General features: G+C 40.3%; 95 protein-coding genes, 1 tRNA gene and 3 pseudogenes (1 of these 99 running past the window's edge). 48 read left to right on the forward strand and 51 right to left on the reverse strand.

Annotated elements, in window-relative coordinates:
* The 11 genes and pseudogenes from C1721_RS03550 to C1721_RS03605 all read right to left on the reverse strand — a co-directional run.
* Positions 1 to 1,225, reverse strand: partial view of a DUF6383 domain-containing protein gene (locus tag C1721_RS03550; RefSeq protein WP_102407194.1) — the start only. Its footprint begins 1,583 nt before the window's first position; only the first 1,225 of its 2,808 coding nucleotides appear in the window; it begins with the start codon at positions 1,223 to 1,225; the stop codon falls past the left edge of the window.
* An 806-nt stretch (positions 1,226 to 2,031) separates the two neighbouring features.
* A complete protein-coding gene (gene rsgA / locus C1721_RS03555) occupies positions 2,032 to 2,964 on the reverse strand; it encodes a ribosome small subunit-dependent GTPase A (protein ID WP_102407195.1) in 933 nt (310 codons plus the stop codon).
* 58 nt (positions 2,965 to 3,022) lie between these two features.
* A complete protein-coding gene (gene frr, locus C1721_RS03560) occupies positions 3,023 to 3,586 on the reverse strand; it encodes a ribosome recycling factor (RefSeq protein WP_102409220.1) in 564 nt (187 codons plus the stop codon).
* A gap of 1,082 nt (positions 3,587 to 4,668) precedes the next feature.
* A complete protein-coding gene (gene rsgA, locus C1721_RS03570) occupies positions 4,669 to 5,601 on the reverse strand; it encodes a ribosome small subunit-dependent GTPase A (RefSeq protein WP_102407195.1) in 933 nt (310 codons plus the stop codon).
* Between the two features lie 58 nt (positions 5,602 to 5,659).
* On the reverse strand, positions 5,660 to 6,172 hold the full coding sequence (gene frr, locus C1721_RS03575; RefSeq protein WP_102407197.1) for a ribosome recycling factor: 513 nt from the start codon (positions 6,170 to 6,172) through the stop codon (positions 5,660 to 5,662).
* A 533-nt stretch (positions 6,173 to 6,705) separates the two neighbouring features.
* Positions 6,706 to 7,638 carry a ribosome small subunit-dependent GTPase A gene (gene rsgA / locus C1721_RS03580; RefSeq protein WP_102407195.1) on the reverse strand — a complete coding sequence of 311 codons (933 nt, stop codon included), beginning with the start codon at positions 7,636 to 7,638 and terminating at the stop codon, positions 6,706 to 6,708.
* A 58-nt stretch (positions 7,639 to 7,696) separates the two neighbouring features.
* Positions 7,697 to 8,260 (reverse strand): ribosome recycling factor, encoded by a 564-nt coding sequence (gene frr / locus C1721_RS03585; RefSeq protein ID WP_102409220.1) that lies wholly within the window; start codon positions 8,258 to 8,260, stop codon positions 7,697 to 7,699.
* A 168-nt stretch (positions 8,261 to 8,428) separates the two neighbouring features.
* Positions 8,429 to 9,607 (reverse strand): 6-bladed beta-propeller, encoded by a 1,179-nt coding sequence (locus tag C1721_RS03590; RefSeq protein ID WP_102409221.1) that lies wholly within the window; start codon positions 9,605 to 9,607, stop codon positions 8,429 to 8,431.
* A gap of 11 nt (positions 9,608 to 9,618) precedes the next feature.
* Positions 9,619 to 9,708: pseudogene (locus C1721_RS16445) on the reverse strand (carbohydrate kinase); the annotation flags it as partial.
* Between the two features lie 42 nt (positions 9,709 to 9,750).
* Complete coding sequence (gene pyrH / locus C1721_RS03600) at positions 9,751 to 10,461, reverse strand: UMP kinase (protein WP_102407198.1); 711 nt, start codon at positions 10,459 to 10,461, stop codon at positions 9,751 to 9,753.
* A gap of 265 nt (positions 10,462 to 10,726) precedes the next feature.
* On the reverse strand, positions 10,727 to 12,010 hold the full coding sequence (locus C1721_RS03605) for a UDP-N-acetylmuramoyl-tripeptide--D-alanyl-D-alanine ligase (protein ID WP_102407199.1): 1,284 nt from the start codon (positions 12,008 to 12,010) through the stop codon (positions 10,727 to 10,729).
* Between the two features lie 97 nt (positions 12,011 to 12,107).
* Between C1721_RS03605 and folP the strand changes: the two genes are divergently transcribed.
* From folP to C1721_RS03625, 4 genes are all read left to right on the forward strand, one after another.
* Positions 12,108 to 12,965: a dihydropteroate synthase gene (folP, locus tag C1721_RS03610; RefSeq protein ID WP_102407200.1), complete on the forward strand. Its 858-nt coding sequence runs from the start codon at positions 12,108 to 12,110 to the stop codon at positions 12,963 to 12,965.
* A gap of 46 nt (positions 12,966 to 13,011) precedes the next feature.
* The gene (gene cdaA / locus C1721_RS03615) at positions 13,012 to 13,797 is read left to right on the forward strand and encodes a diadenylate cyclase CdaA (protein WP_102407201.1); all 786 of its coding nucleotides are present in this window, start codon (positions 13,012 to 13,014) and stop codon (positions 13,795 to 13,797) included.
* A 125-nt stretch (positions 13,798 to 13,922) separates the two neighbouring features.
* The gene (gene pta, locus C1721_RS03620; protein WP_102407202.1) at positions 13,923 to 14,945 is read left to right on the forward strand and encodes a phosphate acetyltransferase; all 1,023 of its coding nucleotides are present in this window, start codon (positions 13,923 to 13,925) and stop codon (positions 14,943 to 14,945) included.
* 19 nt (positions 14,946 to 14,964) lie between these two features.
* The gene (locus C1721_RS03625; protein WP_102407203.1) at positions 14,965 to 16,164 is read left to right on the forward strand and encodes an acetate/propionate family kinase; all 1,200 of its coding nucleotides are present in this window, start codon (positions 14,965 to 14,967) and stop codon (positions 16,162 to 16,164) included.
* Between the two features lie 81 nt (positions 16,165 to 16,245).
* On the opposite strand, the gene C1721_RS03630 is transcribed toward C1721_RS03625, so the two are convergent.
* The 8 genes from C1721_RS03630 to rsmA form a co-directional block, all read right to left on the reverse strand.
* Complete coding sequence (locus C1721_RS03630; RefSeq protein WP_102407204.1) at positions 16,246 to 17,025, reverse strand: UDP-2,3-diacylglucosamine diphosphatase; 780 nt, start codon at positions 17,023 to 17,025, stop codon at positions 16,246 to 16,248.
* Positions 17,026 to 17,042: 17 nt separating this feature from the next.
* Positions 17,043 to 17,360: an SUF system Fe-S cluster assembly protein gene (locus C1721_RS03635; protein WP_102407205.1), complete on the reverse strand. Its 318-nt coding sequence runs from the start codon at positions 17,358 to 17,360 to the stop codon at positions 17,043 to 17,045.
* A gap of 117 nt (positions 17,361 to 17,477) precedes the next feature.
* The gene (gene radC / locus C1721_RS03640) at positions 17,478 to 18,164 is read right to left on the reverse strand and encodes a RadC family protein (protein WP_102407206.1); all 687 of its coding nucleotides are present in this window, start codon (positions 18,162 to 18,164) and stop codon (positions 17,478 to 17,480) included.
* 68 nt (positions 18,165 to 18,232) lie between these two features.
* Positions 18,233 to 18,799 carry an elongation factor P gene (gene efp, locus C1721_RS03645; protein ID WP_102407207.1) on the reverse strand — a complete coding sequence of 189 codons (567 nt, stop codon included), beginning with the start codon at positions 18,797 to 18,799 and terminating at the stop codon, positions 18,233 to 18,235.
* A 171-nt stretch (positions 18,800 to 18,970) separates the two neighbouring features.
* Positions 18,971 to 19,669 carry an LrgB family protein gene (locus C1721_RS03650; protein ID WP_102407208.1) on the reverse strand — a complete coding sequence of 233 codons (699 nt, stop codon included), beginning with the start codon at positions 19,667 to 19,669 and terminating at the stop codon, positions 18,971 to 18,973.
* Positions 19,670 to 19,671: 2 nt separating this feature from the next.
* Positions 19,672 to 20,010: a CidA/LrgA family protein gene (locus tag C1721_RS03655; RefSeq protein WP_102407209.1), complete on the reverse strand. Its 339-nt coding sequence runs from the start codon at positions 20,008 to 20,010 to the stop codon at positions 19,672 to 19,674.
* A gap of 172 nt (positions 20,011 to 20,182) precedes the next feature.
* The gene (mgtE, locus tag C1721_RS03660) at positions 20,183 to 21,529 is read right to left on the reverse strand and encodes a magnesium transporter (RefSeq protein ID WP_102407210.1); all 1,347 of its coding nucleotides are present in this window, start codon (positions 21,527 to 21,529) and stop codon (positions 20,183 to 20,185) included.
* Between the two features lie 25 nt (positions 21,530 to 21,554).
* Entirely contained in the window at positions 21,555 to 22,343 is a 789-nt protein-coding gene (gene rsmA / locus C1721_RS03665; protein ID WP_102407211.1) for a 16S rRNA (adenine(1518)-N(6)/adenine(1519)-N(6))-dimethyltransferase RsmA, read from the reverse strand.
* A gap of 97 nt (positions 22,344 to 22,440) precedes the next feature.
* On the opposite strand from rsmA, the gene C1721_RS03670 reads away from it, so the two are divergent.
* The 7 genes from C1721_RS03670 to ispF all read left to right on the forward strand — a co-directional run bounded on the left by C1721_RS03670 (position 22,441) and on the right by ispF (position 31,822).
* Positions 22,441 to 23,448: a lysylphosphatidylglycerol synthase transmembrane domain-containing protein gene (locus C1721_RS03670; RefSeq protein ID WP_102407212.1), complete on the forward strand. Its 1,008-nt coding sequence runs from the start codon at positions 22,441 to 22,443 to the stop codon at positions 23,446 to 23,448.
* A gap of 55 nt (positions 23,449 to 23,503) precedes the next feature.
* The gene (locus C1721_RS03675) at positions 23,504 to 24,958 is read left to right on the forward strand and encodes an aminoacyl-histidine dipeptidase (RefSeq protein WP_102409222.1); all 1,455 of its coding nucleotides are present in this window, start codon (positions 23,504 to 23,506) and stop codon (positions 24,956 to 24,958) included.
* Positions 24,959 to 25,393: 435 nt separating this feature from the next.
* The gene (locus C1721_RS03680; protein WP_102407213.1) at positions 25,394 to 26,044 is read left to right on the forward strand and encodes a redox-sensing transcriptional repressor Rex; all 651 of its coding nucleotides are present in this window, start codon (positions 25,394 to 25,396) and stop codon (positions 26,042 to 26,044) included.
* 1 nt (position 26,045) lies between these two features.
* The gene (locus C1721_RS03685; protein ID WP_102407214.1) at positions 26,046 to 26,660 is read left to right on the forward strand and encodes a fumarylacetoacetate hydrolase family protein; all 615 of its coding nucleotides are present in this window, start codon (positions 26,046 to 26,048) and stop codon (positions 26,658 to 26,660) included.
* A 9-nt stretch (positions 26,661 to 26,669) separates the two neighbouring features.
* Positions 26,670 to 30,065, forward strand: coding sequence for a type IX secretion system sortase PorU (gene porU / locus C1721_RS03690; protein ID WP_102407215.1), 3,396 nt, complete (start codon positions 26,670 to 26,672; stop codon positions 30,063 to 30,065).
* A gap of 73 nt (positions 30,066 to 30,138) precedes the next feature.
* Positions 30,139 to 31,335, forward strand: coding sequence for a type IX secretion system outer membrane channel protein PorV (porV, locus tag C1721_RS03695; protein WP_102407216.1), 1,197 nt, complete (start codon positions 30,139 to 30,141; stop codon positions 31,333 to 31,335).
* 7 nt (positions 31,336 to 31,342) lie between these two features.
* Positions 31,343 to 31,822: a 2-C-methyl-D-erythritol 2,4-cyclodiphosphate synthase gene (gene ispF, locus C1721_RS03700; protein ID WP_102407217.1), complete on the forward strand. Its 480-nt coding sequence runs from the start codon at positions 31,343 to 31,345 to the stop codon at positions 31,820 to 31,822.
* A 341-nt stretch (positions 31,823 to 32,163) separates the two neighbouring features.
* On the opposite strand, the gene C1721_RS03705 is transcribed toward ispF, so the two are convergent.
* Both C1721_RS03705 and C1721_RS03710 read right to left on the reverse strand, forming a co-directional pair.
* Positions 32,164 to 32,388, reverse strand: coding sequence for a hypothetical protein (locus tag C1721_RS03705; protein WP_102407218.1), 225 nt, complete (start codon positions 32,386 to 32,388; stop codon positions 32,164 to 32,166).
* Between the two features lie 48 nt (positions 32,389 to 32,436).
* Entirely contained in the window at positions 32,437 to 34,248 is a 1,812-nt protein-coding gene (locus tag C1721_RS03710; RefSeq protein WP_102407219.1) for a T9SS type A sorting domain-containing protein, read from the reverse strand.
* 71 nt (positions 34,249 to 34,319) lie between these two features.
* Here C1721_RS03710 and hflX point away from each other — a divergent pair, with 71 nt between their 5' ends.
* The gene (gene hflX / locus C1721_RS03715; RefSeq protein WP_102407220.1) at positions 34,320 to 35,543 is read left to right on the forward strand and encodes a GTPase HflX; all 1,224 of its coding nucleotides are present in this window, start codon (positions 34,320 to 34,322) and stop codon (positions 35,541 to 35,543) included.
* Here the strand turns inward: hflX and xerD are convergent, their stop codons facing one another.
* Positions 35,544 to 36,449, reverse strand: a complete 906-nt coding sequence (gene xerD, locus C1721_RS03720; protein ID WP_102407221.1) for a site-specific tyrosine recombinase XerD — start codon at positions 36,447 to 36,449, stop codon at positions 35,544 to 35,546.
* A gap of 101 nt (positions 36,450 to 36,550) precedes the next feature.
* On the opposite strand from xerD, the gene aroQ reads away from it, so the two are divergent.
* The 5 genes from aroQ to C1721_RS03745 all read left to right on the forward strand — a co-directional run bounded on the left by aroQ (position 36,551) and on the right by C1721_RS03745 (position 40,780).
* Entirely contained in the window at positions 36,551 to 36,967 is a 417-nt protein-coding gene (aroQ, locus tag C1721_RS03725) for a type II 3-dehydroquinate dehydratase (RefSeq protein WP_102407222.1), read from the forward strand.
* A gap of 124 nt (positions 36,968 to 37,091) precedes the next feature.
* Positions 37,092 to 38,549 (forward strand): pyruvate kinase, encoded by a 1,458-nt coding sequence (gene pyk, locus C1721_RS03730; RefSeq protein WP_102407223.1) that lies wholly within the window; start codon positions 37,092 to 37,094, stop codon positions 38,547 to 38,549.
* Between the two features lie 15 nt (positions 38,550 to 38,564).
* Positions 38,565 to 39,191, forward strand: coding sequence for an O-methyltransferase (locus tag C1721_RS03735; RefSeq protein WP_102407224.1), 627 nt, complete (start codon positions 38,565 to 38,567; stop codon positions 39,189 to 39,191).
* A gap of 12 nt (positions 39,192 to 39,203) precedes the next feature.
* Positions 39,204 to 39,539: a 30S ribosome-binding factor RbfA gene (gene rbfA / locus C1721_RS03740; RefSeq protein ID WP_102407225.1), complete on the forward strand. Its 336-nt coding sequence runs from the start codon at positions 39,204 to 39,206 to the stop codon at positions 39,537 to 39,539.
* Between the two features lie 11 nt (positions 39,540 to 39,550).
* Complete coding sequence (locus C1721_RS03745) at positions 39,551 to 40,780, forward strand: FtsX-like permease family protein (RefSeq protein WP_102407226.1); 1,230 nt, start codon at positions 39,551 to 39,553, stop codon at positions 40,778 to 40,780.
* On the opposite strand, the gene msrB is transcribed toward C1721_RS03745, so the two are convergent.
* Positions 40,781 to 41,842 (reverse strand): peptide-methionine (R)-S-oxide reductase MsrB, encoded by a 1,062-nt coding sequence (gene msrB / locus C1721_RS03750; protein ID WP_102407227.1) that lies wholly within the window; start codon positions 41,840 to 41,842, stop codon positions 40,781 to 40,783.
* 138 nt (positions 41,843 to 41,980) lie between these two features.
* Positions 41,981 to 43,066 (reverse strand): mannose-1-phosphate guanylyltransferase, encoded by a 1,086-nt coding sequence (locus tag C1721_RS03755; protein WP_102407228.1) that lies wholly within the window; start codon positions 43,064 to 43,066, stop codon positions 41,981 to 41,983.
* Positions 43,067 to 43,219: 153 nt separating this feature from the next.
* Between C1721_RS03755 and C1721_RS03760 the strand changes: the two genes are divergently transcribed.
* The 8 genes from C1721_RS03760 (at position 43,220) to C1721_RS03795 (ending at position 49,213) form a co-directional block, all read left to right on the forward strand.
* Positions 43,220 to 43,303, forward strand: a tRNA-Leu gene (locus C1721_RS03760).
* A gap of 237 nt (positions 43,304 to 43,540) precedes the next feature.
* Positions 43,541 to 44,449: a hypothetical protein gene (locus C1721_RS03765; protein ID WP_008761984.1), complete on the forward strand. Its 909-nt coding sequence runs from the start codon at positions 43,541 to 43,543 to the stop codon at positions 44,447 to 44,449.
* Between the two features lie 125 nt (positions 44,450 to 44,574).
* Positions 44,575 to 44,862, forward strand: a complete 288-nt coding sequence (locus C1721_RS03770; RefSeq protein ID WP_004323794.1) for a helix-turn-helix domain-containing protein — start codon at positions 44,575 to 44,577, stop codon at positions 44,860 to 44,862.
* Positions 44,863 to 44,867: 5 nt separating this feature from the next.
* Positions 44,868 to 45,941, forward strand: a complete 1,074-nt coding sequence (locus tag C1721_RS03775; protein ID WP_004323793.1) for an AAA family ATPase — start codon at positions 44,868 to 44,870, stop codon at positions 45,939 to 45,941.
* A gap of 163 nt (positions 45,942 to 46,104) precedes the next feature.
* Entirely contained in the window at positions 46,105 to 47,070 is a 966-nt protein-coding gene (locus tag C1721_RS03780; protein ID WP_008761985.1) for a toprim domain-containing protein, read from the forward strand.
* Between the two features lie 146 nt (positions 47,071 to 47,216).
* Positions 47,217 to 47,600, forward strand: a complete 384-nt coding sequence (locus C1721_RS03785) for a MobC family plasmid mobilization relaxosome protein (RefSeq protein ID WP_004310825.1) — start codon at positions 47,217 to 47,219, stop codon at positions 47,598 to 47,600.
* On the forward strand, positions 47,566 to 48,489 hold the full coding sequence (locus tag C1721_RS03790) for a relaxase/mobilization nuclease domain-containing protein (RefSeq protein ID WP_102407229.1): 924 nt from the start codon (positions 47,566 to 47,568) through the stop codon (positions 48,487 to 48,489). Before C1721_RS03785 ends, C1721_RS03790 begins: the two co-directional genes overlap by 35 nt.
* Before the next feature lie 4 nt (positions 48,490 to 48,493).
* A complete protein-coding gene (locus tag C1721_RS03795) occupies positions 48,494 to 49,213 on the forward strand; it encodes a hypothetical protein (protein WP_102407230.1) in 720 nt (239 codons plus the stop codon).
* A 52-nt stretch (positions 49,214 to 49,265) separates the two neighbouring features.
* On the opposite strand, the gene C1721_RS03800 is transcribed toward C1721_RS03795, so the two are convergent.
* From C1721_RS03800 to C1721_RS16255, 8 genes and pseudogenes are all read right to left on the reverse strand, one after another.
* On the reverse strand, positions 49,266 to 49,598 hold the full coding sequence (locus tag C1721_RS03800; protein WP_004323789.1) for a helix-turn-helix domain-containing protein: 333 nt from the start codon (positions 49,596 to 49,598) through the stop codon (positions 49,266 to 49,268).
* Between the two features lie 121 nt (positions 49,599 to 49,719).
* On the reverse strand, positions 49,720 to 50,139 hold the full coding sequence (locus tag C1721_RS03805; protein ID WP_008761989.1) for a hypothetical protein: 420 nt from the start codon (positions 50,137 to 50,139) through the stop codon (positions 49,720 to 49,722).
* Positions 50,093 to 50,332: a hypothetical protein gene (locus C1721_RS03810; RefSeq protein WP_004323787.1), complete on the reverse strand. Its 240-nt coding sequence runs from the start codon at positions 50,330 to 50,332 to the stop codon at positions 50,093 to 50,095. The genes C1721_RS03805 and C1721_RS03810 overlap by 47 nt, the downstream gene beginning before the upstream one ends.
* A gap of 40 nt (positions 50,333 to 50,372) precedes the next feature.
* Positions 50,373 to 50,993, reverse strand: a complete 621-nt coding sequence (locus C1721_RS03815) for an HAD family hydrolase (protein ID WP_004323786.1) — start codon at positions 50,991 to 50,993, stop codon at positions 50,373 to 50,375.
* Positions 50,994 to 51,004: 11 nt separating this feature from the next.
* Complete coding sequence (locus tag C1721_RS03820; protein ID WP_008761990.1) at positions 51,005 to 51,631, reverse strand: NUDIX hydrolase N-terminal domain-containing protein; 627 nt, start codon at positions 51,629 to 51,631, stop codon at positions 51,005 to 51,007.
* 80 nt (positions 51,632 to 51,711) lie between these two features.
* Complete coding sequence (locus tag C1721_RS03825; RefSeq protein ID WP_054960321.1) at positions 51,712 to 52,275, reverse strand: Crp/Fnr family transcriptional regulator; 564 nt, start codon at positions 52,273 to 52,275, stop codon at positions 51,712 to 51,714.
* A 314-nt stretch (positions 52,276 to 52,589) separates the two neighbouring features.
* The gene (locus C1721_RS03830; RefSeq protein WP_054960322.1) at positions 52,590 to 53,729 is read right to left on the reverse strand and encodes a PDDEXK nuclease domain-containing protein; all 1,140 of its coding nucleotides are present in this window, start codon (positions 53,727 to 53,729) and stop codon (positions 52,590 to 52,592) included.
* A 25-nt stretch (positions 53,730 to 53,754) separates the two neighbouring features.
* A pseudogene (locus C1721_RS16255) lies at positions 53,755 to 53,934 on the reverse strand (tyrosine-type recombinase/integrase); the annotation flags it as partial.
* Between the two features lie 280 nt (positions 53,935 to 54,214).
* Between C1721_RS16255 and C1721_RS03840 the strand changes: the two are divergent.
* Genes C1721_RS03840 through C1721_RS03855 form a run of 4 tightly spaced genes read left to right on the forward strand, consistent with a single transcriptional unit; the run spans position 54,215 to position 57,345 of the window.
* Entirely contained in the window at positions 54,215 to 55,444 is a 1,230-nt protein-coding gene (locus tag C1721_RS03840; RefSeq protein WP_102409223.1) for a site-specific integrase, read from the forward strand.
* 21 nt (positions 55,445 to 55,465) lie between these two features.
* Positions 55,466 to 56,677, forward strand: coding sequence for a site-specific integrase (locus C1721_RS03845; protein WP_102407231.1), 1,212 nt, complete (start codon positions 55,466 to 55,468; stop codon positions 56,675 to 56,677).
* A 28-nt stretch (positions 56,678 to 56,705) separates the two neighbouring features.
* Entirely contained in the window at positions 56,706 to 57,080 is a 375-nt protein-coding gene (locus tag C1721_RS03850) for a virulence RhuM family protein (RefSeq protein ID WP_102407232.1), read from the forward strand.
* Positions 57,049 to 57,345: a hypothetical protein gene (locus C1721_RS03855; protein WP_234347288.1), complete on the forward strand. Its 297-nt coding sequence runs from the start codon at positions 57,049 to 57,051 to the stop codon at positions 57,343 to 57,345. Before C1721_RS03850 ends, C1721_RS03855 begins: the two co-directional genes overlap by 32 nt.
* A 77-nt stretch (positions 57,346 to 57,422) precedes the next feature.
* On the opposite strand, the gene C1721_RS03860 is transcribed toward C1721_RS03855, so the two are convergent.
* The 4 genes from C1721_RS03860 to C1721_RS03880 all read right to left on the reverse strand — a co-directional run bounded on the left by C1721_RS03860 (position 57,423) and on the right by C1721_RS03880 (position 60,189).
* Positions 57,423 to 57,728 carry a helix-turn-helix domain-containing protein gene (locus C1721_RS03860; protein ID WP_102407233.1) on the reverse strand — a complete coding sequence of 102 codons (306 nt, stop codon included), beginning with the start codon at positions 57,726 to 57,728 and terminating at the stop codon, positions 57,423 to 57,425.
* A gap of 43 nt (positions 57,729 to 57,771) precedes the next feature.
* Positions 57,772 to 58,083, reverse strand: coding sequence for a helix-turn-helix domain-containing protein (locus C1721_RS03865; protein WP_102407234.1), 312 nt, complete (start codon positions 58,081 to 58,083; stop codon positions 57,772 to 57,774).
* 908 nt (positions 58,084 to 58,991) lie between these two features.
* Positions 58,992 to 59,186, reverse strand: a complete 195-nt coding sequence (locus C1721_RS16500; RefSeq protein ID WP_102407236.1) for a helix-turn-helix domain-containing protein — start codon at positions 59,184 to 59,186, stop codon at positions 58,992 to 58,994.
* Between the two features lie 88 nt (positions 59,187 to 59,274).
* Complete coding sequence (locus C1721_RS03880) at positions 59,275 to 60,189, reverse strand: AraC family transcriptional regulator (RefSeq protein ID WP_102409224.1); 915 nt, start codon at positions 60,187 to 60,189, stop codon at positions 59,275 to 59,277.
* 197 nt (positions 60,190 to 60,386) lie between these two features.
* On the opposite strand from C1721_RS03880, the gene C1721_RS03885 reads away from it, so the two are divergent.
* From C1721_RS03885 to C1721_RS03905, 5 genes are all read left to right on the forward strand, one after another.
* On the forward strand, positions 60,387 to 61,490 hold the full coding sequence (locus tag C1721_RS03885; RefSeq protein WP_102409225.1) for an efflux RND transporter periplasmic adaptor subunit: 1,104 nt from the start codon (positions 60,387 to 60,389) through the stop codon (positions 61,488 to 61,490).
* Between the two features lie 27 nt (positions 61,491 to 61,517).
* Positions 61,518 to 64,718, forward strand: a complete 3,201-nt coding sequence (locus C1721_RS03890) for an efflux RND transporter permease subunit (RefSeq protein WP_102407237.1) — start codon at positions 61,518 to 61,520, stop codon at positions 64,716 to 64,718.
* Between the two features lie 13 nt (positions 64,719 to 64,731).
* A complete protein-coding gene (locus tag C1721_RS03895; RefSeq protein ID WP_102409226.1) occupies positions 64,732 to 66,099 on the forward strand; it encodes a TolC family protein in 1,368 nt (455 codons plus the stop codon).
* Positions 66,100 to 66,313: 214 nt separating this feature from the next.
* Entirely contained in the window at positions 66,314 to 68,623 is a 2,310-nt protein-coding gene (locus tag C1721_RS03900; protein WP_102407238.1) for a hybrid sensor histidine kinase/response regulator, read from the forward strand.
* The gene (locus C1721_RS03905; protein WP_102407239.1) at positions 68,616 to 69,938 is read left to right on the forward strand and encodes a sigma-54-dependent transcriptional regulator; all 1,323 of its coding nucleotides are present in this window, start codon (positions 68,616 to 68,618) and stop codon (positions 69,936 to 69,938) included. Before C1721_RS03900 ends, C1721_RS03905 begins: the two co-directional genes overlap by 8 nt.
* 198 nt (positions 69,939 to 70,136) lie before the next feature.
* Here the strand turns inward: C1721_RS03905 and C1721_RS03910 are convergent.
* Positions 70,137 to 71,204: pseudogene (locus tag C1721_RS03910) on the reverse strand (site-specific integrase); the annotation flags it as partial.
* A gap of 154 nt (positions 71,205 to 71,358) precedes the next feature.
* On the opposite strand from C1721_RS03910, the gene C1721_RS16160 reads away from it, so the two are divergent.
* Both C1721_RS16160 and C1721_RS03915 read left to right on the forward strand, forming a co-directional pair.
* Positions 71,359 to 71,508 (forward strand): hypothetical protein, encoded by a 150-nt coding sequence (locus C1721_RS16160; protein ID WP_199830396.1) that lies wholly within the window; start codon positions 71,359 to 71,361, stop codon positions 71,506 to 71,508.
* A gap of 107 nt (positions 71,509 to 71,615) precedes the next feature.
* On the forward strand, positions 71,616 to 72,179 hold the full coding sequence (locus tag C1721_RS03915) for a YdeI/OmpD-associated family protein (protein ID WP_102407240.1): 564 nt from the start codon (positions 71,616 to 71,618) through the stop codon (positions 72,177 to 72,179).
* Between the two features lie 255 nt (positions 72,180 to 72,434).
* Here the strand turns inward: C1721_RS03915 and C1721_RS03920 are convergent, their stop codons facing one another.
* Together C1721_RS03920 and C1721_RS03925 are read right to left on the reverse strand one after the other, a co-directional pair.
* On the reverse strand, positions 72,435 to 72,722 hold the full coding sequence (locus C1721_RS03920) for a zinc ribbon domain-containing protein (RefSeq protein ID WP_102407241.1): 288 nt from the start codon (positions 72,720 to 72,722) through the stop codon (positions 72,435 to 72,437).
* 11 nt (positions 72,723 to 72,733) lie between these two features.
* Positions 72,734 to 73,228, reverse strand: coding sequence for a GNAT family N-acetyltransferase (locus tag C1721_RS03925; RefSeq protein ID WP_102409227.1), 495 nt, complete (start codon positions 73,226 to 73,228; stop codon positions 72,734 to 72,736).
* 123 nt (positions 73,229 to 73,351) lie between these two features.
* Between C1721_RS03925 and C1721_RS03930 the strand changes: the two genes are divergently transcribed.
* Complete coding sequence (locus tag C1721_RS03930; protein ID WP_102407242.1) at positions 73,352 to 74,578, forward strand: MFS transporter; 1,227 nt, start codon at positions 73,352 to 73,354, stop codon at positions 74,576 to 74,578.
* Between the two features lie 101 nt (positions 74,579 to 74,679).
* Here C1721_RS03930 and C1721_RS03935 read toward each other — a convergent pair whose 3' ends face one another.
* The 4 genes from C1721_RS03935 to C1721_RS03950 all read right to left on the reverse strand — a co-directional run bounded on the left by C1721_RS03935 (position 74,680) and on the right by C1721_RS03950 (position 77,198).
* Positions 74,680 to 75,606: a carbohydrate kinase family protein gene (locus C1721_RS03935; RefSeq protein WP_102407243.1), complete on the reverse strand. Its 927-nt coding sequence runs from the start codon at positions 75,604 to 75,606 to the stop codon at positions 74,680 to 74,682.
* Between the two features lie 104 nt (positions 75,607 to 75,710).
* Positions 75,711 to 76,466, reverse strand: coding sequence for a biotin--[acetyl-CoA-carboxylase] ligase (locus C1721_RS03940; RefSeq protein ID WP_102407244.1), 756 nt, complete (start codon positions 76,464 to 76,466; stop codon positions 75,711 to 75,713).
* Complete coding sequence (locus tag C1721_RS03945; protein ID WP_102407245.1) at positions 76,459 to 76,812, reverse strand: MmcQ/YjbR family DNA-binding protein; 354 nt, start codon at positions 76,810 to 76,812, stop codon at positions 76,459 to 76,461. The genes C1721_RS03940 and C1721_RS03945 overlap by 8 nt, the downstream gene beginning before the upstream one ends.
* Positions 76,813 to 76,832: 20 nt before the next feature.
* The gene (locus tag C1721_RS03950) at positions 76,833 to 77,198 is read right to left on the reverse strand and encodes a YraN family protein (protein ID WP_102407246.1); all 366 of its coding nucleotides are present in this window, start codon (positions 77,196 to 77,198) and stop codon (positions 76,833 to 76,835) included.
* A gap of 69 nt (positions 77,199 to 77,267) precedes the next feature.
* Here C1721_RS03950 and C1721_RS03955 point away from each other — a divergent pair, with 69 nt between their 5' ends.
* Positions 77,268 to 77,495 (forward strand): hypothetical protein, encoded by a 228-nt coding sequence (locus C1721_RS03955; RefSeq protein ID WP_102407247.1) that lies wholly within the window; start codon positions 77,268 to 77,270, stop codon positions 77,493 to 77,495.
* Complete coding sequence (locus C1721_RS03960) at positions 77,492 to 77,932, forward strand: nucleoside deaminase (RefSeq protein ID WP_102407248.1); 441 nt, start codon at positions 77,492 to 77,494, stop codon at positions 77,930 to 77,932. The genes C1721_RS03955 and C1721_RS03960 overlap by 4 nt, the downstream gene beginning before the upstream one ends.
* A 25-nt stretch (positions 77,933 to 77,957) precedes the next feature.
* Here the strand turns inward: C1721_RS03960 and C1721_RS03965 are convergent, their stop codons facing one another.
* The 6 genes from C1721_RS03965 to uvrA all read right to left on the reverse strand — a co-directional run bounded on the left by C1721_RS03965 (position 77,958) and on the right by uvrA (position 86,198).
* Positions 77,958 to 78,218 (reverse strand): DUF4834 family protein, encoded by a 261-nt coding sequence (locus C1721_RS03965; protein WP_102407249.1) that lies wholly within the window; start codon positions 78,216 to 78,218, stop codon positions 77,958 to 77,960.
* Positions 78,219 to 78,271: 53 nt separating this feature from the next.
* Positions 78,272 to 78,973: a CDP-alcohol phosphatidyltransferase family protein gene (locus C1721_RS03970; RefSeq protein ID WP_102407250.1), complete on the reverse strand. Its 702-nt coding sequence runs from the start codon at positions 78,971 to 78,973 to the stop codon at positions 78,272 to 78,274.
* 11 nt (positions 78,974 to 78,984) lie between these two features.
* Positions 78,985 to 79,656 carry a phosphatidylserine decarboxylase family protein gene (locus C1721_RS03975; RefSeq protein ID WP_102407251.1) on the reverse strand — a complete coding sequence of 224 codons (672 nt, stop codon included), beginning with the start codon at positions 79,654 to 79,656 and terminating at the stop codon, positions 78,985 to 78,987.
* A 73-nt stretch (positions 79,657 to 79,729) separates the two neighbouring features.
* Positions 79,730 to 82,975 carry a UvrD-helicase domain-containing protein gene (locus C1721_RS03980; RefSeq protein ID WP_102407252.1) on the reverse strand — a complete coding sequence of 1,082 codons (3,246 nt, stop codon included), beginning with the start codon at positions 82,973 to 82,975 and terminating at the stop codon, positions 79,730 to 79,732.
* A gap of 8 nt (positions 82,976 to 82,983) precedes the next feature.
* Positions 82,984 to 83,328, reverse strand: a complete 345-nt coding sequence (locus C1721_RS03985; RefSeq protein WP_102407253.1) for a translation initiation factor — start codon at positions 83,326 to 83,328, stop codon at positions 82,984 to 82,986.
* Between the two features lie 56 nt (positions 83,329 to 83,384).
* A complete protein-coding gene (uvrA, locus tag C1721_RS03990; protein WP_102407254.1) occupies positions 83,385 to 86,198 on the reverse strand; it encodes an excinuclease ABC subunit UvrA in 2,814 nt (937 codons plus the stop codon).
* A gap of 158 nt (positions 86,199 to 86,356) precedes the next feature.
* Between uvrA and C1721_RS03995 the strand changes: the two genes are divergently transcribed.
* The 6 genes from C1721_RS03995 (at position 86,357) to C1721_RS04020 (ending at position 93,548) form a co-directional block, all read left to right on the forward strand.
* A complete protein-coding gene (locus C1721_RS03995; protein ID WP_102407255.1) occupies positions 86,357 to 87,886 on the forward strand; it encodes a glycoside hydrolase family 10-like protein in 1,530 nt (509 codons plus the stop codon).
* A 15-nt stretch (positions 87,887 to 87,901) separates the two neighbouring features.
* Positions 87,902 to 88,753, forward strand: a complete 852-nt coding sequence (locus C1721_RS04000; protein WP_102407256.1) for a helix-turn-helix domain-containing protein — start codon at positions 87,902 to 87,904, stop codon at positions 88,751 to 88,753.
* A 126-nt stretch (positions 88,754 to 88,879) separates the two neighbouring features.
* A complete protein-coding gene (locus C1721_RS04005; RefSeq protein WP_102407257.1) occupies positions 88,880 to 89,803 on the forward strand; it encodes a DUF5119 domain-containing protein in 924 nt (307 codons plus the stop codon).
* 36 nt (positions 89,804 to 89,839) lie between these two features.
* Positions 89,840 to 90,763: a fimbrillin family protein gene (locus C1721_RS04010; protein ID WP_102407258.1), complete on the forward strand. Its 924-nt coding sequence runs from the start codon at positions 89,840 to 89,842 to the stop codon at positions 90,761 to 90,763.
* Between the two features lie 98 nt (positions 90,764 to 90,861).
* On the forward strand, positions 90,862 to 91,770 hold the full coding sequence (locus tag C1721_RS04015) for a fimbrillin family protein (protein WP_102407259.1): 909 nt from the start codon (positions 90,862 to 90,864) through the stop codon (positions 91,768 to 91,770).
* Between the two features lie 224 nt (positions 91,771 to 91,994).
* Positions 91,995 to 93,548, forward strand: coding sequence for a sulfatase family protein (locus C1721_RS04020; protein ID WP_102407260.1), 1,554 nt, complete (start codon positions 91,995 to 91,997; stop codon positions 93,546 to 93,548).
* Here the strand turns inward: C1721_RS04020 and C1721_RS04025 are convergent, their stop codons facing one another.
* A complete protein-coding gene (locus C1721_RS04025) occupies positions 93,549 to 94,718 on the reverse strand; it encodes a clostripain-related cysteine peptidase (RefSeq protein ID WP_102407261.1) in 1,170 nt (389 codons plus the stop codon).
* A gap of 69 nt (positions 94,719 to 94,787) precedes the next feature.
* Positions 94,788 to 97,145: a lamin tail domain-containing protein gene (locus C1721_RS04030; protein WP_102407262.1), complete on the reverse strand. Its 2,358-nt coding sequence runs from the start codon at positions 97,143 to 97,145 to the stop codon at positions 94,788 to 94,790.
* A gap of 130 nt (positions 97,146 to 97,275) precedes the next feature.
* On the opposite strand from C1721_RS04030, the gene C1721_RS04035 reads away from it, so the two are divergent.
* The 3 genes from C1721_RS04035 to C1721_RS04045 form a co-directional block, all read left to right on the forward strand.
* Entirely contained in the window at positions 97,276 to 98,286 is a 1,011-nt protein-coding gene (locus tag C1721_RS04035; RefSeq protein ID WP_102407263.1) for an aspartate-semialdehyde dehydrogenase, read from the forward strand.
* Between the two features lie 270 nt (positions 98,287 to 98,556).
* A complete protein-coding gene (locus tag C1721_RS04040; protein ID WP_102407264.1) occupies positions 98,557 to 99,897 on the forward strand; it encodes a Gfo/Idh/MocA family oxidoreductase in 1,341 nt (446 codons plus the stop codon).
* A gap of 48 nt (positions 99,898 to 99,945) precedes the next feature.
* The coding region (locus C1721_RS04045) for a Gfo/Idh/MocA family protein (protein WP_102407265.1) at positions 99,946 to 100,829 on the forward strand (884 nt) is incomplete at its 3' end.

Consider the following 100,829-nt stretch of genomic DNA (forward strand, 5'->3'; position numbering starts at 1 on the left):
CTTTTACTACTTGTACATAATAAGACTTTGTTACATCAATATCAGCTTTTGTGCCTGCACCTAAAGTAATATAAGGAAGAGCATCTTCATTAGCAACAGGAGAAGTAGTAAGAACTTTCGTACCTGCACTACCTAAATATCCCCAAGCTACATTTGAAGGTACAGTTGCTGTTGTAGCAGATGTAGCATCAGCATTATTAAATGAACCCGGAGTGTTTACACGAATAATTAAAGAGTCTCCTGCAATACGTCCTGTATTCATTTCAATAGCAAACAGATAAGTTGCTAAAGCACGACCTGCAGCAGCAACAGTATCAACAGGTGTTCCTGCAACTGTTCCATAAACAGGATCACCATCTGCATGGCGACCTAATGAATCCACGCTAAATACGAATCCAGCACCAGCAGCCCAAACTGCAGCACCTTGTGTCTTATGTTGTACTGTATCAGCAACAATAAACAATGTATCTGTCTTAAACTTTGTACCAAAATCCTTTTTAGCATCTATAACCTGAAGCATGATTGAGTCACTTGCAGCAGCTTGACCAGCAGATTTACCTTCTTCACTACTACCTGTAAAATCAATAGCTTTAATTTTATATTTTGTAAACAAATTGCCATTGATATCGCCACCGAATGCCAATTGGAAGAAATTACTGTTTTGTTGATTCAGATACTCAGCAGACAATTTAATGTTACCAACCTCTGTTGCTGTCCAAGTTGTAGCAGCAGTAGCATTTTTCTTCACTTTTACTGTACCTCCGTCTAAGATCATGGAGAATACATCATTACCAATCTTAGCCTGAATAGGACCGTTTGCTGTTGTTTTCCAACCCCATTCTGTGATAGGATCTTTATCTACTACGATAGCATTAGCATCCTTAGCCGGCAAATTTATCTTAGCACGAGTTGCCTTATTTTCAAAAGTAAAAACAGAATCGCCTGTTGTTTTTTGGACGTCAACTGTAAGTTTCCACATACATGAGTCCAAAGAAATTACTTCTGTAAAGTTTGCAGTACCTGCAGCAGCAGACATTACTTTGATACTGTCATGTCCGTCACGTTTGTCAGCAGCAAGGTAATCTGTCCCATTTACAATATGGTAATACTTATCAGCAGGAGCAAGTTGAGTTGCAATATCAGTACCAGGTGTAACCTGTGCACTTGCTGAGAAGCTACCGGCTACCAGAACAGCAGCCAAAAGAGTAGAAAATCTCTTGTTCATAATTCAAAAATTTAATATTAATACTAAAGTGTAATTGTAATCTTATATACTAAAGTTCATATACAAATGAATAGGGAAAACGTTCCTTTTCTCTATTCATTGCAAAGGTACATGTTTCTTTTATTCCTGCAACCCTTTTTAGATAATTTTTCGTCGTTCTATCTGCTTTCTTATCAATAATATAACTTATTCAATACAAAACAACCGCTTCACTTAACAAAGGGCGCTCGGAAGGGGTAAAAAATGACTAATCTAGACCAACGTTTTCTTTATGCATTAATTTATGCCCATAAACATCTATATTTCAAGCAATAACAATTAATATACAGACTTTTTATTAAAAGACTCCGCATCTTTCTATATATAATGTACGCGCGTACATTAGAATATATACCTCTCCAATGGAATCAAGACGAATACACATCTATAAAAATGTTTTTTTTAATGATTTCAAAATTCAATATACCTGTCCAATCATAAAAAAAGGTAGTACCAACAGATGTAAAAGCACATTTTGCAGAATAAGAATTTTCTCAATACTACTTGGAATATAAGGCTTAAAGCAATATATCTTCTGTAATAACTGTAGAGTAAAAAATAAGAACAAATATCAGGAATCGGATAGAACAGATAGAAAAAGGTCTTCTCATTAACAGTTACCGCCATTTCCCACCCGTAGTATACAGATAAGAAATAACGATAGCTATCAATCAAAAATGATTCTGATGATTTTTATGAGTCCGATAAATTGATAAGGAATTTAGGCTTTCTATACGGAAATAAAGGCAAATAGAGAGAAAACCTTTTCAATATTCCTCGCGGTATTTACTTTCTTCTTTGTCGTCAAGAATGCTAAGGTAACTTTTATAACGGGATTCACTGATATAATGGCCATCTACAGCCTTTAAGACAGCACAACCAGGCTCATGACGATGAGAACAGTTATTAAACTTGCAGTTTGCAGAAAACTTAAATATTTCGGGGAAATAATGTGAAACTTCCACACCCTCCATTTCAATTGTACCAAACCCTTTGATACCCGGAGTATCTATCAGATAGCCGCCATGAGGAAGAGAGATCATTTCGGAGAAGGTGGTGGTATGCATTCCCTTATTGTGATATTCGGATATATTACCGGTACGAAGGTTGACCCCCGGTATCAATTTATTAATTATCGTAGATTTACCGACTCCCGAATGTCCGGACAACAATGTTATTTTACCCTGTAAATCAGCCCTCAAGGCATCTAGTCCTTCTTCACTACGGGCACAGAGTTTGGAGCATGGATAGCCAATCGTGGTATAAAGTTTAATCAGGCCTTCCATATACTCACGGTCTTCCGCTCCGTAACGGTCTATCTTATTAAAAACGAGTTTCACAGGAACACGATATGCTTCGGCCGTTGCCAGAAAACGGTCGATGAAAATTGTAGTAGTTATCGGATAATTAACAGTCACAATCAGCATAGCCTGATCTACATTGGCAGCGATGATATGAGACTGCTTGGATAAATTAGAGGCACGACGGATAATATAATTTTTGCGATCTTCGATGTTAGAAATAAAAGCCGTTCCCTCTTTATTTTCCTCTATTTCCACACGGTCGCCTACCGCGACAGGATTAGTGCTGCGAATATCTTTTAAACGAAAATTGCCTTTGATCTTACTTTCAACATCGCGGCCATCATCCGTATGAACCGTATACCAGCTACCTGTATTTTTAACAACCAATCCTTTCATCCGTCTTTTTGTTTGTATAATAAAAAATAAGGGCGAAACATTTTTCGCCCCTACTAATTTATACTGTCATAATTTCTTTTTCTTTCGCAGCGTAGAGGTCATCTACTTTCTTTATATACTTGTCGTGTATCTTCTGAACTTCGGCTTCGGCATCTTTTTCCACATCCTCAGGAACATTGTCCGTTTTGATGCTCTTTTTCAATGCTTCAATTGCGTCACGACGGGCATTGCGGATACTTACCTTAGCCGTCTCAGCTTCTTGCTTGGACTGTTTTGCCAATTGGCGACGGCGTTCTTCTGTCAATGGTGGAATACCTAAACGAATCATTTCCCCGTTGTTTTCGGGTGTGATACCCACTTCCGAGTCCATGATAGCCTTTTCAATATCACGAATGATGTTCTTTTCCCAAGGAGTAATCAGGATCGTCTTCGCATCCGGTACGGTAACCGTAGCAACATTTGCCAAAGGAACAGGACTGCCATAATATACAACCCTAACGCCATCAAGAATTTTAGGATTCGCCTTTCCTGCACGGATATGGGCTAACTGTTCATCAAGATAACTAATAGCAAACGTCATTTTCTCCTCCGCTGCTTTTACATACTGCTTTGTATCTACCATAGTTGTACGTTTATATATTGCCGTTTTTTTGATTAACAAAAGTAATAAACATTTTGATATTTACAAAAATATTCGGATAATGTACTAAGTTCCTNTACTGTCATGTCCGTCACGTTTGTCAGCAGCAAGGTAATCTGTCCCATTTACAATATGGTAATACTTATCAGCAGGAGCAAGTTGAGTTGCAATATCAGTACCAGGTGTAACCTGTGCACTTGCTGAGAAGCTACCGGCTACCAGAACAGCAGCCAAAAGAGTAGAAAATCTCTTGTTCATAATTCAAAAATTTAATATTAATACTAAAGTGTAATTGTAATCTTATATACTAAAGTTCATATACAAATGAATAGGGAAAACGTTCCTTTTCTCTATTCATTGCAAAGGTACATGTTTCTTTTATTCCTGCAACCCTTTTTAGATAATTTTTCGTCGTTCTATCTGCTTTCTTATCAATAATATAACTTATTCAATACAAAACAACCGCTTCACTTAACAAAGGGCGCTCGGAAGGGGTAAAAAATGACTAATCTAGACCAACGTTTTCTTTATGCATTAATTTATGCCCATAAACATCTATATTTCAAGCAATAACAATTAATATACAGACTTTTTATTAAAAGACTCCGCATCTTTCTATATATAATGTACGCGCGTACATTAGAATATATACCTCTCCAATGGAATCAAGACGAATACACATCTATAAAAATGTTTTTTTTAATGATTTCAAAATTCAATATACCTGTCCAATCATAAAAAAAGGTAGTACCAACAGATGTAAAAGCACATTTTGCAGAATAAGAATTTTCTCAATACTACTTGGAATATAAGGCTTAAAGCAATATATCTTCTGTAATAACTGTAGAGTAAAAAATAAGAACAAATATCAGGAATCGGATAGAACAGATAGAAAAAGGTCTTCTCATTAACAGTTACCGCCATTTCCCACCCGTAGTATACAGATAAGAAATAACGATAGCTATCAATCAAAAATGATTCTGATGATTTTTATGAGTCCGATAAATTGATAAGGAATTTAGGCTTTCTATACGGAAATAAAGGCAAATAGAGAGAAAACCTTTTCAATATTCCTCGCGGTATTTACTTTCTTCTTTGTCGTCAAGAATGCTAAGGTAACTTTTATAACGGGATTCACTGATATAATGGCCATCTACAGCCTTTAAGACAGCACAACCAGGCTCATGACGATGAGAACAGTTATTAAACTTGCAGTTTGCAGAAAACTTAAATATTTCGGGGAAATAATGTGAAACTTCCACACCCTCCATTTCAATTGTACCAAACCCTTTGATACCCGGAGTATCTATCAGATAGCCGCCATGAGGAAGAGAGATCATTTCGGAGAAGGTGGTGGTATGCATTCCCTTATTGTGATATTCGGATATATTACCGGTACGAAGGTTGACCCCCGGTATCAATTTATTAATTATCGTAGATTTACCGACTCCCGAATGTCCGGACAACAATGTTATTTTACCCTGTAAATCAGCCCTCAAGGCATCTAGTCCTTCTTCACTACGGGCACAGAGTTTGGAGCATGGATAGCCAATCGTGGTATAAAGTTTAATCAGGCCTTCCATATACTCACGGTCTTCCGCTCCGTAACGGTCTATCTTATTAAAAACGAGTTTCACAGGAACACGATATGCTTCGGCCGTTGCCAGAAAACGGTCGATGAAAATTGTAGTAGTTATCGGATAATTAACAGTCACAATCAGCATAGCCTGATCTACATTGGCAGCGATGATATGAGACTGCTTGGATAAATTAGAGGCACGACGGATAATATAATTTTTGCGATCTTCGATGTTAGAAATAAAAGCCGTTCCCTCTTTATTTTCCTCTATTTCCACACGGTCGCCTACCGCGACAGGATTAGTGCTGCGAATATCTTTTAAACGAAAATTGCCTTTGATCTTACTTTCAACATCGCGGCCATCATCCGTATGAACCGTATACCAGCTACCTGTATTTTTAACAACCAATCCTTTCATCCGTCTTTTTGTTTGTATAATAAAAAATAAGGGCGAAACATTTTTCGCCCCTACTAATTTATACTGTCATAATTTCTTTTTCTTTCGCAGCGTAGAGGTCATCTACTTTCTTTATATACTTGTCGTGTATCTTCTGAACTTCGGCTTCGGCATCTTTTTCCACATCCTCAGGAACATTGTCCGTTTTGATGCTCTTTTTCAATGCTTCAATTGCGTCACGACGGGCATTGCGGATACTTACCTTAGCCGTCTCAGCTTCTTGCTTGGACTGTTTTGCCAATTGGCGACGGCGTTCTTCTGTCAATGGTGGAATACCTAAACGAATCATTTCCCCGTTGTTTTCGGGTGTGATACCCACTTCCGAGTCCATGATAGCCTTTTCAATATCACGAATGATGTTCTTTTCCCAAGGAGTAATCAGGATCGTCTTCGCATCCGGTACGGTAACCGTAGCAACATTTGCCAAAGGAACAGGACTGCCATAATATACAACCCTAACGCCATCAAGAATTTTAGGATTCGCCTTTCCTGCACGGATATGGGCTAACTGTTCATCAAGATAACTNTTTATGCATTAATTTATGCCCATAAACATCTATATTTCAAGCAATAACAATTAATATACAGACTTTTTATTAAAAGACTCCGCATCTTTCTATATATAATGTACGCGCGTACATTAGAATATATACCTCTCCAATGGAATCAAGACGAATACACATCTATAAAAATGTTTTTTTTAATGATTTCAAAATTCAATATACCTGTCCAATCATAAAAAAAGGTAGTACCAACAGATGTAAAAGCACATTTTGCAGAATAAGAATTTTCTCAATACTACTTGGAATATAAGGCTTAAAGCAATATATCTTCTGTAATAACTGTAGAGTAAAAAATAAGAACAAATATCAGGAATCGGATAGAACAGATAGAAAAAGGTCTTCTCATTAACAGTTACCGCCATTTCCCACCCGTAGTATACAGATAAGAAATAACGATAGCTATCAATCAAAAATGATTCTGATGATTTTTATGAGTCCGATAAATTGATAAGGAATTTAGGCTTTCTATACGGAAATAAAGGCAAATAGAGAGAAAACCTTTTCAATATTCCTCGCGGTATTTACTTTCTTCTTTGTCGTCAAGAATGCTAAGGTAACTTTTATAACGGGATTCACTGATATAATGGCCATCTACAGCCTTTAAGACAGCACAACCAGGCTCATGACGATGAGAACAGTTATTAAACTTGCAGTTTGCAGAAAACTTAAATATTTCGGGGAAATAATGTGAAACTTCCACACCCTCCATTTCAATTGTACCAAACCCTTTGATACCCGGAGTATCTATCAGATAGCCGCCATGAGGAAGAGAGATCATTTCGGAGAAGGTGGTGGTATGCATTCCCTTATTGTGATATTCGGATATATTACCGGTACGAAGGTTGACCCCCGGTATCAATTTATTAATTATCGTAGATTTACCGACTCCCGAATGTCCGGACAACAATGTTATTTTACCCTGTAAATCAGCCCTCAAGGCATCTAGTCCTTCTTCACTACGGGCACAGAGTTTGGAGCATGGATAGCCAATCGTGGTATAAAGTTTAATCAGGCCTTCCATATACTCACGGTCTTCCGCTCCGTAACGGTCTATCTTATTAAAAACGAGTTTCACAGGAACACGATATGCTTCGGCCGTTGCCAGAAAACGGTCGATGAAAATTGTAGTAGTTATCGGATAATTAACAGTCACAATCAGCATAGCCTGATCTACATTGGCAGCGATGATATGAGACTGCTTGGATAAATTAGAGGCACGACGGATAATATAATTTTTGCGATCTTCGATGTTAGAAATAAAAGCCGTTCCCTCTTTATTTTCCTCTATTTCCACACGGTCGCCTACCGCGACAGGATTAGTGCTGCGAATATCTTTTAAACGAAAATTGCCTTTGATCTTACTTTCAACATCGCGGCCATCATCCGTATGAACCGTATACCAGCTACCTGTATTTTTAACAACCAATCCTTTCATCCGTCTTTTTGTTTGTATAATAAAAAATAAGGGCGAAACATTTTTCGCCCCTACTAATTTATACTGTCATAATTTCTTTTTCTTTCGCAGCGTAGAGGTCATCTACTTTCTTTATATACTTGTCGTGTATCTTCTGAACTTCGGCTTCGGCATCTTTTTCCACATCCTCAGGAACATTGTCCGTTTTGATGCTCTTTTTCAATGCTTCAATTGCGTCACGACGGGCATTGCGGATACTTACCTTAGCCGTCTCAGCTTCTTGCTTGGACTGTTTTGCCAATTGGCGACGGCGTTCTTCTGTCAATGGTGGAATACCTAAACGAATCATTTCCCCGTTGTTTTCGGGTGTGATACCCACTTCCGAGTCCATGATAGCCTTTTCAATATCACGAATGATGTTCTTTTCCCAAGGAGTAATCAGGATCGTCTTCGCATCCGGTACGGTAACCGTAGCAACATTTGCCAAAGGAACAGGACTGCCATAATATACAACCCTAACGCCATCAAGAATTTTAGGATTCGCCTTTCCTGCACGGATATGGGCTAACTGTTCATCAAGATAACTAATAGCAAACGTCATTTTCTCCTCCGCTGCTTTTACATACTGCTTTGTATCTACCATAGTTGTACGTTTATATATTGCCGTTTTTTTGATTAACAAAAGTAATAAACATTTTGATATTTACAAAAATATTCGGATAATGTACTAAGTTCCTATGTTTGTAACTAAAAAGCGGATAGAAAATTAATAGACAGAGTTGGCCAATCGCTTACGAATCTGTGATAGGAGTCATTTTTTGCACTTTGCAAGCATAATCACCGGATTGGATTCTTCATCCAATTTCGCCGCAATCTCTTTCAGTTTGCCTTTCAGTTGCCCTTTCCCGTAAGCCTCGACAAGTTCGTGGACTTGTAATGACTGTCCGACTGCAAATTCGTGATCCAAAGGTCGTCTCGACGTCATATCCACTTCTCTTTTACAGGTATAATCACCATTGTATATTTTAGGTATGAATAAAGAATTTTCCAGCTTATCGTACATCAATTCGGAAGAAGGAAATCCTTTCCCTATTGCAAAGTTAAATTCCGCTTTCAACAGGCTCATGAAATAATAACGGTCGGTAAAAACGCTTGGTATAAGAAATAGTTCAGGAGGATCCATGGTGTGTACGGAAGGGGTTCTTACAATAATGGGGACTGTCATATTAGTATCCGGCAAATAATGGTACATGGTATCGGATGATGTGTCCATAAGTACCCAACTGGCATGATCCGGAATTATTTGGTATACAGCAGTCGGTACAGGGAGTGCTAAGGCTTCTCCCTCTTTTGCAACCGGTATTTTAATCTCATTAAAAGGAATTGAAATTTTCCGGGTGATACTTCCATCCTGCTTGGAAAAGATTAAATAATACGGATGTATGACGTTTGACGGGTTTTCCAGACTATTATCCGGTACATAAGAAATCAAATTTTTCCGGTCGTAATTAAATGTATTTACATGAGAATCTGCACCTTCGGCTTTGAAACTTCTTTTAAAATTTCCGTCTAGATCATATACTGAGATTTTACTTCCGGTGTAGGCTATAACAAATATTTCCTTGTTCGCTTCATCCAGAACAACCTCCGTAATACCCACATATTCTTCGCCGCCTTGCCCTTTCTTGTTTATTTTCCTCAAACCTTTGCCGGTTTTTCTGTCAAAAACAAACAAATTCCCATCGTTGATCCAGTTTGTTACTAATATAATTTCCGCACCAACGGCCATTACTTTACCTTGGGTAACAAACTCATCACTTGCTTCCAACGGGATGTATTCCACATCCATAAAATCCTGTAATATCAGTTCTTTTTCAGGATAATTCTTTGTAACATCAACTATGATGACCTCATTTGTTGATTGTTTGTTTCCTCCGCACCCTGCCATAACAAACAGAATTGTTACTACAATTGTAAATGATCTTTTCATGATAGTGAATTTTATGGAGGCCATGCTCCCTCCTGTGTACAAACAAACGCAGCTGTCTCAACAGCTTTTTGATGAGCTTCACGCAGAGACATGCCTGTTATATGGAATAAACAAATCATCCCGATCATTTTGTAAAAACATTATTAATTATGAACCAGTGTTCCTATATTCTCTCCACTCATTACTTTCTTCAAGTTTCCGCAGGTATCCATATCGAATACAATAATAGGCAGATTATTTTCCTTACACATTGTTGTAGCCGTCAAATCCATTACCTTCAACCCACGCGTATAGATTTCGTCGTAAGTTATTTCGGAGAACTTGGTTGCCGTAGGATCTTTTTCCGGGTCTGCCGTATAAATACCATCCACGCGAGTGCCTTTCAACATAACATCCGCTTCAATTTCGATGCCACGCAGGGAAGAACCTGTATCTGTAGTAAAGAACGGATTTCCCGTACCGCCGGACATAATAACAACATTACCTTGCTCCAATAATTCAATAGCGCGCCATTTATTATAAAATTCGCCAATCGGCTCCATACGAATAGCGGTAAGAACTTTAGCCTTCACTCCCTGTGCAACCAATGCCGAACTAAGAGCCAAGCTGTTTATTACGGTAGCCAACATTCCCATTTGATCTCCTTTCACCCGATCAAAGCCTTTCGACGCGCCACTCAACCCGCGAAAAATATTACCACCACCTATAACAATGCCTATTTGCACACCCATCTCCGCGATTTCTTTGATTTGAGCAGCATATTCATTTAGCCTGGTTTCATCTATACCGTATTGCTTGCCGCCCATCAGCGACTCGCCACTTAACTTTAACAAAATTCGTTTATACTGAGCCATATTGATTAATTTTAAATTACACAAATGTACTGTATTTACAGACGAAAACAACGGATATAATAATTTTTTATTCCTAATAAATTTAACCAAACCGTATCAATAATGTAACCTTATCGTAATATTCGGTTACTATATTTGTTCTAATTAATTACAGGTTATAAAACCTCCTGTTTCTATAATGAAATATAACAAAACCAAGACCTTTATTCCTAACTTTAAATAGCAGCCCTACTTTCAGCGGAAAGATAAGGCTGCTATTCATTTATTATAAAAACTCCACAGTTTTCTCCAGCGCCATGCCATGAGAACCTTTTATCAGTATATGATACCCTTTTAACGGATGCTCTTTTAGCCTGGTAATTAATTCTTCCGTTGTAGTATAAGAGGGGAATTGTCCGGCAACCTTCGAAAAGATTTCACCGCAAAGGAATACTTTGTCAAAACGGCCGGTTTTCAACTGCTCTATTATCTCTGCGTGAAGATCATCACTGGCAGATCCTAATTCACGCATATCCCCCAGTATAACGGCTTTTGGTTGAACCGGCATTGAAATAAAGTTTTCCAATGCCAGTTTCATGCTACTCGGATTGGCATTGTAAGCATCTATAATCAATTCATTATTCTCCGTCTTTTTTAATTGAGAACGATTATTGGTCGGTGCATAATTAGCAATAGCCCGGCTGATACGTTCCGCCGGAATTTTAAAATAACGGCCTACGGCAACCGCCACTAAAACATTATCCAGATTATAAGCGCCTATCAGATGCGTTTCAACCAAATGTATCTTACCTTGCTGTTTCCAATCGAATGTAAGAAACGGATTACTGCTAACGATGTGGCCGGATGTGAAAGAATCATCACTCTGCCCATAAGTAATCTGCTCTATCCCTTTCGCAATAGCCTGTAATTCTACATTCTCTTTCTTAATAAATATCTTGCCTTTAGTAGCACGCATATAATCATATAGTTCACCCTTTGTTTTCACAACTCCTTCAAAAGAACCGAAACCTTCTAAATGTGCGCGACCCACATTCGTGATAATTCCATAATTAGGTTGAACCATATTTACCAGTTCCTTTATATCACCCGGATGACTTGCCCCCATTTCTATTACAGCCATTTCATGCTCATGATTCAGGCGAAGTAATGTAAGAGGAACTCCTATCTGATTATTCAAATTACCTTCGGTATAAAGTAAATTATATTTAGTGGAAAGAACAGCCGCCAGAAGTTCTTTTGTCGTAGTTTTACCATTTGTTCCCGTTATGCCGATAATAGGGATTCCAATCGCTTTACGATGACGGATTGCCAAGCTTTGAAGCGTAGTCAATACATCATCAACCAAAATAGTACGTTCACCGGTAACATATTCCGGATTATCAATAATGGCATATGAAGAACCGGAAGCTAATGCTTTGGCTGCATATTGATTTCCATCAAAACGTTCACCCTTCAACGCAAAAAATAAAGATCCGACCGGGCAATTCCGGCTATCGGTTGTTACCTTCGGATTATGTAAAAACAATTCATATAATTCGGAAATATTCATAGCTTTAACTCGTTAGCATATTAATTGGAGAACAAAAGTAACGCATATTATATTATTTCTGTACTTTTGTAGAAAATTGTTTGTTACTAAAAGAGAAATGAATTATAAAGCGCTCAATATTAAAGGTACTCTTACATCTCTTGCTACACCGATAGTTATGGGTATATTGAATATTACTCCCGATTCATTCTATGCCGGAAGCCGGAAACAATCCGAAACAGACATAGAGAATCGAATACAAACGATCCTGTCGGAAGGAGGTAATATAATTGATATTGGCGGCTATTCATCACGTCCTGATGCCAACGAAGTAACTGCGGAAGAAGAGATGAAAAGATTAATATCCGCTCTCAAAATATTAAACAAACATTACCCCGATGCAATTGTTTCAGTAGATACATTTCGTGCTGATATTGCCCGCCGATGCGTGGAAGAATACGGAGTGGCTATCATTAATGATATTTCCGGAGGAGAATTGGATACGACCATGTTTGAAACTGTAGCGTCCCTCCATGTTCCCTATATCATGATGCATATGAAAGGCAGTCCAAAGACAATGCAACAATATACCGGTTACTCGGATATGATCGGTGAGATTATGAAATACTTTGCCGAAAAGGTTCAAAGTCTACGCCAGTTGGGAGTAAATGACATTATTCTGGATCCGGGTTTCGGTTTTAGTAAAACTGTAGACCAGAACTATGAGTTAATGGCCCATTTGAAAGAATTTTGTTTATTCGATCTCCCTTTACTGGTAGGTATATCACGCAAAAGTATGATTTATAAATATTTGGAAGGCACTCCAGCTGAAAGCCTAAACGGAACGACCGTATTGAATACATTTGCCCTGCTGAACGGTGCTGATATTCTTCGGGTACATGATGTAAAAGCAGCAGTGGAAGCAGTCAAAATAATTAACAAATTAAGAAATATGCCAATAGATATGATTCAGTGATAGAATCAGTACGTTAGCATATCGATGAATTAATACATTACGAACTATGTGGATGCACTTCGGCATAAAAGATTTAATTGATGTCCTGTTGGTCGCGTTCTTTTTATATCAGACTTATAAACTGATGAAAAGTTCCGGCACTATGGCCATTTTTAGTGGAGTAGTTTCATTCATCATTGTATGGATACTTGTTTCGCAAGTGCTGGAAATGCGTTTAATGGGAGCTATACTTGACAAGTTTATCAGTGTAGGATTCCTGGTGCTGGTTATCTTGTTTCAAGATGAAATACGCAGGTTCCTAATGGCTCTTGGTTCGCATCGCGGATGGAAATTCCTGGGTAAGCTATTTTCAAAGAAAGGCGAAAATCAAGAGAATGAAGGTAAATTCATCGCTCCCGTCGTTCTGGCTTGTATGAATATGGCACGTAAAAAGACAGGAGCATTGATTGTTATCCAGCAAAACGTAGACTTATCCGTATATGAACATACCGGCGAAATGTTTAATGCCGATGTAAACGCCCGTCTGATAGAAAACATCTTTTTTAAAAACAGTCCGCTTCACGATGGAGCCATGATTATCGCAGATAACCGGATCAAAGCAGCTGGCTGCATTCTTCCTGTTGCCCAAAACGCAAACTTACCTAAAGATATGGGGCTAAGGCATCGTTCCGGTCTGGGGATGTCATTGGAAACGGACGCATTAGTTATCATTGTGTCGGAAGAACGTGGAAAAATATCCGTAGCACACAATGGGAAATTAAGTATAAACGTGACTGCGGAAGAACTTCAGCAAATACTGTCCGGTGAACGTGAAGTGACAAACTACTGTTAAAAGATCAAAAAGTGGCAACTCTGCATGCAAATCTTTTGTTGATTTTGCAAACTCCATATTGCATTATTGTCTACTTTTGTAGCCAATCATGGTGACAAATACAAATAATATAAAAAACTTCCGCTATGGACTTAATGCAAGAGATTATTGCACGCGCTAAAGCTAACAAGCAGCGTATTGTTCTTCCTGAAGGAACTGAAGAAAGAACTCTAAAAGCAGCCGACCGTCTATTGGCCGACAAAGTAGCAGACATTGTTCTGATTGGCAATCCTGTAGAGATCAGTAAGCTTACAGCAAAATTCAACTTAAATCACATTGGAGAAGCAACAATAGTCGATCCTCAAAATCACGAAAAGAAGGCAGTTTATGCAGACTTGCTGTTCCAACTACGTCAAAAGAAAGGTATGACACCTGAAAAAGCGGCAGTGCTAGTTGAAGATCCTTTATTTCTCGCCTGTTTAATGATTAAGGCCGGCGATGCCGACGGTGAAATCGCCGGAGCTCAGAACACAACAGGAAATGTATTACGTCCCGCACTTCAAATTATAAAAACAGCCCCGGGCATAAATTGTGTTTCCGGCGCATTTATAATGTTTACTAAGAAAAAGGAATATGGGAAAGAGGGCATTCTGGTATTCGCAGACTGTGCTGTAATGCCGAACCCCACCGTTCCCGAATTAGCAAGTATTGCTCTTGCCACAGCCGACACGGCACGTAATATTGTAGGTCTTGAACCTCGCGTAGCCATGCTGAGTTTTTCTACCAAAGGAAGCGCTTCGCATGAAATGGTGGATAAGGTAGTAGAAGCAACCCGTTTAGCTAAAGAAATGGCTCCTGACCTAAAAATTGACGGAGAACTGCAAGCAGATGCCGCTCTTGTAGAAAAAGTAGCCTCACTAAAAGCTCCGGGCAGTGACGTGGCCGGAAAAGCGAATGTTTTGGTTTTCCCTACATTGGAAGTAGGTAATATTGCTTATAAACTAGTGCAACGTTTAGGTGATGCAGAAGCAGTAGGTCCTATTCTTCAAGGCATGGCTGCTCCGGTAAACGATCTGTCACGAGGTTGCTCGGTTGATGACATTTATAAAATGGTAGCTATTGCCAGCAACCAGTCTATCGGTTTAAAAGCAGCAAAACAGAAACAATAATATACAGAATAATATAATCATGAAAATCTTAGTATTAAACTGCGGAAGCAGTTCTATTAAATACAAGTTGTTTGACATGTCCTCCGAAGAGGTAATGGCTCAGGGCGGTATTGAAAAAATCGGTTTACCCGGCGCATTCTTAAAGCTAACGGACAAGGACGGCAAAAAAGTCGTACTTGAGAAAGACATCCCGGGCCATCAGGAAGGAATTGAATTTATTTTAAGCGTACTGACCGACAAAACATACGGTTGTATCAAAGAATATAATGAAATTAACGCGATCGGTCACCGTGTTGTACACGGCGGCGAACAGTTTGCTTCCAGCGTAAGAATAGATAAGGAAGTTATCAACAAAATCATTGAATGCTCAGATTTAGCTCCGTTACACAACCCGGCTAATTTAAAAGGTATTTATGCTATGGAAGCTCTGCTTCCCGGCGTTCCTCAGATAGCAGTATTCGACACGGCTTTCCACCAAACAATGCCAAGTAAAGCATATATGTATGGGCTTCCTTACGAGATGTACACAAAATACGGAGTACGCCGTTACGGATTCCACGGAACAAGCCATCGTTATGTTTCAAAACGTGCCTGCGATATATTAGGCGTACCTTATGAAAGCCAGAAAATTATTACAGCCCATGTAGGAAACGGCGGTTCAATCGCAGCTGTTTTAAATGGTAAATGTATTGATACATCCATGGGGCTTACTCCGGTAGAAGGATTACTTATGGGTACGCGTTGCGGGGATGTTGACGCCGGCGCCTTATCCTTTATTATGGATAAAGAAGGTATGGACGGAGCCGGGCTTTCTACCCTGATCAATAAAAAAAGCGGTGTAGCAGGACTTTCCGGAATCTCTTCTGATATGAGAGAAATAGAAACAGCCGTTGCCGCCGGCAATGAACGTGCCATTATGACTTTGGATGTTTATAATTACCGTATAAAGAAATACATCGGTGCTTATGCAGCTGCTATGGGTGGTTGTGACATTCTGGTTTGGACAGGCGGTGTTGGCGAAAATCAATGGGCAACCCGCCGTGTAGTTTGTGAGAACATGGAATACATGGGCATGAAAATCGATAAAGAAAAGAACAACGGTATGCGTGGTGAAGAAATGGTTATCAGCACACCGGACAGCAAAGTTACAATCATTGTTGTTCCTACTGACGAAGAATACATGATTGCTTCTGATACGATGGAAATATTAAGCAAATAAAATCTATACCTAATCCTCACAGCTTACGAAACACAAAGGATTAGTGTTTGGCAGTCCCGGCATCGGTTGGGACTGCTTTTTTTATTTTACCTCAAACTGTTCGAGAGAAAGAGATTCACCATCCCAAACGATATAGGAGAAATATTGCATCCAGTCTCCGGCAATAAGCAAACGGCTTGTCTTAGACAACATGAGATCCAACATTATATGGCGATGACCAAAAATGAAGAAATTAATGTCCGGATGCGTCTTTAGATAATCTTTGGCAAAAAGGACTAAATACTCACCTGCCTCTCCCTGATATTCTTTCACATTTCCATTCGCAGACTCTTTCTTTAAACCATTTTTACGGCTATTCAAAGACCAGCCCAACGCAAATCCAAAAGTCCATCTAGGATGAATGCCTGCATATAACCACTGGCAAAACTTATTACGAAAGATTGCCCGTATCAAACGAAAAGCCTTACTCCGGTAATCCACTTCATCACCATGAGCAAGAAAGAAGCGCTTACCCAGCAAATCAACAGTAAGAGGTTCGCGATGAATAATAGCTCCTATTTCCTGTGGTAAGTAGTCGAACATCCATATATCATGATTGCCTATGAATATATGAATTTCAATGCCATTATCCGATAATTCCGCCAATTTACCTAAAAAGCGCGTATGGCCTCTTGGCACAACATATCTATACTCGTACCAATAATCGAACATGTCACCTAAAAGCCAAACGGCTTGCGCATCCTCTTTTATAGAGTCCAGCCAGCGAACCAATTTTTTTTCGACAGCCATCGGATATTTATGAAAGCGGGCTCCAAGGTGGGCATCCGAAGCAAAATATATTTTCTTTCGAGAGGAATTCATTTTTCTTTCGAGAGGAATTATAAAAAACCCAATTCTAACTTTGCCTCTTCAGACATCATCTCCTTATCCCATTCCGGTTCAAAAACGAGATTTACTTCCACATTATTCACTCCTTCCACCGATTCCACTTTCATGCGGACATCTTCCAATATAAAATCGGCAGCCGGACAATTAGGAGCGGTAAGCGTCATATCTATACGAACATTCTTGTCGTCGTCTATTTCTACATTATATATAAGCCCCAAATCATATACATTTACCGGTATTTCAGGATCATATACCGTTTTCAGCATAGCAACAATAGCTTCTTCTGTTTGGAGAAATTCGTTGTTCATATTCTGTTTCTTTTAAATGCAAACTTACAAAATAGTTGACAGGTAGCAAAATACTTACCTGCCGACAAGTAACAATTAGCTATTATTTTTACATTCTCAATTATTACCGGCCTATCCTCAGCTATTAAGTCGTCCTTCATCCGCATAGCTATAATATTTGTCGTCGGCAATAATTATATGGTCGGCAAGGTTTATATCCAACAATCGGGCAGCTTTCTGCAAACGATCTGTCAATTTATCATCCAACTGGCTGGGACGAATATTTCCTGACGGATGGTTATGGCATAGTATGATACCGGTAGCCAGTGAGTGAATCGCAGCTTTCAATATCAGGCGCAAATCGGCAACAGTTTCACCTATTCCACCCTGGCTGATCTTTATTTTATCAATGATCTTATTAGAACGATTCAGTAAAACCACCCATAGCTCTTCATAAGGTAAATCACATAATAATGGATAAAAAAAGTGATAAGCATCATTGCTGCTTCTAATATCCATGCGCCGTATTGGTTCGCAACTGCCGCGCCGTTTTCCCAGCTCCAAAGCCGCGACGATAGTAATAGCTTTCACCTCTCCGATTCCTTTAAAAGAAGAAACCAGGTCTTTGACGGACAACTTGCCCAATTCATTCAAATTATTATTAGCTAATTGTAAAATCCGTTGGGATAATTGTACGGCCGTTTCATTCTGATTTCCCGAACCGATAAGAATAGCAAGCAATTCGGCATCACTTAAAGAAGATATTCCTTTATGCAGCATCTTTTCACGCGGACGATCATCTATCGCCCAATCACGTATTTTCATAGTTTCATGTTTTGGAATAAAAAAAGGGTGGCTTATTCTACCACCCTCATATTTCGGTTTATTATATTTTATGAACGAATACGTCCTACATAAGAACCATCCTGTGTATTTACTTCAATAATTTCGCCTTCTGAAATAAATAAAGGAACGCGTACTTCCGCTCCGGTTTCAACCGTTGCAGGCTTTAAGGTATTCGTTGCAGTATCACCCTTTACTCCCGGTTCGGTATAAGTAACGGCCAATTGAACTTTTACCGGCATATCTGCATAAAGAACTGTTTCTGTTGACGCATCAGATACAACATCAACAACCTGTCCCTCTTTCATAAAAGCAACACCATTGATAAGTTCCTTATCAATAATTACATCTTCCCATGTTTCCTGATTTAAGAAGTGATAATGTTCGCCTTCACTATATGAGAACTGGTAAGGACGGCGTTCAACACGTACATCTTCAAGTTTTTCATCGATATTAAAACGACGTTCAAGGATACCGCCATTTACTATATCCTTCAACTTTGTACGCATAATAGTATTACCCTTACCTGGTTTTACATGAAGAAAATCCACGCAGAAATACAACTTTCCGTCCAAACGGATACATGTTCCTTTCTTAATGTCTTGTGAATTGATCATACTTTATATTTTTATATTATATATTACAACACGAATTTATTTCGTTAAATTCCGGGACAAAAGTAGTGCTTTCCCCTGAAAGTAACAATACATATCTGCTTTTTTATTCAGAAAAGAGTTACAAATCAATCTGATATGATTTCACGGCGTTCGAAATCCGAAAAGTTTTTATCAAAACAAAGATAGAATCAAACCTATTACCGGCACCAATATTGCAGTCATTATCCCCATTAATCCAATGGCTAATCCGCTCAAAGCTCCCTCAATAGCCCCAATCTGGATAGCGGCAGCCGTACCCACGCCATGAGAGGATGCTCCCAAAGCCAAACCTTTTGCGATATGGCTTTCAATGCCCAATACCTTCATTACAACAGGACCAACAATACTTCCGAAAATCCCAACCGCTACAACAATCACTGCCGTCAGCGATGGAATACCGCCTGCTTTCTCCGCTATCCCCATAGCTATCGGCGTAGTAACAGACTTTGGTTGTAAGGTTGCTATCAAGGCTTGATCGGCTCCCATTAGTTTGCCGATTATTATAACACTTACAATGCCTACAATAGCACCGATAAATACGGAGGTAAGTATTGAAATCACATTCCCTTTCAAATATTGTATCTGTTCATACAAGACATATCCCAGTGCCACAACAGACGGCCCTAGAAGAAAATGTATCAAATGACTTCCTTGCTGAAACGATTCATAATGAATACCCAACATCTTTAGCACTGCTATAATTACGAAAATAGATGTAATAAGAGGATGAAGCAGACTTATACGCGTCTTTTTATACAATGCCGTAGCCGCCAGATAAGTTCCTATCACTAATGTAAGTGCAAACACCTCTGATTGAGCCAATGTATCCATCTTTATTTCCTTTTTTCCAGTTTCTGCTGGACCAACGCCACACTGGCAATTACCAAAATAGTGCTAACAACAGAAGCAGTCAGGATAACGGCCCAGTATTCCGATATAACACCCAGCGCATTCATCAGCCCAACTCCGGCAGGCAGAAAGAACAGGCCCATATTCTGAGTCAAAAGAGTAGAAATGCGCTGTACCTTTTCCGGTTTTACCCATTTAAAAGCAAGAGCCAGAAACAATAATACCATGCCGATTACACTACCCGGAATAAAACCGTCTATAAAATAGCTGATAAACTCTCCGGTAAAATAGAAGAAAAGTATGTAAAACACCTGCGTTAGCATAAGTCTTTTTGCCTTTTAAATAACCTGCCGCAAAGATAGTGAATATACGCCATACATGTTCTACAACATATATACTATTAACCTATATTTAACCATTCATTGTTGAACCGTAGAAGTTTCAACCAGGGAATTCACTCATAAGTTATCATTCCGCAACAACAAGTCACGCCTGTTATGCCAATGCGGAAGATATAAACATGTATATCATCATACCGATAATATCATTTGTAATTGTAATAAAAGGTCCGGTGGCAAGAGCTGGGTCAACGTTCATTCGATTCAGCGTCATAGGAACAAGCGTACCGAAAATACTGGCGAACATTACAACCGCAAAAAGACTGAGGGAAACAGACGCAGTAATAGCCCGGTCGCCCAACATAAAGAAATTATAAACAAACACCACCAAACTGATAATGCTTGCATTGATAAGCGACACAACAGATTCTTTCAATATTTGTGCCAGAATGTGTCCCTCTTTCAGCGTATTGTTTGCCAAACCTTGAACAACGATAGCAGAAGACTGGATTCCGACATTACCACCCGTACCGCCAATCAACGGGATAAAGAGAGCCATTTTAGGATTCGCGGCAAAACTACTCTCAAAGCCTCCCAGTATAATAGAATTACCCAATCCTCCAATCATCCCGATAAGTAACCAGGGCAAGCGGGCTGCTGTTTGTAAAAAGACATTATCTGAAGTTTCCACATCTTGTGAGATACCGGATGCCAACTGATACTCGCGTTCATGTTGTTCGCGAATCTCATCCATTACGTCGTCAATAGTAATACGTCCCACCAGCCGTCCGATACTATCCACTACCGGCAAAGCTACGAGGTCATACTTTTCAATAGTCTGCGACACCTCTTCAATACTATCACCTTCATGTACCGAAATCGGATCTTTCTTCATAACATGCTTTATCTTGGAAACAGAAGGATTAGTGATAAGCCGTTGTAGAGGAAGGACGCCTTTCAAGCGTTCGTCATCATCCACTACATATACATAATATATCTCATCCATTTCTTCGGCTTGTTTGCGCATTTCATCAATACACTTAGGCATACTCCAGTTCTCGTTTACAACGATCATTTCAGTACCCATCAAACCACCGGCAGTGTCTTCATCGTATTTCAACAAGTCTACGATATCACCGGCCTGCTCTACATCCTCAATATGCGAAAGAATTTCCTCTTGCGTATCTTCGTCAAGTTCACGCATCAGATCTACCGCATCATCGGTTTCCATATTATCAACGAAGCGCTTGGCGATCAGTTCGTTCGGAAGCTCCTTCAATAGCTTATGGCGATCTTCTTCATCAAGTTCCATCAGCACATCCGCCGCTTTCTCCCCATCCATTAACAGATAAAGGTAGATAGCCTCCCGAAGATTGAGTTCCTGATACAACTCGGCTATATCCGCAGGGTATAAATCGTTCAGCAGTTCACGTGCCTGAGCATCATCTTTCTTTTCGATAATGTCTTTTAAGTGATCTATATATTCTTTCGTAAGTTCAACCATATTTTCGCAATGTTAGCAGATTGTCTTATTGCACGTTCGGCAAGTTCCGTTCTGTTATTAATGTCAATTCAACAAATTGCTCCACAGACAATTGTTCGGGACGTTTATCAAAAATAGGCAACACATAATCCGGACAGTCTTTACCCAAAAGCGGCTTCATTGAATTACGGAGTGTTTTACGACGCTGGTTAAAAGAAGTCTTTATAACTGTTTTGAACAACTTTTCATCGCATCCCAACTCTTTCCGGTCGTTACGCACCATTCTAAGAACGGCACTCTTAACCTTTGGAGGCGGATCAAATACATGTTCGCTAACGGTGAAAAGATATTCCACATCATACCAAGCCTGCAACAACACGCTTAATATACCGTATGTCTTGCTTCCTGGCCCCGCGGCCAGGCGCTCGGCCACTTCTTTCTGCAACATACCGGAGCAACACGGTATCTGTTCCTTGTAATCCAAAACTTTAAAAAAGATTTGACTGGAAATATTATACGGGTAGTTGCCAATCACACAAAAGGGACGATCAAACAAGTTGGAAAGATCCAGTTTGAGAAAATCAGCACCGATAATACGACCGGAAAGCGCCGGAAAGTTTTGTTCCAAATAATCTACGGATTCCCTGTCCAGTTCTACTACTGTGAGGTCGTGCCCGGCTTCCAGCAAGAATTGTGTAAGCACTCCCATACCGGGACCTATTTCAAGAATTGGCGAACCTTTAAAGTCGGCAACAGTGTCGGCAATACGTTGGGCAATTTGCAAATCTTTTAAGAAATGCTGTCCCAATGCCTTTTTGGGTTTTACTAATTTCATCCAGTTCTTTCGATGTATTGTGTTTCGTAATTAAAATAATGCGTATCTTTGCGGATGCACAAAAATACAACAAATAAATTAAAACAACCTACGTATAATGGATTTTAAGAGTATTCTGCGCACGATTCTAAAGATATTTTTACCTCTGTTTTTTGGCGGCTTATTACTATGGTTTTTATATCGGGAGATGGATGTCAGTGAAATATGGAGAGTAATCAAAGAAGGTGTCCGGTACGATATTATAGGCATTTCCCTGCTATTCGGACTTGCAGCCAACATAGTAAGAGGCTTCCGTTGGGGATTATTAATCAGTTCGCTCGGCGAAAGATTCAAAATGAGTAATGTTATTTATGCCGTATTGGGCAATTATGCGGTTAACCTGGTGCTTCCCCGTGTAGGTGAAGTATGGCGCTGCGGTATGATCACCAAATATGACAAGATCTCATTTACCAAACTACTCGGAACTTTATTAATAGACAGAGTAAGCGACACCATCATGGTAGGCCTTATTACTCTTTGTATCTTTATCTTTAACATCAACTTCTTCACCAGTTTCTTCGCCAAGAATCCCGCGTTGCTGGAAGGCTTCCAGTCCATGTTCAATTCAATATGGATTTATGTAGCCGCGATAATTTTCCTTGCCGGAATTTGGTTTGTATTCACATATATGAGTAACTTTACGCTGGTACAGAAAGCAAAAGCCATGCTCCATAACGTTTGGGAAGGAATGAAAAGCATTTGGCTTATGGAACACAAAGTCCGCTTCCTTATCGAAACATTTTTGATATGGGGTGGTTATTTTTGTTACTTCTATATCACGTTCTATGCGTTCGACTTTACCCGTAATCTGGGAATTTCAGTGGGTCTGATAGCCTTTACGATGAGTAGCATTGGCGTTGCAGTACCGGTACAAGGAGGAATAGGCCCCTGGCATTTCATGGTAATTGCCACGCTGGTATGCTTCGGAGTAAATGAGAGCGATGCCGCGGCGTTTGCACTGGTTGTACATACGGTACAAACAATATGGACCGGTATTTGCGGGTTGTTCGGTGTTGTGGCATTGCCGCTGACCAACCGTGAATTAAAAACCGCAACTGCTGTTTAAACAGGAATACAATATATGTATTATATATAGGTCTAAACTTAAATCATTAATGTCTATGTCAGCAGAAATCAAAAATCTATCACCGAAGCCTGTATGGGATTATTTCTATAATCTTACACAAATTCCTCGTCCTACCGGACACATGGAGGCGGTAACCCGTTATGTTGCGACCTTCGGGAAAGAACTTGGGCTGGAAACTTTACAGGACGAAGTAGGCAACGTTTTGATTCGCAAACCGGCAACTCCCGGACGTGAAGGGCATAAAACGGTAACCCTGCAGTCGCATCTTGACATGGTGCCGCAGAAGAATTCTTCTGTAAAGCACGACTTCCTTACCGATCCGATTGATGCTTACATAGACGGAGACTGGGTAAAAGCACGCGAAACAACCCTGGGAGCAGACAACGGCATCGGAGCTGCATTCGCAATGGCCGTACTGGCTGATAACACACTACAGCACGGACAGATAGAAGCACTATTCACCATCGATGAAGAAGAAGGTATGGATGGAGCATTCGGCTTAAAGCCTAATTTCCTGAAAGGAGACATTCTGCTGAACTGCGACTCGGAAGAAGAAGGAGAACTATTCGTTGGTTGTGCCGGCGGAGCAGACCTCAACATCTCATTCCAATTTAAAGAAGATACTTATATCCCGGAAGGCGATACGGCAGTTAAGCTTTCCTTAACCGGATTAAAAGGCGGACACTCCGGTGTAGACATCCATTTAGGACGTGCCAATGCCAATAAATTAATTTTCCGCTTTATAAAAGAAGCCGTCTGTGATTACGGAGCCCGTTTGGCTTCCATAGACGGAGGCTCGCTTCGCAATGCTATTCCACGTGAAGCATTTGCCATCATCACTATTCCGGGCGACAATGTAGAAGCATTATGGGAACTGGTTTCCGATTATCAAGACACATTCCGTTCGGAATACAAAGGGATCGAAGAAAGCATCCATTTCGTTGCCGAAATGGCAGACCTGCCCAAAACACTTATTCCGGAAGAGATTCAAGACGATTTAATCAATGCAATTGAAGGATGCCAAAATGGAGTTATCAGCATGTTGAGCGATTTTCCTGGCACCGTAGAATCATCTTCCAACCTGGCAATTGTCCGCACCGCCAACGAATTAATTGAAGTGAAGATACTAGTACGCAGTTCTTCGGAAAGTCGCAAATATTCCGTTTGCTCAAGTCTGGAAAGCGTCTTTGCCCTTGCCGGAGCAAGAGTAGAATACGGCGGAGCATATAACGGATGGGAACCAAACATTAACTCTCCCATTTTGAAACTGATGAAGAAAACATATCAGGATTTATTCGGTAAAGAACCATCGGTAAAGGTGATGCACGCAGGTTTGGAGTGCGGTATCATACAAGGAGCATATCCTCAAATGGATATGATTTCTATCGGACCGGATTTACAACACCCGCATTCTCCGGATGAACGGGTAAACATTCCTTCGGTAGAACGGGTATGGACATTCATAACCGAAGTATTGAACAGAATCTAAATACTCCAAAAATATTCAACCCTTCATTCTCTTTATTAACCGCCTGTCTGGCAGTTAATAAATGGATGAAGGGTTTTTTTTGCCTTTTCATCGGCACTTTTTAGCCTTTACATCGGTAGTTCTTATTATTTTTATCGGTAATTCTTATCATTTTTATCGGCACTTTTTTAATAGACCGACCTTTGTCGGCCCATAGAACCACCTGTGTCGGCTTATAGGCCGACAGCTGTCAGCCTATAGATTGACGCAGTTCGGCCTATTAATAGTTACCGATCTTTCCAATAAAAGCCTCCCATGTTAATTACAAGCCCGGCAAAGCCTACGGCTAACTTCACAGGTCTATATAATAACAGGCATAAGAAAATAAATAAGCATGAGGGCTTTTTAATTTCGTAAATATTGTACTTTTGTACTCTTACATTAATATACACAACAATGGCTAGTGATGAAATAAAAGAATTTTGGAAAGTTCCGGAACCTACACTCAGGAGATTACCATGGTATCTTGCCTTCGTAAAGCTGATGAAAGGGAAAGGAGAAACTTTTGTGTCGTCTACTCAGATTGCCAAAGAGATTAATGTAGATTCCAGTCAGGTAGCAAAAGATCTGTCTTTTGTGAATATATCGGGAAAGACCAGAGTGGGTTATGAAATCAACACACTGGTAGATGTGCTGGAAGATTTTCTTGGATTTACGGCACAACATAAAGCGTTTCTTTTTGGTGTAGGAAGTCTGGGAGCCGCTTTATTGCACGACTCCGGGCTGAATCAATATGGATTGGAGATTGTAGCCGGATTTGATGTCCGGCCGGAAATAGACGACACGCTTATAAATGGCATTCCGGTTTTTCACATCAACGACTTTCCTGCCAAGCAAAAAGAATACGGAGCAACCATCGGTATCATTACCGTACCCGTAGAAAAAGCGCAGGAAGTTACCGAGCAGATTATAGCAGGCGGAATAAAAGCCCTTTGGAACTTCACCCCGTTCCGTATCCGTGTACCGGAACATATTGTAGTACAAAACACTTCCATGTATGCCCACTTGGCAGTTATGTTCAACCGTTTGAACTCAATCAATCATTAAAATGAAAATTATCGCTGTAGGAATGAACTATGCAGCTCACAATAAAGAGCTACATCATTCGTTAGAATTATCAGAACCTACGATCTTTATGAAATCCGACTCATCGTTATTAAAAGACGGGAAACCTTTCTTCATTCCAGATTTTTCGTCGGAGGTTCACTATGAGACGGAGATAGTAGTAAAGATAGACCGGCTGGGCAAAAATATAGCCGAACGCTTTGCGTATCGTTATTATAATGAAGTAACCGTAGGCATAGACTTTACCGCGCGTGATTTGCAGAACAAACTACGGGCGGAAGGTTTACCCTGGGAGATCAGCAAGGCGTTTGACAACTCTGCCGTGGTAGGTACGTTTATACCATTGGACCGGGCCGGTGATATTAACCGTATCCCTTTCCATCTGGAAATAAACGGGAAGAAAGTTCAGGAAGGCAATACGTCGGATATGCTTTTCTCTGTTGATAAGATCGTGGCTTACGTCAGCCGCTTCTTTACGCTTAAGATTGGAGACCTGATTTACACAGGAACTCCTGTTGGCGTAGGTCCGGTAAAAATAGACGACCATTTACAGGGATACATAGGCGAACAAAAGTTGCTGGATTTCTATGTTCGGTAAAAACAGACTATGTTAAAACGATTTATATATACACTAGTAATAACATTCTTTATTCTGTCGTCCGCATGGGCCGGCAGCAACAGTTATACGGCAAGCTCTGTCTTATCCTCCGGAAAATGGGTCAAGATAAAAGTGCAGGAGAACGGAATATATAAACTTTCATTTTCCGATTTAAATGCCATGGGCTTCTCCGATCCTTCGAAAGTTTCCGTACATGGATACGGAGGCTGGATACTGGAGGAAGATTTCAGGCAGCCCTATTTGGATGATCTGCCGGCAGTTCCGGTATATAAGGGAACTGATTATTTATTATTTTATGGGAAAGGCCCTTGTAAATGGGAATATGATCCGGACGATAAAATATTTGTACACACAAATAATCCATATTCACTATACGGATATTACTTCTTAACGGACAACACGGATACAAAAGAAATGGCAACAGTAGCTTCCGGCAGTGGAGCAGCGCTTGTTGTCAACTCGTTTGACGATTATGTATTACATGAGCAAGACCTTGTATCTGTAAACCAGTCAGGACGGGAGTTGTTCGGGGAATCATTCAGCCTCACAAGAACAAGGACAATTACATTTCCGTCCATTCCCGGAATTACAGATGAAGATGGAAAAGTAACCATGCGCTTTATCGCCAGAAGTGCTTCCGGCGCAGGAACAGCTACATTAGACATTAACAATCAAAATATTTTACGGTTAAGCATACCTTCATTAGCAGGTGATCCTTATCCCAGTTTTACAAAGGCAAGAGCGGTTACCGGTACTGCCATTTGGACAGGGGGCAAAAGCGAGACGACAAAGGCTACCGTTGCTTATGGCCAAACCGGACATACCAATGTTCATCTGGACTATATCCGCCTGCAAGTGAAACGGACACTAAAGCCTTACAGCGGAAGTGTCTCTTTTCGTAATATCTCTTCTATCGACAATACAACCCGTTTCGTAATACAAGATGCCAACACGAATACGTTAGTATTTGACGTTACAGACAGTCAAAACCCGCAAAAGGTGGAAACATCATTAAGCGGTTCAGAACTCTCGTTTACTATTCCGGCAGGTTCACTCCGTGAGTTTGTTCTGGTACAACCGAATATGACATTTCCGGCCTACGAAAGAGTGAACGGCGACGTAGCCACACAAGATTTACATAAGCTGGGACAGACCGACATGATAATCATCGCTGCTCCGGCACTGAAAGCACAAGCCGAGCGTCTTGCAGAAGAGCACCGTAAACGGGATAACCTGAGTGTAGAAGTAGTAGAACCGGAAAAGATATACAATGAGTTTTCCAGTGGAACACCGGATGCCACAGCCATTCGCCGCTTTATGAAAATGTTCTATGACCGGAGTACTTCCGAGGCTGATGCCCCCAAGTATTTACTATTGTTTGGAGATGGAGTTTATGACAATCGCTTCCTTTGCGACGAACTGCAAAGCATACCTCAGGAAAATATGTTACCCACTTATCAGTCGGCTAATTCATTAAATATTTACTCATATGTAACCGATGATTATTTCGGCTTTCTGGAAGATAATTCCGGCTTCAATCTTCCTAACGATAAAGTACAGATCGGCATAGGCCGTTTTCCTGTCCGTACAGTAACAGATGCTACCCAAATGGTAGATAAAGTTATCTCTTATATGAATAACACACAATTAGGTTCATGGAAAAACAAAGTGGCTTTCGTTGCCGACGACGGCAGTAATGCGGACTCTTTCAGCACTGAACACATGAAACAAGCGAATGATGCAGCCGACATTTATATTGAAGATAAGCATCCCGAATTTCTTGTTAATAAAGTATTCTTAGATGCTTATAAAAAGGATCACAGCGGACAAAGTTCTTACCCCGATGTAAATAAGAAAATACAACAGTTATTGAAGAACGGATTAATCTTAATCAATTATACCGGGCATGGAGGAACAGAAGCATGGGCCGACGAACACATATTGACACAAAGCGACATCAACCAGGCAACTTATGAGAATCTGCCTTTATGGATAACCGCAACCTGCGACTTCACACGTTTTGATGCTCCTACGACATCCGCAGGTGAAAGTGTTTTCCTGAATAAGAAAAGTGGCGGAATAGCTTTGTTCTCTACAACAAGGGTTGTCTTTTCAGGTTCTAACTCCCTAATCAATAAAGAACTGCTTGCAAACTTATTTGAGAAGGAAAACGGGCACAGGATGACATTGGGAGAAGTCATGAAAATGACCAAATGCAATCTGGGATACGATTCAAACAAACTAAACTTTGTACTGATCGGCGACCCGGCCATGAAATTAGTATATCCCGAATATCATATCAAAGTGACTTCCATTAATGGGGAATCGGTTGAAGGAACACCCGTTACGCTGAAAGCATTGCAAAAAGTAACGATAGAGGGAGAAGTACTTACGCCGGAAGGTAACAAGGCAGAAGATTTCGACGGAATACTAAACCCTACGGCGCTGGATAGCAAACGTACAATTACGACACTGGACAATAATGGAACAGGAAAGACTTTTACCTATACAGATTATCCGAATACGATGTTTATCGGTAACGATTCGGTACGTAACGGTTCTTTCAGTTTTTCATTTATTGTGCCTAAAGATATTTCTTACTCCAACGACTATGGGAAAATGAACCTATATGCCTCCGACGAAAAAACAGGACTGGAAGCACAAGGATCATTCCAGAACTTTAAAGTTGGCGGTACTTCCGAAGAAGCGGAAAAAGACACGGATGGTCCTGAAATACGGGCAATCTATTTAAATGACTCTATATTTGTTGATGGTGACAAGGTAAATACGACACCTTTATTCGTAGCCAGCTTGTGGGATAAGAGCGGAGTAAATATCAGCGGAAGCAGCGTTGGGCACGATATTACATTAACAATAGATAATCAGCCATCCTTAAGTTATAACCTGAACAGTTATTACGAATCTGTAGCCGGCAAAGAAGGAGAAGGCTTTGTAACGTTCTCCATTCCGACACTAACAGAAGGAATCCATACGGCGGAGTTTAAAGTGTGGGACATCCAAAATAACTCAACGACAAAAACATTCAGTTTTGAAGTTGTCGAGGGATTAAAGCCCAATCTGTATGAGCTGATAGGAACACCCAATCCGGCACGCGAGCAAGTAGAATTCAGATTGTATCATAATCGTCCGGAGACGAACATATCCGTAAACATAATGATATATGATTTGGCTGGCAGATTATTGTGGAATCACAATGAGAACGGCTCCAGTGAATTATTCAAAGCCTATATTGTTTCCTGGAATCTGACCAACAATAGTGGAGCCAGATTAAATCCGGGCATTTATTTATACCGTGCCGCAATTAGCTCTAATCATTCAAAAGAAGCTACAAAAACAAAGAAATTAGTCATTCTTGCACAATAAAGAATAAGGAAGTCAGTTTATATGTAGGAATGGACAATTAACGGTTCATCTTTTTATTAATAGTATTTTCAATATGAAAAAAGTTTCAAGAATTTGTTTGCTCCTTATATTATTCAGTCTGGTAACAGCCGATTTTGTAATTAAAGCTCAAGAGAAAACGCAATTGGCACCCGTCCAGACCGCTGTTCCTTCATTAACGATTGCTCCGGATGCCCGCGGTGGTGCTATGGGAGATAATGGAGTAGCTACAACTCCGGATGTGAATTCGCAATACTGGAATCCGGCTAAATACGCATTCAACTACAGCAAAGCCGGCGTTTCATTATCTTACACTCCATGGTTACGTAAATTGGTCAACGATATAGCATTAGTAAACTTATCCGGTTTTTACAAATTGGGAAACAGTGACATGCAGGCTCTTGGGGCTTCCGTACGTTACTTCTCTCTTGGTGAGATTTCCGATACCGAATATATGGGACAAGGAGGTAGCGGCGTTACCCTGAATCCTTATGAAATGGCTGTTGATATAAGTTATAGCCGCAAACTATCGGAATACTATTCTATGGCCGTTGCATTACGTTACATTCGTTCGGACTTGGGGGCTGATTCCCGTTCAGACGGACAGACTGCCGGCAATGCTTTCGCTGCCGACATCGCCGGTTATCTTGAGAAATATGTAATTCTGGGTAACAGTGAATGTTTGTGGAGCTTTGGTTACAACGTCTCAAACATCGGATCTAAAATATCTTTTGACGGAGGAGAAACAAGCCGTTTTCTTCCTGCAAAACTAACAGTAGGAACCGGCCTTTTATATCCGATTGACGATTATAACCGCATTGGAGCTTATGTAGACCTCAGCAAATATTTAGTGCCTAACTATCCGACAAAAGGAGACAATAATAGCGAGGAAAGCGACGAAGATTATCAAAAGAGATTGGAAGATTACAGGTCAATGTCATCCATTTCCGGTATATTCAAGTCCTTTGGAGATAATCCAAACGGATTTAAAGGAGAAATGCAAGAGATAATGGCTTCTATCGGTCTGGAATATAGTTATAATGAACAGTTCTTCGTTCGCGGAGGTTATTACTATGAAAATAAAAACATGGGTAACCGACAGTATTTCTCAGTAGGCGCAGGTTTTCGTATGAGTGTATTCCAACTTGATGCCGCCTACTTGGTAAGTACGGTACAAAGTAATCCTCTGGACCAAACACTTCGTTTTTCCCTTTCATTCGATATGGATGGCATAAGAAACTTGTTCAGATAATAAAGTGATGAAGATAAGAGTAGGTTTCGGATACGATGTACACGCTTTAGTTCCCAATCGCGACTTGTGGCTGGGAGGAATCAAGATTGAACATACTCTTGGATTATTAGGCCATAGCGATGCTGATGTATTAATTCATGCCATTTGTGACGCCTTGTTAGGCGCCGCCAATATGCGTGACATAGGTTTTCATTTTCCGGATACGGCAGGAGAATATAAAGATATAGACAGCAAGCTACTGCTACGGGATACGATGAAACTAATCCGGCAAGCAGGATATGAATTAGGCAACATTGATGCAACAATTGCCGCCGAACGTCCTAAACTAAACCCTCACATTCCAGAAATGAAAAGAACTTTGGCAGAAGTTATGGAAGTGGATATGGATGATATATCTATTAAAGCTACAACTACCGAGAAACTTGGTTTCACCGGACGTCAGGAAGGTATTGCGGCTTACGCTACCGTTCTTATTCAAAAGCAATAACAAAGCAAAAAAAACAGCAAACTTCTCTAATAAGCCGGCATATCCAATCTACCGGAACAAAGCTTTTTTAATAGACAAAACAGGTTAATTAACGCCAGCCTTACAACAACTCCACAATTTCGGCTGTTTGCCTTTTACTTATTTATAATCAAATAATTCTATGATAACCACGTGGCACAATAGAATTGTGCCAAATAACCCGTGACGGGCGAACAAGTGGTATATTAATACTAAAGTAATAAAAATGAAGTTCTATCTGCCGGTATTTCTGTGAAGAAAGAAAGGCAAACAAATGCCAAAGAGTATTTCAACACCATTGAAATACTCTTTGTTTTTCTTCATTATTCGGATGGCTGAGAAGTATTATTATCTTCATTCCATTTCTTTCTTATTTTCAAACGACGTATCTGTAAATAACGCAAAAGACAAATGATAGCCAACGTGATTCCGATTACACAGAAATATTCTACATAACCATTTTCCGGATTGTTTCCGGGCCAACCAATAACACTCATAATAACCAGGTATACCAACAATGCAATGCTGGTGATATTAATCTTCTTCATCTTTCATCTTATAAGAAACAAGCACAAATATACGAATAGTTTTATTCCCTATCGAATCTTAATTACCTTGCAACAGCCTCTATAACATTCTGTTTCAATATTTATAATATATAAACCGGGAGTATAAGTAAAAGTGATATATGATGTTCCTTTTTCTATTTCTTTTTGCAATAGTCGATGTCCTGAGGAATCAAACAGGTGCATTATTCCTTTCGACGGTATATTTTCCAGAATTAATACGTTTTCATTTATATAACTACTTACAGGTGGAAAGGCCGGTGAATTATCTAATGAGGTGACATTAGCTTCCGGCTCCTTATTCATATCAGACACAGAAGATAGAACAGACAATAATATACTATCATCTGCCTTAAAAGTATTATCAATAATCAATTCGGTATCTTCCTTCGTCTTTACAAAGAACGCGGAAAGAGGTGGTAAGGAATAGTTGCTTCCTATCGGATAAGATTTATATCTGCCATTTTCATACACATAGATATTGCCATCCAATAAAGAATTTGGCTCTATATTTCTCAACGACAAAGAAGATGACAACGGATTTCCACAAAGAAACCACCCTCTATCTTCCTCGTCTCCGGATTGAGATGCCTGTACGGGCAATATTTTACATTTGCCGAAATCTTCGGGTAATGCTTCTGCCCGTGATGAGAATTGAAGTGTTTGTTTTGTCGCTTTATCATCCAAAGCAATAAGATAGCCTTTGTTTTTCTCAAATACAGGAAACTCATCCGAAACATCATTTAACTTCAAAACATCCCAATTATCTCCGGTATTACCGTTCAACGCTCTTTTATCACCATTATAAGTGCGGACATAATAATAATTTCCGCCGTCATTCGGCGTATCATCTTCCAGAGTAAAATCGGGAGAAACACCACTTTTGTACACGTCAAAAGGGAAAGATATAAAATACCATTGTCCTTTCTCCTGAAATGTTTTATTCACCGTAACGCAACCGTTTACAACAATTTCGCCATCAGCGAGAAATGAAGCGTTATTAACTCCGGAAGAATAAAGGATTAAATTATTTACCACAAGGCAAGCTTTGGTAGCGACAGAAAGACAACCGTCCGACACATAAACCTCATTACATTGTATATCAGAAGTTACTGTGGCATTCCCTTTTAGCAAAGCATTCCGGTGACGCAACGCAGGAAGGTGAGTCCATTTGCTTATGTTCTCCCAATCGCCGTCTCCATTAAAAAGAGAGTATTCCGGAATATATCCAAAGGCATAGGCACTATCAATGCAATAAAACTCTCCTTTATTGGTAGCCGGAGTATTCAAACTTATATTTGACGGATTTCCGGAAACTTGTATCGGGTTACTCTTCTTATCAGGATTTGTGGCAATTGTTCTGTAATTAAAAGAATAATAAGTATTATTAGAGTTGGAACGACACCATTCCCAACCCTCATTTTGTCCATTTCGCAAAGCGTTTACAAATAATTGATCTCCTTTCCTTAACGCTTTTGCCGCAAAAGTAACGTTGATACAAACATCCATGAAGAAGGAAGAAGGCTCAATATCCTCGAAAGTAACACTCGATCCGGGAGATAGCGTTAGCGAATAACTTCCTCCCTGCCCTCTTATTCCCAATGAAGAAACGTCAACACGAGAAACAGAACCGCTAGTACTATAATTCCATGTATCAGAAGGTTGTTCTTCAAAAGATTGAAACAGAAAAGTATCTCTCACCAATTTGTTCTGCGAAACATCATTTACAAATAATTCCCATTTGCCGGATTCAGGGACTTGAGCATAAGAAAGGGTAGAAAAAAAGAAAATTATTAAACGAATAACAACATACTTTATTCCACGTAAATTGTTCTTTATCATAGTTCTGTTATTTTGGTTCGTAAATACGTCCACAAATGTATACAAATTATTGAATTTATTATCTTTGTCGCATGAAAGAATTTATCATATCTGAAGCACAAACAGAAAAGGCCGTTTTAGTCGGGTTAATCACCCCTGAACAAAACGAACAAAAAGTTAAAGAATATCTGGACGAATTAGCATTTCTTGCTGATACGGCCGGTGCTGAAACGGTTAAGAAGTTTTGGCAAAAGCTAGACTATCCAAATCCCGTGACTTTCGTAGGAACAGGGAAATTACAAGAGATAAAAGAATATGTCGTAGAAAACGAGATAGGTCTGGTTATATTTGACGACGAGCTTTCGGCTAAACAGCTACGCAATATAGAGAAAGAGCTACAGGTAAAAATATTGGATAGAACAAATCTGATTCTGGATATATTTGCCCGCCGTGCACAAACTGCACATGCAAAAACGCAGGTGGAATTGGCTCAGTATAAATATATGCTACCTCGACTAACCCGCTTGTGGACTCACTTGGAACGCCAACGAGGAGGCGTTGGTATGCGCGGTCCGGGTGAAACCCAGCTGGAGACAGATAAACGTATCATCTTAGATAAGATTGCCAAACTAAAACGAGATTTAGTTGACATCGACAAGCAAAAAAGCGTTCAGCGTAAAAACCGGGGAAAGATGGTTCGCGTAGCACTGGTTGGTTATACCAACGTAGGTAAATCAACCCTGATGAATCTTTTAAGCAAGAGTGAGGTTTTTGCGGAAAACAAACTGTTCGCTACATTAGATACAACGGTACGTAAGGTTATTATTGAGAATCTCCCTTTCCTGCTATCTGATACTGTAGGTTTTATCCGAAAATTACCTACCGAACTGGTAGAATCTTTTAAATCTACATTAGACGAAGTCCGTGAAGCCGATTTATTAGTACATATTGTAGATATTTCGCATCCTACGTTTGAAGAGCAAATTGAAGTAGTAAACAAAACCCTGGCAGAAATAGACAAGACTGAAAAACCAATGATTATGGTTTTCAACAAAGTGGACGCATTCACCTTCGTTCCCAAAGAGGAAGATGATCTAACACCAAGAAGCAGGGAGAATATTGATTTAGACGAACTGAAACAAACATGGATGAACAAACTGCAAGACAACTGCATCTTTATTTCCGCCAAAGAACGCACAAACATTGAAGAATTAAAAACCATGTTATATGAACGTGTAAAGCAGATTCATATCACTCGCTTTCCATATAACGACTTTTTATTCCAACAGTATGATGAAGAAACAGAGGATGAATAATCATTCTCTGTGTTTACTTCTGGGGTGATGTTCCAATATTTCTTTACGAAGAAACTCCCGATCTATATGTGTGTAAATTTCGGTAGTGGTAATCTTTTCATGTCCTAACATTTCCTGAATGGCACGCAGGTTAGCTCCTCCTTCCAGCAAATGAGTAGCAAATGAATGGCGGAAAGTATGAGGACTTACATTCTTATGTATGCCGGCCATTTCCGTTTGTTGCTTAATAATATGAAAAACCATAATACGCGAAAGCGCCGTTCCACGCCGGCTCAGGAATAAAATGTCCTCATACCCTTTCTTGACCGTAATTAAATTCCGGTCATACAAATAATTCCTGATTTCCTGGATAGCCGTATCCGATATAGGCACTAGCCGTTGCTTGCTGCCTTTGCCTTCCACTTTTATAAAGCCCTCATCAAAATAAACATCCGAATACCGTAAAGATGTTAACTCGGAAACACGTAATCCGCAGCTATATAAAACCTCCAACATCGCCCGGTTACGTTGCCCTTCCGGCAAGGATAGATCTATCGTATCTAATATATTGTTTATTTCATTGACAGTTAGCACTTCCGGCAATTTCAACCCAATCTTTGGAGATTCCAACAATTCAGTCGGGTCTGCTGTTATATAATCATCCAATAACAAAAAGCGGTAGAAGGATTTAACGCCCGAAATAATACGAGCTTGCGAACGGGGATGGATTCCTATGTCATGAAGTTGAGCAACAAACTGTTGTAAATTTTCATACGTGATGTCTTTGACATCCAATCCTTCATCTTCCGCAAAACGAAGCAATTTATCAAGGTCCGTCAAATAAGCATCTACAGAATTGGCAGACAAGGATTTTTCCAACCGGAGGTAGATTTGATATTTGCTAATTATATCCTTTTGTTGTTGCATTGTTCGGTATGTTGTTATGTACGTGTCAAATAAAATCACTACCTTTGCCGGATAATTCCAACCCGTAAGGGCAGTACAAAGGTAATAAACTTACAAATAAAATGAAGAAGATTCTAATCATCAACGGCCCAAACCTGAACTTATTGGGCAAACGCGAGCCAATGGTCTATGGCAACGCTTCATTTGAAGACTACCTGGCTGAACTGCGTACAAAATATCCTCAACATGAAATTGCTTACTTTCAAAGCAATATAGAAGGAGAGATGATTAATAAGATTCATGAAGTAGGTTTCGATTACGACGGCATCATTTTAAACGCCGGTGCCTACACGCACACTTCCATTGCTTTGCATGATGCCATTAAAGCGGTTACGACACCAGTGGTTGAAGTACATATTTCAAATGTACATGCGCGTGAATCCTTTCGCCACGTTTCTATGATTTCGGCCGCTTGTAAAGGTGTTATCATCGGATTTGGATTAAATTCATACAGGTTAGCACTTGAATCTTTCCTATAAGAAAAAACGGTTCCATTCGGGAGAAATTTAAATTTCTTCCGAGAGAAAATAAAATTCCTTCCGAAAGGGAGGTTTTGGGGAAGTAAAAATAAAAGGTAAATAATAAGGTTATAATTTAAGGTATATGTTAAAGCATACAAAGATTGTTGCTACGATTTCCGATCAGCGTTGTGATGTCGATTTTATCGATTCATTATACAAGGCGGGAATGAATGTTGTGCGCCTCAACACAGCTCACATGGCAGAAGAAGGTTTAAGTCGTGTAGTTAATAACACCCGTACTGTTTCAGACCGTATTGGTATCCTGATGGACACAAAAGGGCCCGAAGTCCGTACGACAGTTACGGTTGGAAAAGAACCAATCCCATTTACGACCGGCGAACATGTTAAAATTATCGGTGACCCGGATAAAGAAACTTCCCACGATTGTATTTATGTATCATACAAAAATTTCGTTTCCGACCTGACTATAGGCAGTGATATTCTGATTGATGACGGAGATCTGGAACTGAAAGTTATAGAGAAGCAGCCGGACTACCTGGTTTGTGAAGTAGGTAATGATGCGACATTAGGAAGCCGTAAAAGCATAAACGTTCCGGGCGTACGTATCAACTTACCCTCATTAACAGAAAAAGACCGTAAGAATATCCATTGGGCTATCAGTAATGAATTGGATTTCATTGCCCATTCTTTTGTGCGGAATAAACAAGACGTTTTGGATATTCAACGTATTCTGGACGAATACGACAGCCCGATTAAAATTATCGCCAAAATTGAAAACCAGGAAGGTGTTGACAATATAGAAGAAATACTGGAAGTTGCCTACGGTATAATGATTGCCCGTGGTGATTTGGGGATAGAAGTACCTGCCGAAAAGATCCCGGGTATTCAACGAACCTTAATCCGCAAATGCGTGGAAGCCAAAAAACCGGTTATCGTAGCTACGCAAATGCTCCACTCGATGATAAACAATCCACGTCCTACCCGTGCCGAAGTCACGGATATTGCAAATGCTATTTATTATCGTACAGATGCGTTAATGCTAAGTGGGGAAACAGCATACGGTAAATATCCTTTGGAAGCTGTACAGACTATGACAAAGGTTGCCCGTGAAGCAGAAAAGACAAAATTAGCAGCAAACGATATACGCGTTCCTATTGAAGGAAACGATTTGGATATAACTTCATTCCTGGCAAAACAGGCTGTGAAATCTTCATCCAAACTGCATGTTAAAGCAATCATTACAGATAGTCACACAGGAAGAACCGCCCGTTATCTGGCTGCATTTCGAGGAACTTCTACCGTGTTTGCTATTTGTTATAATTCCCGCGTGATGCGTATGCTTGCATTGTCTTATGGCGTTTGGGCTGTTTATCAACCGTGGAATGACAGTCGTCGTGGTTATTTCTATGACGCGCTAAATCAATTGATCAAAAGCGGACGTATCACAAACAACGACATGGTTGCTTATCTGAGCGGAAGTTTCGGAGAAGGAGGAGGAACTACATTCCTTGAAATCAACAATGTAGGTAAAGTATTGGAAGCCGGAAAAAACTATCAGCTTCCTACTTTTAAAGAATAAGAATAATTCCGTGACGTGACAATAGATGAGTACATATTATCTCATATAGACGAAGAAGGAACGCTACTTTCCTCTTTAAACCGGGATGCGAATGTGAACCTTCTCCGTCCACGTATGTTATCAGGACACTTGCAGGGGCGAATACTGAAAATGTTCTGCCGGATGCTTCGTCCGTATCGGATACTTGAAATAGGCACATACACAGGCTATGCCACTCTTTGCATGGCGGAAGGAATAGAAGACGATGCTTTGATCCATACACTGGAAATCAATGATGAAATGGAAGATTTCATCTTAAAGTATCTGGATCGTTCGCCCCACAAAGACAAAGTACGCCTGCATATCGGTGACGCGATGGATATTATTCCTCAATTGGATGAAACGTTTGATATGGTTTTCATTGATGCCGATAAGCGTTTGTATTCGGATTATTACGATCAGGTTTTCCCTAAAGTCCGTCCCGGAGGATTGATTCTGGCTGATAATACACTATGGGATGGAAAGGTGCTTGAAAAACCACACCCGTCGGATAAGCAAACAATCGGCATTCTGGCTTTCAATGAGAAAATAAAGAATGACGACCGGGTAGAAAAAGTAATTTTACCTTTACGCGACGGTCTTACAATGATTTGGAAAAAATAAAATATAGAGATTATGGAAAGTACAAGATTGAATAAAATAGAACGCCTTATCCAAAAGGAACTGAGCGATATATTCCAAAAGCAAACACAAGCTATGCACGGAGTATTAATATCCGTCAGCAGAGTGCGTGTAAGTGCGGATTTAAGCGTGGCACGTGCCTATCTGAGCATTTTCCCTTCCGAGAAATCGAAAGAACTGATGGAAGCTATCCAGGCAAATACAAAAGCAATCCGTTTTGATTTGGGACAACGTACAGGAAAGCAATTGCGGAAAATTCCTGAACTGAGTTTCTTTATCGACGATTCATTGGATTATATTGAAAATATTGATAAGTTACTGAACAAGTAAATAAAACCACCTTGAATTTCCCGTTCTATATAGCCCAGAGGTATCTCTTCTCGAAGAAATCGCACAATGCTATCAATATCATTTCAATGGTATCGGTATGCGGAGTTGTGGTTGCAACCATTGCTCTGGTATGTGCGCTTTCGGTATATAACGGGTTCAACGATCTTGTTTCTACTCTATTCAGTAATTTCGATCCGGAACTAAAGATAACTCCATCTACAGGAAAAGTGTTCGATCCTGACAGCCAGGAGATGCAAGCCGTCAAAAAATTACCGGAGATTGCCGTATTTAGCGAAGTGCTGCAAGACAACGCATTGATTCGTTATCGCGACCGTCAGGATGTTGCCACTCTAAAGGGTGTAGACAATAAGTTCGAGGAGCTTACACAAATAGACAGCGTTTTGATAGACGGCCGTTTTGCTCTACGTGAAGACGTTGTAGACTATGGAACATTGGGCATCGGATTAGCCTCCAAATTAGGAATCAATGCAGGGTTTGTCTCCCCGATGGAAATATATGCGCCCAAACGTAATGAGAAAGTCAACATGTCTAATCCGGCTACTTCTTTCAATGTAGAATATGCTTATATAGGCGGAGTATTCTGCATTAATCAGCAGATGTATGATGAAAGCATGATGATTGTCCCGCTCGATCTGGCGCGTAAACTATTCCATTATGATAATGAAGTGACTGCAATAGAGTTGAAACTAACGGAGAAAGCCAACCTGACAACCGTAAAAAAACAGATCAAAGAGATTCTGGGAGACAAATTCCTCGTACAAGATCGTTTTGAACAACAGGAAGCCTCTTTCAAAATGATGCAAGTAGAAAAATGGATGACATTCCTTATCTTGAGTTTTATCCTTACAATTGCCTTATTTAATGTAGTCGGTTCACTTTCTATGTTGATGATAGAAAAGCATGATGATGTTCGCACACTTCGCAATATGGGCGCAGACAATAAACTGATCCGCCGGATATTTTTATTTGAAGGCTGGATGATTTCCGGCTTCGGTGCTTTGATAGGTATTGCTGTAGGAGTAATCCTTTGTCTGCTACAACAAGAATTGGGATTAATAAAGTTAGGCCAGACTGCCGGAGCTTTTATTATAGATGCTTATCCTGTCCGTATTGAAATAAACGATATTGCTACCGTATTCTTCACAGTATTAACAATAGGCTTACTGGCCGCCTGGTATCCTGTACGCTATCTAGGCAAAAAGTGGCTGCAAACCGCTTAACTACTTATCCAACAAATAAAGATAATCCGAATAACCTTCCTCTTTCATTTTTTCTTTCGGGATAAAACGCAAGGAAGCGCTATTAATACAATAACGTAATCCTCCTTTTTCCGTAGGTCCGTCTGTAAATACATGTCCCAAATGTGCATCCCCTATCTTACTACGAACTCCCATACGAGTCATTCCATGCGATGTATCCAAATTTCCTTTTATCAATTCTTCTTTAATCGGCTTGGAAAAGCTGGGCCATCCACAACCGGACTCAAATTTATCAGTCGACACGAACAATGGCTCGCCGGTCGTAATATCGACATAAATACCTTCCCTGAATTCATCCCAATACTCATTATGAAAGGGAAGCTCTGTTGCATTTTCCTGAGTAACGGCGTATTGCTCATCTGTCAGTTTCTTACGCAAAGTCGCATCATCCGGTTTCTTATATGCAGTTGAGGCATTGGCTGTACGGGCAAGCTCAAAGAGTTCGGGATTAATATGGCAATAACCGCCGGGATTCTTATCCAAATAATCCTGATGGTAATCTTCTGCCGGATAGAAGTTTTCCAATGGTTTGATTTCTATAACAATCGGTTTTAAGTATTTCTTAGCCAAAGATTCAACAGCTGTTTGAATGATAATAAGATCTGATTCATCTTTATAATAAATTCCTGTTCTGTATTGTGTTCCCTGATCTCCACCTTGGCGATTCATACTTGTCGGATCAATTGTCTTAAAATAAAGCTCTAGTAATAGCTTCAAGTCAACCTGCTGTGGGTCATACGTAACTTTCACAGTCTCTGCAAAACCGGTATCATCCATACACACTTGCTGATACGTTGGGTTGGGAATATTGCCATTAGCATATCCAACTTGCGTAGTAATTACTCCGTTTATTTGTTTCATAAAATGTTCTGTTCCCCAGAAACAGCCACCGGCAAAATATATTTCCTTCATATCTTTCATATTCTTTGTCTCCTGCGCATTTAAATTATTCGTAAAACCAAACATATTAGCAATCGTAAGACTGCCAATCAATACAATTACAATTATAGAAATATTTTTCATATTGTCTCCTTTCTAATAGAACAAATTAAAGACTTAAAAAGAGCTGACTTTTGAAACTAAAAGTCCCGTCTTAACACTTCAAAAGAGCTGACCTTTGAAATGTTAAGACGGGACTTCTATATTCAAAAGATATATACTTTAATTAAATTCCTTTCCGTATTTCATTTGGGCATCTGCAACATATTGTTTGATACGCTGCTCATCATCCTTTTTACAGATAAGTAACACATTTCCCGATTCTGCTACAATGCAATCATTGATACCTTGTACCACTGCCAAGCGTTTCGGATCTTCAAGAGCAATTACGTTATTTTTGCTTTCATATAGCATTGCCCTATTATTTTTCAGGACAGCATTATTGTTTTCGTCCTTATGTGCGATGTCGAACAAAGAGCCCCAAGTTCCCAAGTCTGCCCATCCAAAATCCGCACAGAGCATATATACATTATCTGCTTTTTCCATAATTCCGTAATCTATAGAGATATTCGGACAATATGGGAAATGCTCATGTATGAAATCACGCTCTTTATCAGTATTAAATTGGTCTTTACCCAAATCGAAACGGGCACTTATATCCGGCAAGAAGTTCTCAAAAGCGGATATTATTGTATTTACATTCCAAACAAATAAGCCGGAGTTCCAGAAAAATTCACCACTTTCATAGAATACTTTTGCCAATTCCAAATTAGGTTTCTCCGTAAAAGTCTTCACTTTTGTAAAACCGCCTAACATCATATCATTGCTCTGTTGTATATAACCATAAGCAGTCTCCGGGCGGCTCGGTTTAATACCCAATGTCACCAAAGAATTATTCTCTTTTACAAAATCCAATCCCTTTTGCACATCGCGCAAAAAGACGTCTTCTTTTAAAATAAGATGGTCCGATGGAGCCACTACAATATTAGCATTCGGATTACAAGCTTTTATATGATAAGCCGCATAAGCAATACATGGTGCCGTATTACGGCGTGTAGGCTCAAGCAGAATCTGGCTATCTTTTAACTCGGGCAATTGTTCCTTAATTAGTTTGGCATACAACTCATTGGTAACAATATAAATGTTCTCGACTGGAATAATTTTGGCGAAACGATCGAAAGTCATTTGTAATAATGATCGTCCGGTACCAAAGAAGTCAAGGAATTGCTTTGGATAACTCTCTCTGCTAAACGGCCAGAAACGACTTCCAATTCCTCCCCCCATGATAACGCAATAATTATCTTTCATGATATAGTTATTATTAATTTCACATCAACTACAAAACTAACGAAATAATCTATTATTTATTCTTCCCTCACACAATATTTGAAAAAAAACAATGAATCGTTTGTGAGATTCAAAAATATATCTACCTTTGCATCGCATTTGAAAACAACAAATGCCCAGATGGCGGAATTGGTAGACGCGCTGGTCTCAAACACCAGTGGATTCACTTCCATGCCGGTTCGATCCCGGCTCTGGGTACGAATAAACCCTGATAATCACCTGATTGTCAGGGTTTTCTGCTTTTATAGGGCGTACTAAATGTGTACTGAATGACGAATACAAAGAAAAGGTGTACTTTAATAGTTTTCTTCCCCATATCTTTATGATTTCTTAACGCTTATCCTATCTTTATCTACCTTATTATTGCCGATGTTTTCGGGAAAAGTGAGATTCTTACCTTATATTTGTAGTAAGAACGTTTAAAGGCGCACGATTATGGAAAATCATATGGAAAACAATTTCAGAGAAATACAGAAGATATTAGATAGTTGTATAGCTCATGACTATAAAACTAAAGTAGATGCACTATTTTTAAAACGTGAATATTTGACGCAAGCTCAGCTAAAGGATTATTTGCGGCAAGAAATTTTCCGTGTGACTGAAAATATTGTAGCCATCCAACAAAAATACCGTGTCGTGCGTAACATTGTATTGGATATGGATATTCCCGATTTTTTGTGGGAAAGCGGTTATTTTGAGGACTTGAATTCTGATGAAAGAAAAAAGTATATCGGTTTCCGCTGCTCTGATTTTGATATGGACGCATATTTGCATGAACCGTCCTGTTATGATGGGCGGCTTCCCTATTTGTCCATTATCGTTAATCTTGTCGTGCTTTCCAAGTATTTGCGCTATCTGCAAGAACAGGAAAGCAATTACCATACAGATGCGGTTGCCATCCAAGAGCAAGTCTTGCCAAAAGAGAAAGAGGAAAGTGCAGATACTAATCCAACCAAGATTGTGGGCAAAAGCAATCCTTTCAAGTCCACGTTGAAAGCCAATGAAATCAAACTTCTGACCGACTGTGTGAATGAAGCGAATATGTTTACTACTACCGTCAGTGCCAAAATACTTACCGATTTTTTCAACTGCAAACTGAATGGGGTATTGAAAGTTAATAATACCCGTCTGTTAGCCTATCTTATGATGCAGCTTGGCTGCTATAATTACATTGTTTATGAATGGCAGTCTGTCATAGCAAATAACAAGCTGATATTAGGAAAGATAAAAGGAGAACCACTTACACGTACTGACTTATCCAGTGCAACAGACCAAGCAAAAAACATCTATCCGAAAGGATATGAAATCATAGACAAGTACATCAAACAACTGAAAAAAGGTTGAGCATAGATTGAACGCTCAAACAAAGGTCAATTAGACTTCATTTTCAACCTCTTAACTTTGCCCCCGTTAACAAAAAAAACGAGGGTGCGCACCTTCATATTGTTTCACCTAAATTCCTAAACAATATGGAAAGAGATTTAGAGTTAAGAGTTTCAGAACTCGAAAAATTAGTGTTCCTTTCAAAGAATGTGCTTAGCTTCGATGAAGCGAGCAGGTTCTTGAACCTTTCTAAAAGTTACCTGTACAAGTTGACTTCGGGTAACTTGATACCCCATTACAAGCCGCAGGGCAAAATGCTTTATTTTGAGAAAGCGGAGTTGGAAGCATGGTTGCGTCAGAACCCGGTCAAGACGCAGGCACAGATAGAGCAGGAAGCGCAGAAATATATCCTTAACCGTCCTCTAAAGAAATAACGGTTATGGAAAATAGAAAAGCGACAGAAGCTGGGCAGGACGTCACTATGCAGAAAGAGGATTTCGCAGTTCTTTGGAAAACCATTCATCTAAAGGTGACGGACACTTACGAAGTACCGCCCGAAATACTCTGGGTGAACGGCTCTACCATTGGCACGCTGGGTAATTTCAGTGCATCCACGGGTAAAGCCAAGAGCAAAAAGACATTCAACATTTCCGCTATCGTTGCGGCAGCGTTGAAGAATGACGAAGTACTGAAGTATTCGGCATACTTGCCACCGAACAAACGGAAAATCCTCTATGTCGATACAGAGCAGAGTAAATACCATTGCCACAAGGTCATGGAGCGTATTTTACGACTTGCCGGACTGCCTACCGACAAGGACAGAGACGATTTTGTTTTCATCGTGCTAAGGGAGCAGACACCCGACAAGCGGAAACAGATTATCGGCTATATGCTTGAAAATATGCCCGATGTGGGGTTACTCATTATTGACGGAATCCGTGACTTGATGTATGACATCAACAGCCCCAGTGAATCGACTGACCTAATCAACCTCTTGATGCGCTGGTCAAGCGGATATAACCTGCATATCCATACTGTACTGCATTTGAACAAGGGGGATGACAACACAAGGGGACATATTGGTACGGAGCTGAACAACAAGGCTGAAACCGTCCTGCAAATCACGAAAAGCCAGCAGGACGGCAACATAAGCGAGGTAAAGGCGATGCACATACGTGACCGGGAATTTGACCCGTTCGCATTTCGTATCAATGACAACGCTTTGCCCGAAATCGTGGATGATTATGTATTCCAACAACCTAAGCAAGACAGGAATTTTCCGCTTACGGAACTGACTGAACAGCAACACCGGGAAGCGTTGGAGAACGGTTTCGGCAAGCAGGTGGTACAAGGCTATTCCAATGTCATAGCGGCATTGAAGCAGGGTTATGCGAGTATCGGCTACGAGCGTGGACGCAATGTCCTTGTGTCACTTAACAAGTTTCTTGTGAACAAGCGCATGATTGTGAAAGAGGGCAAGGGCTACCGATATAATCCCGATTTCCATTATTAAAAGTCAGTTTGGTTTAGTCCGGGTGTATATATAAGAGGAACGGACTTACTATTTCCCTGTTTCGGAACAAGCAGGTTTAGTATGGTACGGGTATATATATAACGGACTAAACAGGACTGGCGCACTTTTCAACTATTTTTTAATCCCCAAAAAAGAAAATGTTATGAACATCGAAGATGTGAAACAAATACCCATCGCAGACTATCTGCACAGTTTAGGTTACTCTCCTGTCAAGCAGCAGGGCAACGGCTTATGGTACAAATCACCGTTAAGGGAGGAACACGAACCGTCTTTCAAGGTGAACACTGACCGCAATCTTTGGTATGACTTTGGAGCAGGCAAGGGCGGCAACATTATTGCACTGGCAAAGGAACTCTATTGCTCCGGCAGCCTGCCATACCTTTTAAACCGGATAGCGGAACAGACACCGCACGTCCGCCCGGTCAGTTTTTCTTTTCCCCAGCGTAGGACAGAACCGAGTTTCCAACATTTGGAAGTCCGTGACTTGACCCATCCGGCATTGCTCCGTTACTTGCAGGGGCGGGGTATCAATATCGAACTGGCAAAAAGAGAATGTAAGGAACTCCATTTTACCAATAACGGCAGACCGTTCTTTGCTATCGGTTTCCCGAATATGGCAGGAGGTTACGAGGTTCGCAATTCCTTTTTCAAAGGCTGCATCGCCCCGAAAGACATCACCCATATACGGCAGCAGGGAGAGCTGAGAGAGAAATGTTTGGTATTCGAGGGTTTTATGGATTATCTTTCTTTCCTCACGCTCCGGATGAAGAACTGTCCGACCATGCCCGACCTTGACAGACAGGATTATGTCATACTCAACTCTACTGTCAACGTGCCGAAAGCCATTGACGTGCTGTACCCATATGAACGCATCCACTGTATGCTTGACAATGACGAGACGGGGTTTCAGGCTACACAGGCTATTGCATTGGAATACTCCTACCATGTGCGTGACTTCTCGGACAATTATAGGGGCTATTCAGACTTGAACGATTACCTGTGCGGCAAGAAGCAGGAACAGAAGAACAGCACCAGCCAAGTACAGGAGATAAAGCAGGAAACCGGACAACGTGCCGCCCCAAGACAGAAAAGGGGCAGGGGGATTTAGTCCGGCAGGATTACCAACGGCAGGCGGTTTAATTTGGAGAGCAAGGTTATGTTTCGGTAAACCGAAACTACCTTGCTTTGCTCATCACAAAGAAAATTTCTCCCGTTGGTCGCAATTTTTAAGACACCATTTAAACGTAAAAACCTATGACGAATATAAAGGATAAGCCGGGGGGACGTCCGGCAAAGAAACGGATAGAGAAGCAGCAACGGGTTGTCAGTACGAAACTGACCGAGTTGCAGTATTACGCCATCAGAAAGAGAGCCGGAGAAGCCGGGTTGCGTGTCAGTGAGTATGTCCGGCAGGCAGTTGTTTCGGCAGAGGTCATACCCCGGCTGAATAGGCAGGATGCGGACACCATCCGCAAGCTGGCAGGGGAAGCCAACAACATCAACCAACTGGCACACCGGGCAAATGCCGGAGGTTTCGCACTGGTGGCGGTGGAACTGGTGAAACTGAAAAACAGGATTGTCGAAATTATAAACCAGTTGTCGGATGATTGGAAAAATAAAAAAGGGAAGCGGGTTTAAGGGCTGCGTAAACTATGTGTTGGACAAGGAACAGGCGGCTTTGCTCCATGCGGACGGGGTACTGACAGAAAGTCAGGGAGATATAATCCGCAGCTTCTGTATGCAGACCGGGATGAATCCCGACTTGAAAAAGCCAGTCGGACATATTGCGTTAAGCTATTCGGCAGTGGATGCACCCAAATTGACAGACGAGAAGATGATACAGCTTGCGCAGGAATATATGCGTGAAATGAAAATTACCGATACGCAGTATATCATCGTGCGCCATCAAGACCGGGAGCATCCGCACGTGCATATCGTGTTCAACCGTATAGACAACAGCGGCAAGACTATTTCGGACAGGAACGATATGTACCGTAACGAACAAGTATGCAAGAAGCTGAAAGCCAAACACGGGCTTTATTTCGCTGGTGGAAAAGAACAAGTAAAGCAGCACCGCTTGAAAGAGCCGGACAAATCGAAATACGAGATTTACAACGCTGTAAAGAATGAAATCGGAAAGTCCAAGAACTGGCAGCAGTTACAGGAACGGTTAGCGGAAAAGGGTATTACTATCCTGTTCAAGTATAAGGGGCAGACGGGCGAGATACAGGGCGTTTCCTTTTCCAAAGGCGAATACACGTTCAAGGGTTCGGAGATAGACCGTAATTTCAGTTTCTCCAAACTGGATAAATGTTTTGGGGATGTAGGGCAGGCGACAGTCGGAAGCAATAAGCAGACGGTTACCGCACCTGTTCAGAAATCAGTATCAGCATCCGACAAAGCGGATAATTCTTTTATTGCAGGTTTAAGCAGTCTGTTTTCCGGTTTGTCAGCCCCGGCTGATGAAATGCCCGATGATTCCTTTTTGAGAAAGAAGAAGAAAAAGAAAAAACAACTTAAACTGTAAAAGCATGGAGGAAAATTTGATTTTAGAGGGGCTTCTCTCAATGGTTACAGAACTGAAAGAGAAGCAGGAAACACAGGTGACGCCAGCCAGTCGGGAGGAAACTCTCGAAAGACTGAACGCAATCGAACAGGCATTGTCGGAACTGCATAGTAACCCGGCTGTTCCCGAAAAGGATTTGCAGGCTATCCAAAGCCAGCTTGACGAGATAAGGAACAGGATGCAAGGTCAGCAGAAACATATCGAGGACACCAAGAAAATAGTATTGGAAACCTACCGTTGTTTCAAGGTAATGATTGATGCTTTGGGTTCTTGCAAGACGGATAAAGAGGAAGCTACGCCCTTACCGCTCTATCAACGGATTTACAACAAGGTAGCTTCTTGGATTCGTCCGGGATTGTTTCTTTTTTCGGCAGTGCTGGTTATCTGTTTCGCTTCCATATTCTTGAATGTCCGTTTGGCTGAACGTATGCAGCAGTTGCAGGACAACGATATGAAATACCGCTATTTGCTGATGCAAGGACAGGCAGACGGGGAAACTTTTGATATGCTGGAAAACAAGTTCAAGTGGCAACGGGATAACGGTTTTATCCGAAGTCTGACCGATTCAGTGATAGATTTTGAATACCGCATCCAAAAGCAGGCGGAAGCACTGGAACGTGCAAGGCTGTTGAACGAACAAGCCGAGCAACTAAAGAAAGAAGCCGATAAGTTGGGTAAGCCATAAACAGAGAAAGCCGGAACGGATGAAGCACATTCACCGTTTCGGCTGTTTTAATTCACTTCTTTTTCTTCGTGCAGTGTTCTTTCTCGAACTGGCGTAGCGTGGTAATGCTGAACCTTTCTTTAATAAACTCTCGGACATCGGAAGCCTTGTAATACACTTTTCCGCTGATTGTGAAGTACGGCAGCACACCGATAGCCCGGTAACGTTGAAGGGTTTTGATACTTACTTTGAACAACAGACACAAATCTTGATTATCCAACAGGTTATCATCTTCGGGCAGCACCTTATCGGCGTTACGCAACACCCGTACATCTTTGCAGAGTTCTTCCAGTTTGGCGTACAACTTCTGCATCCATTCGCCAAATTTATCATTCTCTATATACATAATTACTTCATATTTCAGATTATACCTTTTGTGAATTGATGAAGCAAAATTCAGAAAAAGAATGCAAGAAAATTACGGGGGCGCACATGGAATCCATTATAAATAAATCATAAAGCGCTGATTATCTATATCCTTTTTTGTCATGTTCCTTTCGGATAAGGTCTGCCAGTCCATTAAGAAATTCTGTGAGTTTGCCCGGCTTTCGTTTTATCACGTCCTCATGCTTTTGGTGACAGTCGCTTATCTTGATGTTAAACAACCATTCAAAACCTTTGGATAAATCTACCAAATAGGCAGGTTTGCCGTTCTGATAAACAATGTCTTTGGAGAGGAACAGACCGCTTACCATTTCCATGATGTTGATAAGGGCTGTTTTGTCAGCGAGATAGAGAGGGGAAAGGCTTTGTTTTTCAATCCGCTGTTTGAGTTGTTCCGGGTATTTGATGCGCCATTCAATAAGGCGTATTTCTGTGTTTAAAAGTCCTATCGCTTCATCAATTAGATGCAAATAGGGCATTTTTTTCTTGCTCAAACCGTACACGGTATGACTTAAGACGATATAAACCAAAAGAAAAATAGCGGAGTAATACACTATAATCTTGCTCGTTAATACTGAAATTGGCTACATGGATAGCTAATTCTTCAACAGCTTTTGTTAGTTCAGATGCAGAAACTTTGCGCTGTGAGTATTCCGATAGTAATCGAAAAAAACTCTGTTGTAATAATGCTTTCATCTATTAATATTTTTAATTTCATAATTAGTTAGTTCGTCTTTTATAGAATTTTACTTATATCATTAGGTGTCTTAAAATAATAGTCTGCACGTATAGGATTAGATACATTATTGCTCCATAAAACCAATCCGGAATCAACACCGGCATTGTTAGCACATTGAATATCATAAATACTATCACCAATATAGAGAGCGTTTTCGGGGCTTACATGGGCTTTAGCCAAATATGCTACTAAGGGTGCTGCTTGGGGCTTATGTTCATCAGTATCATCGGCACATACAATTGTGGAAAAATAGTCCGCTAACCCTAATGGCTCAAAATCAGAATAATATTCTTGATATGTTTTGGAGGTTACAATGCCTAAAATATAGCCTCTTGATAAAAGGGATTGCAAGCATTCTTTGATACCTTGAAAAGGTTGAATAGTGTGCTGGAGCAATTTCATATTCCTATCCCATCGTTTCAATGCATCTTCTATGTCGGGTATTTTGAGTAATTCCAACGCATTTCTTCCGGTAATGCCTAAAGCAAATTTCAGACTTTCATATTGAGGTGCGCTTCCTGTTATTTCTGTAATTGTTTTTATTAAAGAGTTGATGACTGCATATTCCGTATCTATCAATGTACCGTCTATGTCGAATACGATATGTTTATATTTCATGTGTTGATTTATTAGTCAAATAATACTTGCCAGTTTCTATCGTAGTAAGCTGAAAAGCACATTTTAATTTGTTCTTCGTTATTTTTCTCTTTTGCAAGAATAGGTAATTCTTCCAATCCGAAATAGGCACTCTCATCCGTTTCAATATTGGGTCGGAAATATCCGCTTTCAATCTCACAAAGAACAAAAACTTTACAAACATTGTAGGCATAGGGGGGAATATTATGCAAATTTCTATCTTGTATAGCTATTATCCGGATAGCTTTTACATTTAATCCTGCTTCTTCTTTTACTTCTTTTTCTGTATTAGTCTTGATACTCTGATTTATATCGACCCAACCACCGGGCAAAGACCAAGTTCCATTTTTCTCTTTCACAAGCAGTATTTTATCATCTTTGAATATAGCAGCTCGTGTATCTAATTTAGGAGTTTGAAATCCTGTTTCATTGCAAAACAGATTCTTTACTTTTTCTATGGGTATTTCACTTTGCAGACTAAGCATTTCTGCTGCAATTTCTCTAATGCGTTCAAAGCGTTCTATATCAAATACATCTTTGGAGTATGTCAATCCCCCTTGGGCAATGAATTGTAGTTCTTTTGCCCATTCAAGCCATTGTGGTTGTACTATTTTATTCATATAGTGAATGTTAGTATCGTTATATTGATTTACAAAGGTATGGAAAATGAAATTCTTTATTTTTGTCCTATGTTAAAAAATCATCGGCTTGACCGGATTCTGCTAAGAGAAGGTTGTGTTATTCCTAAAAAAGAGGCAATATGTCCTAAAGTCACTCGGTGGAAAATGCTGGGATATTCTTTTATCAACTTTTCATAACGTTCTTGGGCAGACAAGTTCAGCCGGGAAATATGAATGTCCTGTAAGAGTAGAAAATTTTCTTGCTGTAACACTCTCATCCAATTGGCAATGTCAATACGGGATTTATATAAATCATTCAACTTGTCTATAGAAATGGAGTAGGTTAAAGTTTCTTCTAAGGTTTCTACATATTCAAATCCTGCTTTGTGCCGATATAAATCCCATGAACCACAAGTCGCATCGCCTTCCATAGAAAACCATGTTGTTATTTCTTTTCCATTATGCAGGATATATGAACGTGTTATACCTTTTTCTATAAAATAAACCTGATTGTCAAAACGACCAGCTTGTATGATGATAGTTTTAGCCGGAAAAGTCTGTTGTTTGAAACAGTACTTTAGCAGGTGCAATGAATCATGCGAAACAGGATAGAGTTCTTGTATCTTTCTTATTATATTATCCATTATCAATGTTTTTGCTCTTTCTACAAAAATACGAAAACAGAAAGGGATAATATTGTTGCATTCATAGTTTAAAAAGGAATTTGACTATTTTTAGCAAGGTGGGATGAAAAGAGAACCACGATGTGGATATGTGATATAGGCAAAAGAAATAGGTGGTGCTAAACTACGTTTAGTTTATCCCTTTGTCTATATAGCCAAAACGAACTAAACCTATTTCTATTGACAGCAAAATACGTGTGCTGGCGAAAAAAGAAATAGTATTACCTTTTTCGCCAGTATCGTTTTTAGCAATCTTTTTCAGTCTTGATTTATCCTTAATAGTTTGAGGAAGAAATGAACTCTTTTATTTCTTCCTCGGTTGGAAGTTCTATCATGTACTTCTGTACAAAGATATTCGGGTCTAATCCGGCAGTGGCATATTTAACTAATGTATCTCCCTTTTCGGTGCAGAGCAAAATGCCGATAGGCGGATTATCATCCGACTGCATCACTTCTGCTTTAAAGTAGTTGAGGTACATATTTAACTGTGAAGCATATTCATGGCGGAACTTGTCTATCTTTAATTCCACAATAACATGACATTTCAAAATACGGTGATAGAACACAAGGTCGGCAAAGAAATAATCTTCATCAATCAAGATGCGTTTTTGCCGGGCTTCAAAGCAGAAGCCATGTCCCATTTCTAACAGGAAGTGTTGCAGGTTGTCAAGAATGGCTTGTTCCAAATCAGTTTCTGTCACCAATGCACGTTCATTCAACCCTAAGAACTCCAAAGTAACAGGGGTATTGATAACATCTTTAGGTTGTAATAAGGTTGCTTGTTGCTGGACTAAAGCGGAGAGGGCTTCTTTGTTTTTGGATAGTCCGCTACGTTCGTAATATAAAGATGCGATTTGTCGCTCCAACTCCTTTACAGACCAGCAGCCACGAATGGTTTCCATTTCATAGAAAGCACGTTTTACCGGGTTCTCAATTCCCGATATAGTGTTTAAATGGGTGGAAGATAATTTGTTGAATAATCTATCAGCCGGAATCATCCATGTTTCGGTTTGTGGGTATTTTGTTGATAGTTTCCAAACGCCATTTTCAGATTCGGCGGTCACTAACCGCCGAATTGGTTCTGTGAATTCGGCGGTCAATGACTGCCGAATTTGAATTTGTGATGCAATATATTGTGTAACAGGTTCTTTTAGTTGTGGATAAACAAGGTACAACCGCCTAAATTCACGGAATCTACGTTCATTCAGACCTTTTGTTTTCAGTTGTTGTTCCAGCTTCTTCAACAGTTGTTCACCGTAGGCGGCACGGTCTTCTCCGTTCTGCTCAAATTCTACGATATAGCACCCCATAAGCCAGTTACGGGAAGTAAGGGCAAGGTTTACAGCGTGTGCGGCTTGTGCCTGCAACGTGTTCTGTATCGTGCTGATATGTTTTACTAATGCTTCAAAGTTCATAGTTACAAAGATAAGTCTTTTATGGTTAAAACTTTAGTTCGGGTAAGCTGTTTATTGCTTCCTCTTTCAATTTATCCACCGCACGGGTGTACTTCTCCGTATGCTTCAATCCGCTATGCCCTAAAAGGCTGGCTACGGTTTTGATATTTGCTCCATTATTCAGAATGTTCACGGCAAACGAATGTCGGGCACAATGGAATGTGATAGGCTATGCAAGGAAAAACATGCAGGTGAAGTTTGAACGTAAGTCGTTTGAAATGAACGATGTTTCAGTATTCTGCCAAGTAGGGAAAATGCAAACGGCAACGGAATATTGAGGTTGTTCAGTTACCAAACCGTTAGCCGGGTAGTTACCGAAACGGATGTCGGTAACGGAATGAAGTAAAATGAAGTCCTCACCGTTTTGTTTGCACTCATACACAGTATTTTGCATATCAAGGAACGCTTATATGGCAAGTAATTTTGCACTAAAAAGTATAAGCGTTATGAAAGTAGAAAAATTCAAGGTGTTGCTCTACCTTAAAAAGAGCGGACCGGACAAGTCGGGCAAAGCCCCGATAATGGGAAGAATCACCGTGAACCGGAGTATGGCGCAATTCAGTTGCAAGCTGTCATGCACGCCGGAACTGTGGAATCCCCGTGAGAGCCGTCTGAACGGCAAGAGCAGGGAGGCTGTAGAAACCAATGCCAAGATTGAAAAGTTACTGTTAGCGGTAAGCAATGCCTTTGACAGCCTTGTGAACCGCAAGATTGATTTTGACGCCGCCGATGTGAAAGACCTTTTTCAAGGCAGCATGGAAACGCAGATGACCCTCATGAAAATGACGGACGTTGTCTGTAACAACCTCAAAGCCCGTATCGGCATAGACAGGGCGAAAGGTACTTATCCTGGCTACCACTATATGCGCCTGACACTCGGAGAGTTCATAGAGCATCGGTACAAAGTCAGGGATTTGGCTTTCGGTCAGCTGACAGAACAGTTCATCCACGACTATCAGGCATTTGCCACTGGCAATAAGGGTTATGCGATTGATACCGTCCGCCATCATCTTGCCATCCTGAAAAAGATATGCCGTCTGGCGTATAAGGAGGGGTATGCCGACAGAATCCACTTCCAGCATTTTACCTTGCCGAAGAAGACGGAAACGACACCACGGGCATTGAGCCGTGAATCGTTCGAGAAAATCCGTGATGTGGAAATACCTGCTTACCGCAAATCCCATATGCTGGCAAGGGATATGTTTCTCTTCGGGTGTTACACCGGGGTCTGTTATGCGGATGTTGTCTCGATTACCCATGAGAACCTATGTACGGATGAGGACGGGGCTTTATGGTTGAAGTACCGAAGAAAGAAAAACGAACTTCGTGCCAGCGTAAAACTGTTACCGGAAGCGATTGCGCTGATTGAGAAGTATCACAGTGAGGAAAGAGATACCCTGTTCCCTTTGCTTCGCTGGTCAAATCTCAGGCGGCACATGAAAGCGTTGGCGGCACTGGCAGGTATCAAGGATGACTTGTGCTACCATCAGGCAAGGCACAGCTTCGCCTCGCTGATTACGCTTGAAGCGGGTGTGCCGATAGAGACCATCAGCAGGATGCTGGGACACTCCGACATTTCCACGACACAAGTCTATGCCCGTGTCAGCCCGAAGAAGCTTTTCGAGGACATGGACAAGTTCATAGAAGCCACAAAAGATTTTCAATTAGTTCTTTAATCCTCTAATACATACAACGATATGCGAAGCACATTTTCACTTTTGCCCTATATCAACCGCAGCAAAGTAAAGGCTGACGGTACGACCGCCATACTCTGCCGTATAACCATTGACGGAAAGCAGACCGCCATAAGCACAGGTATATATTGCCGACCGGAAGAATGGAACAGCAAGAAAAACGAGATTAAATCCGTAAGGGAGAACAACCGCTTACGGGAATATCTGCGACTGACGGAGGAAGCCTACAATGAGATACTGAAATCGCAAGGTGTGGTCAGTGCCGAGATGCTGAAAAACCATATATCCTTGAACAATATCCACCCGACCACCCTCCTGCAAATGGGAGAATGGGAACGTGAGCGGTTGAAGAAACATTCCGAGGAAATAAACTCCACGTCTTCCTATCGGGCTTCAATGTACTACCAAAAGTACCTGACGGACTTTATAGTGTCCATCGGTAAAAAGGACATTCCTCTTGAAGAAGTGACGGAGGATTTCGGCAAGTCCTACAAAGCCCACTTGAAGAAATGCAAGAACTTCGGGGTTTCCCAGACCAACCATTGCCTGCGTTGGCTGAACCGGCTGTTGTACCTTGCAGTCGATAAGGAGATTCTCCGTGTAAATCCCTGTGAGGACTTGGAGTATGAGCCAAAGCCGGAAGCAAGGCACAGGTACATCAGCCGTGAGGATTTCAAGAAGATACTTTCCACACCGATGTATGACAAGCGTATGGAATTGGCAAGACGGGCTTTCATATTTTCCATTTTTACCGGGCTGGCGTATGCGGACATAATGCTTTTGCATCCTCACCACATCGGAACGAATGCGGACGGCAGACGGTACATCCGCATCAACCGGAAAAAGACAAAGGTGGAGGCGTTCATACCATTACACCCCATAGCTGAGCGGATATTGTCGCTGTACAACACGACCGATGACGAGAAGCCCGTGTTTCCTCTTCCCAACCGTGATGCCCTGTGGTTTGAGGTTCACGAGTTGGGAATAACCATAGGAAAAGAGGAAAACTTGACCTATCATCAAAGTCGGCACAGTTTCGGAACGTTCCTGATTTCAGCGGATATCCCGATTGAGAGCATCGCCAAGATGATGGGGCACTCCAATATCCGGACGACACAGGGGTATGCACGGATAACCGATGATAAAATATCCAAGGACATGGATAAATTGATGGAACGGAGAAAGAAAGTATCGGCTGGCGAAAAGAAGAAATAGCAAATAATCATCATAAAATAAAGGAATTATGAGCAGAGGTATAATAACAATCAGTGACACGGGTGCGGTCATCATGCCGACCGCACCCGTGTGGATGACGCAATTTGAGATTGCCGACCTGTTCGGGGTGTTTTCCTGCGATGTCCGCAAGGCGATACGGGCAATCTACAAGGACAAGGAACTGAATGAAGCCGATACAATGCGATATGTCAGGCAACCGGACGGCATCAGTTATGACGTTTACAGCCTTGAAATGGTCATAGCCGTTGCATTCAGGATATGCAGTAGAGGAAGTGTCTTGTTCAGACGGTTTGTAATGAGCAAAATGAATTCGCCCAAGAAAGAGACACCTGTTACGTTGTTTGTTTCCTGTGGCAGGGGTAACAACCGATGGTATAGCTGAAGTTCATTCCGCCAGCCACTTGTCCCCGATGTCGGATGCAAAGGTGGCGTGTGGCTTGTATGGCAGTCGCAAGGTCAGGCGGCAAAGCCGTTTCGGGCAGAATCTTCCTCAAACAAGTTTGAGCGTATTCAGCCCGAAAACCTTGCCGCTGCTTGCCACACGCTTGAAAAAGCATCCGGCAACGGAAACAAGCGACTGGCGGGAAATCCGAAAATATAGGGGAACGGCTTACAGACGAAGTGGAATATTGATGCTTCATCCGTAAGCCGTTTCTTTTTTTGCCGAAAATCCATTGCTGACGCAATCACAGGGCAGACGGCAAACTGCGCTCCTTCAAGAAAATCATGTGCCTATCAGTCGGTAGGCGGAGCGGTAGCCGTCATTCAGCATCCTATCGATGTCGGATTCACGGTAGAGGATTTTACCGCCCAACTGGATATAGGCTATGCGCCCTTCGTTACGGTAGTCTTGAAGTGTCCGGCGGCTTACTTTCAGCCGTGCCGATACCTCCTTGTCGGTGAAAAAACGCTCGCCGCCCAGTGTCGGGCGGTAGTTGGCGGTCAGATGCTCTACATTGTCAAGCAATCGGTCAAGACTGCCCATGAAGTGGATTATCCACTCGTTGTCTTTGTTAATCAGTTCGTTCATACTTTGGATTTAGTGGAATTATTGTTGTTACTCTATTCGGTTATCAGATTGTCCTGCCTTTGAACCTTGCTTCTTTTCTCCTGTCCTCCACGATAGAGACGATACGTTTCACATCTTCGGGACGGTAGTAGGTCTTGTGGTTTATCTGCGAGTAAGCCAATATGCCGTTATCACGAAGCGTCTGCAATGTTCGTGGGCTGATGTTGAGCATCCGGCACACGTCCTGATTGTCCATCCACTCGCTCATTCTCTTTTCCCCGTGCCGATGGCAGATGGCATCCATACGGCGGACGAAGCGGTCGAACTTGGCGACCATCGCCTCAAAGGTCTTTCTTTCGATTGATACGATTTCCATATTGTCTTTCTTTTAGTTGGTATTGTTTCTTTTGCCGCAAAGGAATATATAATCTGCTGCTCTGCAATGGATTTGCCGAAAGTGGCAGCGTGTTGCGCCGATACGGTAGCCATTGTCCGTGGGTATCATACAGAAACGGTTCTTTTTGCATGAATGCTGTTCAAACAGAAAGGCTGACTATTTCCCAATCCGCTTATTTAATAGTTCTCTATATAATAGTTGTGTGGTGAAACAAAGTTTTGGTCGTTTGGAGAGTGACAACATTACATCATGAAATCATTAAATCAATGTATCATCAAATTGTCAGACAACCATTGTTTGATTTTCCTCAATACTCGTTTTGGCAGGTATTCAACAAATCCTTTTGATAAGTATTTGAACTTCTCTATTCTCATGTACTCAGATCTTTCAGCTTTTGAATCATTGTTTGACTAAATAAGGAAATGATTGAATCTGCATTTCGATAAGTGGCTGCATATTGCGTCGATAGGCAGCCATTGTCCGGTTCAAACCACTGTCCGATACCGTGTTAAGGGCGTAACTTTGCACCCGAACAGTGAGGAATACCCGGATGAAACGACTTGGAGTTTGAAAGGTGTTTTCCCAATCCGACAAGCGGAGGATTCTTGTGTCCTCAAAGACACAGCAAGATGTCTTTTCAGCCGCTCAAAACGTTTTGAGCAGCCAAGAAAAGCACTTGTCCTTGCAGGGGGCGGGCTTGCCCTCCGAAGTCGGGAAGCCTCTCAAACCTGCGGTATCTGTGTCATAAGGAAGACGAACTGAAACAGTTGAAGTCAGAACTTGCTGACATTGACAGCCTCGTATGACTTATAAGTACAAAGATTTCATTGTAGCCAAACTTATCTTCAGTTTTATTGAAGAAACTCCTCCAACGATAAAGAACAGACTTACATTTGGTTCTTTTTACGATATTCAAGAGGAGACATACCTGTATTACGGCGAAAGAAACATGCAAGATATGGCGGGTCTTCAAAGTTGAGTTCAGCTGAGATCTCCTTTATTGGTAATGAAGTATTAACAAGCATATTTTTTATTTCATTTATCAAATAGGTGTCTATCAATTCCTTCGGAGCAATTTCTATGTGTTTGCATTAGTTTATTGAGATAATCGGGTGTGACACATAAGTTGAATTCCTCAAAAAATATCCAACTTATGGCTTTATTTTATCCTTATTCTTTTATATTTCGGTAATTGGCAGGCGATATTCCCAGTTTTGCTTTCACATATTTGCCAAAAAAAGAGGGATTCGGGAAATCAAATTCTATGGCAAGCTCCTTGATTGACTTGTCTGAGTGCATTAACCGGTATTTGATACGTTCGATGACATTCTCATTAATCAGATCCAATGCAGTGCGACCACTTGCCATTTTTATACAGGTGGACAGATATTTAGGACTATAACAAAGTATATCTGCATAATATTTTACAGAACGGTGAGAACCATCATCTTGTGACAACAATTCCATAAACTGGTATAAGATGTAGTCAGCTTGTCTGATTCCATTTTCTTGAGTTTCACCATCCTTTCGTTGGTGACAGGAACTTTTTCCAAGGATTCCTATCAAGTCACAGAATAAGGCTGTAAACAGATGACGTATTACTTCATTATTATAACGATGAGGTTCCTCATTGATTCTTGTCAGAATCATTTCCTTATACGCTTTGAAAAGTTTTAGATTGCTATTTTTTTCGTCTGCTGGCTTCACAGGATTATTGTAAATATGCACTGTCGTATCCCATATTTCTTTACCAATTTTTACAGTTTGTTGTAAAAAGGAAGAGGAGAAACCGACAAGGCTGATTCTATTATTTGGCGTTATCATAGTATGCTGGATTATAGCTCCCGGTTGCCCTAATAATAAATCACCTGCTTGTAACAAGCATCTTCTATTATCAACTTCCAATTGAACACTACCTTCCAAACATAGTGCTACAAGAAAACATCCCAACTTAACAGAATCTTCAATATCGGGAATTCCTGTCCATGTGTCTATGATTACAAAATCATCGTCAACATAAATTGCCTTCTCTTTATTCTTTTTAAAATCTTCTATATAGATGGTCTTAATTTCCTTTTCATCCATTTTATCTATAATTTTTATGCAAAGGTAATGATTGTGGAGAAAAAAAGGATGTTCGATTATTCCTATTTTATATCCTTTTCTTATATAATTGGACAATGAAAAGAAAAATAGGACGCTTATGACAATGAACAGGACATCAGCATCTGTCCCCATTTGCCTACTTTTGTCATCCATTTTAAAATATGACAATAATAAGTATGATGACAAGAAACCAAAAGTGGGTGCAATTGATGACATTCATTGGTTGCACAATGTTGTTTGCATCTTGCAAACAAACAACGGAGAGCGAAATCCAGTCTTCTTATTCTACCATGAAAGTGGGAACTGCGGAAAAGGTCTTGACTTCTTCCTATTCAGCAACCATCCGTGGACGGCAGGATATTGAAATCTTACCACAAATTTCCGGAACAATTGAGAAATTGTGTGTCAAGGAAGGAGAAGTAGTACGACGTGGACAATTGCTTTTTACAATTGACCCAGTACCCTATCAAGCCGCTCTTAAAACGGCAATAGCCAATGTTGAAGCTGCACGTGCAGCATTGGGAACAGCCCAACTCACTTATAATAGTCAAAAAGAACTTTACACAAAGAAAGTCGTATCTGAATTTAGTTTGAAAACTGCGGAAAACAATTATCTGACTGCCAAAGCACAATTGGCACAGGCTGAAGCACAAGAGATAAATGCCCGAAATAGTCTTTCATATACGCAAATCAAAAGTCCCAGTGATGGTGTGGTAGGAGCATTGCCTTTTCGGGTAGGAGCATTGGTAAGTCCCGGTTTGTCCCAATCATTAACAACGGTCAGTGACAATTCAGACATGTATGTTTATTTTTCCATGAACGAAAACCAATTACTTGCCCTGACCCGACAGTATGGAAGCATGGAAGAAACTCTGAAAAATATGCCGGAAGTGGAATTGAAATTGAATGATAACTCCATATATGAAAAGAAAGGTAAAATAGAATCCATTAGCGGTGTCATTGATCGTCAAACAGGAACAGTCGTAGTGCGTGCGGTATTTCCCAACGAAGCGCGAATACTCCATAGTGGAGCATCAGGTACAATATTAATACCCAGTTCTTATCATGAATGTATTGTGATTCCACAAGGAGCTACTGTGCAGATGCAAGACAAGACCTTGGTTTATAAAATAGTGGATGGAAAAGCTGTTTCCTCAATTATAACTGTTGCTTCTATCAATGATGGACGTGAATACGTGGTACTTGGCGGATTAAAAATAGGGGATGAGATTGTATCAGAGGGAGCTGGGTTGTTGCGAGAAGGTATGCAAGTCAAATAACCATTTGCTGGAAAATTATAGAATAGTATGAAAGGAAATATATTTATCAAACGACCGGCAATGTCTATTGCCATATCCATATTGATATTGGCGATTGGATTTATTTCTCTCTTCTCATTACCTGTGGAACAATATCCTGACATTGCGCCTCCTACGGTTTATGTGACAGCCAATTATACTGGTGCTGATGCAGAATCTGTAATGAATAGTGTGATAATGCCATTAGAAGAGAGTATTAATGGTGTGGAAAATATGACATACATCACATCATCAGCAACCAATTCCGGCTCTGCAACAATACAAGTGTATTTTAAACAAGGTACAGACCCTGACATGGCCGCAGTAAATGTGCAAAACAGGGTATCTAAAGCTCAAGGTTTGTTACCAGCGGAAGTTACAAAAATTGGTGTTGCCACCGAAAAACAACAGACCAGCTTCCTTCAAATTAATGCGTTAGCTTGTACGAATGGACGTTACGACCAGACATTCCTTGGAAATTATCTGGATATCAACGTAATTCCACAAATCAAGCGTGTCAGTGGTGTTGGGGACGTAATGATGTTGGGCGATACCTATAGTATGCGAATATGGCTAAATCCTGAACGAATGGCACAATATGGACTTGAGCCATCAGATATTACTGCTATCTTAGGTGAACAAAATATAGAAGCTCCTACAGGTTCATTGGGAGAAAACTCGAAGAATGTCTTTCAGTTAACGATGAAGTATCGTGGAAGATTGAAGAGTGTGGACGAATTCAAGAATACTGTTGTCAGAGCAAGAGAAGACGGTTCGGTTCTACGTCTTAGCGATGTGGCTGATGTCGAATTAGGCACTTTGTCATACAGTTTCAGAAGTGGAATGGATGACAAAGCAGCTGTGACATTCATGATTCATCAAACTGCGGGTTCCAATGCGACAGAGGTAAATAAGAACATTAAGGAAAGAATGGACGAAATGAGCAAGAGTTTACCCGAAGGTGTAGAATTTATCAATATGATGAGTTCCAATGATTTTCTTTTTGCGTCTATCCATAATGTGGTTGAAACATTAATCATTGCTATATTATTGGTTGTTCTGGTAGTTTACTTTTTTCTACAAGATTTTAAAAGTACACTGATACCTTCGATTTCTATTATTGTTTCATTGGTTGGAACATTTGCTTGTTTGGTCGCAGCAGGATTCAGTATCAACATTCTTACGCTATTTGCTTTAGTGCTTGCCATTGGTACGGTGGTAGATGATGCCATTGTTGTAGTTGAAGCCGTACAAGCCAAATTTGATGCAGGATACAAATCATCTTATTTGGCAACCAAAGATGCGATGGGCGATGTAACTATGGCTATTATTTCTTGTACTTGCGTTTTTATGGCGGTGTTTGTACCGGTAACTTTTATGGGAGGTACATCCGGTATCTTTTATACCCAATTTGGTATCACAATGGCTACATCGGTAGGTATTTCCATGATTTCCGCATTGATTCTTTGTCCTGCCCTTTGTGCCATTATGATGCGGCCATCTGATGGAACAAAGAGTGCGACAAGTATCAATGGCCGGGTACGGGCGGCATACAACGCTTCATTTAATGCCGTATTGGGCAAATATAAGCGAGGAGTGTTGTTCTTCATTCGCCATCGTTGGCTGGTATGGACTTCGCTGGTTGTTTCCATCGTATTACTTGTTTATTTTATGAGTACTACGAAGACTGGTCTTGTGCCACAAGAAGACCAAAGTGTTATTATGGTAAACGTAGCCACATCTCCCGGAAGTACATTGGAAGAAACTAACAAAGTAATGGACAAATTGCGAGGTATTGTAGATAACACCCCTGAAGTAGAACATTATGCGCATGTAGCCGGATATGGCTTTATGTCAGGTCAAGGAACATCCTACGGTATGATGATTATTCGTCTGAAAGATTGGGATGAAAGGAAGGGTAGCGAACATTCTTCAGCCGCAGTAATCGCTCGCATGAATGAACAATTCTATGCCATTAAGGATGCTCAAGTGTTCAGCTTTGAACCGGGGATGATTCCGGGATATGGTATGGGTAATTCCATTGAACTTAATCTGCAAGATAAAACCGGTGGTGATATGGCGACATTTTACAATTCCGTCATGCGTTTTCTCGGCGCATTAAATGAACGACCGGAAGTTGATATGGCTTATACTTCCTATGCCATGAATTTTCCACAGATTGCAGTTGATATAGATGCGGCAAAATGCAAACGAGCGGGTATTTTTCCTACAGCGGTACTGGATGTATTAGGAAGTTATTGTGGAGGCGCTTATATCAGTAACTACAACCAGTTTGGCAAGGTATATCGTGTAATGATGCAGGCGGCACCGGATTATAGATTGGATGAACATGCTTTAAATAATATGTTCGTGAGAAATGGTACGGAAATGGCTCCAATCAGTCAGTTCGTTACATTGAAAAAAGTACTTGGACCAGAAGTTGCTAACCGCTTTAATCTTTACAGCTCCATTGCTGCAAGCGTAAACCCTGCAATAGGATATTCTTCAGGGGAAGTCCAAAAGGTTATTAAAGAAGTAGCCATGCAGACATTACCATCAGGCTATGATTATGAGTATAGTGGAATGTCGCGCGAAGAGGCGAGCAATGGAGGTGGAAAAACCGCATTTATTTATGCTGTATGCATCTTGTTTATTTATCTGATTTTGGTCTGTCTTTATGAAAGTTTTTTGATACCATTTGCGGTTATTCTGTCTGTTCCATTCGGTCTGATGGGTTCATTCTTGTTCGCTCGTATTTTTGGATTGGAAAACAACATTTATTTGCAAACCGGAGTCATCATGTTGATAGGTCTGCTTGCAAAGACTGCTATTCTAATTACGGAATACGCTGTTGAACGGCGGCGTAAAGGAATGGGCATAATCGAGTCTGCTTACAATGCCGCACAGGTTCGTTTACGTCCGATTCTGATGACGGTATTAACCATGATATTCGGTATGCTTCCACTCATGTTTGCTACCGGAGCTGGGGCAAATGGCAATTCTTCACTGGGAACAGGTGTTGTGGGTGGTATGGCTATCGGCACTTTGGCTTTGCTCTTTGTAGTACCAGTATTTTATATTGCATTCGAGTATTTGCAAGAGAAGATACGCAAACCTTTAGAGGAGGAAGCTGATGTTCAGGTATTACTCGAAAAAGAAAGAAGCTATGCAGAACGTAGTTCTTTTAATCAAAATGGAAAATCGAAATAAACGAAGATACAGCATGAGGAAAATAATATTATCGGTAACTGCAACTATTTTATTGAGTAGTTGTGGAATATATAAAAAATATCAACCAACGACGACCGTCCCCGACAACCTGTATGGAGAGGGAGTATCTGTAAATAATAATGATACAACCAATTTAGGTTGTTTAGATTGGAAAGATCTCTTTGCCGATTCTACCTTACAAAGGCTTATTGAAAAGGGATTGCAGAATAATGCAGACTATCTGTCAGCACAGCTACGTGTAGAAGAAGCTGAGGCGACTTTACTTTCTGCCAAACTTGCTTTTTTACCGTCCTTTGCCCTCGCACCGCAAGGCTCAATAAGCAGTTTTGATAAAACCAAAGCTACTCAGACATATAGCCTGCCTGTTACTGCCAGTTGGGAAATAGACATCTTTGGTAAGCTACGTAATGCAAAACAACAGTCCAAAGCTTTGTACGCCCAGAGTCAAGATTACAAGATGGCGGTTCGTACAAAATTGATTGCAAGTATTGCCAATACGTATTATACGTTACTGATGCTGGACGAACAATTGGCTTTGGCAAATAAGACAGAAGCAGCATGGGAGGAAACGGTAAAGACAGCCCGGGCATTGATGGACGCCGGACAATATAATGAAGCCGGAGTGGCACAAATGGAAGCAGCATACTACAATGTGCAGACATCCGTCCTAAGTTTGCAAGAACAAATTAATCAGACTGAAAACAGCCTTGCGCTCTTGTTGGCAGAAACTCCTCAACACTATGGCAGAGGAAAATTGTCTGCACAGCATTTTCCTGAGATATTTTCAGTAGGAGTTCCTATGCAAATACTGGCTAATCGTCCGGATGTTCGATCTACAGAACGGGCATTAGAGGCTGCTTTCTATGGGACTAATCAAGCTCGCTCTGCTTTCTATCCTTCTATCACGTTGAGTGGAAATGCAGGTTGGACAAATTCGGCAGGAAGTCTGATTATTAATCCAGCTAAATTTCTTGCATCGGCAGTAGGTTCACTCATACAACCATTGTTCAATCGCGGTCAAGTTATTGCCCAATATCGTATTGCTAAAGCGCAACAAGAAGAAGCAGTTCTTGCCTTTCGACAATCTCTGTTGAACGCTGGTAATGAAGTAAATAATGCTTTAAAGGCCTATCAAACAAGTAAGAGTAAGACATTGTTGTTCAATAATCAAATAAATTCTTTACAGAAAGCAATGGAAAGTACGTCTTTGCTTATGCAACATGGTACTGTCAACTATTTGGAAGTGCTTACAGCCCGACAAGCATTGCTTGATGCGCAACTGGCACAAACAACCAATCAGTTTACTGAGATACAAAGTTTGATTAATCTTTACCAAGCGTTAGGTGGTGGACAAAAGTAGAAAACCATCATACTATTTTTCTATATATTCACTTTAAAGCGGAGAATAGGCTGTTCGGAGAATATTCCGAACAGCCCATGTCTATTAGAGTCGAGAAATTATTTTTCTTATAACCGTGCAGTTTCGTTGTTGCTATGTTAATAATCAGATATTCTAATTGGTGAGTATAGTTACTGTTAAAAGAAAGAATAAATCATAATAACATTAGAATTATATGAAATATGTCCAGAAACTAATTGCTTTTGGCTATTTGCTGATGGCATTGTTAATCGGATGTATCGCTTATATTTGGCATGGCGAATGGCAAGAAGTGGAGGCATTAGAATCTGATAACCGTCAGATTGACGAATTCCGAAAAGACATAAACAATATCCATATTCAACTGATAGAGTTTTCTCTTTTGGGTGAAACGATATTGGAATGGGATGATGAAGATTTAGGACTTTACCATGCCCGGCGTATGTCAATAGACAGTATGCTCTGCCGTTTCAAGGTTACCTATCCTGCGGAGCGTATAGACAGTGTACGGCGTCTTCTTGAAAATAAGGAGCGACAGATGCGCCAAATCGTTCAAGTACTTGAACAGCAACAAGTCATCAACGATAAGATAACCAGCCAAATACCTGTAATCGTGCAGAAGAGTGTGCAGGAACAGCCCAAGAAGTCCAAGCGCAAGGGTTTCTTGGGCATCTTTGGCAAAAAGGAAGAAGCGAAACCAACTGCGACAACTGCGATGCTCCGTTCCCTTAATCGGAATATGATAGCTGAACAACAGGCACAAAGTCGCCGTTTGTCGGAACACGCCGATAGCCTTGCTGCACGAAATGCGGAACTCAACAGACAACTGCAAGGACTGGTAGTTCAAATAGACGAGAAAGTTCAAGCAGACTTACAGAAACGGGAAGCGGAAATAGCCGCCATGCGTGAAAGGTCTTTTATTCAGATAGGTGGCTTGACAGGATTCGTTGTGTTGTTATTGATAATCTCTTACATAATTATCCACCGAAATATCACCCGTATCAAACGATACAAACGAGAAACTGCGGATTTAATAGAACAGTTGAAACAGTCTGTTGAACAGAACGAGGCACTGATAGCCTCCCGCAAGAAAGCCGTGCATACCATTACCCATGAACTGCGCACTCCGCTGACGGCAATCACGGGCTATGCCGGACTGATGCGGAAAGATTATAATACGGATAAAATCGGGGGTTATATCCAAAATATTCAGCAGTCCTCCGACCGTATGCGTGAAATGCTCAACATCCTATTGAGTTTTTTCCGTCTGGATAACGGCAAGGAACAGTCGAACATTTCTCCGTGCAGGATTTCCGCAATCATTCACACGCTCGAAACGGAGTTTATGCCAATCGCCATGAACAAGGGATTGGCTCTGACAATACATTGCCACAAGGATGCCCTCGTCCGGACAGATAAAGAACGTATCCTGCAAATCGGAAATAATCTACTGTCAAACGCCATCAAATTCACGAAGAATGGTAGCGTTTCTCTGACAATGGATTATAATAACGATACGCTGACACTTATCGTCAAAGATACGGGTACGGGTATGACCGAAGAGGAACAGCAACGTGTGTTCGGTGCGTTTGAACGTCTGTCAAACGCTGCTGCAAAGGACGGCTTCGGATTAGGTCTTTCCATTGTGGAGCGTATCGTGGCAATGCTTGGCGGCACAATCCGACTGGAGAGCGAGAAAGGCAAGGGCAGCCGTTTCACGGTGGAAATCTTCATGCAGACAGCCGAGGAACTGCCGGAACAGTTCAATTCAAGTTCTGTTCGTCACAATGAAGCATACCATGACGTAATTGCCATAGATAATGACGAAGTTTTGCTCCTGATGCTGAAAGAAATGTATGCACAGGAAAGGATACATTGCGACACTTGCACTGATGCTGCGGAACTGATGGAAATGCTACGCCGAAAAGAATACAGTCTGCTTCTGACCGATTTGAACATGCCGGATATAAACGGCTTCGAGCTGCTGGAACTTCTGCGCACCTCCAACATCGGCAATTCAAGAACTATTCCTGTTGTCGTGACAACCGCTTCGGGCAGTTGCAGCAAGGAGGAGCTTATGGAACGTGGATTTGCCGATTGCCTGCTCAAACCGTTCTCCATATCGGAGCTGATGGAGGTTTCCGACAAATGCGCCATGAAAATGGAGCAAATCGAAAAACCGGATTTCACCTCCCTATTATCCTACGGCAATGAATCCGTCATGCTGGATAAACTGATAACGGAAACCGAAAAGGAAATGCTGGCAATCAGGGATGCGGAACGGCGGAAAGACCTTCAAGAACTGGATGCCCTTACACACCACCTGCGTAGTTCGTGGGAGATACTTCGCGCTGACCTGCCATTAAGGGAACTTTATAAACAGCTTCATGGAAGTGCCGCTCCTGACTATGAAGCATTGAACAAAGCCGTGACTGCTGTATTGGATAAGGGTTCGGAGATAATCCAACAGGCAAAAGAAGAAAGGAGAAAATACAACAATGGATAAAACAAAAATCATCGTGGTGGAAGATAATATCGTGTATTGCGAATTTGTCTGCAACCTGCTGGCACGTGAGGGATTCCGTACAGTGCAGGCTTTCCGCCTCTCGACAGCGAAGAAACATCTGCAACAAGCCGCTGGCGATGACATAGTGGTTTCAGACCTTCGCTTACCTGACGGCAACGGTATCGACCTGCTGCGTTGGATGCGCAAGGAAGGCATGACGCAGCCGTTCATCATTATGACCGACTATGCCGAAGTGCATACGGCTGTGGAAAGTATGAAACTCGGCTCGTTGGATTATATACCCAAACAGCTTGTGGAGGACAAACTTGTCCCATTACTCCGCATCATATTGAAAGAACGCAATGTCGGACGGAGCCGTATGCCCGTCTTTGCCCGTGACGGTTCCGCCTTCCGGAAAATCATGCACCGGATAAGGCTGGTAGCACCAACTGACATGAGCGTACTGATATTCGGAGAGAATGGCACGGGCAAGGAGCATATAGCCCACCATCTGCATGACAAAAGCAAGCGTTTTGGCAAACCGTTTGTGCCTGTGGACTGCGGATCGTTAAACAAAGAGCTTGCTCCATCGGCATTTTTCGGACACGTCAAAGGCGCATTCACCGGTGCGGACAGTGCCAAGAAAGGATATTTCCATGAAGCCGAAGGCGGCACGCTGTTTTTGGACGAGGTGGGCAACCTTGCACCGGAAACCCAGCAGATGCTTCTGCGTGCCATACAAGAGCGACGATACCGTCCCGTTGGTGATAAAACGGATAGAAGTTTCAACGTCCGTATTATCGCTGCCACCAACGAGAATCTGGAAAAGGCGGTCAATGAAAAGCGATTCCGTCAGGACTTACTGTACCGTCTGCACGACTTCGAGATAACCGTACCGCCGTTGCGTGACTGTCAGGAGGACATCATGCCGTTGGCGGAGTTCTTCCGCGAGATTGCCAATAATGAATTGGAATGCAAGGTTAGCGGATTCAGCTCCGAAGCACGGAAAGCGTTGCTGACCCATTCATGGCCGGGCAACGTGCGCGAGCTTCGGCAGAAAATCATGGGTGCAGTGTTGCAGGCACAGACGGGACTTGTCACGAAAGAACATCTGGAACTTGTCGTAACAAAACCTAACTCACCTGTCAGCTTCGCACTGCGCAATGACACAGAGGATAAGGAACGGATTTTACGTGCGTTAAAGCAGGCAAACGGGAACCGCAAGGTTGCCGCTGAATTGCTCGGAATAGGACGTACAACACTGTACAGCAAACTGGAAGAATATGGATTGAAATATAAATTTGAGCAACCATAGCCTGTAATTCGCTGAATTTGGTTATTCGAGAAAGTGTGTTTTTCAAAAAATAATATTATCTTTGCATTTAGGAAAAGCGTTCTTTTGATTTAATGCAAGACGAGGTAAAATACAGAACTTCGCTCGTTTCTAAATCGTTACCCATTAAGAAACGAATCTTTGCAAACTATTCAATTTCAGCGATAAAGACAATTCGTAATGTCTTGAAAGGTGCCAGCTTATATGTTTATCTATCCCGGCTCTCTTTACCCAGCGTTTTACTGACTTGCAGCAGCTTTCATAAGTAGGCAAATCGAATATCAAACAGTTTTTATCTGCCGGGGCTTCACCAATGATAGACAATAGACCGTCATTCAGAGGAATAACCACGCCACTACTGGCAGAATGTCCCTTTGTCTTGCTTTGCTCAAACTTTAATAACCGATTAGCGTAATCTACATTTTTGTAGGTAAGGTCTTTTACATCACAGAAACGCAAACCACTGTATAAACAGAAGATAAAAGCCCGTCTGACATTCGGGTTCTCGTTGTCATAATGGCAAGCCGCCAACTTTTGTATTTCTTCGGGAGAAAGAACATCTTTTCGAAGCATTTGGCTATCCACTTTACAGGTAACACTTTTACATGGGTCTTTCAACATTACATCGTGGTCAATCGCATATCGAATAACTTTCTTGAAACGCTGGTAAATGCTTTTAGCACCTTCACCCACACTTCGGGATTGCAAATAGGCTACAAACTGCTCCATCATTTCTTTGGTGATAAGTTCCGGTTTGATACTAAACTCATTCATGGGGTATTGCTCTTTTAAGAAGTCCTTAAAACGGCTAAGCGCAATTTGTACCATGCGAATATCTTTCTTGGTATAACTGTTGATATAGGCTTGGAAATAGTCTAAGAAATTGACCGTTCTATCTTTTTTCAACCGATAGCCCAACATACTTTCTTTAAATTTTTGCTCACGCTCCGCACGTATCTTTGTGGCAAGCTCCAATGTTTCTTTGTTCTGCTGGCGTTCCGCAGGGGTACGGGGCTTATCTATCAGATACAGACTAAGGTTTTCTTTTCGCCTGTTATGCTTTACTGCAAACTTGGGCTTACCTTGCATCTTTCCACTATCATAGTACACTTGATTGCCGTTTTCATCTAATACGGGCTTTTCCTCTCTACCTAAATAATACTCTAAGTAAAGGCTGATTCTACCATCCGAGAGCTTATTTTGCTCTAATTTGGGGTTTTCTTTCGTTTTATTTTCTAACTTTGCCATTGTTTAGAGGTTTTATCCCGATTTAGGTACCATAACCGGGTGATTACGCTAAATAGTTGATTTTCTTTTGTTTTCCGATATTGCAAAGGTACAAAAGAAAATGATATTTCAAAGTGTACTAAAAGTGTACTGAATAACGGAAAATGGGCAAAATATGGCAAAAATAGAGAAAATAGGAAATATTCAAGTTGCTGATAATAAGGAAGATAAATTCTTTTATTTTCCTATGATTTCTATGGCTTGTACCGGCTCTGGGTACTTAGAAATCCTGATAATTCTTATTATCAGGATTTTCTCTTTTTAAGGCAATTTGTCTTCAAGAAGTTCCCAATCGTCATTAATCAAAACTTTTCTTGCGTAAAAACAACTTGAAAGTAAAGACAGTAAAATAACTAGTAAAAATAACCTGTTATGTCAATAGAGATAAAATATTTCGAGAACAGAAAAGATTGGCGAAAGTGGCTGACTGACAACTTTGAGACAGCCAATGAAATTTGGTTTGTATTTCCCAACAAATCTTCGGGCAAGAAAAGTATTACATACAACGACGCTGTTGAAGAAGCCCTTTGTTTCGAATGGATTGACAGTACAATAAAGTCGCTTGACAAAGAACATAAAATTCAGCATTTCACACCAAGAAACCCTAAAAGCACCTATTCGCAAGCCAACAAAGAGAGACTTAAGTGGTTACTGGAAAATAAAATGGTACACCCTAAATTTGAGGATAAAATACGAAACGTATTGTCTGAACCTTTTATTTTTCCCAATGATATAATTGACAGATTGAAAGAAGATAAAATAACATGGAAAAATTATCAACATTTCTCCGACACATATAAGCGTATCCGAATTGCATACATTGAGGCAGCGAGAAAACGACCAGAAGAATTTGAAAAGCGCTTAAACAACTTTATCAATAAAACGAAAGAGAATAAAATCATAACAGGATTTGGTGGAATTGAAAACTACTATTAATCCCCCAAAATGTCAGTATCAAACCTTTCTCTGCCCATAAGCAGACTAATTTAATACAATACCGCTCATAAGCAAAGTTCTAATTTTATGTTTTAATTTACAAACATCGCCGAGATACTGTTATCTCACAAAAGATACTTTCATTCAAATCATCCCGATCATTTTTCAAAACCATCGGGATGATTTGTAAAAATGATCGGGATGTTCTTGTATTCCATAATAAAGATAATATCACACCTTCACAATGCTGTAATACTATTTTGTCTTTCCAGAAACAGGCATCCAACGTTTCAGCTTAGGGAATTCAACTTTCATCATTGCAATAGCTTCCTCTTTTGAAAAAGGATGCTCACTATCTTTATTAAATTCTCCAAGAAACTGAATACAATGATTTATCATTTCATCCATTGTATAATCCTGAACGAACTTACCTTGCTGATAGCAATATGTACAATAATCATTGTTTTTACTACCGTCCGCATTTGTGCCAAACAACTCATCCGAAGTCATCGGCATTCCACAACTCTGACAAAAATTTTCCATAATTATTTCTATTATTCATTTATAACTTTCTGGAACGCCAATCTTTCGGTCCCATTATCAATAAATATAATACCACATGGAACGAAACCATGTTTTTTCAAGATATTCTGCATAACAATATTATCACGATGAGTATCAATCCTGATATTATGGCATTTACTAAAACTCCACTTCAAACATTCGGAAGATATTCCTTTTTGTTTTCCATTGGATGCCATACGATGAATAACCGCATAAGGTTCATCATTCAGCCACTCACCGTCATAAATATGCAGATATGTATGGTCCACGCCTTCTATATAACAGAAAGTACCTACAATTTCGCCTTCATCATCTTCACAAACATAACTATGGCCTTTTTCTATTTCACTAGTTATAAGTTCTACAGAAGGGTAACCATTTATCCATTGATTTCCATTACCATGTCCGGCCATAAAATCCCTGGCATAATCATAGATTTTCATTACAAAATCTATATCTTCCAATTTTGTTTGTCTGATATTCATATCCGATATCATAAAAGCAATTAATATTTGTACCTATTTACATTAAGGTGAAAGCAAATATACAGACTTTATAATTACTTTTGTAAAACTATAATATTAATAAACTAATTACATAAATAAATTATGAAAAAGCAAACCTCTTTTTCGAAAGAGCAAATACGTTATGCTGTCTTAACTTTTTTCCTTGCGCAAGGGTTATGTTTTTCAAGTTGGGCTAGTCGCATACCGGATATTAAGGAAGTCTTTGAAGTCAATTATGCATTCTATTGGGGATTAGTATTATTCTTAATCCCTGTAGGTAAATTTATAGCTATTCCTTTAGCCGGCTACCTGGTATCAAAACTAGGAAGCCGTATAATGGTACAAGTAAGCATTTTAGGGTACGCCCTATCGCTATTTGCTATCGGAACCGCATTTAATATCTATATGTTAGGGGCTTTTCTTTTCTGTTTTGGTGTCTTTTGGAATCTCTGTGATATATCATTAAACACACAAGGCATTGGCATTGAACGCCTCTATGGCCGTACTATCATGGCTTCTTTTCACGGAGGTTGGAGTTTGGCAGCATGTTTCGGAGCGTTAATCGGATTTATTATGATTATTTCCGACATACCTCCATTCTGGCATTTTTCGTTAATCGCCGGCATTATCCTGTTAATCATTTTATTTGGCAGGAAATATTTGCAGGATGATGTAGAACCGGAAGCACAAATAGAACAAGAAGATAAAAAAGAATCTCCCGCGTTAATGAGTTTTCTAAAAAAGCCGGAAATACTTTTAATACAATTAGGTATTGTAGGACTTTTTGCCCTTGTAGTAGAAAGCGCAATGTTTGACTGGAGTGGTATTTATTTTGAGTCGGTACTGCAAGTCCCCAAATCTTTGCAAATAGGTTTCCTGGTATTTATGGTAATGATGACTGCAGGACGTTTCTTAACAAATTATGCTTATCATATTCTTGGCAAACAACGAGTATTACAGTTAGCCGGGACATTAATTTTCTTTGGTTTTTTCATCTCGGCTTTGCTCGTCAGCCCATTTGAGTCTATGGTTATTAAGGTTATCATCAATTCATTCGGTTTTATGTTAGTAGGCTTAGGTATCTCCTGCATGGTACCTACGATATATAGTCTGGTCGGTGCAAAATCTAAAACACCGGTTGGTATAGCCCTAACAATCTTATCAAGTATTAGCTTTATAGGTTCTTTGGTCGCCCCGTTATTAATTGGAGCTATATCTCAAGCCTTCAATATGAAATATGCTTACGTGGTAGTTGGAGTACTAGGACTTTGTATTTTAATAATGACAACATTCTGCAAAGCCTTTAAAGTTGAAGAACCCAAAGAATAATATATGATTAGTCGGAATACAACCATGCTAATATGGTTTGTATTCCGACTAAAGTCTCTTTTTCGAATAAATCCCGAAAAGATAAATATGTTAACAAGAAATTAATTTCGACTTGAACCGAAAGTCACATTCATATCCGGCAATCTCTGTTCTGCCGTTTCCATACAATAAACGACATCTTTCTTTGTACCTGTAAACGGTCCGCTTCTCTCTATTTTCAATGTAGACATGGCTGCTGCAAAACGTCCGGCATCCTCCATACTGACACCTTTGGCACGTTGATATAAATAACCGGTCATATAAGTATCTCCGCAACCTGTAGCATCTACTATATCTTTTGGTTTATAAGCCGGAATTCTATGGAAATCTTTACCATCATATATAACAGACCCCATACTTCCTAAAGTTATCAAAACTTCTTTTACGCCCCAGGCATAAAGCTGCTTAGCGGCATTAGTAACGTCTGTATAGCCTGTCAATACTTCCATTTCATGCTCATTTGCTTTCAGGAAATGGATATACTTCAAAGCTTCTGTTTTTTCAACCCAATCAATAGCGTAAACTTTAGAATCTCTGACTTCACGTAAATAACCCTGTGAATCTGCAGAAACAAGTCCTTTCTGAGATAAATATTTAATTACATCTAAAGAAAAATCATCAGCCAGCAAACTACCCAAATGAAATATCCGTGCATTAATATCTTGCAAATAATCCACAGTAAATGGATCAGCTTTAGCTAAAACGCGCTGTTTTCTATTGTCTTGGTTTTCTCCGTAGATGTTTTCAAAATACACAGAGTATTTACTCGGCATTACAGCCACGTCTACTCCTTCTGCACGAAGTTCATGGACTGTTTTCATCTCAGACTCAGCCAACGCAGTTACAAGCGCGTAATCAATATCGTCAAAATGTTTGATAGCATGAGAAAAATAGAAAGATGTTCCTCCCGGCATATAAACCGTCTTTTTCGGAGTTACTATTTTATCCAGCGTAATATGTCCTACGCAACAAAGATCATGTATATTCATTCGTATTTTACCTTTATAAAGGTAGCAAAGGTAGTGAAAATCAGTTATTCCACGTATCGTTAGCAGTCATTATTTATGATTTAATCAATATTATTAAAAATCAATCATTTAGGAAAGCTATAACTGACTTCTTTAAAAGCATAGCGTCTTAAGCATCCATCCTGTAACTGAAGAATGAGATGGCCGGTTAATTCTATATCGTATATGCAAGCTTCAAAAGTTCCGTTTTCATCAGTAAAAGGGAAAAATCCGTCTTTCCGATAAAGGGCAGAACGGTATGCGTCACGAATATCGTTTTGTTTATCTTGCAACAATAAAAGATAGTAATTATAGAAAATATGCAGAAAACGGTCAAGCAGTTCTTCTTTGTCTATCTCTTTTCCGATAATTTGACATAAAGAGACGGGATTAGGTGCATCACTAAAAAAGACTGCCTGATTGACATTGATGCCTATACCAATAATAGAGCAATACATATTATGTCCGGACAAATCGTTTTCAATCAACATTCCGCATATTTTCTTATCTTTCCAGTAAATATCATTAGGCCATTTAACAGCAACATCATTTGTATAGGCTTCTAAAGTTTCTTTTACACTTAATGAAGTAATCTGAGAAATAAGAAATTGACGGTTTGCCGGGATACAATCAGGATATAAGACAATACTAAATGTCAAATTTTTCCCCGTTTCAGATTCCCAGACATTACCTATCTGTCCACGACCTGCAGTTTGTGTTTGCGCGACGACTACACTACCCTCCGGTAAAGATTCTTTAAAAAGCAATTGGCGAAGATAGCTATTTGTAGATGTTATTTCTTCCAATCGGATTATTCGGGGAGATGCTTCAACATTATTCATTATATAAATCTCTTATTTTCTTTGGGAGTTTAGCTATCACTTCTCGATAAGAATGATGTATCCAGTGCTTAATATCCTCATCTTCCATATCTCTCTCCAGATAAATCGTATTCCAATATTTTTTATTGAAATGCCACGCCGGCTCTACCGCCTTATAACGGTCACGAAGTTCATCTATATAGTCCGTATTACATTTAAGAGATACACACGGTTCACTGGCATCCAGAGGTAACAATAAAAACATTTTACCTTCCACCTTAAAAACCAAAGAAACATCATCGAAAGGTAAACATTCGGTTACGTTTCTCAACGATAAGCAATATTCTCTGACATTCTCTATATTCATAGTTTTTTTATTTATCGGTATTAACGGCAAGGAGCATAAAAAGCATCGTCTATATGTTCTATCTTATAACCGTCATTCGTTTTAATCAATGTGATGATATCAAATCGTACAGGTAAATCAATATTGTAATTACGGACATAGGCATCAGCAGCAGCTACAATACGACGGATCTTTGCCTTATCAACAGCGTCTTCGGGAGCGAGTAAACAGTCTTCAGAACGAGTTTTTACTTCCACTATCACCAGTTCACTGTCTTTAGTAGCAATAATATCTAATTCGTAATGGTGCCAATGCCAATTGGTTTGCAATACTGCATAACCTTGTTTTATAAGAAAATCGCGGGCAAAAGTTTCCCCGTCTTTACCTGTATCGTTTCGTTCCGCCATCTGATTAATTTGCACAAATATAGCTATTTTCTTTTTTATTTAAGCTTTCACTTGTACATTTGCAAATGTATGAAACAGATACGTAAATATTCAGCACCTCAGCCGAACCATCCGCGTGTTCATAAAGTAACGTTTATGCTCAATGACGACGAGCATAAAACGATATCGCGTTATCTATCTAAATACAAAATTGGAAACAAATCCCGTTGGTACAGGGAAACTATATTATCCCATATTCTTAAAACGCTGGAAGAAGATTACCCTACACTTTTCAACGAAAACGAAATGCGCCGATGAATCCTTTTGATGATACATATTTCATGAAACAAGCTCTAAAAGAAGCTCATATCGCAAGTGAAGAAGGCGAAGTGCCGGTTGGAGCGGTTATAGTCTGCAATAATCAGATTATAGCCCGCGCACACAATCAGACAGAACGGCTAAATGACCCAACAGCACACGCTGAAATGCTGGCAATAACAGCTGCAGTGGAAGCATTAGGCGCTAAATATTTAACAGGGTGTACTCTTTACGTTACAGTAGAACCTTGCATTATGTGTGCCGGAGCTATAGGATGGGCACAGTTAAGTACAATTGTATATGGTGCTTCCGATGAAAAAAAAGGGTATCAACAATATGCGCCAAAAGCATTTCATCCGAAGGCTATTGTAAAGAAAGGGATATTAAAAGAAGAGTGTGCTGCAGAAATGACATCATTTTTTAAACAACGGCGCTAACAACAAATATTTCTTTGGATATAAACTATTTCACTTCCTCATAGTCTACATATTCCCCTTCATCTTTTGGAAAAATTTTCTTTCTATGCTGAGTTCTACCCTCATCATTGGAATATCTATCGCTTGCAGTTGTACGACTTGAATTAGACCGACGACGTTGCTCTGTTGTCTTATTGCTGCTTCCACTGCCAAAGAAGATATTTTTAAAAGTACGCAAAATAGAGAAGCCCATCAAAAAGACCAGCAGTATAAAGAAGAAGAATATTACAAACAAAAATTTAAACATAACCTGATTCTTAGTTGGTTTATTAACACAAACACAAAGATAAGAAATCTTGTTTATCTCTTACTGTTAAAAATAGACAAGATGATATAGAGGAGGATAGTTCCTGATATACCCAGAAATCCCCAAAGAACAACAAATAGGATAGCACAAGCGACCAAAATATAACGCAACTCATTACCTTTCCATGAAATGGATTTGATTTTCAAAGAAAACATCGGTATCTCCGACACCAACAACAAGGAGGTACAAATAGATAATAATATCGCTACAACAGCAAACACACATTCGTTAATATGTATAATTGGCAATACGGAATAACAGGCAGAAGCCCAGAATAAAGCATGAGCAGGAACAGGCAAACCTATAAAAGAGGTCGTTTGACGCTCATCTATATTGAACTTGGCAAGCCGTAAACCGGACAAAGCTGGAATGACAAAAGCCAGATAAGGTACATATTCGTTAACAGAGCCCAATGGCAAATCCGGACTTATCTGCCGGAGCAACCAAAATAGCATCATTCCCGGTGCAACACCAAAACTAACCATATCTGCTAATGAATCCAATTCCTTTCCTAAAGGAGAATAGGCTTTCAGCAGGCGAGCCGCAAACCCATCACAAAAATCGAACACGGCAGCGATAATAATCCAGATTGCAGCTAACAATAAGTTCCCTTCCAGTGCCATAACACAGGATATGCAACCAGACACCAGGCTCAGGCTGGTAATTGTATTGGGTATATACTTTTTGATGTTCATTCTTTGGTGTATTATCCGTTATATTTACCTAAACGGGCGATAGGGGTTTGGTTTCCTGTTACTTTCTGATCCATTTCCACCAAAACCTCAGTTTCTACAGGCAAATAGACATCTACACGCGAACCAAACTTGATAAATCCCATCTGTTCGTCGACATGACATTTATCTCCCGGTTTTGCATAAGTAACAATACGTCTAGCCATTGCTCCGGCAATCTGACGAGCCAAGACATCAACCCCTTGTTTGGTTGTGATAACCACAGCCGAACGTTCGTTTTCCGTACTACTTTTAGGTAAATAAGCCGCCATAAAACGGCCATTTTGATGAGAAACATGTTTTACAGTTCCATTTACTGGAAACCAATTGGCATGCACATTAAAAATGGACATAAAGATGGATATCTGTAAACACTTTTCGTGCAATATTTCATTTTCTAAAACCTCTTCAATAGCTACGATTGTACCATCAGCCGGGGCAATCACCAATCCTTCCGAATCATAGGGGAAACGACGGAACGGACTACGAAAAAAATTCAATACTAATAAAAAGAATATAGTAGAAACCAAAGCAACTGAATAGAATAACGCACCTTTTCCCACAGTATGATATAGCGTAACATTCACAATAAACAATATTGTAAATAATGTCAGCAATAAACCTGTTCCTTCTTTATGTACTTTCATCCTTAAAATTACTTTGTTTTAGAATAAGAATCTGCAAAAATATTCATTTTTACGGAATATCAAAAATATATCACTATTCATTGACAGCTTCTATTTTATTCAATTCAACATACCATAAGAAACCTTTCACTTCATTATATCCCATCCGGCGGATCAAATCCAGATAGGTTCTTACTTGATTATGATAGCGTTTGTCTTGTACCTCTCCAAATTTATAATCAACAACCGTTACGCCGTTTTCTCCGATCATGACCCGGTCCGGACGTTTAGACAATCCTTTACTAAAGAGGATATCCACTTCATTTAGCACGCGGAACGAACCATCATACCATGGAGAAACTTCCGGAAGGTCCAACAATTCCGACAATTTACTATATAAAGCTTCCGCTTCATCTTTATCTACAATACCTGCCAAACGATAATTATCCACAGAAATAGCAATATCACTCTTCGTTCTGATACGACTTAAGATTTCATGCATTAGTGCTCCATGCTTACGCCGTTCGTCATCAAAGAAAAACCCTTTTCCATGTAAACGCAATTGCAAACGCTCGTCGGAGGAAACAGAGCGAATGTGCTTCATTGCGACTTCTTCTATATCCGCCTCTTTATTTACGTCTGCATTAGGATGCCACCAATCTCCAAGTTCAAATATTCCGGATTGGGTATCAAAAGAAACAGGCAGATTCATTAAAGATTCTCCTTCACGTGTTGTATCAATATAGGTATTTAAACCTGCCCATAACAAGTCACTTATCGAAGTAATTTTTTCTACACATCCACTCTTTTCATTTACCTTTTTGGGACGAGGAGATAAGACTATAAGTTCTTCCTTTGCTCTGGTAAAGGCCACGTATAATGTATTAAGATTATCAATAAACGCATGTAGCCGTTCCTTAAAATAGTCTTTTGCAAAAATAGTATTACCCAATGCTGCACTATATCGAACCGGAACTAAATGCAACCGGTCAAAAGGACTTTGATTTGGATGACACCATAAAATAACCGGTTTTATTGGTTTATGGTCAATCTCCCAATCACCAAAAGGAAGTATAACGGCCTTAAAACCTAAGCCTTTAGATTTATGAATCGTTAAAATACGAATCGCATTCTGACCATCCGGTGTTGCTATTGTCTTCTTATAACCTGTTTCATCCCACCATTTCAGAAAACGGCTTAAATCAGGGCTTTCTTTTTGGCTGTATTCCGAAACCATATCTCCAAAAGCCTGGACAAATACATGTTCATTTTCAGGAAACTGTTTAGCAAACAGGCGAAATAAGCCTTCTGTTATTTCATATAACGACTGACGGGAGAATCCAAGCAATTCCTGCCTCATCTCCGGTGAAAAAGATAAGTTCATCGAACCTTTCGTCTCTTCTTGCCAGTCACCCAACAAGGTAATATAAGAGAAAACTGCCATTTGTTCATTGGTCAAATCATCCGGATTTTTCAGAAAACGTAGCAACGCCACCATAAAACGAACTACCGGAGAACTGCTTATAAATAACGCATCATCTGAAATAATATCATATTTATAACAGCTCGAAGGATTTGCTTCTTTGCACGACAATAATGTATTAGCCACCATTGCTCCTTCCTGATTAGTACGAACAAGAATTGCTATGTCTTTTAAAGCATAACCATTATCCTGCAATTGCTCCAATAACCCCGGTAAACGCCCTAATACCTCCTCTTTCCAGTCTTTATCATCATCTCCTGACAGGAACTCAACTTTTACATGTCCGTCTTTTTCCTGAAAAACAGGAGGGACTTGCTGAAAGCTTCTTGCATAAGCAGACATTATTTTTGTCAAATATCCCGAACGTTCCTCGTCTTTTAAGGAAGAAACTTCCAGCGATTCATTATAAAAATGCTGCAACAATTCCGGAGCGATTGTAAACAAAGCATTATTAAACTCTACAATATTACGGCAACTACGCCAGTTTTCTTTTAAAGTATCTTCTATTACTTCTTCTTGTATGAAATCGTTTTGTACTTGTTCATCTAATAACTTCCAATCAGAATTACGGAAACGATAGATACTTTGTTTTACATCCCCTACTATCAAATTCGCATGCCTGTGAGACAGGCTTTCCTGGATAAGCGGACGGAAATTCTTCCACTGCATGCCGCTGGTATCCTGGAATTCATCTATCATATAGTGATCCACATTCGTACCCGTCTTTTCATAAATGAACGGAGCATCACTACCATCTATTATTTTATTCAACAGTTCCGTAGTATCAGCTATTAACATCACATTTTTATCTTCCCGATAAGCCGCTATCTGTCTTGACACATCAGCAAGGATACCTAATGTATAGTAATAACGGATAATTTCTTTTGCAGTATTATATGCTGTTAAATTCGAAAAAAGGGCAACAATCCCTTTAATGCAATCATTCAGACCGGCATCAAATACACAACCAATAACCTGTCGCAAGGATTGTGGCGTTGTTTTTGTAAAACATCCGTCCAAATTATCGGCCATCCCCATAAAAGTAGCAGAAGGTTCTTTCATCTCTCCGTTTGCCAATTTCTCCAGACAGAAAAGAGAAGAACGGCTTCCTCCCTTAAAATCGGAAGGCTGAAGTCCATATTGTTTAAGTAAACGAATCCCTTGTTCACCCAAATATTTCGCCTCCTTTTCCACAGAATGAATAATTGCGAATAAATCATCTTTATACTCTTCCAGCGAATGCTTATCCTCGATATCTCTACTCACTTCATCATTGAAAACTTTATAGCTTTCCTTAAAAACCTCTCGACTTAATGCCATTATATCACGCCGGAGATTCCATTCGCCCCCATTCTCAATTTTCTCCTCTGCAAACCGGAGTAACCATCCCAACAAATCCTTACTTTCAGGTTTCTCCAAGTCTGTCAATAATTTATCTATGGATTCGGTCAGCACCAGCTCCTGATCCATCTCTATACCATATCCTCCTTGTAAACCGATTTCACGAGTAAAAGCTCGCATTGTTTGTTGAAAGAAGCGATCTATCGTACTGATATTAAATGCAGAATAATCATGAAGAATGGTAATTAATATTTGTTGTGCCCGACTACGAACCTGCAACTCCGTCAAAGAATAATGAGACATTAGCTGACTCAGATAATCTGTTTTTCTATTTGATGCCAGATTGTAAAGCTCTTCTACAATACGACTCTTCATCTCATCTGTAGCTTTATTAGTAAAAGTTACAGCCAGAATACGACGATACGCCCCGGAATGTGCAAAAAGCAACAGAAGGTATTCCCCTGTCAATTTATGTGTTTTCCCTGCCCCGGCAGAAGCTCTATAGATTGTCAGCATATTGAATATTATATAATGCGACTTTTCGTATACCCTTCCTTCTGAAGGATATCCAGCACTTTGTTACGCAAGTCTCCTTGAATAACAATTTCACCTTCTTTGGCAGAACCACCTACACCGCATTTCACTTTAAGAAACTTTCCCAACACCGCCAAATCTTCTGCGGAGCCAACAAAACCCGTTATTAAAGTTACAGCTTTTCCTGCCCGGTTACGTTTATCCAAAGAAATTCGCAATTGTTGCTTTTCCTTCGCTAAAGTCTCTTTTTCATCTTCTTCGTCTGTGTTATATTGAAAGTCCGGATTGGTGGAATACATAACTCCCAAACGATTCTTCCAGTCATTGCTCTTCATATATATTACTTTATTAGGTCAAAACCAAAGATTATATAAACGTTACCAATATCAAATTACTTACAAACAGTTTCTGAAACTATTTCCAGTTTTTCCCTTAAATATTTACCCGTATACGATTTCTTACAAGTAATTATTTCTTCCGGAGTACCCGCACAGACCAGATATCCGCCGTCCTTTCCTCCTTCCGGTCCCAAATCTATCACGTAATCAGCACATTTAATAACATCCATATTGTGCTCGACAATAACCACAGTATGTCCTTTTTCAATTAAGGCATTAAAGGCTTTCAGTAATGTCTTAATATCATGGAAATGTAATCCCGTCGTAGGTTCATCAAAGACGAACAAAGCCGGTTGTTGTTTCTCTTGTCCTAAATAATACGCCAATTTCACACGTTGGTTTTCACCTCCAGATAATGTGGAAGAAGTTTGTCCCAATTTGATATACCCTAATCCGACATCCTGAAGAGGTTTTAATCTTTTGACAATTTTCTTTTCTTGGGCTGACGGAGATTGTTCAAAAAATTCGATTGCCTGATTAACGGTCATCTCTAATACATCATATATATTAGCTCCTCTATATTCCACATCCAAAACCTCCGCTTTAAAACGCTTACCATGACAGGCTTCGCATTCTAAAGTTATATCTGCCATAAACTGCATTTCCACAGTAATCTTTCCTTCACCTTTACACTCTTCACAACGCCCACCTTCTTTATTAAAGGAAAAGTAAGCGGAGCTATATCCCATCTGCTTAGATAAAGGCTGATCGGCAAACAACTTACGGATTTCGTCATAAGCACCGATATAAGTCACCGGATTGGAACGTGAGCTCTTGCCTATCGAATTTTGATCTACAAATTCAATAGCACTGATCATCTGCATATCACCTTCCAGACCAGAGCAATCCACCATTAAGCGTGCGGCATCGTCCAGATAATGCTTTACACCTTCGTAAAATATATCACGAACCAACGAACTCTTACCGGAACCACTTACTCCTGATACGACAGTCATAACATTCAACGGAAACTTTACATCTATTCCTTTCAGATTGTTCTTTCGGGCACCTTTTACACTTATATAATTATTCCAAAGACGACGGAACGGCGGTACTTCTATCTGGTCTTCTCCCGTCAGATAACGAACTGTATAACTATCACTATTCATTTTCAAATTATTCACAGCTCCTTGATACACAACTTCCCCACCCAGACGTCCGGCTTTAGGGCCAATATCTATAATATAATCTGCGGCACGTATAATTTCCTCATCGTGCTCAACAACTACCACTGTATTACCCAGCGCCTGTAATTGACGTAACACATTTATCAACAAGCCTGTATCACGGGAATGAAGTCCTATACTCGGTTCATCCAATATATAAAGAGAACCAACCAAACTACTGCCTAAAGATGTCGCCAGATTAATACGCTGACTCTCTCCACCGGAAAGTGAAGATGACAAACGATCTAAGGTAAGATATCCCAACCCTACATCCACAAGAAATTGCAAACGACTATTTATTTCAGTCAATAATCGTTTGGACACAGCCATTTCCGTTTCATTCAGTTGTAAATTATCAAAAAAAGCCTTTGCCTCAGTAATAGGAAGAGTTACCAACTGGGCAATATTTTTTCCTCCTATCTGTACATACAAAGCCTCCGGTTTTAACCGGGACCCTTTACAAACCGGACAAACCGTCTTTCCACGATATCGGGCTTGCATCACCCTATATTGTATCTTATATAAGTTTTCTTCCACAAACTTAAAAAAATCATCTATACCATGTAATCCGGGAGCACCATGCCAAAGAAGATCTTTTTCTTTATCGGTCAAATCATAGTAAGGACGGTGAATAGGAAATTTATATTTTTCGCTCTTAGCAACAAAATCTTTCAGCCATTCGCTCATCACTTCACCTTTCCAACATACAACAGCTCCTTGATATACCGATAAGCTTTTATCCGGTACTACCAGGTTTTCATCAATACCCAGTACCTTTCCAAAGCCTTCACAAACAGGACAAGCCCCTAAAGGATTATTAAAGCTAAACATCATGTCTGTAGGTTCTTCAAAAACGATACCATCCATCTCAAACTTCTTTGAAAATTCTTTTGTTATCGTCCCTTCTTCTGCATAAATACGCACAATACACATCCCATGACCTTCAAAAAAGGCTGTTTCGGCAGAATCTGCCAGACGGCTTTTCAAAGTCTTATCAGCCGAAACCGTCAATCGGTCTATCAGCAATTCTATAACCGGAGAAGCAAGCAGTGCTTCATCTTCCATTACATCAGCGATACGATACACCTTATCATCTATAGACAAACGGGTATAGCCTTCTTTCTGAAGAATCTCTAATTGTGCTTTCATGCTCCGTCCGTCAAGAAGAACAACCGGTGCATATACAGCAAACCGCGTGCCTTCCGGATAAGCCATTATAGCTTTTACGATATCACTTACCTGATGTTTTTTTACTTCTTCACCGGAAACAGGAGAGATTGTTTTCCCGATCCGGGCATACAGTAAACGAAGATATTCATATATCTCTGTTGAAGTTCCTACTGTAGACCGGGGATTACGCGTATTTACTTTTTGTTCTATAGCGATAGCCGGTGGAATTCCCTTAATATAGTCACATTCCGGCTTACTCATTCGTCCCAAAAACTGACGGGCGTATGCAGAAAGACTTTCTACGTATCTTCTTTGCCCCTCAGCATACAAAGTATCAAAAGCCAATGAAGACTTTCCACTGCCGGACAAACCGGTTATTACCACCAATTTATCCCTCGGAATTTCTACATCAATATTCTTTAGATTATTAACACGTGCGCCTTTTATAAATATAGAATTGCTCTCAGACATAATATACTATTTCCCTTTTTCTTAGATATGCAAATGTATGAAAGTAATACCGTTTAGGCAAGTAATCAATAAGTATTCACATTAGAAGTCGCCAAAGCTTTTGTTTTTAAAAGATATTCATGTATTTTTGTTGAGATTTCACACATAAAACAAATACAATGTATATTAAATATCTTCGCCTGCTGTTGCCGGCGTTATTATTCATAATCACTTCATGCTCTACTACACGGAAAGTTTCCCAACAAATTCCGGAAAATAAAGAAATAAAAAGGGAGTTTCGCGGAGCTTGGATACAAACAGCTTTCCAGGGAGAATATAAAGACATGACTCCGACAGAGATGAAGAAAGATTTCATTCGCAAACTTAATTATCTGCAAACATGTGGCATAAATGCGATTGTCTTTCAGGTTCGTCCGGAAGCAGACGCCTTCTATAAATCGGGAATAGAACCGTGGAGCCGTTTCTACACCGGAGAACAAGGGAAAGCCCCTGCCGGCAATTTTGATGTAATGGAGTTTCTTGTCAAAGAATGTCATAAGCGAAACATGGAATTCCACGCATGGCTGAACCCATACCGTGCCAGTACAGCCGGAAACACGAAGTTTGCAGATTCACATATTTATCATAAACATCCGGAATGGTTTTTAACCTATAATAAGCAAATACTGTTTGATCCCGGACTACCGGAAAGCCGTCAATTCATTTGCCGTGTCGTTCGCGACATTGTTACCCGCTATGATGTAGATGCCATTCACATGGATGATTATTTCTACCCTTACCCCGTTCCGGGAGTTCCTTTTCCGGATGATAACAGTTTCAATAAATACGGATTACACAAAGGCTACACAGAAGCACAGCGTGGGGATTGGCGCAGAGAAAACGTAAACAAACTAATAAAAGAACTCAAACGTACTATCTTATTAACAAAACCCTGGGTACGTTTCGGCATCAGTCCTTTTGGTATTTATAGAAATAAGAAAAGCACTCCTGACAAATCCGGCAGCGAAACCAACGGCTTACAGAATTACGACGACTTATATGCGGATGTAACCCATTGGGTTAAAGAAGGCTGGATAGATTACAACATTCCACAGATATATTGGGAGATCGGACATCCTGCAGCAGACTACATCACCTTAATTAAATGGTGGAACAAAAATGCGAACGGAGGTCATTTATACATTGGGCAAGATGTCGCCCGAACAATGAAAGCAAACGAATTAACCCGGAAAATGCGTTATGAAAGAGCATTATCACAAGTTAAAGGTAATTGTTTTTGGCCTGCTAATGAGATATTATGGAACAACAATGGGATTGTTGACAGTTTAAAGCTCAATTATCATCGTTATCCGGCTTTAATTCCAGCTTATACCCACATGCACAACCGTGCTCCCGAAGAGGTAAAAAAACTTAAAGCTGAATGGACTCCACAAGGTTATATACTCCATTGGCAGGCTGAACAAAGTGAAACAAATCCGGAACTTGCGTCTTATTTTGTGATCTATCGTTTTGATGATAAAGAACCGACTGATTTAAACAATCCTGCTAAAATTGCAGCTATTACGCGCCAAACGAATTATTTGTTACCTTATAATAATGGTAAACGCAAATATCGCTATGTAGTAACAGCCGTAGATCGTTTCCACAACGAAACAAAAAAAGGGAGAAGTAAAAAAGTTAAACTCTAAATTCCTCATGTAAATATGTCCGACCAAAGATGGACCAAATTCACGGACTGTTCGTCGTGCAAATCTTGTCAGATGAATGTATTTAAGTATCGTGCATACCCTAGAGGAATGTTGATACCTCAAGCACGATGTATGCAAAACACCATATATTTCCTTATTTCCGGTAAAGTAAAGGTGAATAGCGAAGAACATCCTAATACAATATTTTGTAGCGGAGAATTCATTTTGCAGCCAATCGGATCACGCGTTGAATTTCAAATCATAGAATCTTGCGAATGCATTCTCTATTTATTTGAGCGTCCTCTTAATATCTGTGAAGACCGTTTCCATAACGGAGAAGTTCTAGCTGCAAACAGTTACATTCAGCCTGTCATAATGCATGTTTGTGCTCCTTTAGTTCTATTTTTAGAAAGCATGAAAAGGTATCTGGAGGACGATATGTTATGCGCAACTTTCCTTCAGGCCAAACGTTCAGAACTGGTATACATACTAAATTGCTACTACCCACTAAAAGAACTTGCTTCCTTTTACGCGCCTATATACCGATACAGTAAAAGTTTCGAGTATTTTGTAATGCAAAACTATCTGAAAGTAAAAGATGTTGAATCATTCGCACAATTGGGTGGTTATAGCGTTCCAACATTCAGGCGTATATTTAAGGAGACCTTTGGCGAACCCGCTTATCAATGGATGATCAAAAAGAAATGCCAAGACATACATAACGATCTCACCACTACCACCCAAAGTATCTCCGAAATTTGCTATAAATACGGATTCGAATCATTAGCTAACTTTTCACATTTCTGTCGGACCAATTTTGGAAAATCGCCAAGGCTCATACGCAATGAAATGATTGAAAACTTATAAAAATCAACACATATCGCAGATTTTACAACTTATTGAGCAGAATAAACAATTTACCTCTTTCTTAAATAGAATACTTTTGAGCACTGATTAGGGAGAATATATAAAATAACACAAAATTTGTCCTAAATGTACTCAAGAACAAAAGTCATATTACATGTATTTGCCATCATCTTCGGATTAGCGTGGGTGATGATAGAATGCAGTTGTGAAGGAGATACGGACAAAGAATCTTCGCAGGCAAATCTCTCTTATTCGATCAAATTGGATAAAACTCTTGCCAATTACCCGGAACCCAAAAAACTTCGCTACTGTTTCTATCCTACCAACGGAGGGCCTATGCTTCGTACAGATGGAGACGCTAACAATTTCAAAATCACTTTACCTGCAGATAAATACAATATATTGGTATTTAATTGTGATGCAGCCAATATAGAATTTAAAAATCTTGAAAGTTTCGATGAAGCAGAAGCCAGATTAATTACTGCCAAAGCGACCAAAGCAACGGACAACAATATAAATCCGGGAACTCCGCTATATGGTTTAGTTATACACGATTTGGAAATAGAACCAGGGCAAAACATACAAGAAGTTATACAACCCGCTCCGTTAGTAAAAGAAATATCTTTCAACATAAATATTGATGGTTCCGAATATATTAGCAAGTGCAATGGTAGTTTATCCGGTGTAGCTGCGGCTTTAAACCTTAGTAAACAACAGGTAATGCCGGATAAACCCGCTATTGTCAACATTGAAACCACTCTTACCGACAAAGGCATAAAAGGAAGTGCTCTGATTTTAGGTATTGCCACACAAACAGAAGAAGGCGGACAAGAACAACCAACTTTTTCCACCAATCAACTGACATTAAATTTCACATTGACCGACGGTTCAACCTTTACAACCACAACCGATCTGGGACATGATTTATCAGACAAACAGCAGCCGGACATACATGTAGACATGGATGCAACAATAAGTCTGGCTCCTACTTTTACTGTCACTATCAACAGCTGGAAGATAGCGTCAGGTGACAGCATGATAATTAAATAAACACACAAGCATATTAACATTAAAAAGAGAACTACGATGAAGAATTTAATTATCAGCATGCTTGCCATGGCAGCCATGGTTAGTTGCACCAGTGAAAACGATCCTATAAACGAAGTAACTAATAACGACAAACCAACACCGGTAGTCTTTGGCCAGTCTATAAGTTTAGTAACTAAAGCACCGATAACAGGCAATCTGTTAGCAAATACAAAAATTGGAATTTGGGCACAAGAATATACGACAACACCAGCCTGGGTTGCTGACAACAAGAATTTTATGGATGATTTAGAATTGACTGTAGCCGCAAACGGGGATATTTCATATACCGGTACAAAATACTATTCAATAATTCCGGATACAAAATATGACTTTTATGCATATGCACCGAAAGGAGAAATCGGGGTTTCGTCTAATGCCGCAACTGCAGGAGTAGGTCCAACTATTAATTTAACACTTGGTGCTACAGACCAAATTGATCTAATGTATGCCTCACAAACAGGAGTTCTTAAATCAGCAACACCAGTAGCCTTAGTTTTTAAACATTCGCTCGCACAGATTAAATTCAAAATCAAAAAAACAACAAGTTCACTTAATTACACACTTTCCGAAATAAAGGTCAATGCAAACTCTGTGGGAACAATGGCATTAGCAAACGGGCAATACTCAAACACAAGTACTCCGATAGACTTCACCGTATTAACTGGCGGTTCTTTTGATATTCCGAACAACGACTTTGCCGAAATAACAGGTGTCAAGCCATTAATGTTATTCCCTGAAGAATTAAAAGAGAATTCCGTCATTTTTACCATTAGTGGAACAGACTATAAATTTAAACCAACCGCCACACTTCAAGCAGGCACAACAACAACAATCAGTGTTACTGTTACATCTACAGGCGTTGAATTCAGCCAAAGTGTAGAACAATGGAAGGAGAACACAGGAGAAGGTACTATAGGATAATACAAACCATATAAACCATACCCCATTAACTCCTTTCAATAACAGAAAGAAGTTAATGGGATTTGAATTTTTACAACAAGAGATAAACCTCAAAGTACATGAACTTTAAAATCTATATCTCCGCTCTCCTCATCAGCAATTGCCTTGCCTGCACCAACGACAATGAAGATACTCAATCAAAAATGAGTAACCTCACCCCTATAACCTTTAGTGGAAAAATAACAAACATTACCGAAACCAAAGCTATCCTTGAAAACTCAACCATACCAGACAATGCACAAATTGGAATCTTTGCATGGGGACATAATAGAAATATGGCTAATAGCGATTCAACCCTTCGTATAGACTTAAATAACTCAATGTATACAAAATCGGCCGGCAATACACTAATCAGTACCATGGAAGCTCATTATCCGATCAATGCAGATACAGTATTAAACATTTATGCGTATTATCCTTTTCAAACAGGAATAACAGATATACATCGCATCTCTTTCAATCTAAATGATCAAAACGACATACTTACAGCCACACCTGTAATAAATAAAGGCAAAGAGTCGGCAGATCAAAGTGTAAACCTAGCCTTCAATCACGTACTCTCGGCAATTACATTACAAATAAAGAAAGCGAACGACATTAAAGAAGATATGATTTTACAAAGTATCAGCCTCGAAAACTATCCTGCAACCATCCAATTAGACGCCGTTTCAGGAACAACATCCGCCGCTGTATCAACAAGCAATTACACACTGACAAATAATTTAAATAAAGCAATTACCACAAAAACAACGACCATTGTAAGCAACTATCTGCTCCATACAATAACAAACCCTGTATTTATCGTCCGCTTAAGCAATAAGGATTACCGGATTGAATCAAAAAAAGCCTTCGAAGCCGGAAAGAAACAAACTTATATTTTTACTATCCAGGCAAACGATATCAGTATTTCCGCAACTATCAAAGACTGGATAGACGGCGGAACAACCAACGAAGACATTATTTACTGAGACAGTACGCATGAATAAAGCAAAACAAGCGTATCTTTTACCCCAAACATCCGGTATTTTTATTCTTTTGACCTAGGGCAAAATCAATTTTGAGCCAGGTCAAAAGAATAAATATTCCTATCTTTTCCGGTAAATTATGCCATACTTAAAACTAAAAGTACGGTATCTATCCGGTAAATATTCATATCTTTACGAATTAAACAAAAAATATAATATTTATTACCATGAAATCAACACTCATTCTGGGTCTCGGAGCTTCCTTTCTGGTTACCGGTACAATACAAGCCCAGAAAAAGCAACAACACAAACAACAAGTGCCAAACGTACTATTTATTTACGCCGACGATTTAGGTTATGGTGATCTGGAATGTTACGGGGCTAAACGTGTTCAAACTCCAAATGTAAACCGGTTGGCAAATGAAGGCATCCGCTTTACAAATGCTTACGCCACAGCTTCAACAAGTACGCCTTCACGCTATTCCATGCTGACGGGTGAATACGCATGGCGTATTCCGGGCACGGATATTGCAGCCGGAAACGCGGGAATGATTATCCGGCCGGAACGTTATACAATGGCAGATATGTTTAAAAACGCAGGATATACCACCGCTGCTTTGGGAAAATGGCATCTGGGATTAGGCGACAAAGCCGGAGAACAAGATTGGAACGCTCCTCTGCCTACAGCTTTGGGTGATTTAGGTTTTGATTATTCATATATCATGGCAGCTACGGCCGACCGTGTACCTTGTGTATTCATTGAAAACGGAAAGGTAGCCAATTACGATCCTTCCGCCCCTATTGAAGTAAGTTATGAAAAGAACTTCCCCGGAGAACCAACCGGAAAAGATAACCCGGAATTACTCTACAACCTGAAACCGAGCTTCGGACATGATATGTCTATCGTGAACGGTATCAGTCGTATCGGCTTCATGAAAGGCGGAGGCAAAGCGCTTTGGAAAGATGAAAATATAGCAGACTCCATTACAACACATGCCATTGATTTCATTAAGGCAAATAAAGATAAGCCGTTTTTCATGTACTTCGCGACAAATGACGTACACGTTCCACGCTTTCCTCACGACCGTTTCCGTGGGAAAAATCCAATGGGGTTAAGAGGCGATGCCATCGCCCAGTTTGACTGGAGCGTAGGACAATTGCTTAAAACGTTGGATGAACTGGGATTAACAGAGAACACGCTGATTATTTTATCGAGTGATAATGGCCCGGTAGTAGATGATGGCTATGCAGACAGAGCGGTAGAACTTTTGGGAGAACATAAACCAACCGGTCCGCTAAGAGGAAACAAATATAGTGCATTTGAAGGAGGCACGCGTATTCCTGCCATCGTTCACTGGCCGAAAGAAATCAAAAAAGCATTTGTATCGGATGCTCTGGTTTCTCAGATTGACTGGTTCGCATCATTGGCCGCCCTTACCAATTCACGCTTGCCGAAGGGAAGCGCTCCGGACAGTTATAACTATCTGGACACTTGGTTGGGAAAGAATAATGAAGACCGCCCCTGGGTAATAGAACAAGCATTGAATCACGCTCTTTCCGTACGTACAAAAGACTGGAAATATATTGAACCGAGCGCAGGCCCTGCTCTCATGACACGTGAGAATGTAGAAACCGGTTATTCCAAAGAGCCCCAGTTATACGATATGACAAAAGATTTTGAACAGAACAATCAGGCTTTGCAACATCCGGAAGTAGTCTACCAATTACAAAGTATTCTTTCCGGAGTAAGAGATAAGACGGAAACAATCAACAAGAAGTAATTACCATCCTGTTTGAGGCCATCCGGCTGCTTGATACCAGGCATTAACCCGGTAAGCCTCATTCAGGGAAGAACTGTAAGACCGGGGGATATACGTAGAAAGTCCTCCGGCATTTTCATCCATTGTAAACAGACCTTTTATGAGCCCCGAGAAATTCTTAGGGGTAGAAAGCCAGAGAATCGCAGCCTTATCAAAAACAGACTTCCACTCGGCATAATCGCCATTGCCAGCTGTCAACTTATAGATAAAACGATCCAGATCATAGTAATATTTGTAATAAGAGCGTTTGTCATAACACATTACATCCGTTACATCTATACTTTGCTTATTCTGTATATATTTTGGCAGAAGTTTAGCCGTAGCCACTGCCAAATTATCCAATTCGTCAGATTTTATTACCCCAATTGAGACTCCACCTGTCCAATTCATATTGGAAGGTTTCACATTTTCATCATATAAATCCTTATAATAAAGGAAATAATCCTGAGCAACTTTTACAGGAGCATCTTCCTTTGAGAACAGGAGAGGTACAGTTCTCTGATAAGGAGCACCCGGTCCCGGAGTTTCTGTAGGACAACCTATGAAATAGTCCGCACAATCGCGTAATTCATAAACGACTTCTACCGAGTTCATAAAACAGGCATCGAAGTAGATAAAGTCAAAATGGGGAGCAGCCTGCAAGGCCTCATGCAGCTGGGCTATTTCCATAAAATTATTTCCATCCTGCCCCCACCAGCGCAAATTGGTTTCATTAGGAAGCCAGCCTTCACCATGCGACCACAGAACAAGACCATAGCTGTCTGCAGGATATTTCTGAAATGCCGTAGACATGATATCTTTCATAACAGAGACATCCAGTGAATTCTGGCTTTCATATTCACTAATCAATTCCTCTACGACTTCGCCCGATTTATCTTTGGTTAACCGTACTAAACGAGGTTCAGAACCTGTATCTATATATACCAGCATATTATTTTCTGCTGCATTGATGTATTCCGTACCTTCCTTCACCTCCACGAAGTCGTTAAGAGCTAAACTTCTCAATGTGTTTTCAGCGGCAACATAAACCAATACAGTACGTTTCTTTACTGATATTTCATCTTCATTATCAGCACATGCGCATAATAACACAATCAAACAAAGAAAAACAGATATTATCCTATATTTCATCACTTACCCAATACTATTATTTATGCAAATGTACAAAATCAGAATTGTCTTTCTATACATTTTTATATGCTAATGCACAAGGAATACCTTCTTGTACGAATGTGTAATTCCTGAGATATTATAAAATTCAACACATAATATATAAACGCCTGTCTGTATTTTTTTTCCATCATACCCCATACCATTCCACGATAATTCTCCATTTATACCAAGCAAACTATTATTGGTGACTTCGGCAAGCCTGCGTCCGGAGGTATCAAATATCCATGCACGACAATTATATCCCGGTTCATCCAAATGATAGAGTATAGTGTATTCGCCTGTCAAGTCCGAATAAACCGGAACGTCAACAGAAGTGGGAGTATCGGAACCGGATGTTCTATACTGCGAATTACGATAGCCTGGTGTGCCATATCCGGACGTTTCCGCGGCCGACATCCAATTGGCGGCATCCTGTGTAACGGCATCCGGATTGACCCGTTCTAAAGAGACACCTCGTTCATTCTTTATTGATGGCGCATGCCATTTGGAGGAATAGGTCACTTCATCTATCACTTCTTCGTCTTCCATACGGAACAATACTAAAGTAGATACAGTATTTGCCAATACCGGCAGCTTCTGCTGATGCAATACCTCCGGAGAAGAGGTAAGATAAAAAGAGGAAACACCTTCTATATCTTTCGTCAACAAAAGATAACCTTTCGGCTCCATATAGAAAGGAACGGACGACAAAGGATAATGCGTACTTAATGTACCGTCGGACTTCCGGGTAGCAATAGATAATCCATATACCGAAAGTTTTCTATCGGAACGGTTATACAATTCTATATATTCGCTGCCTCCTACATAAGGATTAGGCAACAACTCGTTAAAAACGATCTCAAAAGGATTTACGGAAGTGCCTTCCACATCGGTTGGAGGTTCGGGGTTATCCGGTTCATTCGGATTGTTTGGTTCTTGCGGTTTACCATCCGGGCTGGAATTAGCCTCGCCGGGTGTTCCGCCCTTAGAATCAGTAGACAGATACAAGCCCTGTTCCGAACGTTCCCAAGCGACACCGGGTTTAGCCTTTTGATAAGTGATTTCATCTACCAAATCTCCTTCCGCAGATTTCAGTCGCAAGGTCTTGCCATCATTCGCCAATTGTGCAGGAAACTTAGCCAAAGGCATTTCTTTACCGGCAGGTGCTACTTTAATATCCCGGCCTTCACGATATAGCACGACATAACCTCCCGGGGGAAGCAACAGAGAAGCCAAACTAACCGGTTTATCATTATATATAAAAGACCATCCTTCCAATTGGCAGGAAGTTTCCGATGTGTTGTATAACTCCACATATTCCGTCTGGGGTAAATCTATCAAACCGTTGGGGTCGGCCATAACCTCGTTGATGCGAATAAAAGATCCCGATGGTTTTGTAAAATCATCGGGATCATTCCCTAACTTCGAGACAAAGGTTTTATTTCCTTTACCCTCAGCAATGCCACCCTTAGTTGTTATTCCGGAATAGGTCAATGTATAACTGGCCGCTTTTTGCCGGCCGGTTGCCCAGACAGGCTTCAGCACTGTCTCGTCGGTCGAAATATAAACCTCTTCGGCCTTATCATCATTCAATAAAAACACGCTCTTTTCCGCAGCAACCTTTTTATCAAATGAAAGGAGCAATGAATATTCGTCTTCTTCGGTCATAGATAAAAGTTTGGGAGCGGAAGTATCAGTAGAAGGCTTATCTTCCGGCTGCTCGTCCGGTTTTTCCTCGGGAACTGTTGGTATGGACGTTACATCATGCAAGGCCTTTACATTATCAAACGTATAGATCATATTTTTTAAAGAAGAGGCTTTACACCGGCATGTGATATTCAAGTATCCTCCGGTACGTATATCTTGCAAAGGATTATCAGTAAACGGCATCCCTTCCTGCCTGAATGAATTGCCATTGACAGAAGTATACAGAGTCCAGACTCTCTCATTTTCCATCGTTAACTTTATTTTCACAGAGGATGCTTCTGTTCCCAACAAATTCTTCCGCCCGTTAATAATCCGTTGCGGAGTTCCGCTTCCTTTTTGCCGGTAAAGAGAAACATTATGATCATTATGCCCCACCTGCACATAATAAAGTATAGAACCCGGACCGTCTGTTGCATATACATAAATACGGGCATGATTCGTATTAGACGACTTGAACAAAAGATTCACATCTATCTGCCATTCCATATCTTTGGCATAGGTTATCGGCACATAACAGGAGAAATCACCGGTTAAACCACTTCCGTCAAACCTTAATTTCCCATTATCAATATTCCAAAAGCTTTTTTCAAAAATCCATGAATTAGCGGAATCGATATTGGGCCCGTCAAACGATTCAATAAGTTGTGCGGAAACACAAATAGGCAGGAATACAAAGAAAATAATAATAAATTGTCTCATAGTTATGCGGTTTTGTTTATAATTTACATATCTTTGCCTCCCAAAACGTTGTAATATAAGGAGACTTATATTTCATATACGACGTAAAATTATAACATTTTTTCTACAAACAAATTAATTAGTGCTCAAAATGAAAGTAGCAATTGTTGGAGCAAGTGGAGCCGTAGGACAAGAATTCCTGCGTGTACTCGACGAAAGAAACTTCCCGATGGATGAGCTTATACTTTTTGGTTCATCTCGTAGTGCCGGACATGTTTATAACTTCCGTGGTAAACAGATTACCGTCAAGGAGCTTAAGCATAACGACGACTTTAAGGGAATTGATGTTGCTTTTGTTTCGGCCGGTGCTGGTACATCACGCGAATTTGCAGAAACCATCACGAAATTCGGAACCGTCATGATCGACAATTCCAGTGCGTTTCGTATGGACAACGATATTCCGTTGGTAGTTCCAGAAGTAAATCCGGAGGATGCACTGAATCGTCCGTGCGGAATCATTGCCAATCCGAATTGTACAACCATCCAGATGGTCGTTGCATTAAAAGCAATCGAAAACCTGTCGCACATCAAGCGTGTACAAGTTTCTACGTATCAGGCAGCCAGTGGCGCAGGAGCTACAGCTATGGCTGAGTTGGTAAAGCAATATGAACAAATACTGAAAGGTGAAGAACCCACAGTAGAAAAATTCGCATACCAATTGGCATATAACGTAATTCCTCACGTAGATGTATTCCTTGAAAACGGTTATACAAAAGAAGAAATGAAGATGTATAACGAAACACGTAAAATTATGCACTCGGATATAGAAGTCAGTGCAACTTGCGTTCGTGTTCCTGTTATGCGTGCCCATAGCGAAGCTACATGGATTGAGACCGAGCGTCCTGTCAGTGTGGAAGAGGCCCGTAAAGCATTTGCAGAAGCGGAAGGCGTGGTATTGCAAGACGAACCGGCAAAGAAAGATTATCCAATGCCGTTGTTCATTGCAGGAAAAGATCCGGTATACGTAGGTCGTATACGTAAAGACCTTACAAATCCAAATGGTTTGACATTCTGGACCGTAAGTGACCAGATAAAGAAGGGGGCAGCCTTGAACGCAGTCCAGATTGCAGAATATTTGATTAAGGTAAAGAATATAGGATAAATCAACTCCTGTTTAATAAGATAAGGAAAAGCAGCCTGGCAATGAATTTGTCAGGCTGCTTTGTTTCAGTTATATTTTTACTTATAGCCCAATATATTTTAAAATATATCTCTTATTTACATAGATTATGGTTATTTTTGCAATATCATGAATCAATATTGACGTTTTTTGAGAATAGATAGACGTCAATTGAGTTCAAATTTAGCTCAAATAAGAATTTCTTTGTATCGCTATGTTAGACTAAATTACATACTATATAAAAATATTACCATGAGTACACGACGTGATTTTTTAAAGAAAGCAGCACTGGGAGCATCTGCCCTTTCCTTCGGAAGTGTTTTAGAAGGTATGAGTGCTAAAAGTTATTCCAACATTAAAGGAGCAAGTGATAAGATCAGAGTTGCAGCCATTGGTGTCAATTCCCGTGGAGGGGCTTTGGCTGCAAACTTCGCAAAACAACAAGGTTGTGAAATAGCATATGTATGCGATGTAGATAGTCGTGCCATTGCAAAATGTGCGGATGCCGTAACTAAAATACAAGGGCATAAGCCAAAAACAGAAAAGGATTTCAGAAAAGCTCTTGAATCAAAAGATGTAGATGCCGTTATTATCGCAACCCCAGACCATTGGCATGCACCGGCAGCATTGATGGCTATGCAGGCAGGTAAAGATGTATATCTGGAAAAACCGTGTAGCTATTGTCCGGAAGAAGGAGAAATTCTCATACAGGGAGTAGAAAAATATAACCGTGTGGTGCAAATGGGTAATCAAAGACGTTCCTGGCCGAATGTACAAGAAGGTATACAGGCTATAAAAGACGGCGTCATTGGCAATGTACACTTTGGTAAGGCATGGTATACCAACAACCGTCCATCAATAGGCATAGGGAAAGAAGTTCCCGTTCCCGAATGGCTTGATTGGAATTTATGGCAAGGTCCGGCTCCCCGCGTAGCTTATAAAGACAATGTAGTTCACTATAACTGGCACTGGTTCTGGAGATGGGGAACTTCCGAATCATTGAATAACGGTACACACATGATAGACATATTGCGCTGGGGAATGGAATTAGACTATCCTACAAGAGTAAGTTCTACCGGAGGCCGGTATTTCTTTAAGGACGATTGGGAAACTCCGGATACGCAGGTTATAGATCTTGAATTCGGAAATAGCAAATCTATGACATGGGAAGGACGCAGCTGCAATGGCAGAACTATTGAAGGCAGTAGTGTCGGAGTTATGTTTTATGGAGACAAAGGCAGTTTGTTGATTACGGGGAGCGATGGCTATAGAATCTTCGATATGGACAATAAAGTTGTAAAACAACAATACAGCAAACTGGAAATAGACCCACGTAATTTGATGAACCCGGCTGAAAGCCTGGATGCTTTGCACATCAATAACTTCTTTGATGGTATCAGAAAAGGTGCTAAACTGAATTCGGATATAGTATCGGGACACAAGAGCACTTTGTTGATGCAAATTGGTAATATCTCTCAACGTGTAAAACGTTCACTCGATATCGACTCTGCTAACGGGCGAATTATACAAGATCAGGAAGCGATGAAATATTGGGGTCGTGATTATGAACCAGGATGGGAAATGAAGCTATAATTCAGAGATAGTAAAAAGATCCTATCATTAAAATAATAATAAAAAACAATGGATACTCAAAATTTATCTCGTCGGAATTTCCTGAAAAATATGGGAGCTATAGGAGGAAGCGGTCTTTTGCTATCTTCTCTGCCTCAATTGCATCTCCTTGCTCAGGAAAGAGAAAAGCAAGTAAAAGGCCAGAAGGCTAGGCTTGCCATTATCGGAACAGGATCAAGAGGCATGTACCATATCAACCACCTCTTACAAATACCTCATGCCGAAGTCGTTGCTTTGTGCGATATTTACCAGCCGCATCTTGACAATGCTGCCAAAGTATTCCCGAAAGCAAAACAATATAAAGACTACAACCAGGCAATTGCCGACCCGAATGTGGACGGCATCCTGATTGCAACACCTCTTCACATGCATGCTCCAATCTCAATCGCAGGGTTGAAAGCCGGCAAGCATGTATTCTGCGAAAAGTCCATGGCCAGAACCGTGGAACAATGCAAGGAAATGTATGATATATATAAAGAATCGGGCAAAGTCCTTTATATAGGCATACAACGCCTGTTCGACCCGAAATATCTGAAAGCGATAGAACTGATAAAGAATGGAACAATCGGTCAGATAGTAGGACTTCGTAACTTCTGGTACCGTAACAACGACTGGCGCAGGCCTGTACCGGAACCGTCATTGGAAAGACAGATAAACTGGCGACTGTACAAAGAATATTCAGGTGGTTTGATGACCGAACTTGCCGCCCACCAATTACAAATGGGTACGTGGGTCAATCATTCTCTTCCCGACTATATCACAGGGTTCGGCGACATTCTTTTCTGGAAAGACGGTCGTGAGGTTTATGACAGTGTAAGTGTTATTTACCATTATCCTAACGGCTTGCGCATGACTTTCGAATCTATCATTTCAAACAAGCATTATGGAATGGA

The organism is Parabacteroides bouchesdurhonensis (assembly GCF_900186615.1).
In the GTDB taxonomy this organism is placed as follows: Bacteria; Bacteroidota; Bacteroidia; order Bacteroidales; family Tannerellaceae; genus Parabacteroides; species Parabacteroides bouchesdurhonensis.

Bases quoted from the DNA above. Each gene is read 5' to 3' on its own strand.
- C1721_RS03975 (WP_102407251.1), bottom strand. From the start codon at position 79,656: ATGAAAGTACATAAAGAAGGAACAGGTTTATTGCTGACATTATTTACA.
- msrB (WP_102407227.1), bottom strand. From the start codon at position 41,842: ATGAAAAATATTTCTATAATTGTAATTGTATTGATTGGCAGTCTTACG.
- C1721_RS03960 (WP_102407248.1), top strand. From the start codon at position 77,492: ATGAATCCTTTTGATGATACATATTTCATGAAACAAGCTCTAAAAGAA.
- C1721_RS03845 (WP_102407231.1), top strand. From the start codon at position 55,466: ATGCGAAGCACATTTTCACTTTTGCCCTATATCAACCGCAGCAAAGTA.
- C1721_RS03650 (WP_102407208.1), bottom strand. From the start codon at position 19,669: ATGGATACATTGGCTCAATCAGAGGTGTTTGCACTTACATTAGTGATA.
- C1721_RS03935 (WP_102407243.1), bottom strand. From the start codon at position 75,606: ATGAATATACATGATCTTTGTTGCGTAGGACATATTACGCTGGATAAA.
- C1721_RS03685 (WP_102407214.1), top strand. From the start codon at position 26,046: ATGAAAATTATCGCTGTAGGAATGAACTATGCAGCTCACAATAAAGAG.
- C1721_RS03800 (WP_004323789.1), bottom strand. From the start codon at position 49,598: ATGTATATAGAGAATGATAAATTTGGCGAATGGATGCAGAAGTTGTAC.
- C1721_RS04020 (WP_102407260.1), top strand. From the start codon at position 91,995: ATGAAATCAACACTCATTCTGGGTCTCGGAGCTTCCTTTCTGGTTACC.
- C1721_RS04015 (WP_102407259.1), top strand. From the start codon at position 90,862: ATGAACTTTAAAATCTATATCTCCGCTCTCCTCATCAGCAATTGCCTT.
- porV (WP_102407216.1), top strand. From the start codon at position 30,139: ATGAAAAAAGTTTCAAGAATTTGTTTGCTCCTTATATTATTCAGTCTG.
- C1721_RS03970 (WP_102407250.1), bottom strand. From the start codon at position 78,973: ATGAACATCAAAAAGTATATACCCAATACAATTACCAGCCTGAGCCTG.
- C1721_RS03995 (WP_102407255.1), top strand. From the start codon at position 86,357: ATGTATATTAAATATCTTCGCCTGCTGTTGCCGGCGTTATTATTCATA.
- C1721_RS04010 (WP_102407258.1), top strand. From the start codon at position 89,840: ATGAAGAATTTAATTATCAGCATGCTTGCCATGGCAGCCATGGTTAGT.
- C1721_RS03955 (WP_102407247.1), top strand. From the start codon at position 77,268: ATGAAACAGATACGTAAATATTCAGCACCTCAGCCGAACCATCCGCGT.
- C1721_RS03785 (WP_004310825.1), top strand. From the start codon at position 47,217: ATGACGAATATAAAGGATAAGCCGGGGGGACGTCCGGCAAAGAAACGG.
- C1721_RS03920 (WP_102407241.1), bottom strand. From the start codon at position 72,722: ATGGAAAATTTTTGTCAGAGTTGTGGAATGCCGATGACTTCGGATGAG.
- C1721_RS03605 (WP_102407199.1), bottom strand. From the start codon at position 12,010: ATGAATATTTCCGAATTATATGAATTGTTTTTACATAATCCGAAGGTA.
- C1721_RS03825 (WP_054960321.1), bottom strand. From the start codon at position 52,275: ATGGATAATATAATAAGAAAGATACAAGAACTCTATCCTGTTTCGCAT.
- pyk (WP_102407223.1), top strand. From the start codon at position 37,092: ATGTTAAAGCATACAAAGATTGTTGCTACGATTTCCGATCAGCGTTGT.
- rsgA (WP_102407195.1), bottom strand. From the start codon at position 5,601: ATGAAAGGATTGGTTGTTAAAAATACAGGTAGCTGGTATACGGTTCAT.
- C1721_RS03850 (WP_102407232.1), top strand. From the start codon at position 56,706: ATGAGCAGAGGTATAATAACAATCAGTGACACGGGTGCGGTCATCATG.
- C1721_RS03590 (WP_102409221.1), bottom strand. From the start codon at position 9,607: ATGAAAAGATCATTTACAATTGTAGTAACAATTCTGTTTGTTATGGCA.
- C1721_RS03840 (WP_102409223.1), top strand. From the start codon at position 54,215: ATGAAAGTAGAAAAATTCAAGGTGTTGCTCTACCTTAAAAAGAGCGGA.
- C1721_RS04005 (WP_102407257.1), top strand. From the start codon at position 88,880: ATGTACTCAAGAACAAAAGTCATATTACATGTATTTGCCATCATCTTC.
- C1721_RS03670 (WP_102407212.1), top strand. From the start codon at position 22,441: ATGGATTTTAAGAGTATTCTGCGCACGATTCTAAAGATATTTTTACCT.
- aroQ (WP_102407222.1), top strand. From the start codon at position 36,551: ATGAAGAAGATTCTAATCATCAACGGCCCAAACCTGAACTTATTGGGC.
- efp (WP_102407207.1), bottom strand. From the start codon at position 18,799: ATGATCAATTCACAAGACATTAAGAAAGGAACATGTATCCGTTTGGAC.
- C1721_RS04025 (WP_102407261.1), bottom strand. From the start codon at position 94,718: ATGAAATATAGGATAATATCTGTTTTTCTTTGTTTGATTGTGTTATTA.
- C1721_RS03815 (WP_004323786.1), bottom strand. From the start codon at position 50,993: ATGAAATATAAACATATCGTATTCGACATAGACGGTACATTGATAGAT.
- C1721_RS03655 (WP_102407209.1), bottom strand. From the start codon at position 20,010: ATGCTAACGCAGGTGTTTTACATACTTTTCTTCTATTTTACCGGAGAG.
- C1721_RS03940 (WP_102407244.1), bottom strand. From the start codon at position 76,466: ATGAATAATGTTGAAGCATCTCCCCGAATAATCCGATTGGAAGAAATA.
- C1721_RS03770 (WP_004323794.1), top strand. From the start codon at position 44,575: ATGGAAAGAGATTTAGAGTTAAGAGTTTCAGAACTCGAAAAATTAGTG.
- C1721_RS03790 (WP_102407229.1), top strand. From the start codon at position 47,566: ATGATTGGAAAAATAAAAAAGGGAAGCGGGTTTAAGGGCTGCGTAAAC.
- C1721_RS16160 (WP_199830396.1), top strand. From the start codon at position 71,359: ATGGCAAAAATAGAGAAAATAGGAAATATTCAAGTTGCTGATAATAAG.
- C1721_RS03865 (WP_102407234.1), bottom strand. From the start codon at position 58,083: ATGGAAATCGTATCAATCGAAAGAAAGACCTTTGAGGCGATGGTCGCC.
- ispF (WP_102407217.1), top strand. From the start codon at position 31,343: ATGAAGATAAGAGTAGGTTTCGGATACGATGTACACGCTTTAGTTCCC.
- frr (WP_102409220.1), bottom strand. From the start codon at position 8,260: ATGGTAGATACAAAGCAGTATGTAAAAGCAGCGGAGGAGAAAATGACG.
- C1721_RS03900 (WP_102407238.1), top strand. From the start codon at position 66,314: ATGAAATATGTCCAGAAACTAATTGCTTTTGGCTATTTGCTGATGGCA.
- mgtE (WP_102407210.1), bottom strand. From the start codon at position 21,529: ATGGTTGAACTTACGAAAGAATATATAGATCACTTAAAAGACATTATC.
- C1721_RS04030 (WP_102407262.1), bottom strand. From the start codon at position 97,145: ATGAGACAATTTATTATTATTTTCTTTGTATTCCTGCCTATTTGTGTT.
- C1721_RS03780 (WP_008761985.1), top strand. From the start codon at position 46,105: ATGAACATCGAAGATGTGAAACAAATACCCATCGCAGACTATCTGCAC.
- C1721_RS03755 (WP_102407228.1), bottom strand. From the start codon at position 43,066: ATGAAAGATAATTATTGCGTTATCATGGGGGGAGGAATTGGAAGTCGT.
- C1721_RS03635 (WP_102407205.1), bottom strand. From the start codon at position 17,360: ATGAACAACGAATTTCTCCAAACAGAAGAAGCTATTGTTGCTATGCTG.
- C1721_RS03890 (WP_102407237.1), top strand. From the start codon at position 61,518: ATGAAAGGAAATATATTTATCAAACGACCGGCAATGTCTATTGCCATA.
- C1721_RS03775 (WP_004323793.1), top strand. From the start codon at position 44,868: ATGGAAAATAGAAAAGCGACAGAAGCTGGGCAGGACGTCACTATGCAG.
- xerD (WP_102407221.1), bottom strand. From the start codon at position 36,449: ATGCAACAACAAAAGGATATAATTAGCAAATATCAAATCTACCTCCGG.
- radC (WP_102407206.1), bottom strand. From the start codon at position 18,164: ATGAAAATACGTGATTGGGCGATAGATGATCGTCCGCGTGAAAAGATG.
- rbfA (WP_102407225.1), top strand. From the start codon at position 39,204: ATGGAAAGTACAAGATTGAATAAAATAGAACGCCTTATCCAAAAGGAA.
- C1721_RS03915 (WP_102407240.1), top strand. From the start codon at position 71,616: ATGTCAATAGAGATAAAATATTTCGAGAACAGAAAAGATTGGCGAAAG.
- C1721_RS03765 (WP_008761984.1), top strand. From the start codon at position 43,541: ATGGAAAATCATATGGAAAACAATTTCAGAGAAATACAGAAGATATTA.
- rsgA (WP_102407195.1), bottom strand. From the start codon at position 2,964: ATGAAAGGATTGGTTGTTAAAAATACAGGTAGCTGGTATACGGTTCAT.
- frr (WP_102409220.1), bottom strand. From the start codon at position 3,586: ATGGTAGATACAAAGCAGTATGTAAAAGCAGCGGAGGAGAAAATGACG.
- pta (WP_102407202.1), top strand. From the start codon at position 13,923: ATGGACTTAATGCAAGAGATTATTGCACGCGCTAAAGCTAACAAGCAG.
- hflX (WP_102407220.1), top strand. From the start codon at position 34,320: ATGAAAGAATTTATCATATCTGAAGCACAAACAGAAAAGGCCGTTTTA.
- C1721_RS03930 (WP_102407242.1), top strand. From the start codon at position 73,352: ATGAAAAAGCAAACCTCTTTTTCGAAAGAGCAAATACGTTATGCTGTC.
- C1721_RS03630 (WP_102407204.1), bottom strand. From the start codon at position 17,025: ATGAATTCCTCTCGAAAGAAAATATATTTTGCTTCGGATGCCCACCTT.
- C1721_RS03980 (WP_102407252.1), bottom strand. From the start codon at position 82,975: ATGCTGACAATCTATAGAGCTTCTGCCGGGGCAGGGAAAACACATAAA.
- C1721_RS03985 (WP_102407253.1), bottom strand. From the start codon at position 83,328: ATGAAGAGCAATGACTGGAAGAATCGTTTGGGAGTTATGTATTCCACC.
- C1721_RS03820 (WP_008761990.1), bottom strand. From the start codon at position 51,631: ATGAATAAAATAGTACAACCACAATGGCTTGAATGGGCAAAAGAACTA.
- C1721_RS04040 (WP_102407264.1), top strand. From the start codon at position 98,557: ATGAGTACACGACGTGATTTTTTAAAGAAAGCAGCACTGGGAGCATCT.
- rsmA (WP_102407211.1), bottom strand. From the start codon at position 22,343: ATGAAATTAGTAAAACCCAAAAAGGCATTGGGACAGCATTTCTTAAAA.
- C1721_RS03810 (WP_004323787.1), bottom strand. From the start codon at position 50,332: ATGAAAGCATTATTACAACAGAGTTTTTTTCGATTACTATCGGAATAC.
- C1721_RS03950 (WP_102407246.1), bottom strand. From the start codon at position 77,198: ATGGCGGAACGAAACGATACAGGTAAAGACGGGGAAACTTTTGCCCGC.
- C1721_RS03830 (WP_054960322.1), bottom strand. From the start codon at position 53,729: ATGAACTTTGAAGCATTAGTAAAACATATCAGCACGATACAGAACACG.
- C1721_RS03905 (WP_102407239.1), top strand. From the start codon at position 68,616: ATGGATAAAACAAAAATCATCGTGGTGGAAGATAATATCGTGTATTGC.
- C1721_RS03925 (WP_102409227.1), bottom strand. From the start codon at position 73,228: ATGAATATCAGACAAACAAAATTGGAAGATATAGATTTTGTAATGAAA.
- rsgA (WP_102407195.1), bottom strand. From the start codon at position 7,638: ATGAAAGGATTGGTTGTTAAAAATACAGGTAGCTGGTATACGGTTCAT.
- C1721_RS04035 (WP_102407263.1), top strand. From the start codon at position 97,276: ATGAAAGTAGCAATTGTTGGAGCAAGTGGAGCCGTAGGACAAGAATTC.
- C1721_RS03795 (WP_102407230.1), top strand. From the start codon at position 48,494: ATGGAGGAAAATTTGATTTTAGAGGGGCTTCTCTCAATGGTTACAGAA.
- C1721_RS03945 (WP_102407245.1), bottom strand. From the start codon at position 76,812: ATGAATATAGAGAATGTCAGAGAATATTGCTTATCGTTGAGAAACGTA.
- C1721_RS03710 (WP_102407219.1), bottom strand. From the start codon at position 34,248: ATGATAAAGAACAATTTACGTGGAATAAAGTATGTTGTTATTCGTTTA.
- porU (WP_102407215.1), top strand. From the start codon at position 26,670: ATGTTAAAACGATTTATATATACACTAGTAATAACATTCTTTATTCTG.
- C1721_RS03680 (WP_102407213.1), top strand. From the start codon at position 25,394: ATGGCTAGTGATGAAATAAAAGAATTTTGGAAAGTTCCGGAACCTACA.
- folP (WP_102407200.1), top strand. From the start codon at position 12,108: ATGAATTATAAAGCGCTCAATATTAAAGGTACTCTTACATCTCTTGCT.
- C1721_RS03880 (WP_102409224.1), bottom strand. From the start codon at position 60,189: ATGGATGAAAAGGAAATTAAGACCATCTATATAGAAGATTTTAAAAAG.
- C1721_RS03965 (WP_102407249.1), bottom strand. From the start codon at position 78,218: ATGTTTAAATTTTTGTTTGTAATATTCTTCTTCTTTATACTGCTGGTC.
- C1721_RS03675 (WP_102409222.1), top strand. From the start codon at position 23,504: ATGTCAGCAGAAATCAAAAATCTATCACCGAAGCCTGTATGGGATTAT.
- pyrH (WP_102407198.1), bottom strand. From the start codon at position 10,461: ATGGCTCAGTATAAACGAATTTTGTTAAAGTTAAGTGGCGAGTCGCTG.
- C1721_RS03885 (WP_102409225.1), top strand. From the start codon at position 60,387: ATGATGACAAGAAACCAAAAGTGGGTGCAATTGATGACATTCATTGGT.
- C1721_RS03860 (WP_102407233.1), bottom strand. From the start codon at position 57,728: ATGAACGAACTGATTAACAAAGACAACGAGTGGATAATCCACTTCATG.
- C1721_RS04000 (WP_102407256.1), top strand. From the start codon at position 87,902: ATGTCCGACCAAAGATGGACCAAATTCACGGACTGTTCGTCGTGCAAA.
- uvrA (WP_102407254.1), bottom strand. From the start codon at position 86,198: ATGTCTGAGAGCAATTCTATATTTATAAAAGGCGCACGTGTTAATAAT.
- C1721_RS03895 (WP_102409226.1), top strand. From the start codon at position 64,732: ATGAGGAAAATAATATTATCGGTAACTGCAACTATTTTATTGAGTAGT.
- cdaA (WP_102407201.1), top strand. From the start codon at position 13,012: ATGTGGATGCACTTCGGCATAAAAGATTTAATTGATGTCCTGTTGGTC.
- C1721_RS03705 (WP_102407218.1), bottom strand. From the start codon at position 32,388: ATGAAGAAGATTAATATCACCAGCATTGCATTGTTGGTATACCTGGTT.
- C1721_RS03625 (WP_102407203.1), top strand. From the start codon at position 14,965: ATGAAAATCTTAGTATTAAACTGCGGAAGCAGTTCTATTAAATACAAG.